Annotated in this window: 112 protein-coding genes and 1 tRNA gene (2 of these 113 only partly in view); 69 read left to right on the forward strand and 44 right to left on the reverse strand. The window is 61.2% G+C overall.

What is annotated here, in order from left to right; translation table 11 throughout:
• Positions 1–103 carry the end of a DUF4365 domain-containing protein gene (locus A6U87_RS02150; RefSeq protein WP_065689583.1) on the forward strand. 443 nt of this gene lie to the left of the window's left edge, so 103 of the gene's 546 nt are visible here — the last part of the coding sequence; its start codon lies off the left edge, out of view; it ends in the stop codon at positions 101–103.
• Positions 103–1245 carry a hypothetical protein gene (locus A6U87_RS02155; RefSeq protein ID WP_065689584.1) on the forward strand — a complete coding sequence of 381 codons (1143 nt, stop codon included), beginning with the start codon at positions 103–105 and terminating at the stop codon, positions 1243–1245. The genes A6U87_RS02150 and A6U87_RS02155 overlap by 1 nt, the downstream gene beginning before the upstream one ends.
• 70 nt (positions 1246–1315) lie before the next feature.
• Here the strand turns inward: A6U87_RS02155 and A6U87_RS02160 are convergent, their stop codons facing one another.
• The 3 genes from A6U87_RS02160 to A6U87_RS02170 all read right to left on the reverse strand — a co-directional run bounded on the left by A6U87_RS02160 (position 1316) and on the right by A6U87_RS02170 (position 3714).
• A complete protein-coding gene (locus A6U87_RS02160) occupies positions 1316–1876 on the reverse strand; it encodes a recombinase family protein (RefSeq protein WP_065689585.1) in 561 nt (186 codons plus the stop codon).
• 376 nt (positions 1877–2252) lie between these two features.
• A complete protein-coding gene (locus tag A6U87_RS02165) occupies positions 2253–3191 on the reverse strand; it encodes a ParB/RepB/Spo0J family partition protein (RefSeq protein ID WP_065689586.1) in 939 nt (312 codons plus the stop codon).
• Between the two features lie 449 nt (positions 3192–3640).
• Positions 3641–3714 (reverse strand) — tRNA-Gln (locus A6U87_RS02170).
• A 245-nt stretch (positions 3715–3959) separates the two neighbouring features.
• Between A6U87_RS02170 and A6U87_RS02175 the strand changes: the two genes are divergently transcribed.
• The 3 genes from A6U87_RS02175 (at position 3960) to A6U87_RS02185 (ending at position 6684) form a co-directional block, all read left to right on the forward strand.
• Positions 3960–5510, forward strand: a complete 1551-nt coding sequence (locus A6U87_RS02175; protein ID WP_065690218.1) for a Ppx/GppA phosphatase family protein — start codon at positions 3960–3962, stop codon at positions 5508–5510.
• Between the two features lie 9 nt (positions 5511–5519).
• Positions 5520–6239, forward strand: coding sequence for an RlmE family RNA methyltransferase (locus A6U87_RS02180; protein ID WP_065689587.1), 720 nt, complete (start codon positions 5520–5522; stop codon positions 6237–6239).
• A gap of 61 nt (positions 6240–6300) precedes the next feature.
• Positions 6301–6684, forward strand: coding sequence for a VOC family protein (locus A6U87_RS02185; protein WP_065689588.1), 384 nt, complete (start codon positions 6301–6303; stop codon positions 6682–6684).
• 5 nt (positions 6685–6689) lie between these two features.
• On the opposite strand, the gene A6U87_RS02190 is transcribed toward A6U87_RS02185, so the two are convergent.
• Positions 6690–8108: a DHA2 family efflux MFS transporter permease subunit gene (locus tag A6U87_RS02190; RefSeq protein ID WP_065689589.1), complete on the reverse strand. Its 1419-nt coding sequence runs from the start codon at positions 8106–8108 to the stop codon at positions 6690–6692.
• A gap of 253 nt (positions 8109–8361) precedes the next feature.
• Here A6U87_RS02190 and A6U87_RS02195 point away from each other — a divergent pair, with 253 nt between their 5' ends.
• From A6U87_RS02195 to A6U87_RS02220, 6 genes are all read left to right on the forward strand, one after another.
• Complete coding sequence (locus A6U87_RS02195; protein ID WP_065689590.1) at positions 8362–9354, forward strand: MBL fold metallo-hydrolase; 993 nt, start codon at positions 8362–8364, stop codon at positions 9352–9354.
• 177 nt (positions 9355–9531) lie between these two features.
• Entirely contained in the window at positions 9532–11016 is a 1485-nt protein-coding gene (gene guaB / locus A6U87_RS02200; RefSeq protein ID WP_065689591.1) for an IMP dehydrogenase, read from the forward strand.
• 2 nt (positions 11017–11018) lie between these two features.
• On the forward strand, positions 11019–11582 hold the full coding sequence (locus tag A6U87_RS02205; RefSeq protein ID WP_065689592.1) for a hypothetical protein: 564 nt from the start codon (positions 11019–11021) through the stop codon (positions 11580–11582).
• 112 nt (positions 11583–11694) lie between these two features.
• On the forward strand, positions 11695–12117 hold the full coding sequence (locus A6U87_RS02210) for an MAPEG family protein (RefSeq protein WP_065690219.1): 423 nt from the start codon (positions 11695–11697) through the stop codon (positions 12115–12117).
• A 99-nt stretch (positions 12118–12216) separates the two neighbouring features.
• Positions 12217–13092: a dienelactone hydrolase family protein gene (locus tag A6U87_RS02215; RefSeq protein ID WP_065689593.1), complete on the forward strand. Its 876-nt coding sequence runs from the start codon at positions 12217–12219 to the stop codon at positions 13090–13092.
• 314 nt (positions 13093–13406) lie between these two features.
• Positions 13407–14039, forward strand: a complete 633-nt coding sequence (locus A6U87_RS02220; protein ID WP_065689594.1) for a TetR/AcrR family transcriptional regulator — start codon at positions 13407–13409, stop codon at positions 14037–14039.
• Positions 14040–14042: 3 nt separating this feature from the next.
• Here A6U87_RS02220 and A6U87_RS02225 read toward each other — a convergent pair whose 3' ends face one another.
• A complete protein-coding gene (locus tag A6U87_RS02225; protein WP_065689595.1) occupies positions 14043–14999 on the reverse strand; it encodes a LysR substrate-binding domain-containing protein in 957 nt (318 codons plus the stop codon).
• Between the two features lie 201 nt (positions 15000–15200).
• Here A6U87_RS02225 and A6U87_RS02230 point away from each other — a divergent pair, with 201 nt between their 5' ends.
• Positions 15201–15500 carry a DUF1127 domain-containing protein gene (locus A6U87_RS02230; protein ID WP_065689596.1) on the forward strand — a complete coding sequence of 100 codons (300 nt, stop codon included), beginning with the start codon at positions 15201–15203 and terminating at the stop codon, positions 15498–15500.
• 85 nt (positions 15501–15585) lie between these two features.
• On the opposite strand, the gene A6U87_RS02235 is transcribed toward A6U87_RS02230, so the two are convergent.
• The 5 genes from A6U87_RS02235 to A6U87_RS02255 form a co-directional block, all read right to left on the reverse strand.
• Positions 15586–16449: a DUF937 domain-containing protein gene (locus A6U87_RS02235; RefSeq protein ID WP_065689597.1), complete on the reverse strand. Its 864-nt coding sequence runs from the start codon at positions 16447–16449 to the stop codon at positions 15586–15588.
• A gap of 83 nt (positions 16450–16532) precedes the next feature.
• Positions 16533–17906 (reverse strand): glutamate--cysteine ligase, encoded by a 1374-nt coding sequence (locus A6U87_RS02240; RefSeq protein ID WP_065689598.1) that lies wholly within the window; start codon positions 17904–17906, stop codon positions 16533–16535.
• A 144-nt stretch (positions 17907–18050) separates the two neighbouring features.
• Positions 18051–18788 carry a 16S rRNA (uracil(1498)-N(3))-methyltransferase gene (locus A6U87_RS02245; protein ID WP_065689599.1) on the reverse strand — a complete coding sequence of 246 codons (738 nt, stop codon included), beginning with the start codon at positions 18786–18788 and terminating at the stop codon, positions 18051–18053.
• Positions 18789–18798: 10 nt separating this feature from the next.
• Positions 18799–20298, reverse strand: coding sequence for an inorganic phosphate transporter (locus A6U87_RS02250; protein WP_065689600.1), 1500 nt, complete (start codon positions 20296–20298; stop codon positions 18799–18801).
• Between the two features lie 64 nt (positions 20299–20362).
• The gene (locus A6U87_RS02255; protein WP_065689601.1) at positions 20363–20875 is read right to left on the reverse strand and encodes an NUDIX hydrolase; all 513 of its coding nucleotides are present in this window, start codon (positions 20873–20875) and stop codon (positions 20363–20365) included.
• Between the two features lie 438 nt (positions 20876–21313).
• Here A6U87_RS02255 and A6U87_RS02260 point away from each other — a divergent pair, with 438 nt between their 5' ends.
• Positions 21314–22471 (forward strand): adenosylhomocysteinase, encoded by a 1158-nt coding sequence (locus A6U87_RS02260; RefSeq protein WP_065689602.1) that lies wholly within the window; start codon positions 21314–21316, stop codon positions 22469–22471.
• Between the two features lie 6 nt (positions 22472–22477).
• Here A6U87_RS02260 and A6U87_RS02265 read toward each other — a convergent pair whose 3' ends face one another.
• A complete protein-coding gene (locus A6U87_RS02265; RefSeq protein ID WP_065689603.1) occupies positions 22478–23374 on the reverse strand; it encodes a LysR family transcriptional regulator in 897 nt (298 codons plus the stop codon).
• A gap of 123 nt (positions 23375–23497) precedes the next feature.
• Here A6U87_RS02265 and A6U87_RS02270 point away from each other — a divergent pair, with 123 nt between their 5' ends.
• The 4 genes from A6U87_RS02270 to A6U87_RS02285 are packed head-to-tail and all read left to right on the forward strand — an operon-like array spanning position 23498 to position 27931.
• Positions 23498–24937, forward strand: coding sequence for an FAD-linked oxidase C-terminal domain-containing protein (locus A6U87_RS02270; protein ID WP_065689604.1), 1440 nt, complete (start codon positions 23498–23500; stop codon positions 24935–24937).
• Complete coding sequence (gene glcE, locus A6U87_RS02275) at positions 24934–26139, forward strand: glycolate oxidase subunit GlcE (protein ID WP_065689605.1); 1206 nt, start codon at positions 24934–24936, stop codon at positions 26137–26139. The genes A6U87_RS02270 and glcE overlap by 4 nt, the downstream gene beginning before the upstream one ends.
• Before the next feature lie 3 nt (positions 26140–26142).
• Entirely contained in the window at positions 26143–27456 is a 1314-nt protein-coding gene (gene glcF, locus A6U87_RS02280; RefSeq protein ID WP_065689606.1) for a glycolate oxidase subunit GlcF, read from the forward strand.
• 34 nt (positions 27457–27490) lie between these two features.
• A complete protein-coding gene (locus tag A6U87_RS02285) occupies positions 27491–27931 on the forward strand; it encodes a hypothetical protein (protein ID WP_065689607.1) in 441 nt (146 codons plus the stop codon).
• 44 nt (positions 27932–27975) lie between these two features.
• Here the strand turns inward: A6U87_RS02285 and A6U87_RS02290 are convergent, their stop codons facing one another.
• Positions 27976–28656, reverse strand: coding sequence for a L,D-transpeptidase (locus tag A6U87_RS02290; RefSeq protein WP_065689608.1), 681 nt, complete (start codon positions 28654–28656; stop codon positions 27976–27978).
• A gap of 139 nt (positions 28657–28795) precedes the next feature.
• Positions 28796–29533, reverse strand: coding sequence for a L,D-transpeptidase (locus tag A6U87_RS02295; RefSeq protein WP_065689609.1), 738 nt, complete (start codon positions 29531–29533; stop codon positions 28796–28798).
• Between the two features lie 209 nt (positions 29534–29742).
• On the opposite strand from A6U87_RS02295, the gene A6U87_RS02300 reads away from it, so the two are divergent.
• Both A6U87_RS02300 and A6U87_RS02305 read left to right on the forward strand, forming a co-directional pair.
• On the forward strand, positions 29743–30372 hold the full coding sequence (locus tag A6U87_RS02300; protein WP_065689610.1) for a DNA-3-methyladenine glycosylase I: 630 nt from the start codon (positions 29743–29745) through the stop codon (positions 30370–30372).
• Positions 30369–30866 carry a hypothetical protein gene (locus A6U87_RS02305; RefSeq protein ID WP_065689611.1) on the forward strand — a complete coding sequence of 166 codons (498 nt, stop codon included), beginning with the start codon at positions 30369–30371 and terminating at the stop codon, positions 30864–30866. The genes A6U87_RS02300 and A6U87_RS02305 overlap by 4 nt, the downstream gene beginning before the upstream one ends.
• Positions 30867–30876: 10 nt before the next feature.
• Here A6U87_RS02305 and A6U87_RS02310 read toward each other — a convergent pair whose 3' ends face one another.
• From A6U87_RS02310 to A6U87_RS02325, 4 genes are all read right to left on the reverse strand, one after another.
• Positions 30877–31581, reverse strand: coding sequence for an HAD family hydrolase (locus A6U87_RS02310; RefSeq protein ID WP_065690220.1), 705 nt, complete (start codon positions 31579–31581; stop codon positions 30877–30879).
• A 64-nt stretch (positions 31582–31645) separates the two neighbouring features.
• Positions 31646–32173: a TadE/TadG family type IV pilus assembly protein gene (locus A6U87_RS02315; protein ID WP_083199252.1), complete on the reverse strand. Its 528-nt coding sequence runs from the start codon at positions 32171–32173 to the stop codon at positions 31646–31648.
• Positions 32173–32706, reverse strand: coding sequence for a TadE/TadG family type IV pilus assembly protein (locus A6U87_RS02320; RefSeq protein ID WP_065689613.1), 534 nt, complete (start codon positions 32704–32706; stop codon positions 32173–32175). The genes A6U87_RS02315 and A6U87_RS02320 overlap by 1 nt, the downstream gene beginning before the upstream one ends.
• Entirely contained in the window at positions 32703–34043 is a 1341-nt protein-coding gene (locus A6U87_RS02325; RefSeq protein WP_065689614.1) for a TadE/TadG family type IV pilus assembly protein, read from the reverse strand. The genes A6U87_RS02320 and A6U87_RS02325 overlap by 4 nt, the downstream gene beginning before the upstream one ends.
• Before the next feature lie 307 nt (positions 34044–34350).
• On the opposite strand from A6U87_RS02325, the gene A6U87_RS02330 reads away from it, so the two are divergent.
• Complete coding sequence (locus A6U87_RS02330) at positions 34351–35400, forward strand: aldo/keto reductase (protein ID WP_065689615.1); 1050 nt, start codon at positions 34351–34353, stop codon at positions 35398–35400.
• Between the two features lie 40 nt (positions 35401–35440).
• Here A6U87_RS02330 and A6U87_RS02335 read toward each other — a convergent pair whose 3' ends face one another.
• The 5 genes from A6U87_RS02335 to A6U87_RS02355 all read right to left on the reverse strand — a co-directional run bounded on the left by A6U87_RS02335 (position 35441) and on the right by A6U87_RS02355 (position 37662).
• Positions 35441–35800, reverse strand: coding sequence for a DUF305 domain-containing protein (locus A6U87_RS02335; protein ID WP_065689616.1), 360 nt, complete (start codon positions 35798–35800; stop codon positions 35441–35443).
• 78 nt (positions 35801–35878) lie between these two features.
• Positions 35879–36211: a hypothetical protein gene (locus A6U87_RS02340; RefSeq protein WP_244499408.1), complete on the reverse strand. Its 333-nt coding sequence runs from the start codon at positions 36209–36211 to the stop codon at positions 35879–35881.
• A gap of 73 nt (positions 36212–36284) precedes the next feature.
• A complete protein-coding gene (locus tag A6U87_RS02345) occupies positions 36285–36599 on the reverse strand; it encodes a BrnA antitoxin family protein (protein ID WP_065689618.1) in 315 nt (104 codons plus the stop codon).
• Entirely contained in the window at positions 36562–36840 is a 279-nt protein-coding gene (locus A6U87_RS02350; protein ID WP_065690221.1) for a BrnT family toxin, read from the reverse strand. The genes A6U87_RS02345 and A6U87_RS02350 overlap by 38 nt, the downstream gene beginning before the upstream one ends.
• 66 nt (positions 36841–36906) lie before the next feature.
• On the reverse strand, positions 36907–37662 hold the full coding sequence (locus A6U87_RS02355; protein WP_065690222.1) for a hypothetical protein: 756 nt from the start codon (positions 37660–37662) through the stop codon (positions 36907–36909).
• A gap of 137 nt (positions 37663–37799) precedes the next feature.
• Here A6U87_RS02355 and hisS point away from each other — a divergent pair, with 137 nt between their 5' ends.
• From hisS to A6U87_RS02375, 4 genes are read left to right on the forward strand one after another with little or no spacing between them, the layout of a single operon-like run.
• The gene (hisS, locus tag A6U87_RS02360) at positions 37800–39314 is read left to right on the forward strand and encodes a histidine--tRNA ligase (protein WP_065689619.1); all 1515 of its coding nucleotides are present in this window, start codon (positions 37800–37802) and stop codon (positions 39312–39314) included.
• Position 39315: 1 nt separating this feature from the next.
• Entirely contained in the window at positions 39316–40434 is a 1119-nt protein-coding gene (locus A6U87_RS02365; RefSeq protein ID WP_065689620.1) for an ATP phosphoribosyltransferase regulatory subunit, read from the forward strand.
• Positions 40434–41129, forward strand: a complete 696-nt coding sequence (gene hisG, locus A6U87_RS02370) for an ATP phosphoribosyltransferase (RefSeq protein WP_065689621.1) — start codon at positions 40434–40436, stop codon at positions 41127–41129. The genes A6U87_RS02365 and hisG overlap by 1 nt, the downstream gene beginning before the upstream one ends.
• A complete protein-coding gene (locus A6U87_RS02375) occupies positions 41129–41734 on the forward strand; it encodes a trans-aconitate 2-methyltransferase (protein ID WP_065689622.1) in 606 nt (201 codons plus the stop codon). Before hisG ends, A6U87_RS02375 begins: the two co-directional genes overlap by 1 nt.
• Positions 41735–41833: 99 nt before the next feature.
• Here the strand turns inward: A6U87_RS02375 and A6U87_RS02380 are convergent, their stop codons facing one another.
• A complete protein-coding gene (locus tag A6U87_RS02380; RefSeq protein ID WP_065689623.1) occupies positions 41834–42280 on the reverse strand; it encodes a DoxX family protein in 447 nt (148 codons plus the stop codon).
• 209 nt (positions 42281–42489) lie between these two features.
• On the opposite strand from A6U87_RS02380, the gene A6U87_RS02385 reads away from it, so the two are divergent.
• Positions 42490–43197, forward strand: coding sequence for a glutathione binding-like protein (locus tag A6U87_RS02385; RefSeq protein ID WP_065689624.1), 708 nt, complete (start codon positions 42490–42492; stop codon positions 43195–43197).
• 71 nt (positions 43198–43268) lie between these two features.
• On the opposite strand, the gene A6U87_RS02390 is transcribed toward A6U87_RS02385, so the two are convergent.
• On the reverse strand, positions 43269–43715 hold the full coding sequence (locus A6U87_RS02390; protein WP_198928653.1) for a hypothetical protein: 447 nt from the start codon (positions 43713–43715) through the stop codon (positions 43269–43271).
• Positions 43716–43927: 212 nt separating this feature from the next.
• Here A6U87_RS02390 and A6U87_RS02395 point away from each other — a divergent pair, with 212 nt between their 5' ends.
• Entirely contained in the window at positions 43928–44122 is a 195-nt protein-coding gene (locus A6U87_RS02395) for a hypothetical protein (protein WP_141683897.1), read from the forward strand.
• A gap of 244 nt (positions 44123–44366) precedes the next feature.
• On the opposite strand, the gene groL is transcribed toward A6U87_RS02395, so the two are convergent.
• Together groL and groES are read right to left on the reverse strand one after the other, a co-directional pair.
• Positions 44367–46007 (reverse strand): chaperonin GroEL, encoded by a 1641-nt coding sequence (groL, locus tag A6U87_RS02400; RefSeq protein WP_065689627.1) that lies wholly within the window; start codon positions 46005–46007, stop codon positions 44367–44369.
• Positions 46008–46064: 57 nt separating this feature from the next.
• Positions 46065–46361, reverse strand: coding sequence for a co-chaperone GroES (gene groES / locus A6U87_RS02405; RefSeq protein ID WP_065689628.1), 297 nt, complete (start codon positions 46359–46361; stop codon positions 46065–46067).
• A 455-nt stretch (positions 46362–46816) separates the two neighbouring features.
• Here groES and chrA point away from each other — a divergent pair, with 455 nt between their 5' ends.
• The 5 genes from chrA (at position 46817) to A6U87_RS02430 (ending at position 54245) form a co-directional block, all read left to right on the forward strand.
• Positions 46817–48232, forward strand: a complete 1416-nt coding sequence (gene chrA / locus A6U87_RS02410) for a chromate efflux transporter (RefSeq protein WP_244499409.1) — start codon at positions 46817–46819, stop codon at positions 48230–48232.
• 100 nt (positions 48233–48332) lie between these two features.
• A complete protein-coding gene (locus A6U87_RS02415) occupies positions 48333–49181 on the forward strand; it encodes a TIGR01459 family HAD-type hydrolase (RefSeq protein WP_065689630.1) in 849 nt (282 codons plus the stop codon).
• 27 nt (positions 49182–49208) lie between these two features.
• Positions 49209–50192, forward strand: a complete 984-nt coding sequence (locus tag A6U87_RS02420) for a bifunctional riboflavin kinase/FAD synthetase (protein ID WP_065689631.1) — start codon at positions 49209–49211, stop codon at positions 50190–50192.
• A gap of 269 nt (positions 50193–50461) precedes the next feature.
• A complete protein-coding gene (gene ileS, locus A6U87_RS02425; protein WP_065689632.1) occupies positions 50462–53479 on the forward strand; it encodes an isoleucine--tRNA ligase in 3018 nt (1005 codons plus the stop codon).
• Positions 53480–53615: 136 nt separating this feature from the next.
• Positions 53616–54245 carry a hypothetical protein gene (locus A6U87_RS02430; RefSeq protein ID WP_065689633.1) on the forward strand — a complete coding sequence of 210 codons (630 nt, stop codon included), beginning with the start codon at positions 53616–53618 and terminating at the stop codon, positions 54243–54245.
• A 61-nt stretch (positions 54246–54306) separates the two neighbouring features.
• Here A6U87_RS02430 and A6U87_RS02435 read toward each other — a convergent pair whose 3' ends face one another.
• Complete coding sequence (locus A6U87_RS02435) at positions 54307–54741, reverse strand: nucleoside deaminase (protein ID WP_065689634.1); 435 nt, start codon at positions 54739–54741, stop codon at positions 54307–54309.
• An 89-nt stretch (positions 54742–54830) separates the two neighbouring features.
• Between A6U87_RS02435 and A6U87_RS02440 the strand changes: the two genes are divergently transcribed.
• From A6U87_RS02440 to A6U87_RS02450, 3 genes are read left to right on the forward strand one after another with little or no spacing between them, the layout of a single operon-like run.
• The gene (locus A6U87_RS02440) at positions 54831–56993 is read left to right on the forward strand and encodes a pseudouridine synthase (protein WP_065689635.1); all 2163 of its coding nucleotides are present in this window, start codon (positions 54831–54833) and stop codon (positions 56991–56993) included.
• Complete coding sequence (gene rsmD / locus A6U87_RS02445) at positions 56974–57534, forward strand: 16S rRNA (guanine(966)-N(2))-methyltransferase RsmD (protein ID WP_065689636.1); 561 nt, start codon at positions 56974–56976, stop codon at positions 57532–57534. Before A6U87_RS02440 ends, rsmD begins: the two co-directional genes overlap by 20 nt.
• A 23-nt stretch (positions 57535–57557) precedes the next feature.
• A complete protein-coding gene (locus tag A6U87_RS02450; RefSeq protein ID WP_065689637.1) occupies positions 57558–58454 on the forward strand; it encodes a patatin-like phospholipase family protein in 897 nt (298 codons plus the stop codon).
• Positions 58455–58603: 149 nt separating this feature from the next.
• Here A6U87_RS02450 and A6U87_RS02455 read toward each other — a convergent pair whose 3' ends face one another.
• Entirely contained in the window at positions 58604–60412 is a 1809-nt protein-coding gene (locus tag A6U87_RS02455) for a monovalent cation:proton antiporter-2 (CPA2) family protein (RefSeq protein WP_065689638.1), read from the reverse strand.
• 115 nt (positions 60413–60527) lie between these two features.
• Here A6U87_RS02455 and A6U87_RS02460 point away from each other — a divergent pair, with 115 nt between their 5' ends.
• The 6 genes from A6U87_RS02460 to lpxK all read left to right on the forward strand — a co-directional run bounded on the left by A6U87_RS02460 (position 60528) and on the right by lpxK (position 66332).
• Complete coding sequence (locus A6U87_RS02460; RefSeq protein ID WP_065689639.1) at positions 60528–61874, forward strand: TldD/PmbA family protein; 1347 nt, start codon at positions 60528–60530, stop codon at positions 61872–61874.
• Positions 61875–61891: 17 nt separating this feature from the next.
• A complete protein-coding gene (locus tag A6U87_RS02465; RefSeq protein ID WP_065689640.1) occupies positions 61892–62698 on the forward strand; it encodes a 3'(2'),5'-bisphosphate nucleotidase CysQ in 807 nt (268 codons plus the stop codon).
• Between the two features lie 62 nt (positions 62699–62760).
• Complete coding sequence (locus A6U87_RS02470) at positions 62761–63006, forward strand: DUF4170 domain-containing protein (protein WP_065689641.1); 246 nt, start codon at positions 62761–62763, stop codon at positions 63004–63006.
• Between the two features lie 134 nt (positions 63007–63140).
• Entirely contained in the window at positions 63141–64460 is a 1320-nt protein-coding gene (gene waaA, locus A6U87_RS02475; RefSeq protein ID WP_065689642.1) for a lipid IV(A) 3-deoxy-D-manno-octulosonic acid transferase, read from the forward strand.
• 11 nt (positions 64461–64471) lie between these two features.
• A complete protein-coding gene (locus A6U87_RS02480) occupies positions 64472–65185 on the forward strand; it encodes an HAD family hydrolase (RefSeq protein ID WP_065689643.1) in 714 nt (237 codons plus the stop codon).
• A gap of 106 nt (positions 65186–65291) precedes the next feature.
• Positions 65292–66332 carry a tetraacyldisaccharide 4'-kinase gene (gene lpxK / locus A6U87_RS02485; protein ID WP_065689644.1) on the forward strand — a complete coding sequence of 347 codons (1041 nt, stop codon included), beginning with the start codon at positions 65292–65294 and terminating at the stop codon, positions 66330–66332.
• Between the two features lie 3 nt (positions 66333–66335).
• Here lpxK and A6U87_RS02490 read toward each other — a convergent pair whose 3' ends face one another.
• Positions 66336–66566, reverse strand: a complete 231-nt coding sequence (locus A6U87_RS02490) for a DUF2093 domain-containing protein (protein ID WP_065689645.1) — start codon at positions 66564–66566, stop codon at positions 66336–66338.
• Positions 66567–66634: 68 nt separating this feature from the next.
• The gene (gene mutL, locus A6U87_RS02495; RefSeq protein ID WP_065689646.1) at positions 66635–68455 is read right to left on the reverse strand and encodes a DNA mismatch repair endonuclease MutL; all 1821 of its coding nucleotides are present in this window, start codon (positions 68453–68455) and stop codon (positions 66635–66637) included.
• Between the two features lie 176 nt (positions 68456–68631).
• On the opposite strand from mutL, the gene A6U87_RS02500 reads away from it, so the two are divergent.
• Together A6U87_RS02500 and A6U87_RS02505 are read left to right on the forward strand one after the other, a co-directional pair.
• The gene (locus A6U87_RS02500; RefSeq protein WP_065689647.1) at positions 68632–70350 is read left to right on the forward strand and encodes a response regulator; all 1719 of its coding nucleotides are present in this window, start codon (positions 68632–68634) and stop codon (positions 70348–70350) included.
• 121 nt (positions 70351–70471) lie between these two features.
• Positions 70472–71827: a bifunctional diguanylate cyclase/phosphodiesterase gene (locus tag A6U87_RS02505; protein WP_065689648.1), complete on the forward strand. Its 1356-nt coding sequence runs from the start codon at positions 70472–70474 to the stop codon at positions 71825–71827.
• Between the two features lie 57 nt (positions 71828–71884).
• Here A6U87_RS02505 and A6U87_RS02510 read toward each other — a convergent pair whose 3' ends face one another.
• The 5 genes from A6U87_RS02510 to A6U87_RS02530 all read right to left on the reverse strand — a co-directional run bounded on the left by A6U87_RS02510 (position 71885) and on the right by A6U87_RS02530 (position 75985).
• Positions 71885–72499: a PRC-barrel domain-containing protein gene (locus A6U87_RS02510; RefSeq protein WP_065689649.1), complete on the reverse strand. Its 615-nt coding sequence runs from the start codon at positions 72497–72499 to the stop codon at positions 71885–71887.
• Positions 72500–72754: 255 nt separating this feature from the next.
• Entirely contained in the window at positions 72755–73642 is an 888-nt protein-coding gene (locus tag A6U87_RS02515; protein ID WP_065689650.1) for an SMP-30/gluconolactonase/LRE family protein, read from the reverse strand.
• A 4-nt stretch (positions 73643–73646) separates the two neighbouring features.
• Complete coding sequence (locus A6U87_RS02520) at positions 73647–74279, reverse strand: 2-dehydro-3-deoxy-6-phosphogalactonate aldolase (RefSeq protein WP_065689651.1); 633 nt, start codon at positions 74277–74279, stop codon at positions 73647–73649.
• Positions 74280–74294: 15 nt separating this feature from the next.
• Positions 74295–75212, reverse strand: coding sequence for a 2-dehydro-3-deoxygalactonokinase (locus A6U87_RS02525; RefSeq protein WP_065689652.1), 918 nt, complete (start codon positions 75210–75212; stop codon positions 74295–74297).
• A complete protein-coding gene (locus A6U87_RS02530) occupies positions 75212–75985 on the reverse strand; it encodes an SDR family NAD(P)-dependent oxidoreductase (protein WP_141683898.1) in 774 nt (257 codons plus the stop codon). Before A6U87_RS02530 ends, A6U87_RS02525 begins: the two co-directional genes overlap by 1 nt.
• 88 nt (positions 75986–76073) lie before the next feature.
• Between A6U87_RS02530 and A6U87_RS02535 the strand changes: the two genes are divergently transcribed.
• The 12 genes from A6U87_RS02535 (at position 76074) to A6U87_RS02590 (ending at position 87918) form a co-directional block, all read left to right on the forward strand.
• Entirely contained in the window at positions 76074–76874 is an 801-nt protein-coding gene (locus tag A6U87_RS02535) for an IclR family transcriptional regulator (RefSeq protein WP_065690223.1), read from the forward strand.
• Positions 76875–77059: 185 nt separating this feature from the next.
• Positions 77060–77791, forward strand: a complete 732-nt coding sequence (locus A6U87_RS02540) for a LuxR family transcriptional regulator (RefSeq protein ID WP_065690224.1) — start codon at positions 77060–77062, stop codon at positions 77789–77791.
• Positions 77792–78319: 528 nt separating this feature from the next.
• On the forward strand, positions 78320–79477 hold the full coding sequence (apbC, locus tag A6U87_RS02545; RefSeq protein WP_065690225.1) for an iron-sulfur cluster carrier protein ApbC: 1158 nt from the start codon (positions 78320–78322) through the stop codon (positions 79475–79477).
• Between the two features lie 407 nt (positions 79478–79884).
• Entirely contained in the window at positions 79885–80862 is a 978-nt protein-coding gene (gene corA, locus A6U87_RS02550; protein WP_065689654.1) for a magnesium/cobalt transporter CorA, read from the forward strand.
• An 18-nt stretch (positions 80863–80880) separates the two neighbouring features.
• Complete coding sequence (locus A6U87_RS02555) at positions 80881–82779, forward strand: potassium transporter Kup (protein ID WP_065689655.1); 1899 nt, start codon at positions 80881–80883, stop codon at positions 82777–82779.
• Positions 82780–82919: 140 nt separating this feature from the next.
• Complete coding sequence (locus A6U87_RS02560) at positions 82920–84122, forward strand: cell wall hydrolase (RefSeq protein ID WP_198928668.1); 1203 nt, start codon at positions 82920–82922, stop codon at positions 84120–84122.
• 282 nt (positions 84123–84404) lie between these two features.
• Positions 84405–84749, forward strand: coding sequence for an AtpZ/AtpI family protein (locus A6U87_RS02565; RefSeq protein WP_065689656.1), 345 nt, complete (start codon positions 84405–84407; stop codon positions 84747–84749).
• A 74-nt stretch (positions 84750–84823) separates the two neighbouring features.
• Positions 84824–85576 carry a F0F1 ATP synthase subunit A gene (locus A6U87_RS02570; RefSeq protein ID WP_065689657.1) on the forward strand — a complete coding sequence of 251 codons (753 nt, stop codon included), beginning with the start codon at positions 84824–84826 and terminating at the stop codon, positions 85574–85576.
• A gap of 68 nt (positions 85577–85644) precedes the next feature.
• Entirely contained in the window at positions 85645–85872 is a 228-nt protein-coding gene (locus tag A6U87_RS02575; protein ID WP_015338972.1) for a F0F1 ATP synthase subunit C, read from the forward strand.
• A 78-nt stretch (positions 85873–85950) separates the two neighbouring features.
• Complete coding sequence (locus A6U87_RS02580; protein ID WP_065689658.1) at positions 85951–86589, forward strand: F0F1 ATP synthase subunit B; 639 nt, start codon at positions 85951–85953, stop codon at positions 86587–86589.
• Between the two features lie 2 nt (positions 86590–86591).
• Positions 86592–87083: a F0F1 ATP synthase subunit B gene (locus A6U87_RS02585; protein WP_065689659.1), complete on the forward strand. Its 492-nt coding sequence runs from the start codon at positions 86592–86594 to the stop codon at positions 87081–87083.
• A gap of 79 nt (positions 87084–87162) precedes the next feature.
• Positions 87163–87918 (forward strand): aminoglycoside phosphotransferase family protein, encoded by a 756-nt coding sequence (locus A6U87_RS02590; RefSeq protein WP_083199253.1) that lies wholly within the window; start codon positions 87163–87165, stop codon positions 87916–87918.
• Between the two features lie 7 nt (positions 87919–87925).
• Here A6U87_RS02590 and A6U87_RS02595 read toward each other — a convergent pair whose 3' ends face one another.
• Entirely contained in the window at positions 87926–88594 is a 669-nt protein-coding gene (locus tag A6U87_RS02595) for a ribonuclease HII (protein WP_065689661.1), read from the reverse strand.
• Between the two features lie 111 nt (positions 88595–88705).
• Positions 88706–89863 carry a PA0069 family radical SAM protein gene (locus A6U87_RS02600; protein ID WP_065689662.1) on the reverse strand — a complete coding sequence of 386 codons (1158 nt, stop codon included), beginning with the start codon at positions 89861–89863 and terminating at the stop codon, positions 88706–88708.
• A gap of 138 nt (positions 89864–90001) precedes the next feature.
• Between A6U87_RS02600 and A6U87_RS02605 the strand changes: the two genes are divergently transcribed.
• The gene (locus A6U87_RS02605; RefSeq protein ID WP_065689663.1) at positions 90002–90520 is read left to right on the forward strand and encodes a glycosyl transferase; all 519 of its coding nucleotides are present in this window, start codon (positions 90002–90004) and stop codon (positions 90518–90520) included.
• Positions 90521–90537: 17 nt separating this feature from the next.
• Here A6U87_RS02605 and moaB read toward each other — a convergent pair whose 3' ends face one another.
• From moaB to A6U87_RS02625, 4 genes are all read right to left on the reverse strand, one after another.
• Complete coding sequence (gene moaB / locus A6U87_RS02610) at positions 90538–91092, reverse strand: molybdenum cofactor biosynthesis protein B (RefSeq protein ID WP_065689664.1); 555 nt, start codon at positions 91090–91092, stop codon at positions 90538–90540.
• Positions 91092–91985: a 4-(cytidine 5'-diphospho)-2-C-methyl-D-erythritol kinase gene (locus A6U87_RS02615; protein WP_065689665.1), complete on the reverse strand. Its 894-nt coding sequence runs from the start codon at positions 91983–91985 to the stop codon at positions 91092–91094. The genes moaB and A6U87_RS02615 overlap by 1 nt, the downstream gene beginning before the upstream one ends.
• A gap of 6 nt (positions 91986–91991) precedes the next feature.
• Positions 91992–93824 carry a tetratricopeptide repeat protein gene (locus tag A6U87_RS02620; protein ID WP_065689666.1) on the reverse strand — a complete coding sequence of 611 codons (1833 nt, stop codon included), beginning with the start codon at positions 93822–93824 and terminating at the stop codon, positions 91992–91994.
• Positions 93825–93954: 130 nt separating this feature from the next.
• The gene (locus tag A6U87_RS02625; RefSeq protein ID WP_065689667.1) at positions 93955–94971 is read right to left on the reverse strand and encodes a polyprenyl synthetase family protein; all 1017 of its coding nucleotides are present in this window, start codon (positions 94969–94971) and stop codon (positions 93955–93957) included.
• A 109-nt stretch (positions 94972–95080) separates the two neighbouring features.
• On the opposite strand from A6U87_RS02625, the gene A6U87_RS02630 reads away from it, so the two are divergent.
• Entirely contained in the window at positions 95081–95308 is a 228-nt protein-coding gene (locus A6U87_RS02630; protein ID WP_065689668.1) for a DUF2007 domain-containing protein, read from the forward strand.
• On the forward strand, positions 95305–96093 hold the full coding sequence (locus A6U87_RS02635; protein ID WP_065689669.1) for a tRNA1(Val) (adenine(37)-N6)-methyltransferase: 789 nt from the start codon (positions 95305–95307) through the stop codon (positions 96091–96093). The genes A6U87_RS02630 and A6U87_RS02635 overlap by 4 nt, the downstream gene beginning before the upstream one ends.
• Here the strand turns inward: A6U87_RS02635 and A6U87_RS02640 are convergent.
• Positions 96090–97430, reverse strand: coding sequence for an Nramp family divalent metal transporter (locus A6U87_RS02640; RefSeq protein WP_065689670.1), 1341 nt, complete (start codon positions 97428–97430; stop codon positions 96090–96092). The genes A6U87_RS02635 and A6U87_RS02640 overlap by 4 nt on opposite strands.
• Positions 97431–97600: 170 nt before the next feature.
• Between A6U87_RS02640 and A6U87_RS02645 the strand changes: the two genes are divergently transcribed.
• The 11 genes from A6U87_RS02645 (at position 97601) to A6U87_RS02695 (ending at position 108835) form a co-directional block, all read left to right on the forward strand.
• On the forward strand, positions 97601–98461 hold the full coding sequence (locus A6U87_RS02645; RefSeq protein ID WP_065689671.1) for a S49 family peptidase: 861 nt from the start codon (positions 97601–97603) through the stop codon (positions 98459–98461).
• Between the two features lie 20 nt (positions 98462–98481).
• Positions 98482–98676 carry a hypothetical protein gene (locus tag A6U87_RS02650; protein ID WP_065689672.1) on the forward strand — a complete coding sequence of 65 codons (195 nt, stop codon included), beginning with the start codon at positions 98482–98484 and terminating at the stop codon, positions 98674–98676.
• 101 nt (positions 98677–98777) lie between these two features.
• The gene (locus A6U87_RS02655; protein ID WP_065689673.1) at positions 98778–99008 is read left to right on the forward strand and encodes an AbrB/MazE/SpoVT family DNA-binding domain-containing protein; all 231 of its coding nucleotides are present in this window, start codon (positions 98778–98780) and stop codon (positions 99006–99008) included.
• Positions 99008–99412 carry a PIN domain-containing protein gene (locus tag A6U87_RS02660; RefSeq protein ID WP_065689674.1) on the forward strand — a complete coding sequence of 135 codons (405 nt, stop codon included), beginning with the start codon at positions 99008–99010 and terminating at the stop codon, positions 99410–99412. Before A6U87_RS02655 ends, A6U87_RS02660 begins: the two co-directional genes overlap by 1 nt.
• 99 nt (positions 99413–99511) lie before the next feature.
• Entirely contained in the window at positions 99512–100474 is a 963-nt protein-coding gene (locus tag A6U87_RS02665; RefSeq protein WP_065689675.1) for a glycine--tRNA ligase subunit alpha, read from the forward strand.
• 318 nt (positions 100475–100792) lie between these two features.
• A complete protein-coding gene (locus A6U87_RS02670; RefSeq protein ID WP_065689676.1) occupies positions 100793–101344 on the forward strand; it encodes a LemA family protein in 552 nt (183 codons plus the stop codon).
• 93 nt (positions 101345–101437) lie between these two features.
• On the forward strand, positions 101438–102697 hold the full coding sequence (locus tag A6U87_RS02675; RefSeq protein ID WP_065689677.1) for a 3-phosphoshikimate 1-carboxyvinyltransferase: 1260 nt from the start codon (positions 101438–101440) through the stop codon (positions 102695–102697).
• A 41-nt stretch (positions 102698–102738) separates the two neighbouring features.
• Positions 102739–104688, forward strand: coding sequence for a DUF2207 domain-containing protein (locus A6U87_RS02680; protein ID WP_065689678.1), 1950 nt, complete (start codon positions 102739–102741; stop codon positions 104686–104688).
• A 155-nt stretch (positions 104689–104843) separates the two neighbouring features.
• Entirely contained in the window at positions 104844–106115 is a 1272-nt protein-coding gene (gene purD / locus A6U87_RS02685) for a phosphoribosylamine--glycine ligase (RefSeq protein WP_065690227.1), read from the forward strand.
• Positions 106116–106218: 103 nt separating this feature from the next.
• The gene (locus tag A6U87_RS02690; RefSeq protein ID WP_065689679.1) at positions 106219–106674 is read left to right on the forward strand and encodes a plant virulence effector HPE1-like domain-containing protein; all 456 of its coding nucleotides are present in this window, start codon (positions 106219–106221) and stop codon (positions 106672–106674) included.
• A 343-nt stretch (positions 106675–107017) separates the two neighbouring features.
• Positions 107018–108835 (forward strand): methyl-accepting chemotaxis protein, encoded by a 1818-nt coding sequence (locus A6U87_RS02695; protein ID WP_065689680.1) that lies wholly within the window; start codon positions 107018–107020, stop codon positions 108833–108835.
• A 55-nt stretch (positions 108836–108890) separates the two neighbouring features.
• Here A6U87_RS02695 and A6U87_RS02700 read toward each other — a convergent pair whose 3' ends face one another.
• Positions 108891–109394: a DUF523 domain-containing protein gene (locus A6U87_RS02700; RefSeq protein ID WP_065690228.1), complete on the reverse strand. Its 504-nt coding sequence runs from the start codon at positions 109392–109394 to the stop codon at positions 108891–108893.
• A gap of 138 nt (positions 109395–109532) precedes the next feature.
• Here A6U87_RS02700 and A6U87_RS02705 point away from each other — a divergent pair, with 138 nt between their 5' ends.
• Positions 109533–109973 carry a YqaA family protein gene (locus A6U87_RS02705; protein WP_065690229.1) on the forward strand — a complete coding sequence of 147 codons (441 nt, stop codon included), beginning with the start codon at positions 109533–109535 and terminating at the stop codon, positions 109971–109973.
• A 6-nt stretch (positions 109974–109979) separates the two neighbouring features.
• Here A6U87_RS02705 and glyS read toward each other — a convergent pair whose 3' ends face one another.
• A protein-coding gene (gene glyS, locus A6U87_RS02710) for a glycine--tRNA ligase subunit beta (RefSeq protein WP_065689681.1) crosses the window boundary here: on the reverse strand, positions 109980–110604 show its 3' end. 1553 nt of this gene lie beyond the right edge of the window; 625 of the gene's 2178 nt are visible here — the last part of the coding sequence; its start codon lies beyond the right edge, outside the window; its stop codon occupies positions 109980–109982.

A 110604-nucleotide genomic window follows, 5' to 3' on the forward strand; every position in this document is an offset into this window, starting at 1 on the left:
CTCCAGCAAGCTGATCGAAATTCCAAGGGCAAATCTGCTCACGCCTGATGCGGTTCTCACGCTCCTGAGTGAAATGGAAACCAAGTTAGCGGGGATGTTCTGATGAGTGACGACCCCAAACTCAAGGCAGACCTGATGGCGTTCTTGCTGGAGAACGGATGGGCGCGGAAAGTCAGCAAAGATCGCCGGGTTGTCCGCTTTCAGATGACGAACGCTGGCCTAGACAAGCCCGTGAACATCTACTTCACCGAGAGGTCAGGGGAGCAATATCGTGACCCGCTCGAGATTGAAGAAGCACTAACGACCATAAGGCAATTCTACGGCATACCCTTCGGCGAATTGCGTCACCGAGTAGATACCTTGGCGCAAAGGGATAGCCGTATCGGTCTACATCCACGTGACTTCGTAACCAGTCGAGTACCCGACAGGTACGTAGTGGACGATACCATTGATATGCAGGTCGCTTCTTCGATGGTCGTGTATATGAGATCGTTAGTTGAAGGAGCAGCAGTCGCTGAGGTCGAATTGGCTGGAGCATTCACGAACGCTTCTGTTCGATCAGCTAAAAGCTACGTGGAAGCCTGTCGGTTCGGTCACACCTTTCGGGGCAGTTTCGGCTTCCAAGTTGAATGCCCGCTGCATGAGGCTGTTCAGTTCGACTTGTTCGGGGCGGGTAAGCCGCTTGGCCGTAAAGTATCTCAGCGAATTGCGCTCGCAATGGAGGCGGTGACAGACGCCTTTCTGCGTGATGATGTGAGTATGCTTACCCAGCCGTCCCTTGTAACAGCCCGAATGTGCAATGACCTCGCGGATTTCCTTGAGGGAACAGGGGTGTCATCGTTCAATGTTGGTGTCGCCTTTGACGCATCGCTTGCAATGGAGGTGCCTAGCCGAAATACTGAGTTTGAAGTGAAAGCCGCCTCAGTCCCGATGCTGCGTGAAGCCGCAGAGCGGCTTGAGCCGCTGCCAGAAGAGCAGCATGTGAACGTTGTAGGTCGTGTCGTAGAGCTGAAAGCGGCGGGCATTCCTTTGGCGGAGAATGATAGCAACAAGCGTCTAGTGACAATCCAGTGGGACGCGGACGAAGGGAGGCGAAAGGTACAACTTGAGCTAAACCCACAGGACTATGCAGATGCAATCAGGGCGCATGAGAATGGCCATCATGTACAAGTAAAGGGAACTTTGGTTAGAAAACGCAAGCGCTCAGCACTGACGGAAACCAGTGAGTTTAGGGTTCTTGATTGAGACACGGCAGGCCGGAATAGCCAACCCGATGCGAAAACACATAATCATCCCATGACAAACGGGACGGTGATTATTCACCGCGAAGCGCCCGGAACACGCTGGAACGGCTGATACCTAATTCCACAACTATTTGCTCTGCGGTCTTCCCTTCGGCCTTCATGCGCCGCACATCGTCGGCTTTTCGCTGGGCGGTCGGAGCGCGGCCCTTGTATTTGCCGTCAGCTTTCGCCCTGGCAATGCCCTCGCGCTGCCGCTCCAGCATGATGTCACGCTCGAACTCAGCGATTGAACCGAGCAGGCTCAGCATCAGCTTGCCGGTGGGTGTCGAGGTGTCGATATTGAGGTTGAGGATTTTGAGCGTGACGCCTTTGGTCTCCAGCGCGTCTTTGATCTTGACGAGGTCGGCCATGGAGCGGGCCAGTCGGTCCAGCTTGGTGATCACGAACACATCACCTTCTCGGGCATAATCCAGCGCTCGGGTCAGTTCCGGACGTTCCTTGTCGACCGAGGAGAGCTGCTCGCTGAACACCTTCTCGCAGCCTGCCGCCTCCAACTCGTGGAGCTGAGCGTGGAGGCCATAGGTCTGGTCGAGGGTTGAGGTGCGGGCGTAGCCGAGGATGGTAGAGGGCATTGAGACAGCTCCAATAGTGCCAATAAAGTTTTAAAGCTTCTGGCACTGTCAGGCTCAAAAGTCAAATACCATTTATATGGCACACTTTCAGTGGTCTGACTGCTGGAGTCACTAGGGCGTGCCCTTGTGGCACTTGCGATAGGAAAGCCGCAGGCTGCAAAACCATCGGCATAGCGGGTCTGGATTGTCTCAGAGCTTGGGGGGAGCCGGCACGGGGGGAGCCGGCCCTAGCCTTATATCTGATTGGCCTCTCGGAATTTTTCGCCAAAAAATGCCCTACCTCGGCCCGCCCCTAGCAATTGAAGAGATGGGCAAGACCGCGATCGTGTTTGTCACCTGCCCAAAATGGGCACCTGAGCAGTGGGCAGGCAAGGGGTCAGAACGGGATTTCTGGTAGCTCGCGAAGGGGCCGCTCGTAGCTATCCAGATCATCGATCTCATTACCACCTTCATCGCGCAGCATGGGACTGAAGCCCTCCTCCTCCAGCATCATAACCGCGACATCTCGAGACTTCCTGCCGAGTAGGTGATTGAAGGCTTTGGCTGCGATTTCCGGCCTCTTGGCTAGTCGCTTACCGAACTCCTTGCCCAGTCGATCGACGATCTTCATGGCTTCCGCCTCCTGCCAACTTTCATCAAAGTCATGATCTCCGTCCTGCAGGCCTTTTTTCCATTCTGTCATTGCATCCCGCCAACCCGGTAGGCTCACGGCTCGCTCGCCCAAGACTGCGAAGGCGGCTCGCATGTTATCGATTGTGCCCTTGGCGATGTTGGCTCGCCTGACGAGCTGCGCCTTGGACAACCTGCCAAGAAGCTCAGCGTGGACCACCAGCTTCCATGCGTAGTTCGATCGCTCCTCGTAGGTGATGCCAAGGCTCGCCTTGCCGTTGACCGCCTCGGCATGTTCGATGGCCTCATCGACGGTGCCCTTGAAGAAGACGACAGGCAGTTCCTTGGACCTCCGCCAGAGCCGATAGGCGGCAATCCGGTGATGGCCATCGACAACGAAGTTTCGGCCGCCGCATCGCCAGACCACGATTGGATCGAGCGCGCCGTGGATGTTCAGGGCCTTGAGCAGATCACTGACATGCCGATCGTCAACTTCGGCGCTCCTGATTTGGAACACCTTCGGCAGCTCGTCGAGCTGTGAAAGCGGAAGACGGCTCGGCTCATCATCGAGCTTGACGCTCGCCTTCTGAACCTGCCTGAGGGCGTCCAGCGCCTTGCTGAACGTCAGAGCCTTCAGATCATGCGGAAGGCTGCAGATGGCGTCCTGAGCGGGTAAGGAGCGTGTTGTGTTGTCGGGTTCTTGCATTTTCGTTCTCGTCATAGGTTCTTGTTGTGATCGTCCGTCACCAGCACAGCAGAAAAATGCCCCGGCAATCGATCTGATCACCGGGGCTAAGGCTGAGACGAACGTGAGCGGTTGAACCAACTCCCGGTTATCGGGTCGCGTGAGCGCGTGGTTCTCCTAAAGTGCGTGGCAATCGACACGGCACCCAGAAAGGCCAGAGGCTGCCAATAAAGCGGCTCTGTACTAAAGGCTGGGGCAATTGCCGGAGCCTTTTCTTCCATAAGTGAGGGGTAATTGATGCCGTCTGCCATAAGTGGGCAGTAATCACATTGCGCTATTCCAGAGTGATCGGTGGCTTGCCATCTTGATGGGTCATGGCGATGAAAGTTGTTGGATGGTAGGGGTTCCACGGTACACAATGAGGTACGCACGGCGATGTAAGTATGTGATTTTATTGGATAAAAAATATTTGGCTGGGGAACCTGGACTCGAACCAAGATTAACGGAGTCAGAGTCCGTCGTTCTACCATTGAACTATTCCCCAGCAGTCGCTGCCGAAGCATGGCTTGGCTGCTGTGCGGCGCTTATAACCAAAAGCTCGGGAATTGCAAATACCGTTTTGAAAAAAATTACGCTGCCGTTTTTGAGGCCGCGATCGGCCCTTTCCGGAGCGCTGATAAAAAGAATTTGGTGATTCCGCCCGGCACTGATATTCTTGCCGCAACGCAAAAATCGAATGAGCGCCAGCTGCATACCGTCTGGAATTGCGCGGCGCGGTGGATAACGAACGTGGAAGACCCCGAAGGCGGCGCAAAGCCGCAACTAGACGGGGCGTCGGCGGCAAGGCGCAAGGATGGCAAAAAGTCCAGGCGCCGCAAGGGCAAACATGGCGGGCACTCCCGCAATGTAGGCCAGGCCGCTACGCATGTCTCCTCCGGCAATGCAGGAGAGACAGCGCGCCCAATGGACGACAGCGCCGGGAATCCGGCTCGCAAGCGCAAGCGTCGGCGGCGTGGATCAGGCGGATCGGCCGAGAGCGCCAATCAGAATCGAGCACCGGTTGAGAAAAGCGCGGCTTCGGAAGCGACTGCGCGTCCGCAGGGCGAATCGGCGTCGGGTCGGCGCAATCGCCGCAAGAATCGCGGCAAGCGCGGTTTGCAGGGTCGCCCGCTCGCTCCCACCAAGTCCGTGGGCCATGCGGCTCCGCATGCCCAGCAATCCGCGACCGTAGCACGCAGCGTGTCCACTGATCAGCGTGGCGGCGAGAACGACACGCGATCGTCCCGCCAGCCCGAGCGCGAATCGCGCGGCCAGGGTGGCGAACATGCCTGGCCGGACGAACTCTATGCCGCGCTCGATCTCGGCACCAACAATTGCCGCCTGTTGATCGCGCAACCGACGCGGCCCGGACAGTTTCGGGTCGTCGATGCTTTTTCGCGGATCGTACGCTTGGGCGAGGGGCTTGCCGCAAGCGGGCGTCTTTCCGATGAGGCGATGGATCGTGCGGTCGATGCCCTGCGGGTGTGTGCCTCAAAGCTCAAGAACCGCGAAATCCGCCGGATGCGGCTGATCGCCACCGAAGCCTGCCGTCAGGCGAGCAACGGCGCGCAGTTTCTGGAGCGCGTGGTTGCGGAAACCGGACTGGAGCTCGAGATCATTGATCGCGAGACGGAAGCACGGCTTGCCGTATCGGGATGCTCATCGCTCGTCAGCCGCGAGACCCGTTCCGTGGTTCTCTTCGATATCGGTGGCGGTTCGTCGGAAATCGCGGTGATCCGCATTGGCGAAAGCAGATTCAACCGGCTGGCCAATCATATCACGCACTGGACCTCGTTGCCCGTGGGCGTCGTCACGCTTTCGGAGCGACACGGCGGTCGCGATGTCACGCCCGAAGCCTTCGAGGGCATGGTCGTCGAGGTCGAGGGGATGCTGTCGAGCTTCGATTGCCCTGAGATCGAAATCGGGCACTCAGGCGATTTCCACCTGATCGGCACCTCTGGAACGGTCACGACGCTTGCCGGCGTCCATCTCGATCTGCCGCGCTATGATCGCCGCAAGGTCGACGGTATCTGGCTGTCCGATGACGAGGTGTCGGCGATGCAGGCAAAGCTGCTCTCGTGGGATTTCGCCAGCAGGGCTGCCAATCCCTGCATTGGCCCGGATCGGGCCGATCTCGTACTGGCAGGGTGCGCAATCCTTGAGGCCATCCGCCGTCGTTGGCCGAGCCCGCGCATGCGCGTTGCCGATCGAGGCTTGAGGGAAGGCCTTCTCACAGACATGATGGCGGATGACGGCGTCTGGCGGCGCCACCGCAACCGCCGCGGCCAGCGCGGCAAATAGGGGACAGGCATGACCAAGCCAACGATTGCGGGCAACCGCACCGGCCGCAAGCTCGGCCAGCGCGTGAAGAACAAGAAGATGAAGGCGTCGTCCCGACAGTGGTTGCAGCGCCATATCAACGATCCTTATGTGCAGCGCGCGCAGCTCGAGGGCTATCGCGCCCGCGCGGCCTTCAAGCTGCTTGAGATTGATGAGAAGCATGGAATCCTGAAGGGTGCGCGACGGATCATCGATCTGGGCGCTGCCCCGGGCAGCTGGTCGCAGATCGCCGCCAAGGTGACCGGATCGACGGACGAAGATGTGCGCGTCGCCGCGATCGACTTCCTCGAGATGGCGCAGCTCCCTGGTGTGAAGATCCTGCAGCTCGACTTCCTGGATCCCACGGCGCCCGATCAGCTGATGGAAGCGGTCGGCGGCACGCCAGACCTCGTCATCTCGGACATGGCCGCGCCCACCACCGGCCATCATCGCACCGATCACCTTCGCACCATGCACCTCTGCGAGGTTGCAGCGCACTTCGCGATCGAGGTGCTCGGCGAGGGTGGGCACTTCCTTGCCAAGACCTTCCAGGGCGGCACCGAGAAGGAGCTGCTCAACATGCTGAAGCAGCATTTCAAGCAGGTCGTCCACGTCAAGCCGGCCTCGTCTCGGGCGGAATCGGTCGAGATGTTCCTGCTCGCGAAGGGATTCAAGGGCCGCAAGGCGGCAATTGACGTTACGGAAGCTTGATCTTTCGGTCGTTCTGGGTCGAATATAGAACTCCCCAGGACTGAAATGACCGCGGATATCTATGCTGCTTTACGTCACTCTCGGAACCAACGACATCGATCGAGCCCGACGCTTTTATGACGTCGTGCTCCCGCTTCTCGGCTACAAGCTCCAGCGCTTTTCGGAAGAGGAAATCGGCTATGCCGCCGACGGCGACAGCCGTTGCCGACTCTGGATCGTCACTCCCTTCAATCGCCGGCGGGCATCGAATGGCAACGGCTCGATGGTGGCGCTTGCCGCTGAAAGCCGGGCGGATGTCGATGCCTTTTATGCGGCCGCCGTCGCCGCTGGCGGCATCGATGAGGGCAGGCCGGGGCTGAGGCCGTTTCATGCCAGCTTCTACGCCGCCTACGTCCGTGATCTGGACGGCAACAAGCTCAGCGCGGTCTGCGAGCGACCGGAATAACTATTTCACCCCTGCTGTTCAGCCTCGACGCCTGCCGGTGTCAGAGGCTTGGCGCGATGGCCGGACACCAGCGCGCCCGCGTTCTTGTCCATGCGGATGAACGGGAGAGTGGCGACCACGGTCAGCAGTGCGATCACGTAGAAGGCGATGTGGAAATCCGCCACCTGCAGTTCCTCGCCGCGTAGGTAGATCGACGTCTCGAGGATCGCTGCGGCAACAGCAACACCAAGAGCCAGGCTGATCTGCTGCATGACCGAACTCATCGATGTCGCCTGGCTCGCCTGTGCATCGTCGATGTCGGCATAGGCAAGCGCATTGACGCCTGTGAAGAAGAACGAGCGGGAGAAGCCGCCGATCAGCAGGATGCCGATGATGACGAGATGCGGCGTTTCCGGCGTAAAGAACCCCGTCGTGACGGTTACGAGCGTGGTCACGCCTGCGGCCGTCAGCAAGGTCGTCCGGAAGCCCACCGCTGCGAAAACACGCCGCGCCATGAACTTCGTGGTGATCGCGCCGATTGCGCCGGCAAAGGTGATAAGCCCTGATTGAAAGGGCGTCAGCCCAAAGCCGAGCTGCAGCATCAGCGGTGTCAGGAAGGGCATCGCGCCAATGCAGATGCGAAAGAGCGTTCCGCCCGTGGTCGATGCCCGGAATGTCGGATTGCGGAACAGTTTGAGGTTGAGGATCGGCGCCGGGTGGCGCCGCGCGTGGCGCACATAGAGAGCCCCGCACACCAGCCCAATCGCCGTTGCCGCGATGCCGATCATGGGCGGGAGTGCAGGTAGGCTTACCACTGACAGGCCGAACACGACGCCGGCGGCGGCAAACGAGGTCAATATGAAGCCGGTGACGTCAAGCTTCGGCGGCGCCGTGGCTTCGACCTCCGGGAGAAAGATCGTGGCGAGCCAAACGCCGACAATGCCGACCGGCACGTTGATGAGGAAGATCCAGTGCCAGGTGAAATAGGTGGTGATGAAGCCGCCGAGCGGCGGCCCGGCGAGCGGTCCGACCAGTGCCGGGATCGTCAGCAGCGCCATGGCCGAGACGAGATCGCTGCGCTTCGTCGTGCGCAGCAGCACCAGACGCCCCACCGGTGTCATCATCGCGCCGCCCATGCCCTGCAGGAAACGGGCGCAGACGAATTCGATAAGCCCTGACGATGCCGCGCAGAAGATCGAGCCGACGACGAACACGCAAATCGCCAGCCGGAAGATACGCTTGGCGCCGAACCTGTCCGCCATCCAGCCGCTGATCGGAATGAAGACCGCCAGCGACACCATGTAGGAGGTCAGCGCAAGTTTCAGCGTGATCGGCCCGACATGCAGATCGTTGGCGATTGCTGGCAGGGCGGTCGAGATGACGGTGGAGTCCATCTGCTCCATGAACAGAGCGACGGCGAGGATCAACGGAACGATGCGGTTCATGCGCGACAGCCTTGAATGTCTGGCGAAGGCGGCTTGGAAGGCCAGTGCTCTGTATTCCTCGTACGTATCTCTGCCAACCCCTCAATCGGCTTTGAAAACACGTTTGCATCACGTCTGCGTGAGACTGCTTGTTCAGCAAATTCAACGGTCAAGATTGACATATGTTTGTATCGGGCAATTGCCAGATGAAGGCGGTCGGCTCGGAATGGGGGCTGTGCGGCGAAGTTGCCGTGCGTTATTGGAAGGATGAGATATGGCAAAGTCGACGGGGATAAGACGGCGCGCGTTCTGTGCTGCGGGCATTGGCCTGCTGGCGGCGCCGGCGATTTTGAGACAGACGGCCGCAATGGCTGCAAGTGGAGATAAAACAAAGATGGATGCGACGACGCAGCCTCAGTTCAACAAATTCAAACTCGGCTCCTTCAACTTCACCGTCATCAAGGACGGCGCGAGTGTTGCCGAGAAGCCGTATGAAACCTTCGGGACCAACCAGAAGCCGGAAACCGTTCAGGAGTTGCTGGCAAAGAACTTCCTGCCGACCGACAAGTTCGTCAACGCCTATGCGCCGACGGTGATCGACACCGGCTCCGATGTCATCCTGGTCGATACCGGGTTCGGTGAGGGCGGCCGGGCGCGCGGCGCCGGCCTGCTTCGCGATGGGCTGAAGGCTGCCGGCTATTCGCCGGATGATATCACCGTCGTGGCGCTGACCCATCTGCATGGCGATCACATTGGCGGCCTCATGGAAGCCGGAGCACCGGCGTTCAAGAACGCCCGTTATGTTGCCGGCAAGACCGAATACGATTTCTGGACGGACAAAGCACGCGAAGGCACGCCGGCCGAGGGCGGCCACAAGGCGGTGCTCGCAAACGTGGTTCCCTTTGCCGAGAAGATGACGTTCATCGGGGAAGGCGACACGGTCGCCGGCGGCATCACTGCCATGCTGGCACCGGGGCACACGCCCGGCCACATGATTTTCCACGTAGAATCCGACGGCAAGCGCCTGATCGCGACCGGCGATACCGCCAACCACTACGTTCTTTCGCTGCAAAGGCCCGAGTGGGAAGTTCGCTTCGACATGGACAAGGCGCAGGCCGCGGCCACGCGCAAGAAGGTGTTCGACATGATCGCGGCCGACAAGGTTGCCTTCCTTGGATACCATATGCCGTTCCCGGCTGTTGGCTTTGTCGAGACCTACGACACGGGTTACCGCTTCGTCCCGAAGACCTATCAGTTCGACCTCTGAGCATGCTGCATGGCAGCCATACCAAGCCCGGCGTCCGCGCCGGGCTTTTTACTATTCCCTTCCTGTCATAGACGTGTTACCAGCCCTCGCCAACTTCCAAAGCAAACCTTGCACATCGCCGGTGCGGACGACTCGTTCCGGGTGAGGCAGCATTTTTCGTAATTGAGGAAATTGGCCATGGCTCGCATCATAGAAACGCCAACCGGGTTGGACGCACTCACCTTCGATGATGTGCTCCTGCAGCCCGGTCACTCCGAGGTTCTTCCGGGGCAGACAAGCGTGGCGACGCGCATCGCGCCCGATTTCGAGCTGAACATCCCGATCATCTCTTCTGCCATGGATACGGTCACGGAAAGCCGTCTTGCCATTGCCATGGCGCAGGCAGGCGGCCTCGGCGTCATCCATAAGAACCTGACGCCGATCGAGCAGGCCGAGCAGGTCCGTCAGGTCAAGAAGTTCGAAAGCGGCATGGTCGTCAATCCGGTGACGATCGGTCCCGATGCGACCTTGGCCGATGCACTCGCGCTGATGAAGATGCACAGCATCTCCGGCATTCCCGTTGTCGAAAAGTCCGGCCGCCTCGTCGGCATCCTTACCAACCGCGACGTTCGCTTCGCCTCCGATCCGAAGCAGAAGATCTACGAACTGATGACGCGCGAAAACCTCGTGACCGTCAAGGAAAGCGTCAACCAGCAGGAAGCCAAGCGCCTGCTGCACGCGCACCGCATCGAGAAGCTGCTGGTCGTTGACGGCGAAGGCCGTTGCGTCGGTCTCATCACCGTCAAGGATATTGAAAAGTCGCAGCTCAACCCGAATGCGTCGAAGGATGCACAGGGCCGGCTCCGCGCCGCTGCCGCAGTTGGCGTGGGTGACGATGGTTTCGAGCGCGCCGAGCGACTGATCGAAGCGGGCGTCGATCTTCTGGTCGTCGATACCGCGCATGGCCATTCGCAGGGCGTTCTGAATGCCGTCGGCCGCGTCAAGAAGCTCTCCAATTCCGTCCGCGTCATGGCTGGCAACGTCGCGACGTCGGAAGGCACCAAGGCGCTGATCGATGCCGGCGCGGATGCCGTCAAGGTCGGTATCGGCCCTGGCTCGATCTGCACGACGCGCATCGTCGCCGGTGTCGGCGTTCCCCAGCTCGCCGCCATCATGTCGGCGGTAGAAGCTGCTCGCGCGCAGGATATCCCCGTCATTGCCGATGGCGGCATCAAGTTCTCCGGTGACGTCGCCAAGGCGATTGCCTCCGGCGCTTCTGCCGTGATGATCGGCTCGCTGCTCGCTGGTACCGATGAAAGCCCGGGCGAAGTTTATCTCTACCAGGGCCGCTCCTTCAAAGCCTATCGCGGCATGGGCTCCGTCGGCGCCATGGCGCGCGGCTCGGCTGACCGCTACTTCCAGGCTGAAGTACGCGATACGCTGAAGCTGGTGCCGGAAGGTATCGAAGGCCAGGTTCCCTACAAGGGTCCTGTCTCCGGCGTGCTCCACCAGCTCGCAGGCGGCCTCAAGGCAGCCATGGGCTATGTCGGCGGCAAGGACCTCAAGGAGTTCCAGGAACGCGCGACCTTCGTGCGCATCTCCGGCGCCGGCCTGCGCGAAAGCCATCCGCATGATGTGACCATCACCCGCGAGAGCCCCAACTATCCAGGCTCCGGCAGCTGAGCATGAACTCGGGCAGCCGTATTCCGCTCTGGATCATCGCGCTGCTCGCGGCCCTCTGTCTGGGCGTGCTTGCATGGACGACATTTGGATTTGTCATTCCGTTCAAGCATGAGACCGGGCAGGCGGTCCTCGATACCTATTTTGCCGGCTACGACGCGCTCACGGTCGGCAAGATGCAACGACTGCTCGACCAGGACGAGGTCGCCGACAAGCTTCTGCGGGCGATGTACTGGGGTCCCGAGATCGTATTCCCGGCCCTGTTGACAGCTCTGCTGCTGCTGATCCTGATCCGGCTTGAGGTCGGCGGTTCCTATTTCGGACGGTCGATCCATCCCTCCCTCGCAAAGCTCGTCTACGTCCTGCCCTTCGTCTACGGCATTGCCGACTATGGCGAGAACATCTCCAGCCTCGTCGCGTTCGGCGACAGCAGCTGGGCGGATCTTGCCGCGCAGGTGCTGCCCTGGACGACGCGGGTAAAATTCGCCGCCCTGGCGATCTGCCTGATCGTCATAGTCCGTTTCGCCATCGTCCGCATGATGCCGCCCACTGATCGGGACGCCGGTTAGGGATCTGGCGGTGCGTCATTCCTGACAGGCATGTGACTGGCACCGCCCGGCCTTTTCCTCTACAGCTCTGAAATCAAAGCAGAAGCAGCAAGGAGAAGACCATATGAGCGGAATGACAGGCTATGAAATGTTCTGGCCAATCATTGCCCATGTGGCGCTGGTTTACGCGCTTTATGGGCTGCTCAGCTACCGCCGGCAGCAGATGGTCCGGGCCGGCAAGGTCCGGATATCCGATTACCGCGAAAACCGCAGCGAGCCGCCCGAAAGCCTGTTCGTCAAGAACTGCATTGCCAACCAGTTCGAGTTGCCGGTGTTGTTCTATGTCTGCTGCATCCTTCTCTACATCACCGAAGCTGACAATCTCATCGCGGTAATCCTGGCATGGGTCTTTGTCGCGCTGCGCTACGCTCAGGCCTTCGTGCATGTCACGAGCAACAGGATCCGTTACCGCAGCCCGCTCTTTGCCGCCGGCTATGTCGTTCTGGGCATCATGTGGGTCTGGCTTGCCGCCTGGATGGCCTTCCCGAACGGCTGATATCTCCACCGGTTTGAGGTAACGCAGTTTTGTTTCGGCGTTCCTTTCCGCTGTCCTATGTTCGCTCCCAGGCAGAAACCTGGGGTAGAGGAGACAGACATGGACAAGCCGGAAATCACGCAGGCGATGATCAATGCCTACGACGAATACACGCATCTGACGCTTGATCGGCGCAACTTCATGGACAAGCTGGCAAAGCTTGCAGGGTCTGCAAGCGCTGCTGCGGTGATCGCGCCGATGCTGGCCGCCAACAAGGCCAGCGCCGAAATGATCTCCGCCACCGACGATCGTCTGACAGCCAAGGATGTGACCTATCCCGGCAGCGGCGGCGAGATGAAAGGCTACCTCGTCGAACCGAAGAATGCCGCTGGCAAACTCGGCGCGGTCATCGTCATTCACGAAAACCGCGGCCTCAATCCGCATATCAAGGACGTCGCGCGGCGTGTAGCGCTGGAAGGGCTCGTGGCACTGGCGCCCGATTTCCTGTCGCTGCAGGGCGGCACGCCTGAAGACGAGGACAAGGCGCGCGACATGTTCAGCAAGCTTGATCCGAATGCCACCGTCGCCAACGCCGAGGCCACTGTGGCCTACCTGTCGAAGCTTGATGGAACCAACGGCAAGGTCGGCGTCGTCGGCTTCTGCTGGGGTGGCGGTGTCGTCAACCGTCTCGCGACAAAGTCGCCCGAGTTGAAGGCTGGTGTCGCCTATTACGGCATGCAGCCGGCAGCGGCGGACGTACCGAACATCAAGGCCGCTCTGATGTTGCACTATGCCGGCCTGGATGATCGCACCAATGCCGGCATCGATGCCTACAAGAAGGCGCTCGAGGCATCAGGCAAGGACTTCCAGATCTTTGTCTATGAGGGCGCCAACCATGCCTTCAACAACGACACGTCGGCGGCGCGCTACGACAAGAAGGCTGCCGATCTCGCCTGGGGCCGAACGATCGAGTTTCTGAAGAAGAACCTTTCCTGACTAGGCGGCCGCGCTGTAGCCGGAACACGTCAAGCCGGTCATTCGGACGACGAATCAGGCGCGCGCGTCGCTCTTGAGACACGGCACGGCTGCAAAGCCGACATGTTCAGCATTTCAGTGCACTGCGGCCGCGCAAAACCATCGCCAAAAACGACCAAATCGGGGTGTATCGCCCCGATTTGTTTATGCTTTTCGCAATCGTTAAAATTCGATGCTTCTCGTTTACCCACCATGAAGACCTGCATGCCATATCGGCCAACGCGGCGGTTGGAGCGATCTTCCGCGCAGTAAAAAAACGCTGGTTGGGGAACGACATGAACGTCGAAAATTTTGATCGCATCGGCCTCCGCAGGAAGCCAAAACAGGAACGCAGCATCCAGAGGCTGGATCTCATTTTATCCGCTGCAGCAGGGCTGATCGCCGAAAAGGGTGTCAGCGCCATGCGCATGACGGAACTCGCAGTTGCTGCCAAGGTGCCGATCGGCTCGGTGTATCAGTATTTCCCGGAAAAGGCCGCGATCGTCAAAGCGCTGTTTGACCGGCACGCGTCTACCATCCAGGCCAGAATTTCCGACGCCTTTTCAAAGGTTAATTCAGTCGATGACGCGCTCGACGTGCTCGCGACGACCATCGACTGGCACTATGACGAGTACCGCAACGACGCCGCCTATCTCGGAATCTGGATGGGAACCGAAACCGACCAGGATCTCCTGCGCCTGAACATCGAGCATTCCACGCGTATTGCCGATATCTTCCATGACGCGGTGCGCCGCATCGCGCCGGAATTGACGACTGTCGATATGGAAGCCCGCACCTACCTTTTCAGCCACCTGATCGGCGCTTCCATTCGCCTTGCGGTCGTTAGCGAGGCTTCGCTTGCCAAGCGCATTCTGGAAGAATGGAAGGGCGTGATCCGCTCTTCCTTCTTCTCGGCTGTTCCCGCCTGATAATTACCAGCTCGGGACCGCGTTGGCGACCTTGAGCCGGGGTTCCACCCGGCCATAGGCGTTCTTCAGGTCCGCATCGAGCGTTTCCTCGATAACGGCCGGCGTGATGTTGTCGAGGCAGGCGCTGATATGCGCCGTGATCGCGTTCATCAGCGAGATCGAAACACCGGGCCGCTTCATGATGCCGATCTGAACCGGGGGCAGGGCGGGGAAACCGTCTGCCTGACTCAGCACCTTCATGCCGGTGCGCAGCGCCGATTCCGGCATGACGGAGACGGCCATGCCGGCAAGAACCGCAGCCGCGATAACGGTGCAGGACCAGCTGGTGAAGAGGATCTGGTGTTCGCGGCCGACCGCATCGAGCGCCGAGCAGGCAAGCTGGCGCCACTGACAGTCGCGTCGTCCGACAGCGAGCGGAACCGGCGCGTCGTCGCGGATCGGGTGGTTCGCCGAGCCGACCCAGCAGAGCGGCTCCGTTCTTACCACGTCCGACATGCGTTCGCGCGGGTTGTGCGTCACGAGTGCAACGTCGAGCTCACCGCGCGTGATGCGCTCGGCGAGATCCACCGAAGGTTCGCAGACGATGTAGATTTCGACATTCGGATGCGTCTTGGCGAAACGGCCGATGATCTCCGGCATATAGCGGTCGGCATAGTCGTCCGGCGTTCCGATGCGCAGCGTTCCCTCGAGACGATTGTCGTCGAAGGCCGCGATGGCCTCGTTATTGAGACGGATCATGCGCCGGGCATAGTTCAGCAGCTTTTCGCCTTCCGACGTCAGCCGGTTGCCGCGGCCGTCCTTGATGAACAGCTGTTTGCCGATACGCTCCTCAAGGCGTCGCATCTGCATGGAGACGGCGGACTGCGTCTTGTAGACGCGATCGGCGGCCTTCGTGAAGCTGCCGGAATCCACGATGGCGATGAAGGTCTGCAACTGGTCAATATCAAGAGGCGCGGACATGAGCTCACCTATAACGATCTCTGATGATAATCATTAGAAACATTCGTTGGACTGATCAATAGCCGTTTGGCATCTTGAGCGTGCAAATCAATCACAGCGAAGGACCGGCGCCCTGCCTGTCCGCTCCGATTTCAACTTGCTTCTTCCCGTTTGACCTCGCGGGAAGGGTGGGTTGTTGCGCGCCAACGAAAGGATCGTCCCATGCGCACGACAGACCGGATACTTGAACTCGACTGCAACCAGGCCAGCATGACGTTTGCACAGCGTCTTGCCTATGCTTTTGCACCGTTGGCATCCGTACTGCGCGTGTTCCGCAACCGTATGGAGATCAACCGCCTGCGTGACCTCGACGACAATCTGTTGAAGGATATCGGCCTGTCACGGGCTGATCTGACCTCGGCGTTCCTTACGTCGACCTTCTTCGAGGATCCGTCGGATCACTTGACGCGTTCGGCGCGCAATCGCGCACGCAATTCGATGTTCCGGTCCCACGAGGAGTAGGGCCGGCCCCAGTTTTCCCCGCAGGGTGATAGCCAATAGCCCTGCTTCTTACCCGGTGCCGGCCCCAAGCCGTCTCCGGGTTTTTTTATGCCTTGGGAGGGGAGGCCGGCGGCGCCTTCGGCATATAGGTTTCGAAGATCGCTTCCATGCTCTTCTGGTAGCTCTTCTGCACTTCCAGGCCGCTGTCGAACATGGTGTTCAGCATGTCCATGTAGCTTTCCGTTTCGGCTTTAGCCTTCGCCTTGGGAGGCTCCGGTTGCTGCGGCGCGACCGGCTTTCCAAGGTTGCCCATCATCTCCTGAAAGGCCTTGGCGAAGGGATTGTCGAGGAACGGGTTGATGGCTGGTTTCTCAGGCTCCGGCTTTGGCACGCTGAACATCAACTGCATGGCCTGCGTGAACGGATTGTCGAAGATGCTAGGCTCGGGAACTGGTTTTTCCCGCGGCGCAAAGCCGGTGCTCTGCAGCCATTGCTGAATGCTCTCACCCATCGCCGTGTTGACGAAGGGGTTTACCGGCGCATTCATCTGTCCCATCGATTGCTTGAACAGTCCGCCCATCAACGTGCCGGCCATAACGGGCAGCATCTGCTTGTAGATTTCCTGTCCGATGCCGGTCATCTGTGCCGCCTGCGCCGCGACCGCGCGCGACACGTCCTTCGAGCCGAACAGTTGCGCAAGAATGTTGTTGCCGTCGGAGATCCCCTGCGGCGTGAAGGCCCTGCTCATGTCCTCGAAATACCGGGCGTAATTTCCCGATGCGACCGCCTGCATCAATCCCATGAAATCGTAGGGGTTGCTCGTGCTGCGTTTCAACCCGGCCGAAAATGCCGGCATCAGCGCGGCCATGGCTTTTGTTGCCTGTTCCTGTGCAAGGTTGAACTGCCGGGAGACCGCGTCCATCGCCGCGCCGTTCTGCGCCTGCATCATCATGTCGAAGAGTGGCAGCATGGAAATCCCTTTCCCGGTTTGCGACGCATAATCGCGCCACTATAGCCGGAAAAAGGGATGCGCAAACGGCTTTTTACAACCGCTTAGTATTGATACTCATCGAAGACAGGGTCCACCGAGCCATTCCAGCGGCCGTGGTACAGCGCCAGCAGATCCTCGGCCAGCGTCGCCTTCTTGGCCATGACTTCGTCGAGCGGCGAAAGGAAGATGGTTTCGTCCTGACCTTCCTTGTTGAGCTTGCCGCGCGCCTTCAGGCCAGCCTTCGAAACGGCGATAACTTCGCGGGCCGTTTCATAGAGATCATGGCCTCGGAACTTGGCCCTCAGCCCTTGAACCGGAACCGCATCGCGAAGGGCCTGGACCTCATCGAAGGTCCAGTCCTTGGTCAGGATGTCGGCCGCATCAAGCGCCCCCTCGTCATAAAGCAGCCCGACCCAGAAAGCCGGCAGCGCGCAGATCCGCCGCCACGGTCCGCCATCGGCGCCGCGCATTTCGAGGAATCGCTTGAGCCGAACATCGGGGAACAGCGTCGAGAGGTGGTTCGTCCAGTCGCCCATCGTCGGTTCCCAGGCCGCGACTTCGCCCTTCAGGGCGCCGTTCATGAACTGGCGGAAGGTGACGTGCGTACAGTCGTGGTAGCGTCCGTCGCGTACGATGAAGTACATCGGCACATCGAGAGCCCACTCGACATAGTCATGAAAACCGAAGTCGTCGCGGAAGGTGAAGTCGAGAAGACCGGAGCGGTTGTTGTCGGTGTCGCGCCAGATATCGCCGCGCCAGGACAAGAGGCCGTTCAGCTTGCTTTCGGTAAAGGGGGAGGAGGCAAACAGCGCCGTCGCCAGCGACTGCAGCTTCATCGAGACGCGCATCTTCTTGCGCATGTCGGCCTCGGACGAGAAGTCCAGGTTCACCTGGATCGTGCAGGTCCGGTACATCATGTCGAGACCCTTGCTGCCGACCTTCGGCATGTAGCGGGTCATGATCTCGTAGCGGGACTTCGGCATCACCGGCGTTTCGGCAAGCGTCCATTTCGGGCTGCCGCCAATGCCGAGAAAGCGGATGCCCATCGGCTCGGCGATCTCGCGCAGCGTTGCCAGATGCTGGTTTGATTCCTTGCAGGTCTCGTGAATGGTTTCCAGCGGTGCGCCGGAGAGCTCGAACTGGCCGCCGGGTTCGATCGAAATCGCGCCCATGCCCTTCGGCTCGGCCAGACCGATGATGTTGTCGCCGTCGAGAATGGGATCCCAGCCGCTCTTGGCCTCAAGTCCCTTCAACAGGCCGGAAATGCTGTTCTCACCGAAATAAGGCACCGGGCTGTTGTCGGCACGGAAGAAGGCGAACTTCTCGTGCTCGGTGCCGATCCGAAATGCGTCCTTCGGCTTGTTCCCAGCCGCGAGATAATCGGTCAGCTCCTGAACCGAAGAGAGCGGCGTCTGGTCGGTAGTGTCACGAGCCATTCAAGTAACCTGTATCTGGGGAACGTCCGGGGGAAACGGACATGGAAGGGTGATTAGGACCGCTGGCAGGTATGTTGCAAGTGAATTTGTTTCAACGGGCGATCAAAAAAATAGCGGCGGTGTTGCTTAATAGGTTTTCGCCCGTCACTCCCAGTCTCCGATCGCCGCCTGGATCACAGCCATGGCGGCAACCGCCGCGGTATCCGCACGCAGGATTCGCGGGCCAAGCGGTATGGCGGTGACGAAGTCGAGACTGCGCAGCCGCGTACGCTCTTCCTCGGAGAACCCACCCTCCGGACCAACCAGCAGCGCAAGCTTCCGTTCCGTAATTTTGGACAGCAGCGGCAGTGGGTTTTGCCCGGCATCACCCTCGTCGCAATAGATGATCCGTCGCTCGGCTGGCCATCCGTCGAGTAGGTCGAACAGTCGTATCGGCTCGGCGACATCGGGAATGCCGAGGATGCCGCATTGCTCCGCGGCTTCGATGACGTTGGCCTTGAGCTTGTCGAGGTTCGTGATCTTGCCTTGCACATGCTGGGTCATCACCGGCTGCAGCACGCCCGCGCCCATCTCTACGGCCTTTTGCACGAGATAATCGAGCCGTCCGACCTTCAGTGGCGCGAAGAGATAGTGCAGGTCCGATGGAGCGGGTTGTGGCCGCGTCTGTTCTTCTGGGATGACCAGGATGCGCTTGCGGCTCGGAAAGGACAGGCGGGCCTTCCATTCGCCGTCACGCCCGTTGAACACCAGGATCTCGGCGCCGTCGGCCATGCGCAGCACGTTGGCGAGATAGTTGAACTGATCGGGTGTCGCTTCCGACGCGCCGCCAAGCGAGAGCGGCGCGTCGACGAACAGGCGTTGCATCCGGAAATTTGCGCGCATCAAGAACCCCTTAGACAAAGAGCGCGAACATAACCCAATAGATCATGGCCGCAAGCGCAGCCGATGCCGGCACGGTGATGACCCAGGCGGCGATGATCGTCATGAAATGCGAACGGCGAACGAGGTAGCGGCGACGGACCTCGTGCGTATTCGGGTCCAAGGGCTCCTCGACGGTCCAGACCTCCGCCTTGCTGCGAATATACGCGACCCGGCGCTTGGAATGGCGCGTATACCATTCGCGGAAGAAGCCGACGCCGAAGACGGAGCCGACGGCGATATGGGTGGTACTGACCGGCAGCCCGAGCCACGAAGCGACGATGACCGTGATTGCCGTCGAAAGCGCCACACAATAGGCCCGCATCGGGTTGAGCTTGGTGATCTGCTCACCGACGAGCCTGATCAGGCGCGGGCCGAACAGCAGCAGGCCGACCGATATGCCGAGCGCGCCGATAAGCATGACCCAAAGAGGAGGCGCGGTGGGGTCTCCGAGTGGGTGCCCCAGCAATACGCGCACAATGGCAGACAGCGGGCCGACCGCGTTCGAAACGTCGTTCGCGCCATGCGCGAAGGATAGCAACGCCGCCGAGCCGATCAACGGCAACTGGAAGAGCACGCGAAGCGAACTGTTGCGGTTTTCCAGCCCTTGCGCCCGCCGCCGCACAAGCGGTCGCGCGATGATCCAGGCGATGAAACCAGCCGCCACGCCCAGGAGCAGGATCGTCGACGAGGAGAATGAGCCGGGCGCCTCGAGCTGGAGGATCATGTAGGCCGTGAAGCTGCCGACCATCAGGGCGATCAGAACCGGCACCCATCGTGTCGCGGCGGCAATCTTGTCCTCGCGATAGATGATGAACGTCTTGACCAGGAAAAGCATGCCGGCCGCGATGATCCCGCCGATCAGCGGCGATGTCACCCAGCTGGAGGTGATTTCGGCCATGACCCGCCAGTTCACCGGACCCGGGCCAACGGCGCCGATGCCGGCCCCGATCACTGCCCCGACGATCGAGTGAGTGGTCGAAACCGGTGCGTTCATCCACGTTGCGAGGTTGATCCATAAGGCGGCGGCCATCAGCGCGGCCATCATGATCCAGGCCAAGAGACCAGCCGGGACCTGCACGGCATCGATGATGCTGGAAGATATCGTCTTTACGACCTCGCCGCCCGCGATCGTTGCGCCGAGAATCTCGAAGATTGCCGCAATGACCAGCGCCTGGCCCATCGTCATGGCGCGTGCGCCGACGGCCGCGCCCACGTTGTTGGTCACGTCGTTCGCGCCGATGTTCAAGGCCATATAGGCAGCAAGAGCTGCTGCGGCGATCACGAGCACCGCGCCCGGACGGTCAAAGACGTAGACCCCGGCGAACAGCATAGCGAGACCAAGGAAGACCACCCCGATCCCCGGTGCTATCAGTTTGCGAGAAACATACTTCGATGCGTCCTCGACGTGCGTCAGCCTGTCGAGGTCCTTGTCGAGCGTTCTTTTGGTGAGGACGGGGGGGCGGTCTGGCATGCTGTTCCTTATGGCTGAATCCTGCTTTAGCGCCCCGGTGTTCGCAGGCGCAAGATCGCGGGATTCATTCCGCCGGAATTTGCGTCAGCGCGCTTTCGGCATGCTGCTCCGTCATGCGGCGCTTGAACAGCAGAAACAGATCGCGCAGCTCGGGTTCGTTCACCCGCTTCGCCGCTTCGTCGCAGGAAACCCACTCCACGCGCCGCTCGCCCTTTTCCTTGAAGTTCTTGGCGATCGTCGAAACCTGGAGCGCGTAGACCTGGACCTTGCAGATCACTTTCAGGCCGTTCTTGAGAACCTTGGGATAATGGTAGCACCCAAGCGTGTCGCTCTCGACCGTCCCGCGAACGCCGGCCTCTTCGTAGGCTTCGCGCGCCGCCACTTCGTAGGAGGTGCGTCCGTCCATGGGCCAGCCCTTGGGTATCACCCAGCGACCGGTGTCGCGGCTCGTCAGCAACAAGACCTCGAGCGCCTTCGTCTTCTCGTTCGTCCGATAGCAGAGCGCAGCATATTGCTGGCGCGGTGGGCGCCGGAACATCAGCTGTACGTCAGAGGCCAGTCGGGCAAGAAGAGTCAACGGTCGGGTCACCTTTATCGTTCGTTTCACGGTCGCTATACAATATCCAATCTGGAGCTTGCGCGATCCATGTGTTTCGTTGCATGCGCGGCAGCTTTGATACTTACCATTAGAGCGTTTCGTTTCGGTTTCGATTTGAGAAAACCGTCACGAATTGCTCTGATCGCGTCATGCTGCAAGAATTAATATGAGCCTGTGCCTTGTCGCAATCAACGACGTTGTCGGGCCATGCACCGTTAAGTCGAGACTATGGCATTTATACAGCGATTTTTCGTTAAATTCGATTGCCGGCTAATGTTAGGCCGACCGAATCCACAGCATTTTCAGGCTATGGGCGAAACGGGGAGGCAGATTTTCTGCGCCGGCCGCAGAAATATGTCCGTGTCCCTCCGCCGCGGCTCCGTTTAACAATGTGACAAACGCGAAGGGACCTGGAGCATGACAACTAGCGCAACACGAATTGATTGGATTGGTCGCAGCTGCCGGCTGCTGCAAGCAACGGCCGCCGAGTTTCGCAATACAAGGCCGTTCGAGGGACTGACGATCGGCACCGGCATCCATCTTGAGCCGAAAACCGTGGCGCTTCTGATGACCTTGCGGGCGGGTGGCGCGCGTCTCGTCTGTACAGGCAACCTCAACAGCACCCAGCCCGCGACGGTCGAGTTTCTGCGAGCCCAGGGAGTGACGGTCTTCGCAACGCAGACGACCGACCCGGTCGCTCATCACCAGAGCCTCGAGGCAGTTGTTGCCGAAAGACCGGATCTGCTTCTCGACAACGGCGGCGATCTCTTTGCCATCGCCGCGCAACGTCCATACGCCAACCTTCTCGGTGGCACGGAGGAGACGACGTCCGGTCGCACGCGCCTGCTGCCGATGCGCGAACAGTTGAACATGCCGATCCTGGTGATCAACGACAGCCCGATCAAGCAATTCGCCGAGAACAGGCACGCCGTCGGCCAAAGCCTGTTCGAAAGCTACATGCGCTTCACCAACCGCTCGACCAACGGCAAGCGCGTTACCGTCTTTGGCTATGGCGCCTGTGGCAAGGGCACGGCTTCCTGTTTCCGCAACGCCTTCTCCCAGGTCAGTGTCGTCGATATCGATCCGGTCACGTCGCTCGAAGCGCATCTCGATGGCTTTGTGACGCCGTTGCGCGACCAGGCGATCCGCTCGGCGGACGTGCTGATCACCGTCACGGGCCATCCCGACATCGTCACCGCGCGCGACCTTCCGCTGATCAAGGATGGTGCGATCCTGATGAACGGCGGGCACTTCCCGAATGAGATCGACGTCGCCGCGTTCCGTGAACACGAGGACGTAGTCGAGATCAGCCGTTACGAGGCCGATGGCATCGAAACGCTGCATCTCAAGGACGGTCGCCTGATCCACATTCTCGGCGGCGGCCACATGGCCAATCTCGCCGGCTCGCGCCCCTTGGGCAATTCCGTGGAATCGATGGACCTCGGCTTTACCCTGCAGGTTCGGTGCCTCGAGCGGGTCGCCAAGCGAGCAGTCGGCCCGGAGGCTTGCGTTGTTCCGGTGCCGGCCGATATCGACGCCATGGTGGCGTCCGCCTATCTCGATCTGGCCCGCTAGGAGCGCTCAGCGCTCCCAGTAGGGAACCGGTCCATAAAGGTCGGCCAGATAGTCGATGAACAGCCGCACTTTTGCAGGCAGGAACTGCCGGCTCGGATAGACGGCCGAGAGCGTCACGTTGCGCGACCCCTCGTAAGCGGGCAGGACCTGGACGAGACGGCCGCTTTTCAGCTCTTCGCCGATATCCCAGGTGGAACGCAGCGCGATACCGAGCCCGGCAATGACGGCTTCGCGAATGACCTCGCTCGAATTGGTGACGAGCAAGCCCTCTGGCCGCATGGAAAGTGCGCCATCCGGCCCTTCCAGTCGCCACACATCATTGTTGTGCGCGGGAAGGCAGCGATGGTGCTTCAGGTCCTCGATCGTTTGCGGCGTGCCGTTGGCGGAGAGATAGGCGGGGGAGGCGCACAGCAACCGGCGCACCGGAGCAAGCCGCCGCGCGACGAGGCTGGAATCCGTCAGTTCGGCGATCCGGATCGCCAGATCGAAGCCGCCGCCAACGATATCGCTGAACTCGTCGCTGAGCACGAGGTTGATCGCCAGCGCCGGGCGCATGTCCATGAACGCCTTCAGATGCGGCGCGATATGCATGCGCCCGAACGATGTCGGGGCCGAGACCTTCAGCGTGCCATGCATCTGCGCCGAGCGTCCCGAGATATAGAACTCCGCTTCCTCCAGCCCTGCGAGAATGCCGAGCACGCGATCGTAGAACCCCTGTCCCGCTTCGGTCAGCGAGATCTGCCGTGTCGTGCGCTGCAGGAGCCGTGTGCCGAGCCTGTCCTCCAGTCTCTTGATGCGCTTGGAAACAACGGCCGGCGAGAAGCCAAGCGCACGTCCGGCAAGCGACATGCTGCCGGTCGCCGCGACCTTGGCGAAGATTTCGAGATCACCCAGATTTGTCATGTTGCCCTGATATTTTCTTCTTTTGGCATAAGTGCTTAGCATTTGCGCCGCATTCGGGAAAGTGCTAAGCCGAAGCTGTTCGCAGCACGGCGTCGACGCCTTGTTTTGCGAAGGGAGAGAGCCATGTCCGACGCCATTTCGTTTCTCGCCCCGCGCGACGATGTTCTTGCGCGCCGCCGCCAGATCGTCACCGATCTGATCGATCTGCTGCCGCCGGAATGCCTCGTCCACGAGGCCCGTGAGCTTGTGCCGTTCGAGACAGATGCATTCGTTTCCTATCGTCGGGTGCCGCTTGCCGTCGCGCTGCCGCGCAGCACCGCCGAAGTCGTTGCCGTGATGAAATACTGCCATCGCTATGGTGTGCCCATCGTGCCGCGCGGGGCAGGGACGTCGCTCTCCGGTGGCGCTATCCCGCAGGAGGACGCGGTCGTCGTCTGCGTGTCGAAGATGAACCGCATTCTCGATATCGACCTGCCGAACCGGGCGGCCGTCGTTCAGGCAGGTGTCACCAATCTGAACATTTCAGAAGCGGTTTCCGCGGATGGCTTCTTTTATGCGCCGGACCCGAGTTCGCAGCTCGCCTGCACGATCGGCGGCAATATCGGGATGAATTCGGGCGGTGCTCACTGCCTGAAATATGGCGTGACGACCAACAATCTCCTCGGCGTGAAGATGGTTCTGGTGGATGGAACGGTTATTGATCTCGGTGGCAAGGGACTGGATGCGGCCGGCTACGACCTACTTGGCCTCGTCTGCGGTCATGAAGGCCAGCTGGGCATCGTGACCGAGGCGACGGTTCGCCTGATCGCCAAGCCGGAAGGCGCGCGCCCCGTCCTGTTCGGCTTCGAGACATCAGAAGAAGCGGGCTCCTGCGTGGCCGATGTCATTGCGTCGGGCATCATTCCCGTCGCCATCGAATTCATGGACAAGCCCGCCATCGAGATTTGCGAGGCCTTTGCGAAGGCCGGCTATCCGCTGGATGTCGGTGCGCTTCTGATCGTCGAGGTGGAGGGGTCCGAGGCGGAGATGGACGACATGCTGGCAAGCATCGTCGAGATCGCCCGCAAGCATGGCGTGAAGACCGTTCGCGAATGCCAATCGGCAACCGAGGCGGCCCTGATCTGGAAGGGTCGGAAATCCGCCTTCGGCGCCACCGGCCGGATCGCCGACTATATCTGCATGGACGGCACCGTTCCGCTCAGCCAGCTCTCCTACGTGCTGAAGAAGACGTCCGAAATCATCGACCGCTATGGCCTCAGGGTGGCCAACGTGTTTCATGCCGGCGACGGCAACATGCATCCGCTCATCCTCTTCAATGCCAACGACCCTGATGACGCCGCGCGTGCCGAGGCCGCCGGAATGGAGATCCTGAAGCTCTGTGTCGATGCTGGAGGCTGCCTCACCGGGGAGCACGGCGTCGGGATCGAAAAGCGCGACCTGATGCGCCATCAGTATTCGGATGCGGATCTTGCACAGCAGATGGCAGCCCGCGCCGCCTTTGATCCGGACTGGATTCTCAATCCGTCCAAGGTCTTCCCGCTCGACGGACGTTCGGTGGCATGATCGACCTGTTTCCGACAACTGAAGAAGATGCAGCCGACATCATCCGTGCTCACGCGGCGGCGGGAAAGGCAGTCGCGATCTGCGGCGGCAACACGCGCGCCGGCTTCGGCAACGCTGTGACTGCCGCGAGCCGCCTGCGCTCGACGAACATTGCCGGGATCGTCGCCTATAATCCGGGGGAAATGGTGCTGACCGCCCGAGCAGGGACACCGCTCTCCGAAATCAAGGCTGCTCTGTCCGAGCACGGCCAGATGATGGCGTTCGAGCCGATGGATCACCGGCCGCTGATGGGCACAACGGGAGAACCGACGATCGGCGGGGTCTTCGCAGCCAATGTATCCGGGCCGCGCCGCCTGGTGGCTGGCGCCGCGCGCGACAGCCTGCTCGGCGTCCGCTTCGTCAACGGCAGCGGGGAGCCGATCAAGGCGGGTGGCCGGGTGATGAAGAACGTGACTGGCCTGGATCTGGTCAAGCTGATGGCCGGCTCGCATGGCACGCTCGGCTTCCTTACGGAAGTCACCTTCCGCGTGCCGCCGAAGCCCAAGACGGAGGAGACCATCCTCGTTGCGGACCTCAATGACGCGGAGGCCGCCGATGCCATGGCTGCGGCAATGGCGCTGCCTGTTGAAGTGTCGGCCGCAGCGCATCTGCCGATGACCGTAACCTGGAAGTTCCTTGACGGAACGCTGCCGGCCGGCGAAGCGACCGCGCTTCGTATCGAAGGCCTTGCCGGATCGGTGGAAGCACGAGCCGACAAGCTCGCGAACGCGATGGCGGCTTTTGGAACGGTTTTGCGCTTGGGAAGCAATGACAGCGCGCAGTTGTGGCGGGAGATCCGCGACGTCCTGCCCTATGCGGACGGAACGCCGCGGCCGGTCTGGCGGGTGTCGGTGGCGCCAAGCGTCGGCCACCGGCTCGTCGCCGCGCTCCGCCTCGAAACGGGCGTCGATGCCTTTTATGACTGGCAGGGTGGCCTTGTCTGGATGCGGATGGAGGCAGATGCCGAGGCAGACTTGGTGCGTCGCTTCATCAAGGCGCTCGGCGGCGGGCATGCAACCCTGGTTAGGGCGCCCGAGGCGATGCGCGGCTCAACCGCGGCCTTCCAACCCCAGCCGGAGGCGGTGGAATTGCTTTCGGCGCGATTAAAGGCGAAGTTCGACCCCGCAGGCATCTTCAATCCGGGGAAGCTTGCAGGAAACTAGACGATGCAGACTAATTTTACCCCCGCCCAGCTTGAAGACCCACATGTAGCCGAATCCGAGAAGATCCTCCGCAAATGCGTGCATTGCGGGTTCTGCACGGCCACCTGTCCCACCTATGTCACGCTTGGCAACGAGCTCGACAGTCCGCGCGGCCGCATCTATCTCATCAAGGACATGCTGGAAAACGACCGGCCGGCGGATGCCGACGTCGTCACCCATATAGACCGCTGTCTGTCCTGCCTCGCCTGCACGACCACCTGTCCCTCGGGCGTCGACTACATGCATCTTGTCGATCATGCCCGCGCGCATATTGAAAAGACCTACCAGCGCCCGTTCATGAACCGCGTGACCCGTGGCATTCTCGCCGCCGTCCTGCCATATCCCGGTCGCTTCCGTCTGGCGCTGCGGCTCGCGCGCATCGGCCGGCCCCTTGCCGGGCTGCTGCGTCGCAATCCGGCGCTCAAGCCGTTTGCCGCCATGCTGACGCTGGCGCCGCGCCGAATGCCGGCGCGTTCCGCTTATGCCGTGCCGGGAAGCGTGCAGCCCGTCGCCGAGAAGCGCGGGCGGGTCGCAATCCTGTCAGGCTGCGCGCAGCCCGTTCTCGATCCGGCGATCAACGATGCGGCGATCCGATTGCTGACCCGCCTTGGCGTCGAGGTCGTGTTGCCGCGCGGCGAAGTCTGCTGCGGTTCGCTCGTGCACCATATGGGGCGCGAAGAGCAGGCGCTGGCAAGCGCCCGCGCCAATGTCGACGTCTGGACCCGCGAGATCGAAGCCGGCGGGCTCGATGCCATCATCATCACGGCGTCGGGATGCGGAACGACCATCAAGGACTACGGCCACATGCTGCGGCTGGACAAGGCCTATGCCGCGAAGGCTGCCCGCGTTTCCGCACTGGCCAAGGACATTACCGAATATCTTGCGACGCTCGATCTTCCAAAGCAGATGCCGAGGGCATTGGCGGTCACCTATCACTCCGCCTGTTCGATGCAGCATGGGCAGAAAATCACGATGGCGCCGAAACTCCTGCTGAAGGCGGCCGGGTTCACCGTCCGTGATCCGGCGGAAGGTCATCTCTGTTGCGGCTCCGCCGGTACCTACAACATCCTGCAATCCGACATCTCTGACGCGCTCAAGGCCCGGAAGATCAAGAACATCGAGGCGACCAGCCCGGACGTCATCGCCACCGGCAATATCGGCTGCATGACGCAGATCGCCACCGGTACGGCGATCCCGATCCTGCATACAGTCCAATTGCTTGACTGGGCCTACGGCGGCGACCTACCCGAAAAATTAAGACATCTGCCACTAGGTTAGCGCTGCCGATTGCCGGCAGTCTCGGGAGTTCAGAATGCGTCGTACCATCCTCGCGCTAACGGTTCTTTGCGGTGCCACACAGGCCGCACATGCCGACAGCCGTTTCTTCTGTTCCGCCGACGACAAGGACGTACGGTTCACGATCGAGAGCGGTTTCGAAGCGAAAGAGGGCCACAGGCTCAATCATTTCCGAGGCGCCATCATGATCAAGAGCGCGGACGTCTCACCGGTGTTCAAGAAGGTCGTGTTCAACTCGGACCACCTCACACAGAACTGGTCGCATGCAGGCGAACTGCGTCTCGCGATGTTCTATGACGGCGGCGATGAAACCGGTGGACAAACGCTCGATCTCGTCATCGCAGCCGACCAGCACGGCAAGTCGGCCGCGGCATTTTCCGGAACCTATGAGCTGGTGATCGAGGGTGCGGCGAAACCCTTCACCGCGAGCAGCAAGATAAGCTGCGGATCGAAGTAGGCGGCCGGTCAACCAGCCGCCACACTTCCCGTCAATTGGCGTGATCAGCCACCGAAGATGGTGCGGAGAATATCGACACCCCGGTCGTCAAAGCTGACTTCGCCCTGCTTGTTACCCGGGCCGACGACGATGACCTTCGTGCCGACGGAGGCGCGCTCGTAGAGATCGATCACATCTTCGTTCATCATGCGGATGCAGCCCGACGACATGTTCAGGCCGATCGACCACGGCTGGTTGGTGCCGTGAATTCGGAACTGGGTATCCTGGCCGCCACGATAGAGATACATGGCGCGTGCACCGAGCGGGTTGTCCTCGCCGCCTTCCTGGAAGGCCGGAATGATGTGACCCTTGGCAGCCTCGCGCTGGCGCATCTCGGCCGGCGGTGTCCAGCTCGGCCATTCCGCCTTGCGCGCGATCTTGACGACGCCCGACCAACCGAAGCCTTCGCGCCCGACGCCAATACCGTAGCGTGTCGCACGGTTCTTGCCTTCGACGTAGTAAAGATACTTGTGATTGGTATCGATGATGATGGTGCCGGGGGCCTCATCTGTCACCAGGCGAACGCGCTGGCGCTTGAATTGCGGCTTCACGGTCTTCGGCATTTGGGTGACGCGAACCACCGGAGCACCATCGTGGGCGGGCATGTTCGGCTGGGCGAGTACAGAGGCTGGCAGGACAGAGAGCATCAGTCCGGCGGCTGTGAAAGCCGTCGTCAGTTTCATCATATGTGATTCCCCTTCGAAGCAAAAAATCGGACCGAAGCTAGCCGAACTTCGATCCGATTCAAAGTCTTGTGCGCCGGTTGCAGCAATTTCCGCCCAAGGTTGCGGTTATTAGTGACAATCGGCAGGTATTGAGGCGTCGTTACATGACGATGACGCGCGTTCCCACTTTGACGCGTTCGTAAAGGTCAGTAACGTCTTCGTTCCGCAGTCTGATGCAACCCGACGAAACGGCGCTTCCGATCGTCCACGGCGCATTCGTGCCATGGATGCGATAAAGCGTGGAGCCCAGATACATGGCGCGTGCACCGAGCGGATTTTCCGGGCCGCCATCCATTCTTGCCGGCAGGTAGTGCCCTTTGGCGGCTTCGCGGCTGATCATTTCAGACGGTGGCGTCCAGTCCGGCCATTCCGACTTGCGGGTGATCTTGTGAGCGCCGGCCCATTCGAAGCCGGGCTTGCCGACGCCGACGCCATAGCGGCGCGCCTTCCCGCCTTCCATCACGAGGTAGAGGAAGCGGTTGTTCGTGTCGATGACAATGGTCCCGGGGTTCTCTTTGGTCTGGTAGGCGACCACCTGCGGCAGATATTGCGGTTCGATCTGCTGGCGGATCACCGGCACGCCGGGATTGATCGCGGAAACGCGCTGGACGGCTGCGCGGGGGGCGACACGCGGCGCAAACAGTCCGCGCTGCTGGTAGACGACCGGTCGCTGGTAGACGACGGGACGCACCTTGCCGCCGCCGAGCTGCATGATCCATGGAGCGGCGAGGTCGGGGCTCAACACGACCGGCGGACGCGTGGCGTAGCGGTCGTCACCGAACGCAGCGGTGGAAAAGACGCCGAGCAACGCCGCGGCGATCAAAAGGGATTTCATCATCGGACTTACTCTCTACAACTGGCCGAAAATGTACTGGCGGCACGCGCCACCTGTCGCCAGCCTGCCACCGCGCCCGCCAGCGAATGGTAAATTCGATTTCATTAAAGGGCGACGAAACGGATAAACTTTTCGTCAGGGTTATCGTTCGGTTTGGAAAGAGGGTTTGCAAATGGTAAAGCCGGATTCGCAGCTGAAAATGAAGCGGACCCATGAGCGAAACAGGCATCATCATCGGTGAAGACGGCAAGCACCGCTGTCACTGGCACGCCAACCTGCCGGACTACATGCGCTACCACGACGAAGAGTGGGGGCGCCCGGTCACGAACGACATTCGGCTGTTCGAAAAGATCTGCCTCGAAGGCTTCCAGTCCGGCCTCTCCTGGTTGACGATCCTGCGCAAGCGCGAAAACTTCCGCGCCGCCTTCGCCGGCTTCGATTTCGAAAAAGTCGCACTGTTCGATGATGCCGATATCGCGCGCTGCCTTGGCGACACCGGTATCGTGCGCCACCGCGGCAAGATCGTCTCGACGATCAACAACGCCAAGCGGGCAATCGAGCTCCGGCAGGAGTTCGGCTCGCTCGCCAAATATTTCTGGAGCTTCGAACCCGGCCACAACGAGCGCCCCGGCGTGGTCGACCGCGCGACGATCATGGCGAACCCGACGACCCCGACATCGGTCGTCATTTCCAAGAATCTGAAAAAGCGCGGCTGGACCTTTGTCGGTCCGACCACAGTTTATGCCTTCATGCAGGCAATGGGTCTCGTCAACGATCATTTCGAAGGTTGCTTCTGCCGCGCCGAGGTAGAGGTGATGCGCGACGCATTGGTACGTCCATGAGAAAGCTGATGGCGATTGCGGCGTTAGGTGCGCTGCTGGCTTCGGCCGCGCTGGCTCAGTCGCCCGAGCTTCAGCCGGGCGAGCGGTTGGAAAAGCTGCAGTTTCCCGGCGCGACGATGGAGCTGAAGGGCTGGACGAAATTCGGCAACAGCCGCGTCTACACACTGCCGGTCAAGGCCGGGCAGCACGTGAAGATAAGCTTCACCACGAAGAGCAAGTTTGCTTTCCTGGCGATCTTCGATCTGGCAACGCCGGATGACGAGGCGATCTTCGGCACGGACGAGGACGGCGACACGTACACCACGACGGCGATGGCCAATACCACCTGGCTGCTCCGGCCCTATTACTCCAAGGCGTCGCCGCGCCGCGGTCTTGGTGCGCCCTACAGCATCCTGATCGAACCGCAAGCCGCCGCGCAACCGGCATCGCCACAAGCCACCCCGGCGCCTGCCGACGACAAGAAGCCATCGCCGTTGTTTCCGCCGCGGCAATGAGGGCGAGAGCTCACTTGAGCGTCTCGATCAGGTTCCGCAATTCTCCGAGATGCTCGATCTTGCGGAAGCGCGGTGCCTCCGTGGGCTCTTCGACATGCTCCAGCACCCATGTCAGTTCGTGCGGAACGAACACGCCGTAGCTGCCGGCAGCGATCGCCGGCACGATGTCGGACTTCAGCGAATTGCCGACCATCATCGCGCGTTCCGGGCCGCCGCCGACCTTCGAGAAGATGCGCCGGTAAGTAACGGCTGTCTTGTCCGAGACGATCTCGACCGCGTGAAAATAGTCGCCTAGCCCCGATTGCGCGAGCTTTCGCTCCTGATCGAAGAGATCGCCCTTGGTGATCATCACGAGCAGATAGTGTTCGGCAAGCGCCTCCAGCGTATTGCGAACATGCGGCAGCGTTTCGACGGGATGAGACAGGAGATCGCGGCCGGTATCGAGGATACGGGCAATCACCGCGGCCGGAACCTTGCCGTCCGTGATCTCGATCGCCGTCTCGACCATCGAGAGCGTGAAGCCCTTGATGCCGAAACCGTAGTAGCGGAGATTACGCTTCTCCGCCTCCAGCAACCGCTCTGAAATCTTCGGTCCTTCGGCAAAGTCCGCCAGCATCTCGGTGAAATGCGCTTCGGTCAGCCGGTAATACTGCTCGTTCTGCCAGAGTGTATCGTCGGCATCGAAGCCGATCGTCGTCAGCATACGGGTGGTCATGGGCGCACCGTAGAAAATCCAGATAAACAATTTATGAGCCGGCGCCGCCGAAACAAGGGAGCGCCTATTGATAGACGACCGCACCGATGAATCGCGGGCGGGCAAAGGCCGTCTCGGCAAAGGTCATCGATCCGAACCCAAGAATGGATGACATGGTCGTATAGCTTGCCACACCTTCGATGTAGATGACGGAATCGCCGTCTGTCAGCTGCGGCAGGGTGTTGGTGTCGAGAACCTGCGGCTTCAGCAGGGCGACCGTTCCGCTTTCGTTTTTCCAATCGAGTTTGTAGGCGCCGCCGGTCTTCTTGATGCTCGATATGCGCAGCGCGTTCGGGGCAGTGCTGCTCTGCTGCAAATGGGTAAAGACCCCATAGATATTGCTGATGAATGTGCTGTTGATCGATGTCTGCCTGGAAATGACGTCGGCGACGATGCCGTTCGCCTGAACGATACCTTGGTAGGTGCGGTAGATGTCGAAGGTCGTGATGCTCGCCAGGAAGAAGAAGATCATCACAGGTGCAATCAGGGCAAACTCGACTGCGGAGGCGCCCGAGCGCTCGTGGAGCATTCTGGAAAGAGAAGGTTTGCGCATCAAATCGGCTCATTCACAAAGGCAAAGCTGGACGTCAGGCGGATGCCGCCGGTCGCGTCCTTGGGGAAGCTGAGGCCCATTCCCAGACCCGGTATCAGCGGGTTAACGACATAGCAGGCTCGGGTGAAAATGATCTGCGACGGCTGTCCGGCGGTGTAAGTCGTCACAGGATCGATAGCGAGCGAGCGGTCGACGCAGGGCGTTGCATTCGTCGGGAAATCGGTGGCGCTGCTGATCGGCGTGAACTCGACCCGGATGGATTTGACGCAATCGCTAAGGATGATCGCTTCGCTGCAAACCGCCGCCTTGAACTGGGCATAGGTCAGCTTCGCTCCGTTGATCTGCAGCGCGCGCGAAGTGCGGCTGACCGCCCTGTCGAGCATGATCGATTGCGTCATGATCCAGCCGGCTTCGAAGATCGAGAATACCAGCGCAAAGACGATTGGTGCCAGAATGGCGAATTCGATTGCGGCGGCCCCGTTGCGCTCGCCCAGGATTTGTCGCATCCGGGCCGATGCCACTGCATGTTTCATTGCGTCAGCCTCAATTTCCGAATCGAGGTTGAAATCGACTTGAAGGCGTCACCGATGCCGGTGCCGGACGCCTGGTAGAAATGGGCGGCGCTGGTGGCGCAGTTTTTCATGCCGTTGATTGCGGTGGTGTCGTTGCCCAGCTCGAATCCGATGGTGAAGATCGTGATGCCCTTGGCTTTTGCGGTCGTGCAGATCTTGCTGAGATAGGAAGCCGTGTCGCCGGCCATCGTATAGTTGCTGGGGCTCAGGTCCGGCGAGCGGTTATAGTCGTTGGGCCGGTACTGCGCCGTGATCAGGCCATCGGTCATCAAGACGAGAACCTTCATCGTGTCTGCGTCGCTGAAGCTCGCAGGCCGGTTTGCGAAGGTCGATGACATCTGGCCACTGGCGATTGCCGCCTGGACGATGGACGATGCGGCGGGGTTGAGCAGCATGTAGCCCCACTGCATGGCGTTCTGCGTTCCCGTCCCGTCGTAGAGGGCCAGCGAACCCAGCCTGCTCTTCAGATAGGCCGCGTCGTTGGAGAAAAAGGTGATGGCATCCTCTTCGCCTGGGCACCACCACCACTTCTTCTGCTTGTCCGTTGTGTTGTAGTTCCAGTTGGTAAAGGTCGGAAGCTGCGAGCGATCCTTGAAGGTCGGGATGGCCTCGCTGCCGTAGCCGCTATTGTCGAGTTCGAAGCAGGAGCCCTTGTAGTTCGGGTCGTTCTTCGGGATCTGCACGTTGAGCCGCTTGCCGCCAAGCTTGTCGAACACGGCAGCGCCGACGTTCACGTGGCCGGCATAGGGAATGATGCTGACGGTCGTATAGCTCTTCGTATCCTCGGTCAGGATCTGGTCGATAAACTGTTGCGAGGCGGTCTTCAGATTTGTGATCTTGCTGCCGGTCATCGAGCCGGACATGTCGAGCATGAGCGACAGCTCGATGTTCTGCTTCGCCTCTTCGGCGCTGGAAACCGTCTGGACCGTCAGTGTCTTGACGCCGGCAAGATGGAGAAAGGCAGTGCCGATCGTGTAGCTTGCGTGTGCGGTTATCTTGCGGGAGTTAAGGGCGGTTGTTTCGCTGAAGTCGACCGCCACGTCATTGGCGTAGCTCAGATTGTTCATGTAGCTTTTGAGGACGTCGCCGGTTTTCTGCTTCTGCGAGAGCGATGCGGCGGCGAGAACGCCGCGATCGAGCCCATCTTGCATTTCCACGCGCACGGCTTCGTAGCGGGCCAGATCCACGCCGGCGCCTCCAGCCACGATCAACGGCACCAGCAGCAGCGCGAAAATCATGGCGACGTTGCCGCGTTCATTTCGCAGCAGCGAGGCCGCGGTACGATGAAGTTTCCCCATAACCCTTCCCCACGTTTGGCAAAGAGTTATCGATGATCAATTAGCATCTGGTGAACAAAAGCTGGAAAATCCTGCAAATACAATCACAAAGAGAACCTTCGTCAGCTGCAATCGTCTCTTCGCGACGCTGGTCGGCGCGCTAAAATTTCTTGCCCATCGTTGAAACCTGTTGGCATCGCCTTAACTTGTAGTCGTCTCATCCGCGCAGCCAGTGAGGGCGCGCACCATTCCGCACAGGTCACCAATATCAAGGGTCTATGACTCCGCCGGCGTCCGCCGGGCGGCTACCACAAGGAAGTGTCCAATCATGCGTTACAATCAACTTGGAAATACCGGGCTGTTCGTCTCCGAGATCTGCCTGGGGACGATGACGTTCGGGGCAGCAGACGAAGGCAGTATGTGGGGTTCGATTGCCGACGTCGACCAGGCCGCTGCCGACCGGATCGTCGAGCGGTCGCTTGCCGCCGGAGTGAACTTCATCGACACCGCCGACGTCTATTCCTCGGGCGAATCCGAACGGCTGCTTGGCCAGGCCCTGAAAAACCTCGGCGTGCCGCGCAAGGATGTTGTCATCGCCACCAAGGTTTATGGCGTCATGGGCGACAAGCCGAATGATCGCGGTGCCTCACGCGGTCACATCATGGACTCGGTCGAGGCCAGTCTGGAGCGTCTGCAGACGGATCATATCGATCTCTACCAGATCCATGCCACCGATCCGGTGACGCCGATCGACGAGACGCTTCGTGCGCTCGACGACCTCGTGTCGCGCGGTCTTGTCCGCTACATCGGCGTCTCGAACTGGCAGGCTTGGCGTATTGCCAAGGCGCTCGGTATTTCCGAACGGCGCGGCTTTGCCCGTTTCGAAACCGTTCAGGCCTACTACTCGATCGCCGGCCGCGATCTCGAACGCGATATCGTGCCGCTGATGAACGAGGAGAAGCTCGGGCTGATGGTGTGGTCCCCTCTTGCCGGCGGACTTCTTTCCGGCAAATACGGTCCGGGCGCGCCCGGCAACGGCGAGGGGCGCCGCGCGACCTTCGATTTCCCGCCGGTCGACAAGGACAAGGCCTGGGCCTGCGTTGCCGTCATGCGCGAGATCGCGGCGAAACATGGCGTAAGCGTCGCGACGGTGGCGCTGGTCTACATTCTCGCCAAGCCGTTTGTCACCACGGTCATCATCGGCGCCAAGCGCGTGGAGCAGCTCGATCAGAACCTCGCTGCCGTTGGCCTGAAGCTCGATGAAAACGATCTGAAGAAGCTTGATGAGGTGAGTGAACTCGCGCCCGAATATCCCGGCTGGATGCTCGCCCGCCAGGGTGCCGGTCGCCGTCCCGCGCCGTTCGAACCGAAGGCATGAACGGAAGGACGCCGGAGTTGAGCTCCGGCGTCCGCCGCTGTTACTTGCCGTGGACCTTCAGCCAAGCCTGCATCTCGGCAATCTCGGCCTCCTGGGCCTTGATGACGGCTTCCGCCAGTTTGCGGATTTCAGGGTCCTTGCCGTACTGCAACTCGACCTTGGCCATGTCGATCGCCCCCTGATGATGCGGGATCATGCCCCGGACGAAATCGGCATCGGCATCGCCGCTATACTTGATCATCATGTCCTTATGCATCTTGGCATTGGCCTCGGCAAACGCATGGCTTGACGCGCTGTGGTTGCCCATCGGCTTGCTCATGTCCATCGACATGTCTTCGGCAAGGAGGGGAGAGGCCGAAACCACAAGGCTTGCGGCAATAACGAGCATTTTCATAGACATGGGATATCCTTCCTGTGTCTGGCAATGGAATTTCGGAATGCGGCGTGAAGCCGCGAAATGCGGTCGAAAATCGGATTGTCAGGCTGTTCGGGGAGGCGGTGCCAAAGGCGCCGGTCGTGCCCCCGGAAGGGCGAGCGCGACATCAGGGGAGGGGTAGGAAAACACCTGCTTGCCATCGGCATGGACGGCGGCCTCAGGTGGCACGACAAGGCAGGCGGAGCAGAACGGCATATGCACCGTGCCGCCCGCCGGGCATGGATCTGTCGCCGGCGTGTCGGCCTTCGCCGTATCGCCCATACCCGCCATATGATGGTGCTGCGCACTGGCATTCACGACCTGGCGGATCGAGGCGCACATCGGACATCCCGCCCATGCGGACATCGTCCCATAGGCGAACCAGGCAAGCATCATTGTCGCGATAGCCAGTAAACGCATGGACTGAAAATAGGCAAACCGGCCGCGGCTGCCAAGATGGCGACACGCATTATCGAAGTTTGGCCGCTTTGCGCAACGCATCGTTGATCCGCCCTTGCCATCCCTTGCCAGTCGCCTTGAAGGCATCGATCACGTCAGGATCGAGCCTGAGCGAAATCTGCCGCTTCGGCTGCTCCGCTGCCGGGCGGCCGCGTGAGCGCCTGATGCTTTCGGCAAGCTCGGGGAGCACCTCTGCGAAGGGACGGGCGTTTTTGAAGTCTTCTTCGGTCCATTCGGGATTGTCCGGATCTTCGGCAATGCCGCGCTGGATCGCGGCTTCTTCCTCGTCAGTGAGGCGGTGGATTTTTCGACTGGAATTGTTCATAGAGCCTCCTTTCCTGGCGGCTTGCCCGTCGCATCGAGATGACGGAAATCCCCTCGCTCCCGAGAACGGCGAAAACGACGGCGATCACATCCTCGATCAGGACACCCACGGCCTTCAACCGTGGGCTCCTGGCGTCGAGGATCAGCGCCGCCGCGAAGAAATCCGCATCCAGGTCGCGAAAATCCAGCCCGTGCTTTGCAGCATTGCGGACGCGTTTCGGCTCATCCCAAACGATCTTCATCGATACGATATTCGCAAAATAAAAGTGATACAATAAATCTTTGATTGCATCACGATATATTGCAATTCACCATGCCGCAATCACCTGATGGATAACCTGGTAATCCTGGCTTTCCTCTCCAATCGGCACCACCGGCCAGGCCCAAGCCGCCCGCGCCTCCGGCACTGCGGCACCGTGCATCAGGTCGGCCTCCTCATGCGTCTTTCCGTTGCGATCGATCACCGCATAGGAGACATCGGTGACAAGGCAGCTCTTGAACGGCATGCGCGACAGCCCTGAGAGATGCGCCCTGATCAGCTGCTCCACCGCTTTCTCGGGCATTTTCTCCCGCTCCGCCTCGAGCCGCCGCTGCACCCCGCGCCCGATCTGCGAGAGCAGATTGGCCGAAACCACGAAGTCGAGATAGGGCACGTTGCGCAGGAAGCCGAGCGGCTCCGGCGCCTTGCCGGCGGCAAGTTCGTCATAGCCCGAGAGATCGCGCTCGATCAGCCGGACATTGTGATAGGCTTTGCCGCGCATCTTCATCCTGACCGTCGCGACATGCACGAGATCGATCAGAACGACAGTATCGAAGCTGGCCGCCAGCTCGCGGATCGGCACATCGCGCAACAGCCCGGACCCCAGCACCACGGCCGTTCGCCGCTGCTTACAACCGGCCATCGCCGAAAGCATCGCCCGCCTCGTGTTCTCCTCATGCTCCGCCCACTGCCGGCTGCAACGGTTGGCGCGGGACCAGAGATTGATCGAGTAGCGGATATATTTGCGGTGCGCCTTCTGCGTCCGCCAGGCGGTCGCGGCGTAGAGAAGTGCTTCAGCGATCATCATATAACTCCGCCATTCGATCCATTCTCTCTCGTTCAATCGATTCTGTGCTGCGGATCAAGGGCCTTCGCCCTTGCCGCATCCGGCCCTTTCCGCTAGGAAACCGCCACTGTCACACTGAGCGGAAGACGTTGGAAATGAACGACAAGCAGAAGAAACCACAAAAGCTCAAGGCCAGACTTCCCCGCGGTTTCGTCGATCGTTCGGCGGCCGATATTCGCGCTGTCAACGAGATGACCGCGAAGATCCGCGAAGTCTACGAGCATTATGGTTTCGATCCTGTCGAAACGCCGCTGTTCGAATACACCGACGCGCTCGGCAAGTTCCTGCCCGATGCCGACCGGCCGAACGAAGGCGTCTTCTCGCTGCAGGATGATGACGAGCAGTGGATGTCGCTGCGCTACGACCTGACGGCGCCGCTCGCCCGCCATGTCGCGGAAAACTTCAACGAGATCCAGCTGCCCTACCGCACCTATCGCGCTGGCTATGTGTTCCGCAACGAGAAGCCCGGCCCCGGCCGCTTCCGCCAGTTTATGCAGTTCGACGCCGATACCGTCGGCGCGCCCGGCGTGCAGGCCGATGCCGAGATGTGCATGATGATGTCGGACACGCTGGAAGCGCTTGGCATCAAGCGAGGGGACTATGTCATCCGCGTCAACAACCGCAAGGTTCTCGACGGCGTTCTGGAAGCGATCGGCCTCGGCGGCGACGACAAGGCTGCGCAGCGTCTCAACGTGTTGCGTGCCATCGACAAGCTCGACAAGTTCGGTCCCGAGGGCGTGGCCCTCCTGCTCGGCCCGGGCCGCAAGGACGAGTCCGGCGATTTCACCAAGGGCGCCGGCCTCGACCGGAGCCAGATCGACAAGGTCCTCTTCTTCGTCGGCATCAAGGATTATGCGGAAAGCGCTGCCCAGCTGGCGGAACTCGTCGCTGGCACCTCCAAGGGTGCTGAGGGCGTCGAGGAGCTGAACTTTATCGGCAGCCTCGTCGCTGGCGCCGGTTACCAGTCCGACCGCATCAAGATCGATCCCTCCGTTGTCCGCGGTCTCGAATACTACACCGGCCCGGTCTACGAAGCCGAACTGCTGTTCGACGTCACAAACGAGAAGGGCGAAAAGGTCGTGTTCGGTTCCGTCGGCGGCGGCGGTCGCTATGATGGTCTGGTCTCCCGCTTCATGGGTCAGCCGGTTCCGGCAACAGGCTTCTCCATCGGCGTCTCGCGCCTGATGACGGCGCTGAAGAACCTCGGCAAGCTCGGTCAGAGCGAAGTCATCGAGCCCGTCCTCGTCACCGTCATGGATGGCGATGTCGAGGCCATGGGCGGCTACCAGCGCATCACCCAGGAACTCCGCCAGGCCGGCATCCGCGCCGAAATGTACCAGGGCAACTGGAAGAAGTTCGGCAACCAGCTGAAATACGCCGATCGCCGCGGTTGCCCCGTCGCCATCATCCAGGGTGGCGATGAGCGCGCCGAGGGCGTCGTGCAGATCAAGGACCTGATCGAGGGCAAGCGCCTCTCCGGCGAGATCGAGGACAATGCCTCGTGGCGCGAAGCCCGCGTTGCGCAGGAAACGGTCAAGGAGGCCGATCTCGTCGCCAAGGTGAAGGAAATTCTGGCGGCTCAGACGGAAGACCGGAAGAGGGCGGGCTGAGATGGCCCTGATCAACATGCCGGATTTCTCCGGCGAACTCCTTTCGGAGTTTTCGGCGCGCCGGACGGAGCGGGTGGATACGCCCGTCATCCAGCCGGCCGAGCCGTTCCTCGATATTGCCGGCGAAGACCTGCGCCGCCGTATCTTCATGACGGAAAGCGAGACCGGCGCCAGCCTTTGCCTGCGCCCGGAATTCACCATCCCCGTCTGCCTTCAGCATATCGAAACCGCGACCGGCACGCCCAAGCGCTATTCCTATCTCGGTGAAGTCTTCCGCCAGCGCCGTGACGGCAGCAGCGAATTCTACCAGGCCGGGATCGAAGATCTCGGCGATATCAATATTGCGAGTGCCGATGCGCGGGCGATCAGCGATGCCGCCGGTATCCTTGCGCGCCTGTTGCCTGCGAAGCGCCTTGCTATCACCATTGGCGACCAGGCGGTGTTCGAAGCCGTCGTTCAGGCGCTAGGCCTCCCGCTCGGCTGGCAGAAGCGCCTGATCCACGCCTTCGGAAACATGATCCAGCTAGAGGCCTTGCTTGCAAGCCTGGTCAGCCCGCAGTTCGTCACCGGTCTGGACGACGATATCGCCCGCCTGATCGGCGCCGGCGACGAGGCGGCTCTCGTTGCGCATATCGATGCGACGATGCATCAAACCGGCTACTCCACCAACGCCAGCCGTTCGCCGCAGGAAATCGCGCGCCGGCTGACGGAGAAGCTGATCCTCTCGGAAACGCGCCTCGATGACGCGGCGTTTCGCGTGCTGGAAGAATTCCTGTCGCTGGACGTGCCTTTGATCAACGCGTCTGCCGCGCTGTCCGGCTTCGCGGACGCCGCGGGGCTGAAGCTCGGCAACGCGCTCTCCCGCTTCGACGGACGGGTGGCTGCACTTGCAAATGCCGGCATCGATCTTTCCATGATCAGCTATCGCGCCGCCTTCGGCCGTCCGCTGGATTACTATACCGGCCTGGTCTTCGAGATCGGCGTCGAGGGCTCTGAAGCTGTTCTGGCCGGCGGCGGTCGCTTCGACAAGCTGATGAGTTTCCTGGGCGCGAAGGACCGCATTCCGGCTGTCGGCTTTTCCCTCTGGCTTGACCGCATCGCAACCGAGAGGGCTGCCTGATGACGATTACCATCGCGCTTCCCTCCAAGGGCCGAATGAAGGAAGACGCCTCGGCGATCTTCGAACGCGCCGGCCTGAAAATTACCGCCGTTGGCAATGATCGCTCCTATCGCGGCCGCGTCGAGGGCTGGGACGACGTCGAAGTCGCCTTCCTGTCGGCATCGGAAATCTCTCGCGAGCTCGGCAATGGCACCGTCGATTTCGGTGTCACCGGCGAGGATCTGGTTCGGGAAGGGTTGGCAGAGGCCGACAAGCGCGTCGAAGTCTGCGCCCGCCTGGGCTTTGGTCATGCCGATGTCGTCGTCGCCGTTCCCGAGATCTGGCTTGATGTCGATACCATGGCCGACCTTGGCGATGTGGCCGCGGATTTCCGCGCCCGCCACGGCCGGCGTCTCGCGATCGCCACCAAGTACTGGCGCCTGACGCAGCAGTTCTTCTCGAGCCAGCACGGCATTCAGCTCTATCGTATCGTCGAAAGCCTCGGCGCCACCGAAGGCGCTCCGGCGTCTGGCTCCGCCGATATCATCGTTGATATCACCTCGACCGGATCAACGCTGCGGGCGAACCATCTGAAGGTTCTCTCCGATGGCGTCATCCTGCGCTCCGAGGCGTGCCTCGTTCGCGCCCGCAAGGAAAGCCATGCCGACGTGCCTTCCGTCGCACGGCTGGTCGAAGCCGTTCGCGCGGCCCTGTAATGGCAGGCGAGGACGAGAACATCATCGCGCTCTATGAGCGTCATGCCCTCGCATTCGACGATCTTCGCGGCCGAAACCTGTTCGAAAAGCCTTGGCTGGACCGGTTCACGGCGCTCGTCCCGCCGCGCGGCGATATTCTCGACCTCGGCTGCGGTGCCGGCGAGCCGATTGCCGCAAGCCTGATCCGCGACGGTTTTCGTGTGACGGGCGTTGACGCGTCGGAGACGCTGATCGGTCTCTGCCGCGAGCGCTTTCCCAACCGGGCTTGGTTCGTCGCCGACATGCGGCAGTTCTCGTTGCCGGCGAAGTACGATGGCATTCTGGCCTGGCACAGCTTTTTCCATCTGAACCAGAGCGACCAGCGTGCGATGTTTCCGCGCTTCGCAGCCCTTTCGGCGCCCGGCGCGGCGCTGATGTTCACGGCAGGCCATTTCGATGGGGTGGCGATGGGCGAGTTCGGCGGTGAGCCGCTCTATCACGCAAGCCTCTCGACCGAGGAATATACCGCACTGCTCGAGGATAACGGTTTCGCGGTTGTTGCCCATGTCGTGCAGGATCCGCAATGCGGCGGCGCGACCGTCTGGCTTGCGAAGCGGATTTCGTAACCGCTCCCGGCGCGCAGCACTTTTCTTCAGCGAGCAAACGAAAAACCTGCTGTCTTCCGACAGCGGGTGGAGCATGCATTGGGAGAATGCGATATTCGCTTAGGCGGCTGCCGTGACGGCACCGCGGCGGGCGTCGATCGAGTAGAGGCCCGGGCCGAAGGTGGCGAGCAGGATGTAAGCGCCGGCCAGCGTGAAGTTCTTCATCAGCATGATGCCGTTCAGGGCGTTGATCCAGCCAAGTGCTGCATCCGGCCAGCCGGGAACGGCAACGGTACCAGAGTGGAAGACGAGGCCGGTGAATGCGCAGAAGAGAGCCAGTGCCCAGCCGACGATCTTCGTCTGGAAGCCGACGAGAACGGCAATGCCGGTGACGAGTTCAAATGCGCCAGCGAGATAGGCGAGCGCGGTTGCAGCAGGCAGGCCGGCGCCGGTGATCATGCCGGCAGTGCCGGACGGATCGGTGAGCTTGCCGAAGCCGGAATAGATGAAGATGAACGAGAGCAGGATGCGTGCGACGAGAATGACGGTGTTCTGGGTATTCGACATGGAACTGTCTCCGGTTGAATGAGCTGAGATCCTGTGCCCCGGCACGTTGTTGATCTCGGATGACACGTTGTCGCCTTTTTTTGTTGTCGTGAAAAGATAGACGGAAGGGGACGCTTTGTTCTATAATGTTGAACGATCAAGGACGCATCCGTGGCTTGTCACGGTCCGTAACAGTCTTCTATGTTCGCTCCCGAACATGGAGATTGATAATGACAGACCTTTCTGCTTTTCCCATTACGACGCGTTGGCCGGCAAAAAATCCCGATATCATTCAACTCTATTCGCTACCGACGCCGAATGGCGTGAAGATCTCGATCGCTCTCGAAGAACTCGCGCTGCCCTATGAAGCGCATCTGATTTCCTTCGGGACGAACGACCAGAAATCCCCCGAATTTGTATCGCTCAATCCGAACGGCCGCATCCCGGCGATCATCGATCCCAATGGTCCGGATGGAAAGCCGATCGGCCTTTTCGAGTCCGGCGCAATTCTGCTCTATCTCGCGGAGAAGACCGGCAAGCTCATTCCTGCCGATGCGGCGGGTCGCTACGAAACCATCCAGTGGGTCTTTTTCCAGATGGCGGGCATCGGCCCGATGTTTGGCCAGTTCGGTCATTTCTACAAGTTCGCGGCCGACAAGGTCGCCAACAATTCCTACCCGATGGAGCGTTATCGCGATGAATCCAAGCGCCTCCTGTCGGTGCTGGAAGAAAGGTTGCAGGTTCGCCAATGGATCATGGGCGACAGCTACACCATCGCTGATATCGCGACTTTCCCGTGGCTTCGTGGCGCGGATATCTTCTATGGAGGCCGGGAGGTTCTCGACTACGCCAGTTTCCCCGCGACGATGGCATGGCTGGAGCGCTGCATCGCACGTCCTGCCAGCGAGAGGGGTCTGAACATACCGCCGCGCCCTTGAGGCTCGCGCAGTCAAACCAGAAAAGCCGGTCCCTTGCGGGGCCGGCTTTTTAGTTCGCGGTTCAATGACCCCTACTGGCGGCGGACAACCGGCTCGTCGGTATTGGTCTTGAAGCGAGGAAAGATGAACACGCCCAGCATGCTGCCGCTGTAGGCTTCCTCGTAGCCATTCGACTCTCCCATGCAGAAGAGCGGCTGACGGTATCCATTCGGCATGATGATGGTCGTGGAGAAACAGAAGGACGAGGAGCGTGTCGCCGCCTGTTCGAATATCTCCAGAATACGGTGGTGGTCGTTGGCGTCGTAGCACCGCATAAGGCTCAGAAGGCCGCATTCCGGCGTTATCAGGCCGTGGAGCTTGGCACTTCGTTCCTTCAAGCGGATCACGCCGCTGGAAAAGTCTCCGACCCAGGTCTCCGAAATGGAGTACTGCGCCAGAAGATCGTGTTCGTGATTATCGTTATCCAGCGATCCCGGCATGAGCGGTGCGGCGACGTTGGTTCTCGCGATCTTAAACAATTCGTTCCCCAGTTTGGGTGTGGCTTCCCCCGCCACACGCCCGGCAAACATAACAGGCTTATGCCGCGCCGTGCCTCATGCTCGGGCGATCGGGATATGGGGCTGCGACGCCGGGTTCTTCTTGAGGGGAACCGCGTCCATATCTCCGAGTCTTGCACAACTTTAGATATGTGTCTTATAAGTGGCGTCTTAAAGACAGTCTCGGCGCCGCGATGATCATAGCCGCCCTTTATGGGGTCGAGCAGCCGCTCATCATCGGATCGAGCGCAGGCCGGATTTATAGAAATTTTTACGCGAACATCAATCACTTTTTACGCACAGAGCCTTTCCTGCAAGGAGAGGCATTCCGCAGGCTGGAGCAAAAATTTGCGCTAAAACTGCTAAAAAACCGAAAAATGATTGAATGAAAACGCTTTCAATCGGCTGTTAAACGCAAAATTGTGCGGAAAGCGCGTATCGCGAACGAAAATCCAGAGTTGAAAAAAGCGATAGCGTGGCAAGCCTGGGGAAAGCCTCGCCCGGGGCCTTTGCGCCTTCTCCGGCGATTAAACGTTTCAGCATTCCATGGTGCGAATCACAACAAAAAGGGCGACCCGAGGGCCGCCCTTCCTGAACTGAACCGGTTGGCTCAGATGTGCAGGCTTTCGCCTATCACATCATGTCCATGCCGCCCATTCCGCCCATGCCGCCAGGCATGCCGGCCGGAGCGTCCTTCTTCGGCAGCTCGGCGATCATGGCTTCCGTCGTGATCAGCAGCGAAGCAACCGAAGCTGCGTTCTGCAGAGCCGTGCGAACGACCTTGACCGGGTCGACGATGCCCATGGCGATCATGTCGCCGTATTCGGACGTCTGAGCGTTGTAGCCGAAGTTGTCTTCGTTCTTCTCGAGGATCTTGCCGACCACGATCGAAGCTTCGTCACCAGCGTTGTCAGCGATCTGGCGAACCAGAGACTGCAGAGCCTTGCGAACGATGTTGACGCCAGCTTCCTGATCGTCGTTCTCGCCCTTTGCGGTGATCTTGGAAGACGAACGGAGAAGCGCTACGCCACCACCAGGTACGATACCTTCCTGAACAGCAGCGCGCGTCGCGTTCAGAGCGTCGTCGATGCGGTCCTTGCGTTCCTTGACTTCGATTTCCGTGGAGCCGCCAACGCGGATGACGGCAACGCCGCCAGCGAGCTTGGCAAGACGTTCCTGCAGCTTTTCGCGGTCATAATCGGAAGAGGTTTCTTCGATCTGAGCCTTGATCTGAGCAACGCGGCCTTCGATGTCGGACTTGGCGCCAGCGCCGTCCACGATCGTCGTGTTTTCCTTGGAGATCGAAACCTTCTTCGAACGGCCGAGCATGTCGAGCGTTACGGATTCCAGCTTGATGCCGAGGTCTTCGGAGATGACAGTGCCGCCCGTGAGGATAGCGATGTCTTCCAGCATGGCCTTGCGGCGGTCGCCGAAGCCAGGAGCCTTGACGGCAGCGATCTTCAGGCCGCCACGCAGCTTGTTGACGACGAGCGTTGCAAGAGCTTCGCCTTCTACGTCTTCAGCGATGATGAGGAGCGGCTTGCCGGTCTGAACGACGGCTTCGAGAACCGGGAGCATCGCCTGCAGGTTCGAGAGCTTCTTCTCGTGGAGGAGAATGTAAGCGTCATCGAGGTCGGCGACCATCTTTTCCGGGTTGGTGACGAAGTAAGGGCTGAGGTAGCCGCGGTCGAACTGCATGCCTTCGACGACTTCGAGTTCGGTTTCAGCGGTCTTGGCTTCTTCGACGGTGATGACACCTTCGTTGCCGACCTTCTGCATGGCTTCAGCGATATCAGCGCCGACCTGCTTGTCGCCGTTTGCGGAGATCGTGCCGACCTGGGCAACTTCAGCCGAGGTGGAGATCTTCTTTGCCTTTGCCTGCAGGTCCTTGACGACTTCTGCAACAGCGAGGTCGATACCGCGCTTCAGGTCCATCGGGTTCATGCCGGCGGCAACTGCCTTGGCGCCTTCGCGAACGATAGCGCGGGCAAGAACGGTAGCCGTCGTGGTGCCGTCGCCGGCGATGTCGTTGGTCTTCGAAGCAACTTCGCGGACCATCTGGGCGCCCATGTTTTCGAACTTGTCGTCGAGTTCGATTTCCTTGGCGACCGATACACCGTCCTTGGTGATGCGCGGAGCGCCGAAGGACTTGTCGATAACAACGTTACGACCCTTCGGGCCGAGGGTTACCTGCACTGCGTCAGCGAGGATGTCGACGCCGCGCAGCATCTTTTCGCGCGCAGAGCGGCCGAACTTTACTTCTTTAGCTGCCATTTTGAGAACTCCTGAAAAGGGGTGTCAGCGAATTACGATTGATGGGAAACCGGCTGATTAGCCGATGATGCCCATGATGTCGGCTTCCTTCATGATCAGAAGGTCTTCGCCGTTGATCTTGACTTCGGTGCCGGACCACTTGCCGAACAGAACGCGGTCACCAGCCTTGACGTCGAGAGCGACGACCTTGCCGGAATCGTCACGAGCGCCGGAACCGACGGCGACGATTTCGCCTTCCTGCGGCTTTTCCTTGGCGGTGTCAGGAATGATGATGCCGCCCTTGGTCTTTTCTTCGGACTCAACGCGGCGAACAACGACGCGATCGTGAAGGGGGCGGAAGTTGGTGCTTGCCATTGTCTAATCCCTCGATCAAATGACACTCGCAGGCCGAAAGCGGCCTGCACGGATGGGTGTTAGCACTCTCTTGTTATGAGTGCTAGCGGCCTGCATTTAGGGTTGGCCTGTTGGGGAGTCAAGGATGAGGGTGACGATTTTTCCCTAGGGGACCTTTGTATCGTTTTGATGGCAAAAACGCCCCGCCTGCCAAAATCATTCCACTTCTCTGATAATCTTTGACAAACAAATTCTTATGGCTCGCCCTCGGGCGTTAACCTTGCCACATGAACGCGCGGGTCTCTGACGCTTGGGACCGGCGCGAACAGGAAGTTACAATGGCGATCTTCGGCCGACAGCGCATTGCATCGGCCGCATCGTGTTGGGATTGTCGCACATCGGTGCCAATGATACGGAGCAGTTTAAGGCCGGAAAGGCGCAATTGGCCTCGCATGTCGGGGCGAGGGGCAGGCAGCGTGAATAAAGTCATTGCGGCAGATGAAGTCGTGGCGGTTCCTTCGTTTCGGGAGGCCACGCGCGTTTGGGCAAAGATCGGCTGTCTGAGCTTCGGCGGTCCGGCCGGCCAGATCGCGCTGATGCACAAGACCCTTGTCGACGAGAAGCGCTGGATCTCGGAAGAGCGTTTCCTGCATGCCCTGAGTTATTGCATGCTACTGCCGGGGCCGGAGGCGCAGCAGCTGGCGACCTATATCGGCTGGCTCATGCACGGCGTTCGCGGTGGCTTGGTCGCCGGTCTGCTCTTCATCCTCCCCGGTTTCGTTGTCATCGTCGCGCTCTCCAGCCTCTACGTGCTGTTCCAGGATGCGGCATGGTTGTCGGCGGTGTTCTTCGGCCTAAAGGCCGCAGTGCTGGCGATCGTCGTCGAAGCGCTTCTTCGGCTGGCGCGCAGGGCGCTGAAGGGCCGCTTTCACTACTGGGTCGCCGCCGCGTCATTTCTCGCGCTCTTTCTCCTGAATTTGCCGTTCCCTGTTGTCGTTATCCTTGCCGGAGCCGCCGGCTTCCTGATGCAGCGATACGGGCAGCGGTCGATCGATGCGCCTACCGCGCCGCAGCCATCCGACAGGCAGGAGCGCGGCAGGCTGACGACGCACGCGATCGCCAGGCCGCTTCTCGTTCTCGTCTTCTGGATTCTGATCTGGCAATCGCCGCTGCTCCTCGTTCGGGCGCTGGATGCTCCCACCGATCTGATCGCGGAGACCCTGAGTGGCGAGACCAATGTCTTCGGCGCGGTATTCATCTTCTTCTCGAAGATGGCGGTCATCACGTTCGGCGGCGCCTATGCGGTGCTCTCCTACGTGGCGCAGGTCGCTGTCGGACATTATGCCTGGCTGAAGCCCGGCGAGATGCTGGATGGTCTGGCACTGGCGGAAACGACGCCGGGGCCACTGGTACTGGTCCTCTGCTTCGTCGGCTTCCTCGCCGGCTTCCGCAATCCGATCGCCATGATGCCGCTGCTGGGCGGCGTCTTCGGCGCCTTCCTGGCCGCATGGGCGACCTTCGTTCCAAGCTTCATCTGGATCTTCGCAGGCGCGCCCTACATCGAAAAGCTGCGCAACAACGCGGCGCTGTCGGCGTCCTTGTCGGCGATCACGGCCGCCGTCGTCGGTGTCATCCTCAATCTCGCGCTCTGGTTCGGCCTTCATGTCCTGTTTGCCGAAGTCGGCCGCATCGCGCTGCTATCGAGAGGCACGGGCCTACCCCTGGTGAGCCTCGCCTGGCCCGATTGGCGCAGCCTCGATGTCGCGGCTCTTGCGCTCTTTGCGATCGCCGCGCTGCTGCTTTTTCGCTTCAAGGCCGGCATGGTCAAGATCCTCGCATTTTCCGCTGTGGCCGGCCTGCTGATCACTGGCGCGGAGACTTTCTTTAAGTGAGCGGAAAGGACTTTTTGCGCCCACCGCGCTCGAAATGCCTTGCCATCCCGGCAGGCCTTTGCGATGTCACCGGGAACTGAATGCAACGCAGGAAATCGGAATGGCCAAGCGGATCGAAAACTTTGCGGAAATCACCAGCCGGTACGACGCGGTGTTCTGCGATGTCTGGGGTGTCCTGCACAATGGCATCGATCCTTTCCCGAAAGCCGCTGCCGCGCTTGAGGCTGCCCGGGCCGCCGGCTTGACGGTGGTGCTCATCACCAACTCTCCGCGCATCGCGCCGCAGGTCGTCGACCAGCTTCGCCACATCGGCATCCAGGACGCCGCCTACGACCGGATCGTTACCTCAGGTGACGTAACGCGCGGCCTCATCGCCGAAGGCCCGAAGAAGGTCTTCCTTCTGGGGCCGGAACGAGACGTTGCGATTATCGAAGGGCTTGGCGTGGAGCGCGTCGAAGCCAGGGATGCCGACTCCGTGGTCTGCACCGGCTTCTTCAACGACGAGACGGAAAAGCCGGAAGATTATACCGAAATGCTGAAGGCGTTTCAGGCGCGCAATGTCCCGATGATCTGCGCAAACCCGGATCTTGTCGTCGAGCGCGGACACCGGATCATTCCCTGCGCCGGCGCGATGGCTGCCTATTACAACCAGCTCGGCGGCGAGACGCGCATTGCCGGTAAGCCGCACAAGCCGATCTACGACGCGGTGCTTTCGGTCGCTCGCGAGGCTCATGGCGACTTTCCGCTCGACCGGGTCCTGGCGATCGGCGACGGCATGCCGACCGACGTACGCGGCGCTCTCGATTACGGCCTCGACCTCCTCTATATCAGCGGCGGTATCCACGCGAAGGAATACACGCTCAACGGTGAGACCGACGAGGCGATCCTCACGGCCTATCTGGAGCGGGAAAAGGCCACGCCGAAGTGGTGGATGCCGCGCCTTGCCTGAAGCCGCCCCGCATGGAAAAGCCAGCCGATGACCGTCTTTCACCGCAACGAAACCCGTGATCCCCTGCCGGCCCATCTGCGCGGCGGCGTGATTGCGATCGGCAACTTCGATGGCGTTCACCGTGGCCACCAGTCGGTGCTCAACCAGGCGCTGGAAATAGCCCGCGAACGCGGTGTGCCGGCGCTGGTCCTGACCTTCGAGCCGCATCCGCGCACCGTGTTCAGGCCGGCGACGCCGGTCTTCCGCATCACGCCGGCGCCGTTGCGGGCTCGCATCCTCGAAGCCATCGGCTTCAATGCGGTTATCGAATACCCGTTCAACCTCGAATTTTCCCAGCGCTCGGCTGAAGACTTTATCCACTCGATCCTCAAGGATTGGCTGGGGGCATCGCAGGTCGTCACCGGCGTCGATTTCCATTTCGGTCGTGGCCGCGAAGGCGGACCGGCCTTCCTCATGGAGGCGGGCCACAAATACGGTTTCGGCGTGACGCTGATCGATGCCTTTCGCGACGAGAACGCCGATGTCGTCTCATCGAGCCGCATTCGCGGGCTTCTGAAAGAGGGGGAGGTGAGCGAGGCCGCCGCCTCGCTCGGCTATCACTATACCGTCGAGGCGGAAGTGATCGGCGGCGAAAAGCTCGGCCGCACCCTTGGCTTCCCGACGGCAAACATGCGCCTGCCGGCCGAGGTCGAATTGAAGTCCGGCATCTATGCGGTCCGCTTCCGTCGCGCCGACGGCACGCTCCACGATGCCGTGGCCAGCTATGGCCGCCGCCCGACTGTCACCGATAATGGCGCGCCTCTGCTCGAAACCTTCCTCTTCGATTTCAGCGGCGACCTTTATGGCCAGGTCTGCGGTGTCTCCTTCTTCGGCTATCTGCGTCCGGAGCTGAAGTTCGACGGGCTCGAGCCGCTTGTCGAGCAGATGAACCGCGACAAGGATGAGGCGAGGGCACTGCTCGCCGGCGTGCAGCCGCTTGGCGAACTCGATCGCAAGATCTGTTTTGTCTGAGCCATTCGCCCTTTTGTGCCATGCCGGCCGGGCCGATTTCCTCTTCCTTTTCCGGGCAAAAGCGCCTATGAACCGGCGCGATGAATAAATTCCGGCTGGCGATCACGATACGAATTATCGGCCCGGCCTTCCGCGCGCGCTAAGCGGCCGGAAGGTCCGGGTTTTTGGCGCTCGACCAAAGAGCGTCTCCGCCACCACTATATTTCCAAGCCCGTTGCGCCCGTTTGCGAGGCGCCAGCGACGATCGCTAGAAGAGACGATTGCCAGACATGACCGATACAGCCGAAAAGATCGATTACTCGAAGACCCTCTATCTGCCGGAAACCGATTTCCCGATGCGCGCCGGCCTGCCGCAGAAGGAGCCGGAAACCGTTGCCCGCTGGCAGCAGATGGGTCTTTACAAGAAGCTCCGCGCCTCCGCCGCCGGCCGCGAAAAATTCGTCCTCCACGACGGCCCTCCCTATGCCAACGGCAACATCCACATCGGCCACGCGCTGAACAAGATCCTCAAGGACGTCATCAACCGCTCGTTCCAGATGCGCGGCTTCGACGCCAACTATGTTCCCGGCTGGGATTGCCACGGCCTTCCGATCGAATGGAAGATCGAGGAAGAGAACTACCGCGCCAAGGGCAAGGCAAAGCCTGACCTGAAGCAGGCCGACGCGATGATCGAGTTCCGCAAGGAATGCCGCGCCTATGCCGAAAAGTGGATCAAGATCCAGGGCGACGAGTTCAAGCGCTTGGGTATCGAGGGCGATTTCGACAATCCCTACCTGACGATGAACTTCCACGCCGAAAGCCGCATCGCCGGCGAACTGTTGAAGATCGCCATGAGCGGCCAGCTCTATCGCGGCTCCAAGCCGATCATGTGGTCGGTGGTCGAGCGCACCGCGCTGGCCGAAGCCGAGGTCGAGTACCACGACGTCGAGAGCGACATGATCTGGGTGAAGTTCCCGGTCGTGGATGTCGCGGTAGCAAAAGAGAGCCTGACCTATCTCGTCGGAATGCAACTCGGTGCGTCGACTGAAGGCGTTGCGCTGGATAATCCGGCAGCGGAAGCCTTGTTCGATAAGTATCTGGCCGAGGCAAAAGATCTCGTTGGCGCGCATGTTGTTATCTGGACAACGACGCCGTGGACCATTCCTGGTAACCGCGCGATCGCCTATTCGCCAAGAGTTGCTTACGGGCTTTACGAGGTTGTGACTGCCGAGAACGACTTTGGCCCGCGCCCGGGTGAAAAACTTATCTTTGCGGACGCATTGGCCGAAGAGTCGGCGACGAAGGCGAAGCTGACCTTCAAGCGCCTTCGTGATGTTCCGGCGGTTGTTATGGCCGGCATCACAGCCGCCCATCCGCTCAAGGATTTGGGTTATGACTTCAAGGTTCCACTTCTCCCCGGCGACCACGTCACCGACGATGCCGGTACCGGCTTCGTCCACACCGCTCCGTCGCACGGCCGCGAAGACTTCGAGGCCTGGATGTCCTCCGCCAAGCAGCTCGAAGCCAAGGGCATCGACACCCGCATCCCGTTCCCGGTCGACGACTCGGGCACCTACACATCGGACGCCCCCGGCTTCGAAGGCGCCCGCGTCATGGACGACAACGGCAAGAAGGGTGATGCCAACGAGCGCGTCATCAAGGCGCTGATCGAGCGCAACGCGCTGTTTGCCCGTGGCCGCCTGAAGCATTCCTATCCGCATTCTTGGCGCTCCAAAAAGCCGATCATCTTCCGCAACACGCCGCAATGGTTCGTCTACATGGACAAGGACCTCAAGGACGGTACGACGCTGCGCACCCGTGCGCTGAAGGCGATCGACGATACCCGCTTCGTGCCCGCCGCCGGCCAGAACCGCCTGCGCGCCATGATCGAGCAGCGTCCGGACTGGGTGCTGTCGCGTCAGCGCGCCTGGGGCGTTCCGATCTGCGTCTTCGCCGATGAGGACGGCAACGTCCTGCAGGATGCCGATGTCAACGCCCGCATCCTCGAGGCCTTCGACGTCGAGGGCGCCGATGCCTGGTTCGCCGAAGGCGCCAAGGATCGCTTCCTCGGCAACGGCCACGACCACGCCAAGTGGACCCAGGTCATGGACATCCTCGACGTCTGGTTCGACAGTGGCTCGACCCACACCTTCACGCTCGAAGATCGCCCGGACCTGAAGTGGCCGGCCGATCTCTATCTCGAAGGCTCCGACCAGCATCGCGGCTGGTTCCACTCGTCGCTCTTGGAGTCCGCCGCAACTCGTGGCCGCGCGCCTTACAACGCCGTCCTCACCCATGGCTTCACCATGGACGAGAAGGGCGAGAAGATGTCGAAATCGAAGGGCAACGTCACTTCGCCGCAGGAAATCATGAAGGATGCCGGCGCCGACATCCTGCGCCTCTGGGTCATGACCTCGGACTATGCCGACGACCTGCGCGTCGGCAAGACGATCATCCAGACCAATGTCGATGCCTACAGAAAGCTGCGCAACACCATCCGCTGGATGCTCGGCACGCTGGCGCACGACAAGGGCGAGACCTTCGCGGTGTCCGAAATGCCGGAGCTGGAGCAGCTGATGCTCCATCGCCTGGCCGAGCTCGACCAGCTGGTGCGCGAGAATTACGACGCCTTCGACTTCAAGAAGATCGCCCGCGCGCTGATCGACTTCGCCAATGTCGAGCTCTCGGCCTTCTACTTCGACGTCCGCAAGGATGCGCTCTATTGCGACGCGCCATCCAGCCTGCGCCGCCGCGCCTCGTTGCATGTCATCCGCAACATCTTCGATTGCATGGTGACTTGGCTTGCCCCGATGCTGCCTTTCACCACCGAAGAAGCATGGCTGTCGCGCAACCCTGGTGCCGTCTCCGTCCACCTCGAGCAGTTCCCGGAAGTCCCTGGCAACTGGAAGAACGAGGCGCTGGCCGAGAAGTGGAAGAAGATCCGCGCGGTCCGTACGGTCGTCACCGGCGCGCTTGAGATCGAGCGCAAGGACAAGCGCATCGGCTCCTCGCTGGAAGCGGCTCCCGTCGTCCATATCGCCGATGCCGAGCTCCTGAAGGCGCTGGAAGGACAGGACTTCGAGGAAATCTGCATCACCTCGGGGATCGTCATCGAGGGCAACGAAGGCCCGTCCGACGCGTTCCGTCTTCCCGAAGTGGCCGGCGTCAGCGTCGAGCCGAAGCTTGCTGAGGGCACCAAATGCGCTCGTTCGTGGCGAATCACGACGGATGTCGGCTCGGATGCGGCCTATCCCGATGTGTCGGCACGCGATGCGGCGGCACTTCGCGAACTAGCGGTGCAAAACTGAAGAAAGTTACCGGGTGAATTGCGCATTGGTGGTTCATCCGGTAAAAGCTGCCTGAAAATGGCCGGATTTTTCCGTCACGGGGAACAAGTGTCCGGTTTTGGGCGATGATTGCACCGGCATGGCTGGAAGGGTTTTCATGTTATCGAAGCGTTGGTTCCGTTTGGGCGCTTGCCTGACTGTTGCTATGGCAGGCGGCGCGATGATGTCTGGCTGCACGAGCGGCCCCCGCTATGGCACGGACAAGACGGCATTCCAGCAGCTGACGGATGACCTTGGTGACTCGGTTTCCGTGACCGGCAAGGACCCCAAGAACAAGGGCGTCCGCTATGCGCCGCGTCCGTCGCTTGTGCTCCCCACCGACACGGCCAAGGCAACGCTCGTCGAGCCGCAGAAGTCAATCGCGAGCAAGGACAATCCGGAGTGGGTCGAGTCTCCGGAAGAAACCCGCGCCCGTCTGGTCAAGGACGCTGACGAAAATAGCGACAGGTCGGATTTCCGCTCGCCGCTGGCCGGCTCCGGCATCGATGGCGGTCGCCCGACGACGGAAGCGCAGACCAAGGCCTACCGCGAAGCCCGCGCCATCCAGAAGGGCTCCAACCTCGACGAGCGCCGCTATATCTCGGATCCGCCAACGGAATATCGTCAGGTTGACGATCCTGCCAAGCTGGACGACGTCGGCGAGCCCGAGCTCAAGAAGCAGAAGAAGCGCAAGAAAGACGCTGCCGTCGCGGGAAGCGGCAAGCAGTGGTGGAACCTTCTGCAGTAGAGTGGATCGAACGGGGCGTCAGCCCCGTTTTCTTTTTGAGGCGTGTTATATCACCGCGCCGTCACGGCTCCCTCTTCAGCGAAAAGAACGACCGCAGGATCTCCGCCGCGCTGCTTTCATTCATCCCTGAGTAGACCTCAGGAGCATGATGGCATGTCGGCTGCGCGTAGAAGCGTACACCGTTGTCGACGCCGCCACCCTTCGGGTCTTCCGCGCCGTAGTAGAGCCGGCGAATGCGGGCGAACGAGATTGCGGCCGCGCACATCGTGCAGGGCTCGAGCGTGACGTAGAGATCGGCACCTGTCAGTCGCTCCTGGCCGAGCGCTTCGCAGGCCATCCGGATGACAGCCACCTCGGCATGCGCGGTCACGTCGTTGAGCTCGCGGGTGCGGTTGCCGGAGCGGGCGACGACGGTGCCGTCGAGCACCAGCACGGCACCGATCGGCACCTCGCCACGCTCGCCCGCGGCGCGCGCTTCATCCAGTGCCAGCTCCATAAATTGATTTGTCTTCACGACGCGACAATTTCCACTTAACCGCAGGGGCGCGACCTGATAGACAGGCGCAAAAGGCAGGCAAACAACAAATGACATTCAAAGACAAGCCAAAACGGCCGGGTGGCAAGCCATCCCCGCGCGATACCGGCGCGAAATCGGGCGAGAAGCCCGCAAAGAAGTTCGCAAAATCGGCTGACAAGGCGGATGCCGTGTCCGACGTGTCGAGCGACAGCAAGGCGGAACGCATCTCCAAGGTGATGGCGCGCGCCGGGGTTGCCTCGCGCCGCGATATCGAGCGCATGATCCTCGACGGCCGCGTCACGCTGAACGGCAAGCCGCTGGATACGCCCGTCGTCAACGTCACGCTGACGGACAAGATCGAAGTCGACGGTATGCCGATCCGCGGCATCGAGCGCACGCGCCTGTGGCTCTACCACAAGCCGGCCGGCCTGGTGACCACTAATGCTGATCCGGAAGGTCGCCCCACCGTATTCGACAACCTGCCTGATGACCTGCCGCGCGTCATGTCGATCGGTCGCCTCGATATCAACACCGAAGGCCTGCTGCTCTTGACCAACGACGGCGGCTTGGCGCGTGCGTTGGAACTGCCGACGACAGGCTGGCTGCGCCGCTACCGCGTGCGCGCCCATGGCGAGATCGACCAGGAAGCGCTCGACAAGCTGAAGGACGGCATCGCCGTCGACGGCGTGCTCTACGGCGCCATCGAAGCGACGCTCGACCGCACCCAGGGCTCCAACGTCTGGCTCACCATGGGGCTGCGCGAAGGCAAGAACCGCGAAATCAAGAACGTGCTCGGCGCGCTGGGTCTCGACGTGAACCGACTGATCCGCATCTCCTACGGCCCGTTCCAGCTCGGCGATATCCCGGAACGCGCGGTTGTCGAAGTCCGCGGCCGCACGCTGCGCGACCAGCTCGGCCCGCGCCTGATCGAGGATGCCAAGGCCAATTTCGACGCGCCGATCTACAACGCCCCTGCCGTAGCCGAGGAAGAGGAAGCGGCAGCCCAGCCCGAGCGCCGCGAGCGCTCGTGGAAGCCGGAAGACAAGCGCGAACGCGCTCTGAGCCGACTCGACACCAAGCGCGACGACAAACGTGATGACAGGCGTGACGATCGCCGTGGCGGTGACCGTGATGCGGGCCGTGGCCCGAGCCGTGGTGGCGACCGCAAGGACGACGGCCCGAAGCGCCCTGCGCTCGGCAGCCGCCGCAGCGCCAATGTCTGGATGGCGCCCGGCGCCCGTCCGCTCGGCGAAAAGGCAGCCGCCAAGGCCGAGAAGAACGCCCAGACGGCCCTTCGCCGCGGCGAGAAGCCCGGCCGTTCCAAGCCGCAGCCAACAAGCTACGATGAAGGCCCGCGTGTGCAGATCAATCGCGCCCGCGACGAAGAGGGCGAATGGATCCGCTCCAGCGAAGTCAGCAAGGACGACGGTGACCGCAAGCGCGGCGACCGTGGCGATCGCGGCTTCGGTGACCGTCCCCGTGGCGACCGATCCTTCGGTGATCGCGGTGACCGCTCCGGCGGCGACCGCACGGCACGCGGCGACCGGCCTTTTGGTGATCGCCCACCCCGTGGCGATCGTCCCTTTGGCGACAAGCCACGCGGCGAGCGCAAGCCGCGCGAGGATGGTGACCGTCCGCGTTCCTTCGGCGACCGCCCAGCGCGTGGTGACAAGCCCCGTGGCGATCGGCCTTTCGGTGATCGTCCTCCCCGTGGTAACCGGCCAGCCGGCGACCGCCCGTTCGCAGCCAAGCCTCGCGGCGACCGCCCGCCGCGCGAGGAGGGAGACGACCGTCCCCGTTCCTTCAGCGATCGTCCGTCACGTGGCGACCGGCCGTTTGGCGACAAGCCGCGCCGGCCGCGCGAAGAGGGCGACGAGCGTCCCCGCGCCAAGCGTTTCTCCGGCGAAGCTCGCTCCGAGCGTCCGGCAGGCGAGCGTTCGTATGGCGACAGGCCTCGTGGAGACAGGCCGCAGGGTGATCGTCCCCAGGGCGAACGCCCGAGAGGCGACCGTCCCCAGGGCGAACGCCCAAGAGGCGATCGTCCGTTCGGCGACAAGCCGCGCGGCAAGAGCTTTGGCGGCAAGCCCGGCGGCTCCAAGCCGGGTGCGAAGAGTTTTTCGGGCAAGCCTTCGGGTGATCGTCCCGGTGGCGGTGGCAAGCCCTCGGGCGGGCCGTCGCGTGGTGGACCAAAAGGCAAGGGAATAGGACGCGGTGCGGATCGTCGGCGGTGAGTTGCGCGGACGGTCGCTCGCCGTGCCTAAATCCAACGACATCCGGCCGACTGCCGACCGGACGCGTGAGAGCCTGTTCAACATTCTGAGCCATGCCTATCCGGAATGCGTCGATGGCACCCGGATACTCGATCTCTTCGCAGGTACCGGCGCCGTCGGTCTGGAAGCCGTCTCGCGCGGCTGTCGCCATGCGCTCTTCGTTGAAAACAGCGTCGAGGGCAGGGGCCTGCTCTGGGAAAATATCGACGCGCTCGGCCTGCACGGCAAGACGCGTATCCTGAGGCGCGACGCGACGGATCTCGGCAGCGTCGGCAACCTTGAGCCGTTCCAGTTCCTCTTCGCCGACCCGCCCTATGGCAAGGGTCTTGGGGAAAAGGCGATGGCGGCTGCCGTCAAGGGCGGCTGGCTCGTGCCTGGCGCGATTGCGGTGCTCGAAGAACGCGCAGACGTTGTCGTTTCTGTCGATCCTTCCTATCTGTTCCTGGAAAGCCGCATGTTCGGCGATACCAGGGTTCATTTCTTCCGCTACCAGCCTCAATAGGCCGCGGAGCATCGGGGGCAGAGGTGCAGCAGGCGGAGAACATCAGTACAGAGTTGCCTGCCGCTGACGCTTCTTCGCAAGGCAGCACGCCAACTATTGCCGTCGCATTTGGCGGCGGCGGTGCACGCGGTATTTCGCACATCCACGTTATCGAAACGCTGGACGAACTCGGAATTCGCCCCGTGGCGATCGCCGGCTCGTCGATCGGCGCGATCATGGGCGCCGGCATGGCGGCCGGAATGACGGGCGAAGCCATCCGCGAACATGTCCTGATGACCGTCGGCAACAAGACCGCCGTCGTCAGCCGCCTTTGGGGCCTGCGCCCGCAGACGGTCCGCGACGCGGTGGCGAACGGCGTTCGCATCGGCCAGTTCAATCTCGAGCGTATCCTGAAGGCCTTCCTGCCGGCCGATCTCCCCGATCGTTTCGAGGATCTGGCGATCCCGATGACGGTGACGGCGACCGATTACTACGGGCAGGCCGAGGTGCTTGTCAGCGAGGGGCCGCTCTTTCCGGCGCTTGCCGCATCCTCCGCTATCCCTGCGGTCTTCATGCCGGTTCGCTTGTATGGCCGCGTGATGATCGATGGCGGCATCAGCAATCCGGTGCCCTACGAGTGCCTGATGGACAAGGCGGACATCGTGATCGGCATCGACGTGGTGGGGGCGCCGGAGGGCGACGGCACGCATATTCCCAATCGCATGGAAAGCATCTTCGGCTCGGGTCAGCTGATGATGCAGACGGCCATTACCCTGAAGCTGCGGCTGCAGGCGCCACATATCTTCCTGCGCCCCGCCGTCGGGCGCACCGGCGTCATGGATTTCCTCAAGGCGCGCGAAGTGCTGGCAATGTCTGCCGGCGTGAAGGACGAATTGAAATACGCGCTCGATCAGGCGATCGAGGCGCATGCCCGCGCCTGAAGCCTTTCAGGGGGTGAGATTGAAACGTTCCGTTGGCGCAAACAGCGTCGAATGACACGAACGCACATTCGGGGTAAGCCCTTCGCCAATCGCCTCTGCGCTGACGAAAACCTACTCCTGGGGAGCGTCCTAGTTTACCCTTGAAGGCTCTACGCATCGGCCGCGACGTCTGCCGTGCCCGCCAGCGGATCCACATCGAAGTCCATCGCCCGCTTCGGCTTGACCAGCGGTTCCGGCCTGACAGGCTGCGAATACAGCATGTCGCGCCCGGCCTGCAGCCCTTCCGAAACCTGCAGCTCGAGGCGCTGTTCGTCGCGCCGGCGGATATCCTCGCCGATTTCATAGGCGTCGCTCTCGCTGACACCCAGCGCTTCCAGGGTACGGCGGCCGAACAGGAGGCCGGACTCCAGCGTCTCGCGCAACTCGTAGTCGACGTTCCGGTTGCGCAGCGAGATCGAGTGGATACGGTCGTAGGAACGGACGTAGAGCTTGGCATTCGGATAGTCCGCCTGCACCAGTTCCACGATCTTGTCCGTCATCTCGCGCTTCTGCGTGCACACGACGACGACTTTTGCACGATCGATGCCTGCCGCCCGCAGCACGTCCTTGCGGGTGCCGTCGCCGAAATAGATGCGGAAGCCGAATGACGACGCCTGGCGAATACGATCCGCCGAAACATCGATCACCGTCACCGCGCGACCACCCGCCAGGAGGATCTGCGCCGCGATCTGCCCGAAACGGGAGAAGCCCACCATCAGCACATCGGCACCGGCGCCCTCGAAATCCTCGTCCAGCTCCTCACGCTCGTCACCCTGCAAGAGCCGCTTCGAAAGCATGGTGCCGATCGGGGTCAGTGCCATCGAGAGTGTGACGATCGCGATGAGCAGCGATGCCGTACTCGACGGCATGAGGCCGGCCATGCCGGCTGCGGAGAAGAGGACGAACCCGAATTCGCCGCCCTGCGGCAGCAGAAACGCAATGCGCACCGCATCGTTGTGCGGCGAGCCTGCCACGCGGCAGAGCACGTAGATGACAATCGCCTTGACGGCCATGACGACAGGGACGGCGACGACGATCAGCAGCGCATTGTCCCACAGCACATCAAGCTGCAGCGACAGGCCGACCGCGATGAAGAAGATAGCGAGCAGCACCCCGCGGAAAGGCTCGATGTCGGCTTCCAGTTCGTGCCGATAGGACGATTCCGCCAGCATGACGCCCGCGACAAACGCGCCCATGGCCATCGAGAGGCCCGCAAGTTGCATCAGGCTCGCGGATCCCATGACGACGAACAGGGCCGCCGCGATCATCACTTCGCGGGCGCCGGTGCGCGCGATGACCTGGAAGAGCGGGGTCAGCAGATAGCGGCCCATGATGATCATCGCGCCGATGGCGCCGACGGCCACGGCAAGATCGAGAACGGGCGTGCCATGGCCCTTGCCGCCATCGAGAATATTGGTCAGCGCGAGCAACGGAACGATGGCGAGGTCCTGGAACAGCAGCATAGAAAAGGAACGCTGCCCGTAGCTCGTATTCGCCTCGCCGCTGTCGTTCAGGATCTGCATCGCGAAGGCGGTGGAGGACAGGGCAAGCCCGAAACCGACGATGATGCTGCCGCGCCAGTCGATGATGCCGCTCAACCAGGCAATCAACGTGAGCAGCGCACCGGTCACGACAACCTGCGCCGTCCCCAATCCGAAGATGTCCTTCCTCATCTGCCACAAGCGGCCGGGCTTCAGCTCGAGACCGATGATGAATAGCAGGAAGACCACACCCAGTTCGGCAACGTTCAGGATCTGCTCGCCATCGGTAAGGCCATGAAAAACAGGCCCGATCACCACGCCGGCAGCGAGGTAACCGAGCACCGTGCCCAACCGTAGCCATTTGAAAATGGGCGCCGAAACAACGGCGCCGCCGAGGAGCAGAATGGTTTCGGTGAAAACGGTGTTCGGCTCGGACATGGTGGCTGGCTCTCTCGATCGGCGGCACACGAACGGTTTAAAAAAGAATCGGTGGTGTCGGCCTTGATGCTTTCCGTAGCGCACAATAAATGGAACGCGAAGGAAAGGCCAAATCATGTCCTCTGAAATCGACTCCTCGACGCTTCTTTCCCGCGCAAGCCAGCTGATCGATCTGGCAAAGAAGGCAGGGGCCGACGCCGCAGATGCCGTCGTCGTGCGCTCCCGTTCGCAGTCCGTCAGTGTGCGCCTGGGCAAGGTGGAGGGAACTGAATCCTCCGAAAGCGATGACTTCTCGCTGCGCGTCTTCATCGGCAAGCGCGTTGCCAGCGTCTCGGCCAACCCGGGTTTCGACCTCTCCGCTCTGGCCGAGCGCGCCGTCGCCATGGCCAAGGTATCGCCGGAAGACCCGTTTGCCTGCCTCGCCGATGAAGACAAGCTGGCAAAATCCTACCCGGATCTCCAGCTTCTGGACACGACCGAGGTCTCCGCGGATCAGCTTCGCGAAGGAGCGCTGGCAACCGAGGCTGCCGCGCTTGCCGTCAAGGGTGTCACCAATTCCTCCGGCGCCGGTGCGTCGGCCGGCATGGGTGGTCTCGTTCTCGTGACGTCGCATGGCTTCCAGGGCAGCTACATGGCCTCGCGTTTCGGCCGCTCGGTCAGCGTCATCGCTGGCGAGGGTACGGGCATGGAGCGCGATTACGACTTCGATAGCCGTCTTTATTTCGCCGATCTGGATGACGCCGCCGAGATTGGCCGGCGCGCCGGCGAGCGGGCGATCCGCCGTCTCAATCCGCGCCAGGTCGACACCGGCAAGGATATCACCGTCGTTTTCGATCCGCGCGTTGCGCGCGGTTTCGTCGGGCATATTGCCGGGGCGATCAACGGCGCGTCCGTCGCCCGCAAGACGAGCTTCCTGCGCGACAAGATGGGGCAGCAGGTTCTGAAGACCGGGCTGTCGATTACGGACGATCCATTGATCGTCCGCGGCCCGTCTTCGCGTCCCTTCGATGGTGAGGGCATCTCGGGCGAACCGCTGGTGATGATCGAGGATGGTGTTTTGAAGCACTGGTTCCTATCGACGTCGACCGCGCGTGAAATCGGGATGGAAACCAATGGTCGCGGCGTGCGCGGCGGCAATTCGGTAACGCCTGCCTCTACCAATCTCGCGTTGGAACCGGGCGACATCTCGCCGGAAGACCTGATCCGCAGCGTTGGCAATGGTTTCTACGTCACCGAGCTGATCGGCCAGGGCGTCAACATGATCACCGGCGAATACAGCCGCGGCGCCACCGGCTTCTGGATCGAGAACGGCGAACTGACCTTTGCCGTTTCCGAGGTCACGATCGCATCGAACCTGAAAGACATGTTCATGCGCGTCACGCCGGCAAACGATATCGACCGCAAGTACGGCGTTGCCGCCCCGACGCTGGCGATCGAGGGACTGACGCTCGCGGGGCGCTGACAGATTGGATTGATGGAATGAGCGACTTGGATATGGCCCGCTGGCAAAGCGATCTTGAGTTGATCGCCGATGCCGCAAGGCAGGCGGGTATCGTCGCTCTCAGCCACTTCAACCAGTCGCCCGAGGTCTGGTGGAAAAACGAGGGCAGGTCCCCCGTCAGCGCCGCAGATTTTGCCGCGAACGAGAAGCTCGAGACGATCCTGCGCGGCGCGCGTCCTCAGTATGGCTGGCTTTCGGAGGAGACGGACGACGATGGCGTCCGTTTGTCCCACGAGACGCTCTTCATCATCGACCCCATCGACGGGACGCGCGCCTTCATCGCCGGCCAGAACCTCTGGTGCGTGAGTGTCGCCGTCGTCCATCGGGGGCGGCCGGTCGCCGGCGTGCTTTACGCTCCGGCGCTGGATGAATTCTACGAGGCGACCGAGGGCGGCATCGCGCTCAGGAACGGAAAGCCGATCGCGGTGCCGTCAGCCTCCGAGGGGCCGTCTCGCTTTGCGATCGCCGAAGATGTGCTCGCGGCATTTCCGCATGGGCTACGGCACTCGATAGAGCGGGTCAAACACGTTCCCTCGCTGGCCTATCGCATCGCCATGGTCGCCGACGGTCGCATCGATGGCACCTTCGTCAAGCGCAACTCCCATGATTGGGACCTTGCCGCCGCTGACCTTATCCTTGAGCGGGCCGGTGGGCGCCTGGTCGATCTCGATGGAAAGCCGCTTGTTTATAACCGTTCTCAGGTTAGCCACGGCGAACTTTGCGCGGCGCCCAACTCGCGCCTGAACGACCTGCTAATAGGCCTTGCCGAACGACGAGGCAGTTGACGTTTCCGTCAAAATCCCTCAGATGAAACGGCGGAGGAGACGACAAAAGAAAGAGAAGAAAAATGACCGCATCGAGCGAAAAGAAACAGCTGTTGCACCTTGTATTTGGCGGCGAATTGGAAAGTCTTGACGACGTTCAGTTCAGGGACCTCAAGGATCTCGATATCGTCGGCATTTTTCCGGACTACGCGTCCGCACTGACGGCCTGGAAGTCCAAGGCGCAGTCGACGGTCGATAACGCGCATATGCGCTATTTCATTGTTCACATGCATCGCCTGTTGGACCCGGAAGACAAATCCGCAAAGTAATTGCTGGTCCCGGCGCTCCTCCTCGCTGCGAAGTCGGCGGCTGACGCATTCTGAACAAACTGCTCGGCCATTGCGGCCGCAACGATAATTGGGAATGGGTTCATGTCGATCACCGTTGATCGGAGAGATACCAGATGAGCGGTCGCATGGCGCGCGTAGCGCTAGGCGCCTATCAGGCAACCGGCACCTTGCTGGCCCCGTTCGTCGGTGGCTACCTGGCGTATCGGGCCGCCAAGGGCAAGGAAGACCGCGCCCGGCGGCTGGAGCGCTCGGGCTATGCCAGCGCCGACCGTCCGGCAGGTCCGCTCGTGTGGTTCCATGCCGCAAGCGTCGGCGAGATGAATGCGGTCATTCCGTTGATCCGCGAAATCCGCCGCCGCGACATTCACGTCATTTTGACGACCGGCACGGTGACCTCCGCGAAACTGGCGACGCAGCGCATTGGCTCCGAAGCGATCCATCAATACGTGCCGCTCGACCTGAAGCCGGCTGTCAGCCGCTTCCTGGATTATTGGCAGCCCGATTGCGCGCTGATCGCCGAGTCCGAAATCTGGCCGGCCACCGTTATGGAGCTCGGCCGGCGCCGCATCCCGCAGATTTTGGTCAATGCCCGGATGTCCGACCGTTCCTTCGCCAGATGGAGCCGGCGTCCGTCGCTTGCCGAAGCGCTGTTTGAAAATCTCGCATTGGTCATCGCCCAATCCGACCTCGATGCCGAGCGTTTCCGCGATCTCGGCGTGCGCCAGGTCATCATGTCCGGCAATCTGAAGGTTGATACGGATGCGCCGTCCTATGACGCAGCCGTCTTTGCCCGTTACAAGAAGCAGATCGGCGACCGAAAGACCTGGGCTGCGATCTCCACATTCGACGGCGAGGAAAAGGCGGCCGGCATCGTCCACCGCACGCTCAAGGAGCGCGACGGCCAGCTCACTATCATCGTTCCCCGCCATCCCGAGCGCGCCGATGCCATCGAGGAAGAGCTGGTCAAGCAGGGGCTGAAGGTCGCGCGGCGAACGCGAGAAGATGTACTCTCGCCGGATGTCGATGTTTTCCTCGGTGACACGATCGGCGAGATGGGACTTTATCTCAGGCTTACGGAAGTGGCCTTCGTCGGCCGCTCGCTTTTTGGCGAAGGTGGGCAGAACCCGCTGGAGCCGGCCATGCTTGGCTGCGCTGTGCTGTCGGGCAGCAATGTGCAGAATTTCCGCGAAGCCTATCAGAAGCTTGCCCGCCGCGGCAGCGCTCGCATGGTTCGCGATACCGAGATGCTCGCCAAGGGCGTCCATTATTTGCTGTCCAACGACGACGCGCGCCGCAAAATGATCGAGGCCGGCATCGGAGCTGTGCAAGAAATGCGCGGTGCGCTGACAGCGACGGTGAAGGGGCTCGAACCCTACATCAACCCGCTGACGGTAAAGGCAAGGCTGCTGCCGAAGACGGCGGCGCAACGCTAAAGGCGACTGACATGCGAGCGATCAAGGGCATCCTCTTCGACAAGGACGGCACGCTTCTCGACTATGACGAGAGCTGGCTGCCGGTAAATCGCGAGCTTGCGCGTATTGCATCCAACGACGACCCGGACCTAGCCGATCGCCTGTTGCTGGCGTGCGGCATGGACCCGGTGACCGGCCACATCGTTCCAGACAGCCTGCTCGCCGCCGGTAACACGCGCCAGATCGCCGACGGTCTTGTCGCTGCCGGCTCCCCGATCGACGTTGTGGCTCTCACGGTTCAGCTCGATGAGCTCTTCTCGAATGCGGCCGAGTTCTCTGTTCCGGTGACGGACCTTGCCGGCTTCTTCGCTCGTCTTCACGCGCGCGGTTTTCGCCTCGGCATTGCGTCCAGCGATAATGAACGGTCGATCCGGCAGACGGCGCTGCGCTTCGGTTTTGCCGAGTTCGTGGATTATGTTGCGGGCTATGACAGCGGTTTCGGCACCAAGCCGGAGCCCGGCATGGTTCTCGGCTTCTGCGAGGCGACGGGTCTTCATCCTTCCGAGGTTGCCGTCGTCGGCGACAACAATCACGATCTCCACATGGGGCGCAATGCCGGTGCCGGCCTGTCCGTGGCCGTGCTGACGGGCACCGGATCGCGCGAGTCGCTCGCTGCGGCGTCCGACTATTGCCTCAATGACATCACCGAGCTTGAGGGGCTGTTGCCCGATCTCCAGCTCGCCTGATTGACCAAAGGCTTGCTTTTTCTTGAAAATTGCCTTCTCTTTTCGCCCGGTTGAGGATGAGAGCCGCCGGCTACCGGCCTGCGGTCCGAAAGGCAGGACGGGAAGAATGGTATCCGAAGCGCCGCCGTTTTGGTGGACGAAGGCCGATTGGCGCGCCTGGACACTCTATCCTGTTTCCTTCCTTTACGGTCGCATCGCCGGTTATCGCATGGCGCATGCCAAGCGCGCCTCCGTACCGATCCCGGTCATTTGCGTTGGCAATTTCACCGTCGGCGGCGCCGGAAAGACGCCAACGGCGCTGACGATCGCTCGTGCTGCGAAGGCAAAGGGCCTGAAGCCCGGCTTTCTCAGCAGGGGCTATGGCGGCTCGCTCGACGTGACCACCGTGGTCGATCCCGCGCATCACCGCGCCGTTGCCGTCGGCGATGAGCCGCTGCTTCTCGCTCGCGAGGCGATGACGGTCATTTCCCGCCGCCGCGTCGAAGGTGCGCAGCGCCTCGTCAAGGAGGGCGCGGACCTGATCATCATGGATGACGGCTTTCAGAGCGCGCGGCTGGCGATCGACTATGCCCTACTGGTGATCGATGCAACGCGTGGCCTTGGCAACGGCCATATCGTGCCGGGCGGCCCGGTGCGCGCGCCGATCCGCCAGCAATTGAGCTACGCGACCGCGCTGCTCAAGGTCGGCACCGGCACGGCTGCCGATACCATCGTCCGCATCGCGGCCCGCGCCGCCAAGCCTTACTTTACGGCTGCCTTGAAGGTGTCTGACGGCGCTGATCTGGCCGGGCGCCGCGTTCTTGCCTTCGCCGGTATTGCCGATCCCGCCAAGTTCTTCAGGACAGTGGAATCCGTGAGTGCCGAGATCGTGGTGCGGCGCTCCTTCGGAGATCACGAGCACCTGACGGACGACGAGATTGACGATATCCTGTCAACCGCCGATCGCGAGGATCTTCTGATCGTGACGACGTCGAAGGATTTCGTGCGGCTGGCCGGCCATCACGGCAAGGCCGAGCAATTGGCCGCGCGATGCAGGGTCATCGAGGTCGAGATGGCCTTTGCCGATCATCGGGCGCCTGATCTCATCATCGAGCGCGCGCTCGAAGCCTGCCGTACGCGGCGGCTCAGGGAAAAGACGAAAAGCTGAGGCTCAGCGCTTCTGGTTCGGCAGGACGCCGGCGCGCTTATCCGCTTCCAGGGACGTCATGGCATCGGCATAGGGCTCCTGCCGGGCAACACTCCAATAGCGCAACTCGTCAAGCGGGATCTGCTTGCCCGATATGGCACAGACGACATAGGAACCTGGCGACAGGATCTGAAAATCCGCATCGAGATACCGTATCTGCGCCTCGCGGTTTCCATGTCCTTCAAACAAATTCATACGCTCCGTTCCTTGCGGCTGGTTGTTTCCCTGCCATACTCCGCCGCCGCCGGCATTGCCAGCATTTTTCAGCTCCTGCCGAACAGGCGCTCGATATCGGACAGCTTCAGTTCGATATAGGTCGGGCGTCCGTGATTGCACTGGCCGGAGCCGGGGGTCACTTCCATTTGACGCAGCAAGGCGTTCATTTCCTCCGGCCGCAGGCGCCGGCCCGAGCGCACGGACCCGTGGCAGGCCATGGTCGCCGCAACATATTCGAGCTTTGCAGAAAGGCCGGAAGCCGTGTCCCATTCCGCGATCTCGTCGGCGAGCTGGCGAATGAGGCCGGTGGCATCCACTTCGCCGAGCATCGCCGGCGTCTCGCGAACAGCGATCGCACCGGGACCGAAACGCTCAATTGCCAGCCCAAGCTCGCCCAGCTCGGCGGAAAACTGCATGAGCCGATCGCAATCCTCTTCCGGCAGGTCGATGATTTCAGGGATGAGCAGAACCTGGGAAGCGAGCCGCTTCGAATGCAGCGCCTTGCGCATCGCCTCGAATACCAGCCGTTCGTGCGCCGCGTGCTGGTCGACGATCACCAGGCCGTCGTCGGTCTGCGCGACAATGTAGTTCTCGTGGATCTGCGCGCGGGCGGCACCCAGCGGGAAGCGGGACGGTGCCTCGGCTTCAATCGGTGTTGGGGGCTGTGAAATGGGTGCCGGTGCTTCGGCACGTGCGGTGGGCGATACCAGACCGTCGAACGAGGCCTGCGGCCGTTCGCTGAAACGGCTATCGCTGGCCGGTGGCTGGTAAGGTCGGGAAGGGGAGGTCTCCGGCGTCCACGGCTGGGGCCGATAGCCATTCGGCTGGAAACCGGGCCGGAAGGATCGAAGCATCCCGTCTGCGCCGGTCGTCGCTGCCCGGCTACCGTCGCGGGCAAGGGCCTCGCGGATGGCGCCGACGATCAGGCCGCGCACCAGTTGCGGATCGCGGAAGCGCACATCAGACTTGGCGGGGTGAACGTTGACGTCGACCAATGCGGGATCGATCGTGATGGAAAGGACCGCGACCGGATACCGCCCCGACGGAATGGTTTCCGCATAGGCACCCCGGATGGCCGAGAGGATGAGCTTGTCCTGAACCGGGCGGCCGTTGACGAAGGCGTATTGATGCGCCGAGTTTCCGCGATTGAATGTCGGTACGCCGGCAAAACCGGTCAGCGTCACATCTTCGCGCTCGGCATCGATCTCGATGGCGTTGTCGCGGAATTCCTTGCCGAGGATCTGCGCCATGCGCGCAAGATGGTCGTCGCCCGTCGCCGGGAATTCCAGCGTCGTCCGGTCCGTGCCGGAGAGCACGAAGCGTACGCCGGGGAAGGCGATTGCCATCCGCTTGACGATCTCGGTGATCGCGGCCGCCTCGGCCTTTTCCGTCTTCAGGAACTTCAGTCTTGCAGGCGTCGCGAAGAACAGATCGCGGACCTCGACGATGGTGCCGGGGTTCGATGCGGACGGGCGCAGATGCAGGAGCTTGCCGCCGGCAACCGCGATCTCGCTGCCGCCGGCGCTATCCTTGCGGCGGCTGGAAATGCTGAGGCGCGCCACCGATCCAATCGAAGGCAAGGCCTCGCCGCGGAAGCCGAGCGTGCGGATATCGTCGAGCGTGTCCGAGATCTTCGAGGTGCAATGCCGCCGGACGGCAAGCTCGAGATCGGTGACATCCATGCCGGAGCCGTTGTCGGACACCCGCAGCAGGCTCTTGCCGCCGCCGGAGGTTGCGATTTCGATGCGCGTCGCGCCCGCATCGAGCGCATTCTCGATCAGTTCCTTCGCAGCACTTGCCGGTCGTTCGATGACTTCGCCGGCGGCGATCTGGTTGATGAGCGTCTCGGAAAGCTGTCTGATGGCCATGCGCTTATTTTCGCGGATTCGCAGGCCTTAGGGAAGGGCGAAAGCGCAGCCGGCAATGCTTGTACGGCCCCTAATATTCCACTGCTTAATGTTAAGCGCACCTTAAGACAAAGCTGGCATTTTGCCACTTGCCTCCGAAGAATACTTGCAATCGGACAGATGTGGGACGCGTAAGAATGGGTGCCGGCTTCGAAAAAGCGGACACATCATCTATGAATGGCGAAGGGCCGGCTGAAGCCAGCCTGCAGACAGCGCTATTCGACGCGGTTTGCGAGAGCCTTTCCTCCGCGTTCATTGTCTACGACAAGACAGACCACCTGGTCTTCGCCAGCCGTCAGGTGCTGGATTTCTTTCCGATTGCAGCGACGATGCTGAAGCCCGGCACGCGGCTTCGCGATTTTCTCGGCGCGATCTACGACACCGGCATCCGCAACCAATCCGCCGGAAAGAAGAGCGCGCTCAACCGCGAAGACTGGCTGTCCCAGAAGATCGCCTCGCATTGGCGCGAACGCTTCGAGTCCGTCGAACAGGCCAGCGATTGCTGGATCCGCTTCCAGAAGCGGCGCCTGGCGAGCGGCTTTGGTGTCTGCGTCATCTCGGACATCTCGGAAGACAAGAAGCGCGAAGAGCAGTGGCGGCTCGATCTCGAACGGGTGCAGCTGACCGAGGATATTCTCGACAATCTGCCGTTCCCGCTCTTCGTCAAGGATCGCAATCTCAACTACGTCGCGGTCAACATCGCGTTCTGCGAGAAGTATCAGTCGAGCGTCGACGAAGTGCTGGGGCGCAAGAGCTCGGATCTGTTTTCGCCCGAGATCGCCGAGCGCTTCGAGGAAAGTGACCGGCATGTGCTCGAAACGGGCGAGATGTCGATCTCGCGCCAGCGGCAGGTTTCCCGCGACGGCGCCGAGCGCGATATCGTCACGCGCAAGCATCGCATCGGAAAGCCGGGTCGCTATTTCCTGGTGGCGACGATGCAGGATCTGCCGCGGGACGGCGCCGATCTTGATGAGTTCGAGCTCGCCTCCGCGGTAACCACATCGAGCAAGAATTCCTATCGCAGAGCCTATGTACCGATGACGGCGAGCACCGAGCGTCGCGAGCCCGCGGCGATGGAGGCGATCGTCCCGGAGAACTTTTCCGGCCGCAAGATCCTGGTGGTTACGGCCGATATCGCTGCCGAAACGGCGGCGCTGCGGATGCTGGCGAAATACGGCTTCGAAGCCTGCTCGGTGCGCGGCGAGGACGAGCAAGAGCATTTCCTGGAGCTTGCGGGGCAGGAGGGTATCGCCCTCGACCTGCTCATCATCGACAACCAGATGGGCATGCGATGCCTGGAACTGGCCGATCAGCACGGTATCCCGTCGCTTGTCATGGACGGCTTTCAGCTCGCCAATGAACTGACGTTCCAGATCGCGCGGCACTTCAACCGCAACAAGCGCGGTGTGCAGCTCGACCCGATCGACACAGACTGGGAAATCACCACCGTCGAGGAGGTGCGCTCGCTCGACGTCCTTGTTGCCGAAGACAATGATATCAATCAGATCGTCTTCTCCCAGATCCTCGAAGGTCTTGGCTATCGCTACCTGATCGCCGCCAGCGGCGACGAGGCCGTGCGGTTGTGGACCGAGCATAAGCCGAAGATTGTCCTGATGGACATCTCGCTGCCTGGGCTCAATGGCTTCGAGGCGGCCCGGATGATCCGGCAGATGGAAGAAGGAACAGGCTCCACCACTCCGATAGTCGGCGTGTTGACGCAAGCCTTCGAGCGCGATCGTGCCGAGTGCACGAAGGCGGGCATGAATGATGTGATCATGAAGCCGGTCAGCCCCGATATTCTGGAGACGGTTTTCCAAAATCATCTGGCAAAGGCGTTTACGCAGGCCAGCGGGTAGCCCGATCCCGGTCAACTCCCAAAATCTGGGGATAAGGGAGGGGCTGGATGAGGGTGTCCTAATATCGAATTTTTAAGACTTGCTCGCCATTCTCCGTGGTATTGCAAGGTCCTGGGTCGGAATGATGATGCTGGCTGATATGCCTTTGGTGCCCGTAAGCCAGAACGAACTTCAGACGATGGCGTATACGGATTCGCTGACCGGCCTTGGAAACCGCTATCGCATGCGCGACCGTATCGCGCAGATCTCGGCCGAGCGCGCCAGTGACCCCGCGCCCTTTACCATCGGCATCGCCAATCTCGACTCTTTCAAACCGATCAACGACCTGTTCGGCTCCAGCGCCGGCGACGAAATCCTGTGCCAGGTTGCACACCGCCTGAAGGCCTGCATTCCCGATGGCGCCTTGGTGACGCGTCATGATGGCGACGAGTTCGCCTTCGTCCTGCCGCTCATCTTCGAACGGGCAAGTGCCGAGAAGTTCGGGCAAATGATCCGGGAGGTGCTGTCGGCCCCTTATGATCTTGGTGACCGCAACGTCCGTCTCTCGGCGTCCTTTGGGTTTGCCATCTATCCCTTCGCGGGCGAAGCCTATGAAGAGCTGCTGCTCAGTGCCGAGACGGCGCTCTACCGCTCGAAGCGCCGCGGTCGCGGCCAGATCACCGTCTACTCGCGCGAGATCGCGCAGGAAATGAAGCGCACGACGCAGCTCGAACAGGCGCTGCGCAATGCCATCATCTCCGATGCGATCGACGTGCATTTCCAGCCGATCGTGTCGCTGGCGAACAGCCAGGTCGTTGGTTTCGAGGCACTGGCGCGCTGGAACGACCCGGATCTCGGTTTCGTCTCGCCTGCCGTTTTCGTCCCGCTGGCCGAAGAGCGCGGCTTTATCGATGCGCTGTCCGAGGCCCTGTTGAGAAAGGCGGCGGAAGCAGCGCTCTCCTGGCCGCGCGAGCTGTTTCTGTCCTTCAACCTTTCCTCGGCACAGCTTATGGATCCGGGCACGAGCAGCAGCGTGCTTTCCATTCTCGGCCGCGTCGGTCTTGACCCGCATCGGCTCGAGCTCGAGATCACCGAGACCGCGGTGATGGGCTCTGCCGACACTGCCAATCGGATCATTGCCGACCTGCGACAGGCCGGCGTGCGCATCTCGCTGGACGACTTCGGAACCGGTCAGTCGAGCCTGGGGCGTCTGCGCGACTTCATGTTCGACAAGATCAAGATCGATCGCGCCTTCGTATCGCGCATCAATTCCGATCGCGCGTCCGAACACATCATCAAGGCGATCCTGACCATGTGCGAAGGGCTCGACCTGGAGGTCGTGGCGGAAGGAATCGAGGACTATTCCGAGGCCGCAAAGCTGCGATTGCTCGGCTGCGGCATGGGGCAGGGCTACCACTTCGGAAAGCCGGCGGACAGTATCGCCACCTTGCGCTTCCTGCACGAGAACTATTACGACGCCGAGCGCGTCAGCGCATAAAGACCGATGGCGCCCTTTCGGACGCCACCGGTTACGCTGTACTCACTGCGCAGTATCTTAGTTGTTCGTTGTCGAACCGGTTGCCGTAGTGTCTGTTGCACCCGGGGCCGGAGCCTTTTCGGCTGACAGCATCTTCAGCGTCTTGAATTCAGGCGCAGCCTTCAGGGACTCCGCGGTTTCCGATGTTGTCAGCTTGACGCTGCCGTCGTCGGTGTTTTGGGCCACGGTGACCTTGTCCATCGGAACGGCGACATTCTTCTCGCCGATCCCGAGGAATCCGCCGACACCGATCACCGCGGCAACGAGGCCGCCATCCTTCTTCATGATCAGGTCGTTGACGTTGCCGATGCTTTCGTTCTGGCCGTTATAGACCGGCTGACCAATATACGTGTTGGCGCTCACCTGGTCCTGAGCCTGCTCGGTCAGATATGCATCGCCGCCAGCCTGCGCGGTATCGGTTGTTGCTGCGGGAGCCGTTGTCTGAGCCGCGCTACCCGATGGCGTCATGGCATCCGGTGCCTTCGGCGGTGCGGCCGGATCTACAGGCGCTGATTGTGTGGCAGGCGCCCCCGGCGTCGCCGGCTGGGTCGCACTCTGGGAGAATGCTACCGGTGCGAAAGCCGTGGCAAACAGGGCGCCAGCGGCAACGGTCGTCAGAAGTTTGCGTGTCATTTCGAACCTACCTTTTTTCATTCGTTGAGTGATCTCTAGCCTGACAGCGCCATTCTTATGTGGTGCTTCTGCCTGGCCGGTTCCCTATTGAAATGAATGGGTTGGCTATTGGTTCCCGAAAAAGACGCGCAAAAATTTCATGTTTTTTACGGAACTTTCCGGCGATTGCGGCCTCGGATCCATGTCGCGGCGGCCGGAAAAGAAATAGGGCGCCCGTGGTGGACGCCCTGTGACAACGCTGTTTTTCGAGCTGTTTTACACCACGTAGGCTGGGTCGAAAATGCCCTTGACGGTGACGCCCAGCTCGAGAAGGGAACCAGCTTGCGGTTGTGCCGCGCGCGTGTCCTCGTCCAATCCTTCCCATGCGGTTGTCACGGCAAGCCGGTCGGCATTGGGGCCGATGAAGGCAGGGCAGGAGGGTTGGGCGGCGGGAACCTTGTAACGCGCGATGCGCAGCCCGTCCGGGCTGTAGCGATCGACCACGCCGGCGCCCCAGCGGGCATTCCAGATGTAGCCGTCTGCGTCCACCACGGAGCCATCGATGCCGCCCTGCTCGTCCATCGTGTCCACGAGGACAATCGGCTCGCCGGTCGGAAGGCCCGTCCGCGGGTCGACCATGACGCGCATGAGCCGGCTGAGGCGGGTATCGGTGAAATAGCCGATCGTCCCGTCAGGCGAGAAGCAGATCGAATTCGGGATGCTGATCCCGCTGAAAATCTTCGTCACCTTGCCGCCTGCGACGTGATAGATCGCGCCCGCCTGCATTTCGGCGCGCTTGCTCATCGTGCCGATCCACAGAGCGCCTGACGGATGCGTGCGGCCGTCGTTCGAACGGTTCTCGTGATTGTCGCTCTCGAGGTCGGCATGGAATGTCAGTTCACCGGTCTTCACGTCACGGATGAACAGTCCCTGCTCGGTCGCCAGCAACTGCCGGCCGGCGTCGATGCGGGCAAGCACGCTCGCCATCATCGGCAGGGTATGCACCTTCTTCTCCTCGGTGGAGAGGTTCAGTTCGTGCAGTTCCTTGCCCAGGATGTTGAACCACCACACGGTGTTGGTGTCAGGGTCGTAGGTCGGGCCTTCGCCCAACACCGAATTCGTGTTGGAAAGCGACTTGCCTTCGAACTCATGGATATCAGTCATGCAATCAAGCTCCTACCGCGGCGTCGTAGGCATAAATGGTCGCCTTGGCGCGCTCGGCAACCTCTGACGCGCTCATGCCCGGCTTGTAGAGGCTCGTGCCGAGGCCGAATGCGAGGATGCCCGCCTTGGTGTAGTCGCTGAAATTCTTGTCAGAAACACCGCCGACGGCGGCGATCACGAGATCAGGCGGCAGAATGGCGCGGATCGCCGTGATCCCGGATGGGCCAAGAACGCTGGCCGGGAAGAATTTCAACCCGGTTGCGCCGGCGCGCGCGGCAGCAAGGGCCTCGGTCGGGGTGAAGACGCCGGGCATGGTGACCATGCCGTATTCGCGGGCGCGGATGATGACCTCGGGTTCGACGTTCGGCGTCACCAGCAGCTTGCCGCCTGCCGAATGCAGACTGTCGACCGCTTCGGTCGTCAGCACTGTACCGGCGCCGATCAGGCAATCTGCCGGCGCCATCTTGGCGGCGATCTCGATCGACTTGAAGGGTTCCGGCGAGTTCAGCGGAATCTCGATCGCTGTCAGGCCGTTCTCGATCAGCGCGCCAACGACGCTTTCGGTTTCTTCCGGCTTGATGCCGCGAAGAATGGCGATCAGCGGGCGTTTCATGGAGGGGAAAGGAATACGGTTCATCGCTCTTTTGCTTTCTCAGTTCGGCCAGATGGCCTTGGCGGCCGCCGCGAGACCGCCGCGCACGGCGGTGTCGGCATCGATGGTGGTGTAGGATAGAGATAGTGTCTTGAAGGCAGTTTCATAAAGACCCTGCAGCCTGCCCGAGGCAACCAAGCTGATGTTGACGGCGCTTCCTGCATCCGAAAGGCCGCCGGCGATCTCCATGCCGATCAGCGTGCCTGAAATCTTCGCCTGCGCGCCGGCAGCCGTCAGGCCGTGCAGCAACTGCCCGGAACGCGCCGTGAAGAACAGGTTGGTCGCCATCGCGGGGCGCTCGAAGGCGGCCTTGACGGCGGCCTCGAACGCAGCCGTGTCGGCCGGCATCTGGTCGGCGCCGGCGACCGCATGCGCGAGGATCGTATGCTTGCTGATCGCGTCGAACAGCTCGCCGGTCATGAAGCTCGAGAACCCCGTGACATGGCCGTCGCGGACATGCACCCATTTCGAATGCGTGCCCGGCATGCAGACCGCCTGAGATCCTTTGCTTTCGGGTCCGAGTGCGCCGAGCAGCTGAGTTTCCTCACCACGCATGACATCCGGCATTGCCTTGTCGCGTTGGGCGAGGCCCGGCAGAATGCGCACATCCCTATCTTGGCCGGGAACCGAGACGGCGCCGGTGAGGATTGCCGAAAGCGAGGTCGGGACGTCGATGTAGCCCGCTTCCACCCAGCCTTGCTTCGCGCCGGCCATGCCGCAGACGATCACCGGAACATCTTCGGGCGCGCCGACCTTGGCGAGGTGCGCGGCAAGCACGGCGGCAAAGCCGGTCTTGGCGGCGGTCGTCATGCCTTCGTCGCTTCGGCTTTCGCCGAGAACGCTGCCGTCCTTGCCGATCAGCCAGAGCCGAAAGCTGCTGGTGCCCCAGTCAACGGCAACGTAAGCGGGGTTTGTCATCAGAAAATGCCTCCATCGACAATAAGGGACTGCGCGCTCACGGCGGCGGCGCAGTCGGATGCTAGAAACAGACACGGGCCGACGATTGCGTCGGCATGCAAGATCTTTTTGATACACTGGCGCTGCACGGTCTGGGCGATCCCTTCTTCCGTCAGCCAGAGCTTCATCTGGCGGTCGGTGACGATCATGCCGGGCAGAATGCAATTGACGCGGATATTGTCCGGACCGAGCTTGCCGGCAAGGCTCTTCGTCAGTCCGATAACGCCGGCCTTGGCGGTCGAGTAGGCCGGGAATTCCGGCATGTTCAGCAGGAACGCGATCGACGACATGTTGATGATGGCGCCACCGCCAGCCGCGCGCATGGACGGAACAACCGCCTGGGTGGTGAAGAACACATGGCGAAGATTGGTCGCCTGATTGTTGTCCCAGTATTCCTCGGTCACGGCTTCCAGGTCATGCCGGTCGTCGCGTGCCGCGTTGTTGACCAGCACGCCGATCGGGCCGGAGTGCGCGACGATGGCATCGACCGTGCTGCGGATGGCCGGGATGTCGCGAAGGTCGGCATGATGGAAACGAACGGGATGCAGGCTGTCGCGTGAGAGGCGTTCCGCCAGTTCGCGTCCGTCGGCATCGGCGATGTCGATGAACGAAACCTTTGCGCCCTGTCGCGCAAACCCTTCGACGATCGCCGCGCCTATGCCCGAGCCGCCGCCGGTTATCAGTACGCTGCGATCCCTGAACTCGGGAAACTGCGCCCCAGCATGTGCCATCATCTCCTCCCGATGTTCCATTATTTGGAACTTAATTTGACTATGTGGAATTATCCAATTACGTTGATGCCTCTGTCAAGGCATAGGAATGATGATGAAAGCAGGCAACGATGGCCCGCAGCGGCAGGAGACCGGCACCCTTGGCAAGCTGATGGTGCTGCTGGATCTCATCGCCCAGGCTGACGGCCCCTTGCGCTTCACCGAGATCTTGGCCGCTACCGGCCAGCCGCGTGGCACGCTGCATCGCCAGCTCGGTCATCTTGTCGAAGAGGGCCTGCTCGAATTCGACGGGGAGGGGCGCTATCGCGTCGGGCTTCGCCTGCTGGACCTCGCCTCGCGCAGCTGGGCTCGAAACGAGTTTCGCGCGATCGCGGAGCCGCATTTGTCCGCGCTGCAACAACTGACGGGAGAGACAGTGCATCTCGGTGTCCTTCGCGGTTCATCCGTCATCTACCTCGATAAGGTTGAGGGACGTCAGTCGGTCCGCATGTATTCGCAGATCGGCAACGCATCGCCGGTGTACTGCACCGGTGTCGGCAAGGTCGCGCTGTCGGTCCTTCCCGAAGAGCGGCTTAACGCCGTCGTCGCGGAGCTGACATTCGAGCGCTTTACCCCAAGCACGCACACACGCGACACGCTTCTGTCCGAGATCGAAGACATCAGGGCCGACGGGTACGGCTACGATCGAGAGGAGCACGAGGTCGGCATTCGATGCGTCGCCGCGCCTCTCTGGTCCGACGACTTTTCCTTCGTTGGCGGCGTGTCGGTCACCGGTCCGGCTTACCGCCTGACGCTCGAGCGGCTGGCGGAATGGTCCCTGCCGGTTCGCGAGGCGGCTGAGGCAATCATGACCGATATGCGCATCGCCCTGGGGCCCCGGCGTTTCCGCTAAATTGGCCGGAACTCATATATTCATCGGCGTATTGTGATTTTCTGACGAATCGTCACAATTGTTGTCTGTCAATCCCCCGTCTTGGGGTGTATCAGCTTCCATGCCATGGTCGGCGATACGCCAAAAGACGTCGCGGACGACGTGGTTACCCCTAGAAAACGCTGAAATTTGAGTTGAATGAAATCATGACATCATCGTCGCCAGCTGCTTCCGTAGACGTCTACGTAAGCGAAATAGCCAAGCTGCATACGCAGTTTGACATCTTCCGCTTCCTGAAAAAGGTGACGGAAGCGTACCGGGCGCGTGCCTTTATGGTCTTCAACCTGCCGCACTCGACAGCGAGTGATCTTCAAAGCAATACCGTCATCACAAACTGGCCAGTCGAGCTGCTGTCGGCCTACGATAGCGAGCGGCTGGTCTCGAACAGCCCGGTCATGCGTCGGCTGCGGGCATCGACAACGCCGTTCTTCAACGATGTATCCACAGCAAAGCTTGAGCGGCCGGACGGCAAGTCGAGCATCGTCTCGGCCCTCTTCGAGCGCTTCCGGATGATGCGGTGCGCTTATTTCCCCACCCATGAGCCTTCCGGCGCGCGCGGCGCGGTCTCGTTCTCCGGTGATCGTGAGGCCTTCACCACCGAAGAAATGCGGGAACTCCACTATATCGCCATTCATGTCTACGACAGGCTGGCAGAGATCCGCACGATCGATAGCCGAATGACCGACACGCTGACCGATCGCGAAATCGACTGCCTGAACTGGACCGCCGCAGGCAAGACGAGCGTGGAGATCGCCGACATCCTGGGGCTGTCGGAGCACACGGTCAATCACTACCTCAATCGTGCCACCAAGAAGCTGGATACGGTCAATCGGGCGCAGGCTGTTGCCAAGGCGCTGCGGATCGGCCTCATCAAGTGAATCTTGCTCAGATTATGGGCGGGTGGCGCGAATTAGCCTAATTTGACGGCAATCGCGCTCCCGGCCCCGGGCGAGGTTTTCGGATTGCTCCGTATTTCCACTGTTCTGCGTAACTGGCACGTTTTCTGCTTCTTTATATCCAGCGGTCCAGAGGGGGCCTGGTAACGACGCCGGATCAATGGCGCGACCTACAATCCGCCGTCCGATGCCGGGGGCGCCTTTTGGGCGTGCGGCATTGGGCGGCGGTTTGTTGTTTTTGAGCTACGCTGCGGTGGCATCGATATTGCCCAGGCGCTTTTTCGGCTCTTTATTGCTGGTCTTTTGGCATATGTGCGCTAACCCTTACATGTTCTTGGCAGAAGACCGTTGCGTCACCAGGGCGAAAGCCCGGCGGACTTGGAGGCGCAACGGCTCCTTCCCAATCTGCGGCCGCACGATTCCGCGTGCTGGCAGGCCTGCCCGCTGATTTCGTTTGGCGAAGCCGCGGCTCTCCTCTATCTAAGAGCCGAAACAGGCAATGAGGATGCAATGGCCGCCGTTACCAAGGAACAGGTTCTCGAAACGCTCAAGACGGTTCGAGGCCCCGATCTCGAGCATAACATCGTTGAGCTCGGCATGGTCTCCGATGTCTTCATTTCCGATGGCAAGGTCTATTTCTCGATTACCGTTCCGGCCGATCGCGCCAAGGAGCTGGAGCCGCTGCGGCTTGCCGCCGAACGCGTCATCAAGGAAATCCCCGGCGTGCAGGGCGCGCTTGTCGCGCTGACGGCCGACAAGAAGGCCGGCTCGACCCAGCCGCAGGCGCCCGCTGCTACCCCGCACGGCGCTCACGGTTCGCACGGTCACTCGCACGCTCCGCAGGCGCAGCCGCCGCGTGCCGGCAAGATCGGCGTTCCCGGTATCGGCGCGATCATCGCCGTTGCGTCGGGCAAGGGCGGCGTTGGAAAGTCGACCACGGCGGTCAATCTGGCCCTCGGCCTGCAGGCGAACGGCCTTCGAGTCGGGATACTCGACGCGGATATCTATGGTCCGTCCATGCCCCGGCTGCTGAAGATTTCCGGTCGCCCCACCCAGATCGACGGCCGCATCATCAATCCGATGGAAAACTACGGCCTCAAGGTCATGTCCATGGGCTTCCTCGTCGATGAGGAAACGGCGATGATCTGGCGCGGTCCGATGGTGCAGTCGGCGCTGATGCAGATGCTGCGCGAAGTCGCCTGGGGCGAACTCGACGTGCTGGTCGTCGATATGCCGCCCGGTACCGGCGACGCGCAGCTGACGATGGCACAGCAGGTGCCGCTCGCCGGTGCCGTCATCGTGTCGACGCCGCAGGACCTGGCGCTTATCGATGCGCGCAAGGGCTTGAACATGTTCAAGAAGGTCGAGGTTCCCGTTCTGGGGATCGTCGAGAACATGAGCTATTTCATCGCTCCCGACACCGGTGCGCGCTATGACATATTCGGCCACGGCGGCGCGCGCAAGGAAGCCGAGCGCATCGGCGTTCCTTTCCTCGGCGAGGTGCCCTTGACCATGAACATCCGGGAGACCTCTGACGCGGGAACGCCGCTGGTCGCCTCTGAGCCCAACGGGATCGTTGCCGGCATCTACCGCGATATCGCATCGCGGGTCTGGCAGCAGCTTGGAGGGCAGCAGCCGAGACCGGCTCCGGCCATCGTCTTTGAATAACTGCTTCGCCGGCGCTAGACTCGAAATTGCGGGCGAAATGTGATCAAAAGGCGCAGTTCACGTAAGATGTCTTGATTCTTCCGTGGGTTTCCGTCATATGGCGCGCCGTCGCCATGAGGGCGGCAATAGGCAATGCTTGATGGCGGCTGGTTCCTCGCGGGGTCACCGTTGCATGTTCGGAGTTCTCTTGTCGGTCGAAGGTTTGATGGCTGCGGTGCGGTCGAGCATGGCGCATATTCCGACTTCGCTCGGATATGTCAGGAGCTTTATGGACATTGATCAATCGCTTTCGTTAGGATCTAAGAACAGCGAGCGTCGCATTGCCATGGCTGCCGGCGCGCTGCGGAAGGTTTTCTGATGGGACAGGCGACAGCTGCACGTTGCCCTGCGTGCCGGAGACACCTCCGGTGATCACGGCCTACTGCTCCAACTGCGAGTCAATCGAACTCACCGACCTGTCGCAAGTCGCCGCGCTGCGCGACGATGTCGTATGGATCGACATGATCGAGCCGACGCATGAGGAAGAGATCTACGCGGAAAAGGTCCTCGGCATCGAGGTGCCGACCCGCGACGATCTCAAGGACATCGAACCGTCCGCGCGCCTCTATGTCGAAAACGATGCTGTCTTCATGACCGCTTCCCTGCTTTGCAAGGCCGAGACTGAGGCGCCCATGTTGGCCGACGTCGCTTTCGTTCTTGCCGGCAAGCGTCTGGTCACCATCCGCTATGCCCGCCCGAAGTCCTTCACGCTTTTCATCGCGGCACTTCATCGCCTGCCGCAACAGTGGCGCACCGGCGCCGCATTGCTTGCCAAGCTGTTCGAGACGATCATCGACCGCACCGCCGAGATCCTTGAGCTCTCGGTCGCGCGCATCGACATCCTGTCGACGCATGTGTTCGGTGACCGCGCTAAGAAAGTCCGCAAGCCGTCGAACTACCTGGAAATGAAGCTGCGCGATATCGCCGGCTATCATCGTCTTGTCAGCAAGGTGCGCGATAGTCTGGCATCGCTGTCCCGCTTGATGACCTTCTTCTACAATGTTCCAGCCGTTCAGCAGGATCGCGAGACGAAAGAACTCTGCCGCACGGTTTCTCGGGACATCCAGTCGTTGTCCGAACACTCGTCGTTCGTCGCGGGCAACATCACCTTTCTTCTTGATGCGTCGCTCGGCTTGATCAACATCGAACAGAACTCGATCATCAAGATTTTCTCGATCGCGTCCGTGGTCTTCTTGCCGCCGACGCTGGTCGCCTCCATCTATGGCATGAATTTCGAGTCGATGCCGGAACTGCACTGGGTGCAAGGCTATCCCTATTCGCTCGGGCTCATGGTGATATCCGCCATCATCCCCTTTTTCTTTTTCCGATGGAAAGGCTGGCTCTGAAGAGCCTGTTTTCATTTTATGTCCGAAGACAGCCATTCACAGGATGAAAAAATGAGCCCGCGCAAGCTGTTCTATCTTGCGCTCGGCTCTGTCGGTGTCGTCTACGGCGATATCGGTACCAGCCCGCTTTACGCGTTTCGCGAAGCGCTGAAGCCCGTCGCGATCGACGGCCTGACCCGTTTTGAAGTCATCAGCCTGATCTCGCTGATGATCTGGGCGCTGACGATCATCGTCACCATCAAATACGTGCTGTTTTTGCTGCGCGCCGACAACGAAGGCGAGGGCGGTACGCTTTCGCTGCTGGCGCTGCTGATGAAGACGGCCAACGGGCACACGGCGCTCCTGATGCTGCTGGGTCTGGTCGGTGCGGCGCTGTTCCTTGGCGACGCGATGATCACGCCGGCGCTCTCGGTGCTGTCGGCTGTCGAAGGTCTGAAGCTCGTGGCGCCAAGCATGACGAGCTATATCGTGCCGATCTCGGTCTTCATCCTGGCGCTGCTCTTTGCCGTGCAATCGCGAGGAACCGGCGCTATGGCCCGCTTCTTCGGGCCGATCACCGCTCTCTGGTTCATCGTCATGGCGGTCGCCGGCATTTCGCATATTTCCGACGATTTCGGCATTCTAGCCGCCTTCAACCCATATTACGCCGTCAGCTTCCTGCTGCATGAAGGCTTCTATGGTGTCGTCGTCCTGGGTGCGGTGTTCCTGACCGTGACGGGCGCCGAGGCGCTCTATGCCGACCTCGGTCACTTCGGCCGCCGCCCGATCCAGTGGGCCTGGTTCGCGCTGGTTTTCCCGGCGCTCACGCTCAACTATCTCGGCCAGGGCGCACTGGTGCTCGGCAATCCGCAGGCGATGTCGGATCCCTTCTATCTGATGTATCCGCAATGGGCTATTTTGCCGGTTGTCATCCTGGCGACCGCTGCCACGATCATTGCCAGCCAGGCCGTGATCACCGGCGCCTTCTCGCTCGTCCGACAGGGGATCAACCTCGGCTTCCTGCCGCGCATGGAAATCCTCTTCACGTCGGAAACGAATACCGGGCAGATCTTCCTCCCGTCGGTCAACGCCGTGCTCTTCTTCGGCGTCATCTTCCTGGTGCTGAGCTTCAAGACGTCGGATGCGCTAGCAACCGCCTACGGGATTTCGGTCACCGGCGCGATGGTGGTGACCTCGATCATGGCCTTCGAATTCGTTCGTGTCCGCTGGAACTGGTCGATCCCGGTTGCAACGTTGGTGCTGGCACCGTTGCTTGCGCTTGAACTGATCTTCCTCGGAGCAAACCTCCTGAAGATCCACGACGGCGGCTACATCCCGGTCCTGATCGCAACCGCGTTCACGATCATCATGTGGACATGGCGGCGCGGTTCGGCGCTCCTTATGGAAAAGACGCGTCATACCGACATTCCGCTGGCCTCCTTCGTCAGTTCGATCGAGCGCAAGAGCGATCACTCGCCGGCGCACGTGCCGGGAACGGCGATCTTTCTGACGAGCGACCCGGAATCCGCACCGGCCGCGCTGCTGCATAACCTGAAGCACAATCACGTCCTGCACGACAAGAACGTGATCCTGACGATCCGCACGGTCAACAAGCCGCGCGTTCCGAGCGCCGATCGCTATAAGGTCGAGCAGATCTCCGAGCGTTTCTCGCGCGTCGAGCTGCTGTTCGGCTTCATGGAATCGCAGAACGTCTCGCAGGCGCTCGCGACGCTCCGCAAGACAGGTCTGAAGTTCGATATCATGTCGACGTCCTTCTATCTCGGCCGCCGCAAGCTGGTTCCGGACGCAAAGTCGGGCATGCCCTATTGGCAGGACCGTCTTTATATTGCGCTGGCCAACGCCGCCGCCAATCCTTCGGACTACTTCCGTCTGCCGGCAAACCGCGTGGTGGAACTGGGCTCGCACGTCATCATCTGATAGCGCTGCCGCCAAGCAAAGAGCCCGGCCATCGTGTCGGGCTTTTTGCGTTTTGCCTTGGGCTGTACGTCTTTGGGTAAATTAGGCCGGCCGCATTAACCAAGCATCAAGGTTAATGAGACATTTTCATCGGCATGTTCATGCGTCCATGCCGGAGTCTGGTGTTGCGTCGAAATATCCGTTCCCGTGGCAAGCTGCGTCTCTTGCTTCAAAACTGGAGTTCACCTGCTCTCTTCGGTGTCTGCGGCTGGCTGATGTTTCCCACCATGGCATCGCATGCCGATCTGGCCGCACTGCTTGCCGGACTGGATCAGGGCCGGGAAAACTGGCGAATGGTGTTGACCAACTCGCCGGCGGGGTCGATCCACCAGGCAGAGCTCGCCTTTGCAGACCCGCTGGTGACGGGCACGATTGCCTCCGGTGCCGGCATGGTACTCCCCGACGGTCGTAAGGTCGCCTTCATGGCCAAGGACAAGGGCCACGAGGCAACCCCCGACGAGGATCGCGTCAACCGCCAGTCCAAGAAGGGCAGGGTGGTCGCCGTCGAGCAGATGCAGCCGCCCAAGGATTTCTCCGCCGGTTCCATCCTCCACCGGACCAAGCTCCTTTTCCAGCCGACCTTCGATCTCAAGGACAAGTCCGCCTTCGTGAAGCCGAAGATCAAGGGCAAGGAAATCCAGATCGCCACCAACTTCTATAAGAAGGAACCGCCGAAGCCGGATCGCGGCGTTTCGCCGATGCTGGCCGGCCTGGTTACGAACGACAAGGCCGACGTGCTCGCAACCGCCTTCGCGCCCGCCGCTCCCGATTATGCCCGCCAGTCGCCGTTCGACTCGATCCTCACCGATAAGGCGGACGATGGCCGTTTCGTTCCGCAGATCGGTCCGCGTGACCACGCCTGGGCAGCAAGCGTCCTGCCGCCGAGCGTCTTCTCCGCAGCCGAGCAGCAGTGCCTTGCTTCCGGCATCTACTTCGAAGCCCGCGGCGAAACCGTCAAGGGACAGGCGGCCGTCGCGCAGGTCATCCTCAACCGCGTCCGCAATCCCGCCTATCCGAAGACCATTTGCGGCGTCGTCTACCAGAACGAGGATTGGCGCAACCGCTGCCAATTCTCCTTTGCCTGCGACAACATCAAGGACCGGGTGAACTCCCAGTATCATTGGAGGATCGCCCGCGACGTCGCCATGGCGGTGACGGCAGGCAAGATCTGGCTGCCGCAGGTCGGCTCCGCGACTCACTATCACGCGGTCTACGTTCGTCCGAAATGGGCGAAAACGATGGAAAAGGTCGGGCGCATCGGCCTGCACGTCTTCTATCGCACCTATGGCGGCGGTTGGAGCTGACAAAAAAGCCGATCCAGGCGCGTTTTTGCGCCGGATCGCCTCGCCTCAAAGCGGATTCTTTCGGTCGATTTTGGCTCCAGTCTGCCAAATCAATCTAAGTATATGTTTTTCAGTGATTATTTTAAGGCTGGACATAAGTCCCCCACGCCTTGACTATGCTTTTTGCTAAAACTATGTTGCGCGCGACTTCAGAACGGGCCGAAAGGTTCTCGAACCCTTGGGGTCGTTGTCCTGAAACCGGGGTAGCGGGATCGCGGACAGCGGCAAGCGGAGGAGAGCACCATGACGGATGACCGCGAGGAAGGTCTGGAAGAGCGCCGGGCGCAGTTGGGAGCAAAGCTCGCAACCAAGCGCATCGAGGCGGGGAAGGACGAGGCCGACGAGGCCCGCGCCGAAGTGAGTCGAAAGGGCTATGCCCAGGCGATGAAGCTTTCGAGCGAGTTCATTTCCGCCATCGTTGTCGGTGCCGTTCTTGGCTACCTCGTCGACCGTTTTGTCGGCACGGCGCCTTGGGGATTGATGATTCTTCTTCTTCTTGGATTCGGTGCTGGCGTGTTGAACGTCCTGAGGGCGGCTGGAAAGGTTTCAAGACCCGACCCTGCTGATCGTGGGCGAGACAATAAATAGGGGCAGAGCGCGCAGGCGTTCGATCCAGTGCAATGATCCCGTGTTACGCGGGCCAAAGATAGAGAGAACAAGCGGTGTCCAACGATCCGACCCATCAGTTCCTGATCCAGAAGATTGTGCCGATCGAAGTCGGCGGGATTGATTTCTCGTTTACGAACGCATCGCTTTTCATGGTTGCATCCGCAGCCGTTGCCGCAGGTTTTCTGTATTTCTCGACGTCCAACCGCGCCATCGTTCCGGGCCGGTCGCAGTCGGTCGCCGAAATGTCTTATGAATTCATCGCAAAGATGCTTCAGGAAGGCGCCGGCACCAAGGGGATGAAGTTCTTCCCTCTGGTCTTCTCGCTCTTCATGTTCGTGCTGACGGCCAACCTGCTCGGCATGTTCCCATACTTCTTCACCATCACCAGCCAGATCATCGTCACCTTTGCTCTTGCTTTGCTCGTTATCGGCACGGTTCTGGTCTATGGTTTCTACAAGCACGGCTTCCACTTCCTGAATGTCTTCGTCCCGCAAGGCGTTCCCGGCATTCTTCTGCCGCTGGTCGTGGCGATTGAAATCATCTCGTTCCTCTCGCGTCCGATTTCGCTCTCCGTTCGTCTTTTCGCCAACATGCTGGCTGGTCACATCACCCTTAAAGTGTTCGCAGGCTTCGTTGCCTCGCTCGGAGCGCTGGGTGCGGTCGGTATCGGTGGCGCCATTCTCCCACTCATCATGACGGTCGCCCTGACCGGTCTAGAGTTCCTCGTCGCCTTCCTCCAGGCTTACGTCTTTGCGGTACTGACTTGCATGTACCTCAACGACGCGATCCATCCGGGTGGCCACTAAGGGATACCGACGTTGACGCCTGTGGGCGTCAGTCAATTCGCCGCAACACCATTTCAAAGGAGTTCAACATGGACGCGGAAGCAGCAAAGTTCATCGGTGCAGGCCTCGCTTGCTTCGGTATGGCCGGTACGGCTCTTGGCCTTGGCAACATCTTCGGCAGCTATCTTTCGGGCGCTCTGCGCAACCCGTCTGCCGCTGACAGCCAGTTCGGCCGTCTGGTATTCGGCTTCGCCGTTACGGAAGCTCTGGGCATCTTCTCGCTGCTCGTCGCTCTCCTTCTGCTGTTCGCCGTTTAATTTCGGCGCACTGAAGGATCACGGCCTGCGAACAGCGAGCCGTGATCCTTTGTATTTGCAGTACACCTGGAGGTGAGCATGTTTTTTGTGACCCCGGCTTACGCTGAAGAAGCCCCGGCGGGAACCGCAGAAACTGGTGCAGCGACCGGTACAGACGCGCATGCTGCCCCGGCCGCAGGCGAGGTCCATACCGAGACCGGCGTGCCAGCCGAACACCATGGCGGTGTGTTTCCGCCTTTCGATTCGACGACTTACGCATCGCAGCTCCTGTGGCTGGCGATCACGTTTGTTGTCTTCTTCGTGCTCATGCAAAAGGTCATCGCGCCGCGCATTGGCGCTATCCTGGAGCAGCGCCACACGCGCATCGCACAGGATCTGGATGAAGCTGGCCGTCTGAAGGCAGAAGCCGACGCCGACGTGGCAGCCTATGAAGCCGAACTCGCAGCAGCCCGCGCGAAGGCAAACACGATCGGCTCGGCCGCTCGTGACGCTGCCAAGGCAAAGGCCGAGGCTGATCGCCGGGCAGTTGAAGCAAGCCTTGCTGAAAAGCTGAAGGCTGCCGAAGGCCGCATCGCCGACATCAAGGCGAAGGCTTTCGCTGACGTCGGCACGATCGCCGAAGAAACCGCAACAGCCGTTGTCGAGCAGCTGATTGGTGGCACCGCCGCCAAGACTGACGTCGCCGCTGCCGTTGCAGAAGCCAAGAAGGAGGCTTGATCGTGGAATTTGCATTGGACGCAACATTCTTCGCCTTTGTCGGTCTCGTCCTCTTCCTGGCGCTGGTCGTATATCTGAAGGTTCCGGGTATGATGGCAAAGTCGCTCGACGACCGCGCCGATCAGATCCGCAATGAGCTGGCGGAAGCCAAGCGTCTGCGCGAAGAGGCACAGCACCTGCTGGCCGAATACCAGCGCAAGCGCAAGGAAGCCGAAGCGGAAGCCGCACACATCGTGGCTGCTGCCGAGCGCGAAGCCGACATGCTGACTGCCGAAGCCAAGAAGAAGACGGAAGAATTCGTCGCAAACCGCACCGCGGTTTCCGAGCAGAAGATCAAGCAGGCCGAAGCCGATGCAATGAAGGCGGTTCGTTCCGCTGCCGTTGACCTCGCGATCGCGGCTGCCGAGACCGTCCTCTCCAAGAAGGCCGATGCGAAGGTTCAGTCCGAACTCTTCAGCGACGCCATCAGCCAGGCAAAGAGCCGCCTCAACTAAGTTGAGCGGACAGCTTTCGAAAGGCCCCGCATTGCGGGGCTTTTTTGTTTGTGCAGAGATGTGTGTAGGGGAGGCGCAGATGATCGAGGAGGCCGGCGATGGGCCATTTATCCGCGACGGACTGGTCTGGCGCCGTACGCGCCCCTGGAGCGCAAACGTGCATCTGCTGCTCGCGCACCTGCATGCAAAGGGCTTTGACGCTGCGCCTCGCCCTGCAGGTTGCGATCGCGAATGGGAGCGCGTCACATTTCTGGACGGCAGGACAGCAGACCTGGATCTGGACCAGGATGCGCGCAGCGACCGCGCCCTGACGTCGGCAGCGCGCCTCCTGCGCCGCTATCACGATTGCACCGTGGACTTTGCCGCCGCGCACGCCGGCGCGGTTTGGCAGCTGCCCGCTCAAATACCATTCGAGATCATCTGCCACGGCGATTTCGCGCCCTACAATGTCGTCTTCGCCGGCCAGGAGGTGAGCGGGATCATCGATTTCGAGACCGCCCATCCGGGGCCGCGACAGTGGGACCTTGCCTATGCCGTCTATCGCTGGGCGCCGCTCTCGCTGACCGCTCCGGCTGAATTGTCGGCAACCGACATCGAGATCAGGCGCGTACGGCGTTTTCTCGACGCCTATGGGCTGGCCAATGGTCTGCGAGCCGACGTCATCGATATGGTCATCGAACGGCTGGAAGCGCTGGTCGCTTTCATGGAACGCCAGGCTGCGGGCGGATCAGAAAAGTACCGCGCTCATATCAAGGCCGGGCACGATGAGCTCTATCGCGCTGATATCGCCTATATCAGGCGCCAGAAAGCGGTGATCATTGCGGCGATCGGCTGAGCAAGGCCTACTCGCCGACGAGCTCGGTGCGCCTTAGCGGCCGAAAGGTCATGCGATGCAGCGAGCACGGGCCATGGGTCTCGATGCCGGCGCGATGCTGGGCTGTACCGTAGCCCGCGTGGGCGGCGAAGCCATAGGCAGGAAAGATGATATGGGCGCGGGCCATCATCCGGTCGCGCGTTACCTTGGCGACGATCGATGCTGCTGCGATGGAAACGGAACGCGCATCACCTTTGACCACGGCCTGGCCGGGGCAGTCGAGACCAAGCGGTACATCGAGGCCGTCGGTGAGCACATAGCTTGCCGGGATCGCCAGCCCCCGGATGGCGCGTCGCATCGCATCCAGGCTGGCCTTGCGGATATCCGTCGCATCGATGCGCGTCGCGCTGGACGAGGCAATTGAAACAGTGGCCGTTGCCAGAATCTGCTCGAAAAGCTCTTCCCGCTTCTGGGCGGACAGTTGTTTCGAATCGTTCAATCCGTCTGGAATCCGTTTCGGATCGAGGATCACCGCGGCGGCGACGACAGGCCCGGCCAGAGGTCCGCGTCCGGCCTCGTCCGCACCGGCAACCGGCCAATGCCCAGCCTTGCGCGCCTTCTGCTCCAGCCGGAAATCCGGCACGAGCGGGACGTCTTCGAAAAGCATAGGAGAATCGGGTGGCGTGCGACGTTTCATGCGGCAGAACTTCGCACGCCAACCCGACTTCCTGCAAGTCCCCGGATCAGGGCGGCGGGCCGGGGACCTGGATGCGGACGGGCAGGGGAGCCATCCGCAAAGCTGAATTCATCAGAGCAGCGACAACTGAACTCCGCTGCCATCCGGCGGGACAAAGAGATCGTCACGCAGCGGCATGCTTCGCCTCGTCATGCCGAGCCGCTTCGTCGCCATCTCGAAACGGCGAGCGATCTGCCAGGCGTACGGGCCTGCGCCCTTCATACGTTTGCCGAACTCCGCGTCGTAATCCTTGCCCCCGCGCATCGACCGCACCAGGGACATGACATGGCGGTAGCGGTCCGGATAGTTCTGCAGCAGCCAATCCCGAAAGAGCGGCGAGACCTCCAGCGGCAGACGCAGGATGACATAGCCCGCCTCCAGCGCACCCGCCGCCCGTGAGGCTTCGAGAATGCGTTCCAGTTCGTGATCGTTGAGCGCCGGGATCATTGGCGCGGCCATCACCGAGGTCGGAATGCCAGCCTCGCTGAGAAGCTTCACTGCCTCCAGTCGCCGTGACGGCGTCGAAGCGCGCGGCTCCATCGTCCGCGCCAGCTTGCGGTCGAGCGTCGTGATCGACAGCGACACACGCACCAGGTTCTTGTCGGCCATCTTCTTGAGAATGTCGACGTCGCGCAGGATCAGCGCCGACTTGGTGACGATCGAAACCGGATGGTTGGCCTTCTCAAGCACATCAAGGATCTGCCGCATGATGCGCCATTCCTTTTCGATCGGCTGATAAGGATCGGTATTGGTGCCGATGGCGATGACACGCGGCTTGTATCCGGGTTTTGCCAGTTCGCGTTCGAGAAGCTTGGCAGCATCCGGCTTGGCAAACAGCTTCGCCTCGAAGTCGAGACCGGCGGACAGCCCCATATAGGCGTGGGTCGGCCGGGCGAAACAGTAGATGCAGCCGTGTTCGCAGCCACGATAGGGATTGATCGAACGATCGAACGGAATGTCCGGCGACTCGTTGCGCGTGATTGCCGTGCGCGGCTTTTCGATCTGTACCTCGGTCTTGAAGGGGGGAAGATCTTCCAGCGTCTCCCAGCCGTCGTCAAACGTTTCCCGACGCTGGGGTTCGAAGCGTCCGCCTGGGTTCAAGCCCGCTGCCCGCCCGCGACGCCGGTCCACCTCGATCCGCAGACCGGAGGCAACGAGCATTGCGTCGGCAACGTCTGCCGTATTGGCAGGCGCAAACGCGGCCTGCCCTGCAAGGGACTGTTCGTTCATCGGATTCTCCGTCGACGGAAGACTTTGCTTCCGCCCGTTTTGATGATTAAATTCCTATCGGCAAAATGAGAACAATGCAAGAACAAAATAGGGAAAGTGCCGCTGGCAATTTTTTGTGCGGCGCTTTAAGAATAGGCAATGCTGACTGTTTTACTTGAATGCCAGGATCAGGAGCCTGAACTGGCGCAGACGTTATCGGTGTTGGTTGCAGGCGCAGTGGAGGGGCTCGTCAGTGACGTCGTGGTGCTTGATCACGACTCGCGGGACGGCACGTCGAGGGTGGCCGATGCGGCCGGCTGCCGGTTCCATTCGCAGTGGGATATCAAGGATATACTGGACTCGGCCCGCGGCGAGTGGTTGTTGTTCGTGGAGCCCGGTGCGCGGCCGCAGACCGGGTGGATCGACGAAATCGCGGAGTACATGGCGCTGAACAAGCTGCCGGCGCGGTTTACGGCGTCGCGTGGTTACAGGCGTCCGTTGCTGCAGCGCATCGGCCGCGCGTCGTCTCCCCTGGAGTTTGGATTTCTCGTTCCGAAGAAGCTTGCGATCACGGCAGCAAGAAGCGGGATGCGCCTCTCCGAATTCGCGAAAGGGCAGAAGCTGCGCAAGCTGAGCAGCGAGATGATTCCGTCCTGGGTGGCCCGCGCCGCGCGATAGAAGCCGGGTGCCCGAAGCTATTTCGTTGGCGCGCCGCGTTTCAGGTGCTCATCAAGGCGCGGCATGATCTCCACGAAGTTGCAGGGCATGTGGCGATAGTCGAGCTGAGACTTCAAGATGCCGTCCCATGCATCCTTGCAGGCGCCGGGCGAACCGGGCAGCGCGAAGATGAAGGTCGCGTTGGCGACGCCGGCGGTGGCGCGCGACTGGATCGTCGAGGTGCCGATCTTCTCGTAGGATATGCGGTGGAAGACTTGCGAAAACCCGTCCATCTTCTTCTCGAACAGCGGTTCCAGCGCCTCTGGCGTGACGTCCCGGCCGGTAAAGCCGGTCCCACCTGTTGTGATCACCACGTCGATATCGTCGCGCCTGGTCCAGGCCGTCACTTGCGCTGCAATCGCCGCGACATCGTCCGGGACGATCGCGCGGTCGATGAGCGTGTGCCCCGCATCCGCGATCCGCGCGGCCAGCGTGTCGCCCGACCGGTCGTCGGCCAAGGTCCGCGTATCGGAAACGGTAAGGACCGCAATGCCGACAGGAAGAAATGGGCGGGTTTCATCAAGTCCTGCCATCACTGTTCTCCAACACGTGTCGTCGTTGCCTGGAAGTACCAGTCCGGCCGCCTGCTGTGAAGCGCGCGTGCCGCCGCCTCTGCCTCGGCCACGCTATCGAAAATGCCAAAACACGTAGCACCGGAGCCCGACATGCGCACGAACGTCGCGCCGCAGTCCTTCAGCATGGCTGACACGTCCGCAATAACCGGCAATATGGCTGTCGCAGGCTGCTCGAGGTCGTTGCGCAACGACCCGATCGCGGCGAGCCAGGAACTCCGTGAGCCGATGTCGAGCGGGGTGTTGTCCTTCGTTGCGAGCTTGCGGAAGACTTCTGGCGTCGAAACGGCTTGCAGCGGATTGGCAAGGACCATGGCAAAGGAGGGAAGGTCGCCAACCCGCACGATCGCCTCGCCGATGCCGCGCGCAATCAGCGGCTTGCTGACGAGGCACATGGGAACGTCTGCGCCGAGCCTGAGGGCAATCTCGTCGATCACGTTTTCCGGCAGGGAGGCGTTCCAGAGACGCAGCAGACCGCGAAGCGTCGCCGCAGCATCGGCGGAACCTCCGCCGATGCCCGAAGCAATCGGCAGGTTCTTCTGTAGTGAGATCCGAACCGGCGGCGCCGCGCCGCCAGCGTCAACGACTGTTTGGCGCAGCAGGTCGCGCGCCTTGAGCACGAGGTTCGTCCCGCTCTCGCTTCTCAGGGCGTCACCGAAGCGCCCGGACAGCACGAATTCGTCGGATTGCGCTGGCGAAAATTCTAGCCCGTCGCCATGCTCGGCAAAGGTCACCAGCATATCGAGAAGGTGGTAGCCGTCGGCTCTCTGGCCCGTCACATGCAGGGCCAGATTGATTTTCGCAAAAGCGTCTTCGCTGACGATCGCGTCGCTCTCGCCACCGTTCTCAGACATGGATCGTCAGGACTTCTTGTCGATCGGCTTGGCAACAACCGGCGCCGGGTCGGGCTGCTTCTTGTCCGCAGCCTTGGGTTCCTCGGTGCCGTCCTGCAGGCCGTTGGCTATCTTGTCCTTGATTTTCGGGATCTGGTCGGCTTCCGGTTCGAAGATCAGTGCGCGGTTCCACTGGAAGACGGCTTCGAGCTTGCGCCCGACGCGCCAGTAAGCGTCGCCGAGGTGATCGTTGATCGTCGAGTCGCCAGCCTTGATGGATGCCGCGCGCTCAAGCTCTTCCACGGCATCGTCAAAGCGGTTGAGACGGAAATAAGCCCAGCCGAGCGAATCGATGATGTAACCGTCGTCAGGGCGAAGCTCGACAGCCTTCTTGATCATGGCCAAGCCCTCGTCGAGGTTCTTGTTCATGTCGATCCAGGAGTAGCCGAGATAGTTCAGCACCTGCGGCTGGTCCGGGTTGAGCTCCAGCGCCTTGCGGAAGTTGGGTTCGGCCTGATCCCATTTCTTCAGGCGCTCGTAAGCGATGCCGCGCTGGAAGAACACGGTCCAGGTTTGCTTTCCGGGCAGGGGACCAATGGCTTCGACGGCCTTGTCGTAGTTGTCCGCCATGGCCGCATAGTCCTTGGCGTCGGAAAGCACGCTGCCATAGGCGAGGTAGCTGCGAATGTCCTTCGGATCCGATCCGATCAGGCCCTGCAGGTGCGTCTTGGCTTCATCGACCTTGCCGCTTTCGGCAAGCGCCAGCCCGAGCTGCAGCTCGGAAATGCGGCTCATCGGCGAATTGTCCGGCACTTCCTTGTAGAGCGCGATGGCCCGGTCCATCTGGTTCTGCTTTTCGGCAATGCCGCCCAGCATCACCAATGCATCCGCGCTCACGGGGTCGAGGTTCCGGGCGATCTGCAGATAGAGCGAAACGATGTCCTCGGCGCCGTCACGGTTGAGTGCTCCGGCGAAGGAGAATAGGACGCCTGCAGCGCCCTCCTTGGCAGTCGTGATCTGCTGGGTCTGCTTTTCGCCGTTGTTGATGCTCTGGCGAAGCGCATTGAGCGGTGCGTAGTTGGGAAGCAGGTTGTCGCCGACCGAAACCGTGTCCAGGGCTTTCTGCTTGTTGCCCTGCGAGGCTTCGAGCCGCGCCAGTGCAATGACGGCGCGAACGAACGTATCGGGTGCCGTCGCGGCACCATCCTTGTCGAGGATCGCATCGTTCAGATGCTTGCGCGCCGACCGGACGTCACCGTTGACGATCGCGATCGTGCCCGCGTTGTAGGCCTGGAAGATGTTGAGCCAGTCCGGCCCCTTCATCTTCTCGACGAGAGCTAGCGCTTCCTTGCCCTTTCCGGCGCCCTGGCGCGCCCAGGCGGCCAGCAGGTCGTTCATGACGCGGTCGAGATCGGTCGGCCCGGTCGTCTTGAGCGTTGACTCAGCTGTCTTGTACTCGCCGCGACGAATGGCATCGACGCCCCGTACGATCGTCGCCAGACGCTCGATGCTCGGGTCGTTCTTCAGGTCGTTCGCGTATTTGACGCTGTCCTTTAGGTCGCCGTTCAACAGCAGAGAGATCATCAGGCGCTGCCGGATTTCGGGATTGCCTGGCTCGATCTGCAGCGCCTTCTTGTAAAGGGCGATGGCGGTTTCATAGTCGTGATCGACGTCAGCGGTACGGGCAGCAAGCAGGGCGCCCGCGAAGGTGTTCACGCTGTCGGGGTCAAAGATTGCACTGCTGCTGGCTGCATCAACTTTGGCCGCGTCTTCGGCATTCGCGCCGCCGAACGCGCCAAGTGACAGCATCGCTGCCAAGGCCGCGCTCGAAAGAAGACGAATGGCAAACTTCTGCCGCATTAGAAAACCTTTCTTCCAGGGCAACCGGCCTCGTCCGGCTGCAAAATCAGTTGCAAAGACTGATTCACGTCAGGATGGCTTTTTTGAAGCGGCCCCGCAAGAAATTCAGCCCGCGATCAATGGCGGTCGATTAGTTGACGCGCTCGATGCAGAAATCGATGACTTCCATCAGGGCTGATTTCCATGCCGTGTCCGGAAGTGGGGCGAGCGCGTCCCGCGCTATCGTTCCATAGTGAATGGCCCGGCCGATCGTGTCGGTCAGAGTACCATACTTTGTGATCAAACCGAGCGCCTTTTCGAGATTCTGGTCGCTGCTGTTGCCGTTTTCGATCGCGTCGCGCCAGAACGCACGCTCGTCCTCGGTGCCGCGCCGGTAGGCGAGAATGACAGGAAGCGTGATCTTTCCTTCACGGAAGTCGTCGCCGACATTCTTGCCGAGATCCGCGGCCTTGCCGCCATAGTCCAGCGCATCGTCGACGAGCTGGAAGGCGAGGCCGAGGTTCATGCCGTAAGACTTCAGAGCGTTGCGGCCGGACTTGCCGGCATCGGCAACGATCGGGCCGACTTCAGCGGCAGCGGCAAAGAGAGCAGCCGTCTTGGCGCGGATGACCGCGAGATAATCGTCTTCCGTCGTTTCCATGTTCTTGGCGACGGAAAGCTGCAGCACCTCGCCTTCGGCAATGACGCAGGCGGCAGAGGAGAGCACGTCGAGCGCATCGAGCGAGCCGACATCGACCATCATGCGGAAGGCCTGGCCGAGCAGGAAGTCGCCGACCAGGACGCTTGCCTGGTTGCCCCAGATCATGCGGGCGGTCGATTTGCCGCGGCGCAGATCGCTTTCGTCGACAACGTCGTCATGCAGCAGCGTTGCGGTGTGCATGAATTCGACCGATGTCGCGAGCTTGATGTGGTTTTCGCCGGTGTAGCCGAAGAGTGCCGCGGATGCGAGCGTCAGCATCGGACGCAGGCGCTTGCCGCCGGACGAGATAAGGTGGTTCGCCACCTCCGGAATCATCTGGACGTCGGAGCCTGCTTTCGAAAGGATAAGCTGGTTCACCCGCTCCATATCCGCCTTGGTCAGATCCACCAATGGCTTGACGGATGCCAGTTTGTTTTTGCTTTCTTCAAGCGGTATGACCACGCCCAACGACCCGGACTCCTGTTCACTCATTGAGTTTGACAATAGAAAGGGGCGATAGGCGCGGCAAGGGGTGAAATCGTCGCGTAGCGGAAATTTGAAAGGGATTCCACGGCAAATGCATGAACTTATCCGCGCCAATGATCCTGTGTTGCTGTCTTTTGCCGAGAGCCTGATGAAAGACGCCGGCATTCACTGCCTCATCGCCGACCAGGGCATGAGCGTACTGGAAGGCTCGCTCGGCATGTTGCCGCGCCGTCTTCTGGTCGACGACGACCGCGCCGAACAGGCGCGCCGCATTCTGATCGATGCCGGCCTCGGCAACGAACTGCGGACGCAGAAATGAGCGACACGACGAGCGCGCCGGTGGCCGAAACGGTCGACGCCTTTCATCGCGGCCTGTTCCATGTCCTGCAGCCGAAGGGCAGGGGACATCGATCCGGCATGGATGCGATGCTGCTGGCGGCCCTTGTCGATGATGATCGCGCGATCAAGGTCGCCGATCTGGGCGCCGGTGCGGGTGCAGCCGGTCTGGCTGTCGCTTCGCGGCTGGCGAACGCCGATGTCGTGCTCTTCGAACGCTCGCCCGAGATGGCCGATTATGCCCGGCGCAGCGTTCAACTGACCGATAATGCACATGTTTCTGGCAGGGTTTCCGTCGTGGAGGCGGATGTCACCCTGACGGCGAAGGCCCGCAACGATGCCGGCCTTGTCGATGAAAGCTTTCATCACGTCATCATGAATCCACCCTTCAATGATGCCGGCGACCGCCGGACACCCGACGCATTGAAGGCCGAGGCTCACGCCATGACCGATGGGCTATTCGAGGCCTGGGTCCGTACCGCCGGTGCGATCATGATCCCCGGCGGGCAGCTGTCGTTGATTGCCAGACCCCAATCCATCGCCGAAATCATCGATGCCTGCGGGCGGCGGTTCGGTGGCCTTGAGATAACGGCCATTCATCCGCGTGAGGGGGAGAATGCGGTCCGCATTCTGGTCACGGCGATAAAGGGATCGCGCGCGCGGCTTTCGCTGCGCGCGCCACTCATCATGCACGGGGAGGGGACGCACAAATTCAGCCCCTTCGTGGACGATCTGAACAATGGCCGTAAGGCCTACGCCCGTCGCTAACCGGCGACGAAATCGAAAAGCAGCTTGACGTTCAGTCCTGCGATCAGCACCGCGATCAGGTAGGCGACGCCGCTCAGCCAGCGGGGCGCGACCAGTTCGCCCATCTTCGCCTTGTTCGCGGTGAACATGACAAGCGGGAAGACGGCGAAGGAAAGCTGCAGGCTGAGCACCACCTGTGTCAGGATCAGCAGCTCGGCCGTTCCGCTATCCCCGAACCAGATGGTCACTCCGGCGGCCGGAATGATGGCGAGCGCGCGGGTGATGAGACGCCGCACCCATGGCTGAAGCTTCATCTTCAGGAAGCCTTCCATCACGATCTGGCCGGCAAGCGTGGCCGTAACCGTCGAATTCAGGCCGCAGCAGAGCAGAGCGATACCGAAGAGCGTGGGAGCGATCGCCAGCCCGAGCAGCGGTTCGAGCAGAGCGGAAGCTTCGCCGAGCTCCACGACATCGGTCTTGCCGTTCGCATGGAAGGCGGCTGCGGCAAGGATCAGGATCGACGCATTGATCAGCAGGGCAAAGCAGAGGGCGACAGTCGAGTCGATCGTCGCGTAGGTCAGCGCTTCGCGCTTTTCCGGCAATGTATGGCCATAGGCACGCGTCTGCACGATGCCGGAATGCAGGTAGAGGTTATGGGGCATGACGGTCGCGCCGAGAATGCCGAGCGCCAGGTAGAGCATCTCCGGGTTGGACACGATCTCGGTTGTCGGGAAGAAGCCCTTCAGCACCGCGCCCCATTGCGGATCCGCGAGCAGAATCTGGACCCCGAAGCAGACCGCGATCACGCCGAGCAGCACGATGACGAAGGCCTCGACCCAGCGGAATCCGACTTTCTGCAGGTAGAGAATGAGGAAGACGTCGAGCGCGGTGATCAGAACGCCCAGTTCCAGCGGAATGCCGAAAAGCAGGTTGAGACCGATCGCGGTGCCGATGACCTCGGCGATATCGGTCGCGATGATGGCGATCTCGGCGAAAGCCCAGAGCGGCACCGACACATAACGAGGGAAAGCGTCGCGGCAGGCTTGTGCCAGGTCGCGCCCGGAAGCGATCGCGAGGCGAGCACAAAGCGACTGCAGCACGATGGCCATCAGGTTCGATAGCAGGGCGACGGTCAGCAGCGCATAGCCGAACTTGGATCCGCCGGCGAGCGACGTCGCCCAGTTGCCGGGGTCCATATAGCCGACGGCGACCATGTAGCCCGGGCCGAGGAAGGCTGCCATGCGGCGCCAGCGCGATGCATGCTGCGAACTTCCGACGGAGCGGTAGACATCCGACAGCGAAGCTTCGCCGCGCTCATGCCGCCAGCCACTCTTCGCCTTCGGATTTACGATGTCCATGAAAAGCCTGCCTCTTGATTGTTGAAATCAATATGGCCGATTAGAATGATAATGCAAGTCATTCGCAACAAGAAATGCGATCGGCAGATGTTTTATGTGCGGCCCATTGCGTTTGGCGTAGTGTTGCATACATGGAATGCGTTCGCGCAAATCGATGCAAAGGATTGGAAATGGCCGGATTTTTGAGAAAGCTGATGCCCAAGCGGTTCCGCAAGGAGGGTATCGTCATTCCCGTGGTTCGGCTTCAGGGCGCGATCATGAGCGGAGGCAGCCAGTTCCGACCGGCCCTCAATCTCGCCTCGACCGCACAGGTTCTCGAGAAGGCCTTCAGCTACAAGAGCGCGCCCGCCGTCGCGATCTCCATCAATTCGCCGGGCGGGTCTCCCGTCCAGTCGCGCTTGATCTTCAGCCGAATTCGCGAGCTCGCGCGTGAAAAGCAGAAGAAGGTGCTCGTCTTCGTAGAGGATGTCGCGGCATCGGGCGGCTACATGATCGCGCTCGCAGGCGATGAGATCATCGCCGATCCGACCTCGATCGTCGGCTCGATCGGCGTGGTGTCCGGCGGTTTCGGTTTCCCGGAGCTGCTGAAAAAGATTGGCATCGAGCGTCGCGTCTATACAGCCGGCGAAAACAAGGTGATCCTCGACCCGTTCCAGCCGGAAAAGGAAAAGGACATCGAATATCTGAAGACCCTGCAGCTCGAGATCCACCAGGTCTTCATTTCCATGGTCCGGGAGCGGCGCGCCGGCAAGCTCAAGGATGACGAGACGGTATTTTCCGGTCTCTTCTGGACGGGCACCCGTGGTCTGGAGCTCGGCCTGGTCGACGGACTGGGCGACATGCGGCAGGAAATGAAGCGGCGCTATGGCACGAAAACGAAGCTTGAACTGGTAACGCCGGCGAGGGGGCTTTTCGGCCGCCGTATTCCGGGCATATCATCGGGCTCGCTCGAAGGTGCTGCCTCAGGATTCGCAACTGGACTTGTGGAGACCGCCGAGGAAAGGGCATTGTGGAGCCGCTACGGCTTCTGAGGGAGTGAAAAACAGGCGATATGCCGCAACTGATAATCATGGGCCTGCTGGTCGCGGGCGCCTGGCTTCTCTACCGCCGCTTCGTCGCGGAAGCCCAGAGGCTTTCCGAACGATCGCGCCGCGCCCAGAAGGAGCGGCAGACCGGCGCGATCGGTACGCTGGTCAAGGACCCGGTGACCGGGGAGTATCACCTGAAGAAGGACGATGACGAATAGCCTCATGTCGGCTTGCTTGTGCGGCGAGCGAATTGCTGCAGGTTTGATGCTCGCTCTTTTTCATGATATACAGGAAGGCAGTGTATATCATGAGGTGTGCCATGCAGGTTGCCAAATGGGGCAATAGCCTTGCCGTCCGCATCCCCAGTGTCGTCGTCGACGCGCTTGAGCTGAAAGAAGGCGATGACGTAACAATCCGCGTCGCCGAAGACATGGCGTTTGAGGTTGCGCGCAACGACGTGCGAGAGAGAGCATTTGAACGCATCAAGGCGTTCAAACTGCAGCTTCCGTCGGACTGGAAGTTCGACCGAGAAGACGCGAACAGGCGATAATGGCGGAGGTTGTCAATTTCCTCGACACCAACATCATCGTCTATGCTCTATCAGAGGATAGCAAGGCACCGGTGGCGCAAAGTCTGCTGCTGCAGCCGTTCGCGATGAGCGTTCAGGCGTTGAATGAATTCGCAAATGTCGGACGAAAGAAGCTCAATCTCTCATGGCCTGAAATAGAGAGTGCGGTCGACGCTTTGACGACCATGGCGGCAACCATAAGCAGTTTGGACCTGAGTACGACCAAAGGCGCAATTGATCTGGCCAAGCGTTATAATTTGGCGTTTTACGACGCCACGATGCTGTCGGCGGCGCTGGCGATGGACTGCACGCGATACTATTCCGAGGATTTGCAGAGCGGCCTGATCATAGATGGGCGGATGACTGTCATTAATCCCTTCCTGTAAACGCGCTCGCCACCACTGCCTCCGCGCGAAATGCTTGACCCTCACCGCCGCTCGTGGCACCTGTCGCCCGACCGAACCAATTGAATGGCGACTAACCTCATGTCTGCATCCAGCATCCCCGACCACATGAACCCGAAGCGCTCCTTTCAGGCGCTGATCCTGACGCTGCACAGCTACTGGGCGGACAAGGGTTGCGCGGTGCTGCAGCCTTACGACATGGAAGTCGGCGCCGGTACCTTCCACCCTGCAACGACGCTGCGTGCGCTTGGTCCCAAGCCATGGAAGGCTGCCTATGTGCAGCCGTCGCGTCGCCCGTCCGATGGCCGCTATGGCGAAAACCCGAACCGCCTGCAGCATTACTACCAGTACCAGGTCATCCTGAAGCCGAACCCGCCGAACCTGCAGGAACTCTATCTCGGTTCGCTCGCCGCCATCGGCCTCGATCCGCTGCTGCACGACATCCGTTTCGTCGAGGACGACTGGGAAAGCCCGACGCTCGGCGCCTGGGGTCTCGGCTGGGAGTGCTGGTGCGATGGCATGGAAGTCTCGCAGTTCACCTATTTCCAGCAGGTCTGCGGCCTCGAATGCTCCCCTGTCGCGGGCGAACTGACCTACGGCCTCGAGCGCCTCGCGATGTATGTCCAAGGCGTCGACAACGTCTACGACCTGAACTTCAACGGCCGCGAAGGCGACGAGAAGATCAGCTACGGCGACGTCTTCCTGCAGGCCGAACAGGAATACTCGCGCCACAATTTCGAATACGCCAACACCGAGATGCTGCATCGCCACTTCATCGATGCCGAGAAGGAATGTCAGGCGCTTCTCGCCGCCGGCGCTCCTGGCGACAGCGATAACCAGAAGCTGCACAAGTGCGTCTTCCCGGCCTACGACCAGTGCATCAAGGCGTCGCACGTCTTCAACCTGCTGGACGCGCGCGGCGTGATCTCGGTGACGGAGCGCCAGAGCTATATCCTGCGTGTGCGCACGCTCGCCAAGGCCTGCGGCGAAGCCTTCCTGCTGACCGATGCCGGTGGCGTCAATCTCGGCAAGGCAGCCGCCTGATTTAACGCTGGCGTCTTTCGGAACGGATTTCAACAGGACGCGGCGCGCCCTGGAAGATAACGAACGATCCGATGGCAAGCATGTTTAGCAGGAAAACGACTGCGCTCATGGTTTGACTTTCTTCGTCGCAAGTTCCGGGAGAAGCCGTGATCGGCTTGCGCTGATCGGAAGATAGGCTTCATCGAGCCGTCGCGGTATCGTGAGATTTCACTACCCTTCTTCTTAGGCGGGCGCACTTGCAGCTGAAATGCCGGATGACAAGCCGAGGCAAGCCGCATAGTCTCGCGGGCAACTTTACGTCGTTGCGGGGGATTCTCGATGTTAATAGCTCTCGGCGTCATCGTCCTGATCGCGCTCTATATTGTCTTCATCTACAATGGTCTTGTTCGCGCCCGGCAGATGGCCGAGGAAGCCTGGTCGGGCATAGACGTACAGTTGAAACGCCGCGCCGATCTGATCCCCAATCTGATCGAGACCGTGAAGGGCTACGCAACTCACGAAAAGACGACGCTGGAAGAGGTCGTCAAGCTCCGAAACCAGGCGCAGGCCGTGCCCACGGGCGATGTCGCCGGACGCGCCCAGGCGGAAGGCTTGCTTGGTGCTGCGCTTGGTCGTGTCATGGCGTTGGCCGAAGCCTATCCTGATCTGAAGGCCAACGAGAATTTCCGCGAGCTGCAGTCCTCGCTCGAGACGATGGAAAGCGAAATCCAGATGGCGCGGCGCTATTACAACGGCGCTGCCCGCGATCTCAACGTCAAGGTCGAAAGCTTCCCGTCCAATCTGGTCGCCGGCCAGTTCGGTTTCAGCAAGCGGGAGTATTTCGAAATCACCAACGAGGCCGATCGCGCCGTTCCGACCGTAAAGTTCTGACATCCGCCATTTGCCTTTGCGCAAAAGCTGCTATGAGCAGGGCATGATCGTGGCCTGACATGGCCGTTGCGCAAAGACGGAAAAGACAAGGTAATGAGTAAAGACAAGCTCACCATCATCCCGGCGGCCAAGCCGCTGTCCGGTCGCGCCGTACCTCCCGGCTCGAAGTCGATCACCAACCGCGCGCTGCTTCTGGCCGGTCTCGCCAAGGGCACCAGCCGGCTGACCGGCGCGCTGAAGAGCGACGACACGCGTTATATGGCCGAAGCTCTGCGCGCCATGGGCGTGACCGTGGATGAGCCCGATGCGACGACCTTCGTCGTCACCAGTTCCGGCGAGCTCAAGTCTCCCTCGGCGCCGCTCTTTCTCGGCAATGCCGGCACCGCGACACGCTTCCTGACGGCAGCGCTGGCGCTCGGCCATGGCCGTTATGTCGTCGATGGCGACGAGCACATGCGCAAGCGCCCGATCAAGCCGCTGGTCGATGCCCTGAAGGCGCTCGGTGTCGCGATCGAGGCGCCGACCGGCTGCCCGCCGGTGACGATCGATGCCACCGGTCGCTTCGCCAGCAACAAGGTCGTCATCGATGCCGGCCTCTCCAGCCAGTATGTCTCCGCCCTGCAGATGGCGGCCGCCTGCGGCTCCGAGCCGTTCACCATCGAGCTTGCCGGCGCCGATATCGGCGCGCGCGGCTATATCGATCTGACGCTCGCTGTCATGCGCGCTTTCGGCGCCAAGGTCACGCAGCCGACGTCGTCTTCGTGGGTGATCGAGCCGACAGGCTACACCGCCACCGATTTCGTCATCGAGCCGGACGCCTCCGCCGCCACTTATCTCTGGGCCGCCGAAGTGCTGACCAAGGGCGATATCGACCTCGGGGTCGCCAATGAGGATTTCACCCAGCCGGACGCCAAGGCCTACGACGTCATCCGGCAGTTCCCGCACCTGCCTGCCGAAATCGACGGCTCGCAGATGCAGGATGCGGTGCCGACCATCGCCGTGCTGGCAGCCTTCAACGAGACGCCGGTGCGCTTCACGGGCATCGCCAACCTGCGCGTCAAGGAATGCGATCGCATCCACGCCGTCTCGACCGGTCTCAACAATATCCGCGCCGGCCTTGCCACCGAAGACGGTGACGACCTGATCGTCGCCTCCGACCCGGCACTATCAGGCCAGCATCTGCCGGCCGATATCGACACCTTCGCCGACCACCGCATCGCCATGAGCTTCGCGCTCGCCGGGCTGAAGATCGACGGCATCACCATTCTGGATCCGGATTGCGTCGGCAAGACCTTTCCGTCCTACTGGCGGACGCTGGCGGGGCTCGGCGTGACCTATGCGGACGAGGACTGACACTATCTGAGGCGGCGGGAAGCCGCGGGCGGGGGAATGGAATGATCCGGCGGCTTCTCGGTTTTTGCTTTGCACTGCTCCTGATGCTTGCCGCTGGCCCTTCTCTTGCCAGGGAGGTCATCAATTCGTTTGCCTCCGACATCGTGCTCGACAAGAGCGGCTCGATGACGGTGACGGAAACGATATCGGTCAATGCCGAGGGCAACCGTATCCGGCGCGGCATCTTTCGCGATTTTCCGTTGACGATGAAGAATGCCGACGGGCGTACCATCCGCGTCGATTTCGACGTCGTCTCGGTGAAACGCGACGGACGCGACGAGCCCTGGCATACGGAATCCATAACCGGCGGCATTCGTATCTACGCCGGGTCGGAAGACGTCATGCTGAGCTATGGCCGGCATCAGTACGACATTACCTACCGCACCAACCGGCAGATCCGTTACTTCCCCGATCACGACGAACTCTACTGGAACGTCACCGGCAACGGCTGGATCTTTCCGATCATGGCGGCGACGGCCTCCGTAAGACTTCCAGAGGGCGTGCATTCGATCGACACAGCCTTCTTCACCGGCCCACTCGGCTCTACCGACCGGAACGCGCGTGTTTCCACAAGCGGCGATCGCCTAGTGTTTACGGCCACGCAGCCGCTGGATGCCGGGGAAGGATTGACGATCGCGGTCAAGATGCCGAAGGGATCGATCGATCCTCCGAGCGACGCGGACACCAAGCGCTGGTGGCTGAGCGACAATCGCGACTATTTCATCGGCTTCGGCGGCCTGATCCTGGTCTTCCTCTACTACACGCGCTCCTGGCTGAAGGTAGGCCGCGATCCGGCGCGCGGTGTCATCGTGCCGCGCTGGGATCCGCCGGATGGCATCTCGCCGGCGCTGGTGAACTATATCGACAATCGCGGTTTCTCAGGTCAGGGCTGGACGGCGCTTTCGGCAACGGCGCTCAATCTCGCGGTGCGCGGCTATGTCGTGCTGGAAGACCTGAAGAACTCGATCATCATCCGCCGCACCGACAAGCCGGTCGGCAAGGAAAAGCTCGAAGCGGGCGAGGCAAGCCTTCTGAACGCCGTTGGCAGCAAGGGATCGCTCACCATCGACAAGGCGAACGGCCAGCGCGTGAAATCGGTTGGCGAAAGCTTCCGCTCGGCGATCGAGCGCGAGCATCGCGGCCAATACTACAACTCCAACGCCGGCTACACGGTCGGCGGCATTATCCTCAGTGCGGCGGCGCTGGTCGCTCTCTTCGTCTTCGGCACGCTGGAGCCCGATGCGATCGCTCTGATGGTGATCCCCATCATCGTCACCGTTTTCGTCTCGATCTTCATCGGCAATATCGCCAAGTCGTTTCGCCCGGGCGGTTCGCTGGGCGGCAAGATCGTGGCAGTGATCTCGATTGCCATCGTAGCCTTCATCGGTTTCAGCATTCTTTCGAGCCTGGGGCTCGCCCTGTTCTCGTCGCTGATGGAACTCCACGAAACGCCGATGTTGTTTGCGATCGGCGGCATCGTGTTGTTGAACGTGCTCTATGTCTTCATCATGGGAGCGCCGACGCCGCTTGGCGCGAAGCTGATGGATGGCATCGACGGCCTGCGCCAGTATCTGACGCTTGCCGAAAAGGACCGCATGAACATGGCGGGCGCGCCCGAGATGTCGCCGCAACATTTCGAAAAGCTGCTGCCCTATGCCGTCGCGCTTGGTGTCGAGAAGCCGTGGAGCCGGACTTTCGAACTCTGGCTCGCGGCGGCCGCGGCAGGCGTGGCCGGTGCCGCCGCCTATCATCCCGGCTGGTACTCCGGCAATTTCAGCGGCGGCAATTTTTCCGATCGCATCGGCGGCTTCTCGTCGTCGATGGCGTCGACCATCGCCTCCACGCTGCCAAGCCCGCCGCCCAACTCCTCCTCGGCGTTTTCCGGCGGCGGCGGTGGTGGCGGCGGCTTCTCCGGCGGTGGTGGCGGCGGCGGTGGCGGCGGGGGCTGGTAAGCCTTCCTCCGTCCTCTAAGGCAGCATTCCGCTTGACCGGTCGAGCATGCTGCTTGACCCCGGGCAAGCATTCTCGCTTGACCCGGGCAAGCATTGTGCTTGACCTTTGGGCCCACTCCCCTTAACCGCCAGACGGAAACGCGAAAGGGATGGGCATGAAGGTTCTGTTGATCGGATCGGGCGGACGCGAGCACGCATTGGCCTGGAAACTGGCGCAATCGCCTGAGCTCACGGAATTCTACGCCGCCCCCGGAAACCCCGGCATTGCCGAACACGCGACGCTGGTTCCTGTTGATGTCGACGACCATGCCGCCGTCATTGCTTTCTGCAAGGACAAGGCAATCGACTTCATCGTCGTCGGCCCGGAAGCACCGCTGGTCGCGGGCATTGCCGACAAGCTGCGCGCCGCAGGCTTTGCCGTCTTCGGCCCCTCGGCCGCTGCCGCCCAGCTCGAAGGCTCCAAGGGGTTCACCAAGGACATCTGCGCCCGCTACGACATTCCAACCGGCGCTTACCAGCGCTTCAACAACGCCCCGAAGGCCAAGGCCTATATTCGCGAGCAGGGAGCCCCGATCGTCGTCAAGGCCGATGGCCTTGCCGCCGGCAAGGGTGTTACCGTCGCCATGACCGTCGATGAAGCGCTCGCCGCCGTCGACGATTGCTTCGAAGGCGCGTTCGGTTCTGCCGGTGCCGAAGTCGTGGTCGAAGCCTATCTCGATGGCGAAGAGGCAAGCTTCTTCTGCCTCAGCGATGGCAAGCACGCGCTGGCGCTCGCCACCGCCCAGGACCACAAGCGGGTGGGAGAGGGCGATACCGGCCCGAACACTGGCGGCATGGGCGCTTATTCGCCGGCTCCTGTGATGACGGCTGAGATGGTCGAGCGCACGATGAAGGAAATCATCGAGCCCACGATGCGCGGCATGGCCGAAAGCGGCTATCCCTTCTCCGGCGTCTTCTTCGCCGGCCTGATGATCACCAAGAAGGGCCCGGAGCTGATCGAATACAACGTCCGCTTCGGCGATCCCGAATGCCAGGTGCTGATGATGCGCCTGAAGAGCGATCTGCTGCCGATCCTCTATGCGACGGCAACCGGCACCCTCGACAAGGTCACGGCCGAGTGGAGCGACGATCCGGCGCTGACCGTCGTCATGGCATCGAAGGGCTATCCTGGGAGCTACGACAAGAACACGCCGATCAAGTCCATTCCCGAAGCGGGCGAGGGCGCCAAGGTGTTCCATGCCGGCACAGCCCTGAAGGATGGCGGACTGGTCGCCACCGGAGGCCGCGTGTTGAACGTTACCGCATCAGGCAAGACGGTCGGTGAAGCCCAGACCCGCGCCTATGCCCTGCTCGACAAGGTGGAATGGGACAATGGTTTCTGCCGCCGCGATATCGGCTGGCAGGCGATCAAGCGCGAAAAAGCGTGAGCAAACCCGAAATCGGGGCAGTTCTCTAAATTTTTACCGTTTCCCCTGACGGGATGGAAACAAAGCCGCGCTAGTCTCTTCTCAACGTGAGACGGAGTGTTCCATGCGTCAGGTCATTTTGGGTGCGATAGCTGTGTTTGCGGCAGGCTCTGCCTTTGCCTCCTCGATCGAGGTCGTCGGGACCGGTGCCGGCAGCGGTAGCAGCAGCATCCTCACGAAGGTGTGCACCACGTGCCCGCCGCTGCAGCCAAAGCAGATGAAAAAGGACTACGTCGTCCCCACGTTGGCCGATGGCTCGCTCGAGCACTCGCAGATCCGCGACGTCGACGGCGAAAAGAAGCTTTATCGAACGGAAGGCTGGATGGGCGGTTCGCCCGTCGTCTTCGTCACCAAAGCGCCCACGACGACCGCGATTGCCTCCGCGCCAGACGGTATTGATGAGACGGCAACCACCGCAGCCGTGATCGGCACCAATACCAAGCCCGTCGCAGCCGGCGTTGCGGGAGCGCGGGAACAAATCGCCCCGCTCGACGTTTCATCTTTCGAGCTACGGCCCTAATTCAAAGTTCCCTGCCCCTCCGATCAAGGTTTCGATTGAATGGGGTTCCACCCCTGGGGTGGATAAATGCGCTCCTGAAGAGAAGCAGGGGCGCATTTTCTATATCTGCCTGCCATATCGTACCGGGCGCCGATTGCGCTCGCCTGCAAAAAGATACGGGTTAGATCTCGCATAGGCCGCATGCCGCTATGGGGTCTGATCTTAAACGATAATTCAACCATTCACTCTAATTTTATCGATATGCCGGAGGGCGCATGATTGCGCTCGCCATGCGTGCTGCTGCGCGAAGGTCGGGAGTTGACCGGTCCGGAATTTCCCGTTCATCCATATTCGCGAGACATTCATGAAAAAGCTCAAGATTGCGCACCAGCTTTTCGCCCTTGTCGGCGTGCTGATGGCCGCCTTCGCCATTGCCACTTTCTTCCAGATCCGTACTACATCGCAGGCGATCTACGACGATCGCTTCGACCTTCTGCGCACGCAGGTGGAATCAGGCATCTCCGTACTCGATGCCTATTATCAGCGCGAGAAGTCGGGCGAGATGACGCATGAAGCCGCCCAGGCTGAAGCCTTCAAGATTCTCTCCAAGGTCAAGTTCGAGCCGGCGGGCTATCTGTTCGGTTACGACTACAACGTGGTGCAGCGCTTCCATCCGAGCCCCGTCAACATCGGCAAGGACATGAGCAGCCAGGTGGATCAGAACGGCACCTATTTCAGCAAGGACATGGTTGCCAAGGGTCGCGCAGGTGGCGGCCGGACGATCTATTATTGGAGCAAGCCGGGCCAGCCTGCTGACCAGCTGTTCGAGAAGGGCTCATACTCGGCCTCCTTCCAACCGTGGCAGCTCGTCGTGTCCAGCGGCGTCTATCTCGATGACCTGCAGGCGCAGATCAATGCTGCGATCTGGAAGGCGCTGATTGCCTGCGCGATCATCGCGGTTGCCGGCATCGCTGCCGCCTACTACTTCATTCGCGGCATCTCCAAGCCGCTGCAGGATGTTCACCAGGCACTGGAAGCGGTCGCAGACGAAAACGTCACGCTCGCGATCCCGCATGCCGAAATGAACAACGAGATCGGCATGATGGCGCGGGCGACGCAGTCGCTGCAGCAGAAGGTCAAGGAACGTCACGTGATGTCCGAACGCGAAACCGCGCAGCAGATGGCACTGGATGGCGAGCGTGAGAACAGCCAGCGTCTGCAGCGCGATGAAGCGGCGGCCCAGACGCGCGTCGTCGCGACGATCGGCCAGGCCCTCGAGCAGATTGCGCGTGGCGATCTGACCGTTCGCTGCGCCGACCTCGGCGGCAAGTACGAAGCCCTCCGTGACAATTTCAACGATGCTCTCTCGCATCTTGAGGCAGCCATGGCACGGGTCAACGCCAAGGGCGGCGACATCAGTGTCAGCAAGGAAGAGATCCGTCGCGCCTCCAACGACCTCTCGCAGCGCACCGAGCGCCAAGCCGCAAGCCTCGAAGAGACGTCTGCTGCGCTGGACCAGCTTACCGTCGCCGTTCGCCAGACTGCCGAAGGCGCGCACGAAGCAAGCAAGCGCGTCCATGCGGTCAGCACCGAAGCAACCCGCAGCGATGCGGTCGTGACCGAAGCTATCGCAGCCATGAGCGGTATCGAGAAGTCGTCCGACGAAATCGGCAAGATCATCGGCGTCATCGACGACATCGCCTTCCAGACCAACCTGCTGGCGCTGAACGCCGGTGTTGAAGCAGCTCGCGCCGGCGAATCCGGCAAGGGCTTCGCGGTCGTGGCGCAGGAAGTGCGCGAGCTCGCGCAGCGTTCGGCTGCTGCCGCCAAGGAGATCAAGGACCAGATCGCACGGTCGTCTGGCCAGGTCGACCAAGGCGTCAAGCTGGTCGGCGAAGCTGGTGAAGCCCTGAAGCGCATTTCCGATCAGATCAAGGCTGCCAACGAAATCGTCGCCAAGATCGCCCACAGCGCCTCCGAACAGGATACGACGCTGCGCTCGATCTCGTCCTCGATGAACCAGCTCGACGCCGCGACCCAGCAGAACGCCGCAATGGCGGAGGAAACGACGGCTTCGGCGGAATCGCTCGCCAACGACACCGACGAACTGCTGAACCTCATTCGCGGCTTCCGCATCAGCAACGGCAGCGAACTCACGCAGCAGGTCCGCCGCGCGGCGTAATCAGCTGTCATTCCTTGTCGAACTTTTACAGCCGCTGGAGAAATCCGGCGGCTGTTTACGTTGCCGGCTTTTCGATCTCGGCCAGTCGCGTCAGCAGCGCCTCGATCTCCCGGTCGGAATAGACCTCGACGCCTGCCCGCTGCAGCAGCGCTGCCGTGACGCCGCTGCCACTTAGTCTCGTGCCCGTAAATGACCCGTCATAGATGAAACCCGAGCCGCAGGAGGGGCTTCCGTCGATCAGCAGAGCAAGGCGGCAACCTTCCTCCGTGGCAAGTCGCAACGCATTCTCCGCCGCCTGCCGAAATTGCCCGGTGACGTCAACGCCGGTGATCTCGACGACCCGTGCCGTTCCCGCCAGGACATCCGCGCCGGTGGCGCCATTCTCGATTTCCGCTGGCGGTCGCGGTACCGGCATGCCTGCGGACATCTCCGGACAGATCGTCACCAGCCGACCTTCCGCACGCCAGCGCTCGATGGCTGGATGGAGAAGCGGTTTCGACCGGCCGTCATAACGGACCGCGTGACCCATGAGGCAGGCGCTGACGAGAATCTTCTGCATGGTGTTGGGCATAATGCAGCGGACATGATAGTTCCAGCCTTCATCCCCTCGGCAGCCGCCATCGCCAAGTCATCACGAAGAGGATTTCGTCATTCCGAGACCGTCCAGCCGTATGGCGGCGCTGCCGTCGGACATGCCATGACTGGCCTTGCGATCTATGCAGGGTTGTTCGCAATGTCGTTTGCGGCGGCGACGATCTTCCCGATGCAATCCGAAGCCGGGCTGGTCGCCCTCATTCTGGCAGGGGAGTACTCGATTGTCCTGCTCGTCGCCATTGCCAGCGCGGGAAATGTGCTTGGCTCGCTGCTGAACTGGCTGCTCGGACGCGGGATAGAGCGTTTCCGCGACAGGCGTTGGTTTCCCGTCGGCGGGGCTGCGCTCGACAGGGCTCAGGGCTGGTATCGTCGCTACGGCAAGTGGTCGCTGCTTGCCAGCTGGCTGCCTGTTGTCGGCGACCCCATCACTGTCGTCGCCGGTGTTCTCAAGGAGCCGTTGCCGACATTTCTGGCGCTCGTGACGATCGCCAAAACCGCGCGCTACGCGGTTTTGGCTGCTGCTACGGCGGGCGTCATGGGCTGACGCCGCTTAGCCGGCGATCTTCGAGAAGTCGGCAACGGTGCCTGTCGCTTCGCGGATGAGGCGAAGCAGGGCAAGTCGGTTGGCACGGATCGCCGCGTCCGGGTCGTTCACGAGCACGTCGTCGAAGAAGCGATCGACGGGTGCGCGCAGCTTGGAGAGTGCCGCCATCGCCGAGCGGAAGTCTTCCTTCGAAACAGCGTCCGTCGCTTCCGCGGAAGCGGTGGTAATCGCCGCGAAGAGCTCACGCTCGGCATCGAGCTTGAGCAATGCTTCTGAAACGCCATCAGCAACGACGGTACCCTTCTTCTCCTCGGCGGCCAGCAGCTGCACGGCGCGCTTGGTGCCGGCAAGCAGGTTCTTGCCGTCTTCGGAGGTGATGAACGCAGTCAGCGCTTCGACGCGACGGGCAACCATACGCAGGTCGTCGGTCTCGGGCGTCAGCACCGCATCGATGAGATCGTGGCGGGCACCCTGGTCACGCAGATAGACCTTCAGGCGATCATGGAAGAAGGACAGCAGATCCAGCTGTCGCGACATGTCGTCAGCGTCCACAGTGTTGCCGATATCCATGTCGATCCGGCCCATGTGGCTGACGATCCGCGGCAGCAGCGTCAGGTGGACGCCACGCTCC

Origin of the sequence: Rhizobium sp. AC44/96 (genome assembly GCF_001692185.1) — a bacterium.
Taxonomy (GTDB): Bacteria; Pseudomonadota; Alphaproteobacteria; order Rhizobiales; family Rhizobiaceae; genus Rhizobium.

What these genes read in the sequence shown, in the direction of transcription:
- A6U87_RS02155 (WP_065689584.1), top strand. Translation starts at nt 103, where the DNA reads ATGAGTGACGACCCCAAACTCAAGGCAGACCTGATGGCGTTCTTGCTG.
- A6U87_RS02160 (WP_065689585.1), bottom strand. Translation starts at nt 1,876, where the DNA reads ATGCCCTCTACCATCCTCGGCTACGCCCGCACCTCAACCCTCGACCAG.
- A6U87_RS02165 (WP_065689586.1), bottom strand. Translation starts at nt 3,191, where the DNA reads ATGCAAGAACCCGACAACACAACACGCTCCTTACCCGCTCAGGACGCC.
- A6U87_RS02180 (WP_065689587.1), top strand. Translation starts at nt 5,520, where the DNA reads ATGACCAAGCCAACGATTGCGGGCAACCGCACCGGCCGCAAGCTCGGC.
- A6U87_RS02185 (WP_065689588.1), top strand. Translation starts at nt 6,301, where the DNA reads ATGCTGCTTTACGTCACTCTCGGAACCAACGACATCGATCGAGCCCGA.
- A6U87_RS02190 (WP_065689589.1), bottom strand. Translation starts at nt 8,108, where the DNA reads ATGAACCGCATCGTTCCGTTGATCCTCGCCGTCGCTCTGTTCATGGAG.
- A6U87_RS02195 (WP_065689590.1), top strand. Translation starts at nt 8,362, where the DNA reads ATGGCAAAGTCGACGGGGATAAGACGGCGCGCGTTCTGTGCTGCGGGC.
- guaB (WP_065689591.1), top strand. Translation starts at nt 9,532, where the DNA reads ATGGCTCGCATCATAGAAACGCCAACCGGGTTGGACGCACTCACCTTC.
- A6U87_RS02205 (WP_065689592.1), top strand. Translation starts at nt 11,019, where the DNA reads ATGAACTCGGGCAGCCGTATTCCGCTCTGGATCATCGCGCTGCTCGCG.
- A6U87_RS02210 (WP_065690219.1), top strand. Translation starts at nt 11,695, where the DNA reads ATGACAGGCTATGAAATGTTCTGGCCAATCATTGCCCATGTGGCGCTG.
- A6U87_RS02215 (WP_065689593.1), top strand. Translation starts at nt 12,217, where the DNA reads ATGGACAAGCCGGAAATCACGCAGGCGATGATCAATGCCTACGACGAA.
- A6U87_RS02220 (WP_065689594.1), top strand. Translation starts at nt 13,407, where the DNA reads ATGAACGTCGAAAATTTTGATCGCATCGGCCTCCGCAGGAAGCCAAAA.
- A6U87_RS02225 (WP_065689595.1), bottom strand. Translation starts at nt 14,999, where the DNA reads ATGTCCGCGCCTCTTGATATTGACCAGTTGCAGACCTTCATCGCCATC.
- A6U87_RS02230 (WP_065689596.1), top strand. Translation starts at nt 15,201, where the DNA reads ATGCGCACGACAGACCGGATACTTGAACTCGACTGCAACCAGGCCAGC.
- A6U87_RS02235 (WP_065689597.1), bottom strand. Translation starts at nt 16,449, where the DNA reads ATGCTGCCACTCTTCGACATGATGATGCAGGCGCAGAACGGCGCGGCG.
- A6U87_RS02240 (WP_065689598.1), bottom strand. Translation starts at nt 17,906, where the DNA reads ATGGCTCGTGACACTACCGACCAGACGCCGCTCTCTTCGGTTCAGGAG.
- A6U87_RS02245 (WP_065689599.1), bottom strand. Translation starts at nt 18,788, where the DNA reads ATGCGCGCAAATTTCCGGATGCAACGCCTGTTCGTCGACGCGCCGCTC.
- A6U87_RS02250 (WP_065689600.1), bottom strand. Translation starts at nt 20,298, where the DNA reads ATGCCAGACCGCCCCCCCGTCCTCACCAAAAGAACGCTCGACAAGGAC.
- A6U87_RS02260 (WP_065689602.1), top strand. Translation starts at nt 21,314, where the DNA reads ATGACAACTAGCGCAACACGAATTGATTGGATTGGTCGCAGCTGCCGG.
- A6U87_RS02265 (WP_065689603.1), bottom strand. Translation starts at nt 23,374, where the DNA reads ATGACAAATCTGGGTGATCTCGAAATCTTCGCCAAGGTCGCGGCGACC.
- A6U87_RS02270 (WP_065689604.1), top strand. Translation starts at nt 23,498, where the DNA reads ATGTCCGACGCCATTTCGTTTCTCGCCCCGCGCGACGATGTTCTTGCG.
- glcE (WP_065689605.1), top strand. Translation starts at nt 24,934, where the DNA reads ATGATCGACCTGTTTCCGACAACTGAAGAAGATGCAGCCGACATCATC.
- glcF (WP_065689606.1), top strand. Translation starts at nt 26,143, where the DNA reads ATGCAGACTAATTTTACCCCCGCCCAGCTTGAAGACCCACATGTAGCC.
- A6U87_RS02285 (WP_065689607.1), top strand. Translation starts at nt 27,491, where the DNA reads ATGCGTCGTACCATCCTCGCGCTAACGGTTCTTTGCGGTGCCACACAG.
- A6U87_RS02290 (WP_065689608.1), bottom strand. Translation starts at nt 28,656, where the DNA reads ATGATGAAACTGACGACGGCTTTCACAGCCGCCGGACTGATGCTCTCT.
- A6U87_RS02295 (WP_065689609.1), bottom strand. Translation starts at nt 29,533, where the DNA reads ATGATGAAATCCCTTTTGATCGCCGCGGCGTTGCTCGGCGTCTTTTCC.
- A6U87_RS02300 (WP_065689610.1), top strand. Translation starts at nt 29,743, where the DNA reads ATGAGCGAAACAGGCATCATCATCGGTGAAGACGGCAAGCACCGCTGT.
- A6U87_RS02305 (WP_065689611.1), top strand. Translation starts at nt 30,369, where the DNA reads ATGAGAAAGCTGATGGCGATTGCGGCGTTAGGTGCGCTGCTGGCTTCG.
- A6U87_RS02310 (WP_065690220.1), bottom strand. Translation starts at nt 31,581, where the DNA reads ATGACCACCCGTATGCTGACGACGATCGGCTTCGATGCCGACGATACA.
- A6U87_RS02315 (WP_083199252.1), bottom strand. Translation starts at nt 32,173, where the DNA reads ATGCGCAAACCTTCTCTTTCCAGAATGCTCCACGAGCGCTCGGGCGCC.
- A6U87_RS02320 (WP_065689613.1), bottom strand. Translation starts at nt 32,706, where the DNA reads ATGAAACATGCAGTGGCATCGGCCCGGATGCGACAAATCCTGGGCGAG.
- A6U87_RS02325 (WP_065689614.1), bottom strand. Translation starts at nt 34,043, where the DNA reads ATGGGGAAACTTCATCGTACCGCGGCCTCGCTGCTGCGAAATGAACGC.
- A6U87_RS02330 (WP_065689615.1), top strand. Translation starts at nt 34,351, where the DNA reads ATGCGTTACAATCAACTTGGAAATACCGGGCTGTTCGTCTCCGAGATC.
- A6U87_RS02335 (WP_065689616.1), bottom strand. Translation starts at nt 35,800, where the DNA reads ATGTCTATGAAAATGCTCGTTATTGCCGCAAGCCTTGTGGTTTCGGCC.
- A6U87_RS02340 (WP_244499408.1), bottom strand. Translation starts at nt 36,211, where the DNA reads ATGATGCTTGCCTGGTTCGCCTATGGGACGATGTCCGCATGGGCGGGA.
- A6U87_RS02345 (WP_065689618.1), bottom strand. Translation starts at nt 36,599, where the DNA reads ATGAACAATTCCAGTCGAAAAATCCACCGCCTCACTGACGAGGAAGAA.
- A6U87_RS02350 (WP_065690221.1), bottom strand. Translation starts at nt 36,840, where the DNA reads ATGAAGATCGTTTGGGATGAGCCGAAACGCGTCCGCAATGCTGCAAAG.
- A6U87_RS02355 (WP_065690222.1), bottom strand. Translation starts at nt 37,662, where the DNA reads ATGATCGCTGAAGCACTTCTCTACGCCGCGACCGCCTGGCGGACGCAG.
- hisS (WP_065689619.1), top strand. Translation starts at nt 37,800, where the DNA reads ATGAACGACAAGCAGAAGAAACCACAAAAGCTCAAGGCCAGACTTCCC.
- A6U87_RS02365 (WP_065689620.1), top strand. Translation starts at nt 39,316, where the DNA reads ATGGCCCTGATCAACATGCCGGATTTCTCCGGCGAACTCCTTTCGGAG.
- hisG (WP_065689621.1), top strand. Translation starts at nt 40,434, where the DNA reads ATGACGATTACCATCGCGCTTCCCTCCAAGGGCCGAATGAAGGAAGAC.
- A6U87_RS02375 (WP_065689622.1), top strand. Translation starts at nt 41,129, where the DNA reads ATGGCAGGCGAGGACGAGAACATCATCGCGCTCTATGAGCGTCATGCC.
- A6U87_RS02380 (WP_065689623.1), bottom strand. Translation starts at nt 42,280, where the DNA reads ATGTCGAATACCCAGAACACCGTCATTCTCGTCGCACGCATCCTGCTC.
- A6U87_RS02385 (WP_065689624.1), top strand. Translation starts at nt 42,490, where the DNA reads ATGACAGACCTTTCTGCTTTTCCCATTACGACGCGTTGGCCGGCAAAA.
- A6U87_RS02395 (WP_141683897.1), top strand. Translation starts at nt 43,928, where the DNA reads ATGATCATAGCCGCCCTTTATGGGGTCGAGCAGCCGCTCATCATCGGA.
- groL (WP_065689627.1), bottom strand. Translation starts at nt 46,007, where the DNA reads ATGGCAGCTAAAGAAGTAAAGTTCGGCCGCTCTGCGCGCGAAAAGATG.
- groES (WP_065689628.1), bottom strand. Translation starts at nt 46,361, where the DNA reads ATGGCAAGCACCAACTTCCGCCCCCTTCACGATCGCGTCGTTGTTCGC.
- A6U87_RS02415 (WP_065689630.1), top strand. Translation starts at nt 48,333, where the DNA reads ATGGCCAAGCGGATCGAAAACTTTGCGGAAATCACCAGCCGGTACGAC.
- A6U87_RS02420 (WP_065689631.1), top strand. Translation starts at nt 49,209, where the DNA reads ATGACCGTCTTTCACCGCAACGAAACCCGTGATCCCCTGCCGGCCCAT.
- ileS (WP_065689632.1), top strand. Translation starts at nt 50,462, where the DNA reads ATGACCGATACAGCCGAAAAGATCGATTACTCGAAGACCCTCTATCTG.
- A6U87_RS02430 (WP_065689633.1), top strand. Translation starts at nt 53,616, where the DNA reads ATGTTATCGAAGCGTTGGTTCCGTTTGGGCGCTTGCCTGACTGTTGCT.
- A6U87_RS02435 (WP_065689634.1), bottom strand. Translation starts at nt 54,741, where the DNA reads ATGGAGCTGGCACTGGATGAAGCGCGCGCCGCGGGCGAGCGTGGCGAG.
- A6U87_RS02440 (WP_065689635.1), top strand. Translation starts at nt 54,831, where the DNA reads ATGACATTCAAAGACAAGCCAAAACGGCCGGGTGGCAAGCCATCCCCG.
- A6U87_RS02455 (WP_065689638.1), bottom strand. Translation starts at nt 60,412, where the DNA reads ATGTCCGAGCCGAACACCGTTTTCACCGAAACCATTCTGCTCCTCGGC.
- A6U87_RS02460 (WP_065689639.1), top strand. Translation starts at nt 60,528, where the DNA reads ATGTCCTCTGAAATCGACTCCTCGACGCTTCTTTCCCGCGCAAGCCAG.
- A6U87_RS02465 (WP_065689640.1), top strand. Translation starts at nt 61,892, where the DNA reads ATGAGCGACTTGGATATGGCCCGCTGGCAAAGCGATCTTGAGTTGATC.
- A6U87_RS02470 (WP_065689641.1), top strand. Translation starts at nt 62,761, where the DNA reads ATGACCGCATCGAGCGAAAAGAAACAGCTGTTGCACCTTGTATTTGGC.
- waaA (WP_065689642.1), top strand. Translation starts at nt 63,141, where the DNA reads ATGAGCGGTCGCATGGCGCGCGTAGCGCTAGGCGCCTATCAGGCAACC.
- A6U87_RS02480 (WP_065689643.1), top strand. Translation starts at nt 64,472, where the DNA reads ATGCGAGCGATCAAGGGCATCCTCTTCGACAAGGACGGCACGCTTCTC.
- lpxK (WP_065689644.1), top strand. Translation starts at nt 65,292, where the DNA reads ATGGTATCCGAAGCGCCGCCGTTTTGGTGGACGAAGGCCGATTGGCGC.
- A6U87_RS02490 (WP_065689645.1), bottom strand. Translation starts at nt 66,566, where the DNA reads ATGAATTTGTTTGAAGGACATGGAAACCGCGAGGCGCAGATACGGTAT.
- mutL (WP_065689646.1), bottom strand. Translation starts at nt 68,455, where the DNA reads ATGGCCATCAGACAGCTTTCCGAGACGCTCATCAACCAGATCGCCGCC.
- A6U87_RS02500 (WP_065689647.1), top strand. Translation starts at nt 68,632, where the DNA reads ATGGGTGCCGGCTTCGAAAAAGCGGACACATCATCTATGAATGGCGAA.
- A6U87_RS02505 (WP_065689648.1), top strand. Translation starts at nt 70,472, where the DNA reads ATGATGATGCTGGCTGATATGCCTTTGGTGCCCGTAAGCCAGAACGAA.
- A6U87_RS02510 (WP_065689649.1), bottom strand. Translation starts at nt 72,499, where the DNA reads ATGACACGCAAACTTCTGACGACCGTTGCCGCTGGCGCCCTGTTTGCC.
- A6U87_RS02515 (WP_065689650.1), bottom strand. Translation starts at nt 73,642, where the DNA reads ATGACTGATATCCATGAGTTCGAAGGCAAGTCGCTTTCCAACACGAAT.
- A6U87_RS02520 (WP_065689651.1), bottom strand. Translation starts at nt 74,279, where the DNA reads ATGAACCGTATTCCTTTCCCCTCCATGAAACGCCCGCTGATCGCCATT.
- A6U87_RS02525 (WP_065689652.1), bottom strand. Translation starts at nt 75,212, where the DNA reads ATGACAAACCCCGCTTACGTTGCCGTTGACTGGGGCACCAGCAGCTTT.
- A6U87_RS02530 (WP_141683898.1), bottom strand. Translation starts at nt 75,985, where the DNA reads ATGATGGCACATGCTGGGGCGCAGTTTCCCGAGTTCAGGGATCGCAGC.
- A6U87_RS02535 (WP_065690223.1), top strand. Translation starts at nt 76,074, where the DNA reads ATGATGAAAGCAGGCAACGATGGCCCGCAGCGGCAGGAGACCGGCACC.
- A6U87_RS02540 (WP_065690224.1), top strand. Translation starts at nt 77,060, where the DNA reads ATGACATCATCGTCGCCAGCTGCTTCCGTAGACGTCTACGTAAGCGAA.
- apbC (WP_065690225.1), top strand. Translation starts at nt 78,320, where the DNA reads ATGGCCGCCGTTACCAAGGAACAGGTTCTCGAAACGCTCAAGACGGTT.
- A6U87_RS02555 (WP_065689655.1), top strand. Translation starts at nt 80,881, where the DNA reads ATGTCCGAAGACAGCCATTCACAGGATGAAAAAATGAGCCCGCGCAAG.
- A6U87_RS02560 (WP_198928668.1), top strand. Translation starts at nt 82,920, where the DNA reads ATGCGTCCATGCCGGAGTCTGGTGTTGCGTCGAAATATCCGTTCCCGT.
- A6U87_RS02565 (WP_065689656.1), top strand. Translation starts at nt 84,405, where the DNA reads ATGACGGATGACCGCGAGGAAGGTCTGGAAGAGCGCCGGGCGCAGTTG.
- A6U87_RS02575 (WP_015338972.1), top strand. Translation starts at nt 85,645, where the DNA reads ATGGACGCGGAAGCAGCAAAGTTCATCGGTGCAGGCCTCGCTTGCTTC.
- A6U87_RS02580 (WP_065689658.1), top strand. Translation starts at nt 85,951, where the DNA reads ATGTTTTTTGTGACCCCGGCTTACGCTGAAGAAGCCCCGGCGGGAACC.
- A6U87_RS02590 (WP_083199253.1), top strand. Translation starts at nt 87,163, where the DNA reads ATGATCGAGGAGGCCGGCGATGGGCCATTTATCCGCGACGGACTGGTC.
- A6U87_RS02595 (WP_065689661.1), bottom strand. Translation starts at nt 88,594, where the DNA reads ATGAAACGTCGCACGCCACCCGATTCTCCTATGCTTTTCGAAGACGTC.
- A6U87_RS02600 (WP_065689662.1), bottom strand. Translation starts at nt 89,863, where the DNA reads ATGAACGAACAGTCCCTTGCAGGGCAGGCCGCGTTTGCGCCTGCCAAT.
- A6U87_RS02605 (WP_065689663.1), top strand. Translation starts at nt 90,002, where the DNA reads ATGCTGACTGTTTTACTTGAATGCCAGGATCAGGAGCCTGAACTGGCG.
- moaB (WP_065689664.1), bottom strand. Translation starts at nt 91,092, where the DNA reads ATGGCAGGACTTGATGAAACCCGCCCATTTCTTCCTGTCGGCATTGCG.
- A6U87_RS02615 (WP_065689665.1), bottom strand. Translation starts at nt 91,985, where the DNA reads ATGTCTGAGAACGGTGGCGAGAGCGACGCGATCGTCAGCGAAGACGCT.
- A6U87_RS02620 (WP_065689666.1), bottom strand. Translation starts at nt 93,824, where the DNA reads ATGCGGCAGAAGTTTGCCATTCGTCTTCTTTCGAGCGCGGCCTTGGCA.
- A6U87_RS02630 (WP_065689668.1), top strand. Translation starts at nt 95,081, where the DNA reads ATGCATGAACTTATCCGCGCCAATGATCCTGTGTTGCTGTCTTTTGCC.
- A6U87_RS02635 (WP_065689669.1), top strand. Translation starts at nt 95,305, where the DNA reads ATGAGCGACACGACGAGCGCGCCGGTGGCCGAAACGGTCGACGCCTTT.
- A6U87_RS02640 (WP_065689670.1), bottom strand. Translation starts at nt 97,430, where the DNA reads ATGGACATCGTAAATCCGAAGGCGAAGAGTGGCTGGCGGCATGAGCGC.
- A6U87_RS02645 (WP_065689671.1), top strand. Translation starts at nt 97,601, where the DNA reads ATGGCCGGATTTTTGAGAAAGCTGATGCCCAAGCGGTTCCGCAAGGAG.
- A6U87_RS02650 (WP_065689672.1), top strand. Translation starts at nt 98,482, where the DNA reads ATGCCGCAACTGATAATCATGGGCCTGCTGGTCGCGGGCGCCTGGCTT.
- A6U87_RS02655 (WP_065689673.1), top strand. Translation starts at nt 98,778, where the DNA reads ATGCAGGTTGCCAAATGGGGCAATAGCCTTGCCGTCCGCATCCCCAGT.
- A6U87_RS02660 (WP_065689674.1), top strand. Translation starts at nt 99,008, where the DNA reads ATGGCGGAGGTTGTCAATTTCCTCGACACCAACATCATCGTCTATGCT.
- A6U87_RS02665 (WP_065689675.1), top strand. Translation starts at nt 99,512, where the DNA reads ATGTCTGCATCCAGCATCCCCGACCACATGAACCCGAAGCGCTCCTTT.
- A6U87_RS02670 (WP_065689676.1), top strand. Translation starts at nt 100,793, where the DNA reads ATGTTAATAGCTCTCGGCGTCATCGTCCTGATCGCGCTCTATATTGTC.
- A6U87_RS02675 (WP_065689677.1), top strand. Translation starts at nt 101,438, where the DNA reads ATGAGTAAAGACAAGCTCACCATCATCCCGGCGGCCAAGCCGCTGTCC.
- A6U87_RS02680 (WP_065689678.1), top strand. Translation starts at nt 102,739, where the DNA reads ATGATCCGGCGGCTTCTCGGTTTTTGCTTTGCACTGCTCCTGATGCTT.
- purD (WP_065690227.1), top strand. Translation starts at nt 104,844, where the DNA reads ATGAAGGTTCTGTTGATCGGATCGGGCGGACGCGAGCACGCATTGGCC.
- A6U87_RS02690 (WP_065689679.1), top strand. Translation starts at nt 106,219, where the DNA reads ATGCGTCAGGTCATTTTGGGTGCGATAGCTGTGTTTGCGGCAGGCTCT.
- A6U87_RS02695 (WP_065689680.1), top strand. Translation starts at nt 107,018, where the DNA reads ATGAAAAAGCTCAAGATTGCGCACCAGCTTTTCGCCCTTGTCGGCGTG.
- A6U87_RS02700 (WP_065690228.1), bottom strand. Translation starts at nt 109,394, where the DNA reads ATGCAGAAGATTCTCGTCAGCGCCTGCCTCATGGGTCACGCGGTCCGT.
- A6U87_RS02705 (WP_065690229.1), top strand. Translation starts at nt 109,533, where the DNA reads ATGACTGGCCTTGCGATCTATGCAGGGTTGTTCGCAATGTCGTTTGCG.